Here is a 111917-nt window from a genome sequence, read left to right on the forward strand (position 1 = left end):
TGCTGATCGACCCGGTGAGCCACGGCCGCGACCCGCTGGAGGCGCTGCGGCCGGTGGCCGAGGTGCTGGGCACCGACGAATGGATCCTGCACTCGGCCGATCAGGACCTGCCCTGCTTGGCGGAGGTGGGCATGCGGCCACCCGCGCTGTATGACACCGAGCTCGCGGGCCGCCTGGCCGGGTTCGAACGCGTGAACCTGGCCACCATGGTCGAGCGGCTGCTGGGTTTCGGGCTGGCCAAGGGCCACGGCGCGGCGGACTGGTCCAAGCGGCCCCTGCCCGCCGAATGGCTCAACTACGCCGCGCTGGACGTGGAACTGCTCATCGAGCTGCGCGCGGCGATCGCGGAGGTCCTCGCCAGGCAGGGCAAAACCGATTGGGCCGCACAGGAATTCGACTACCTGCGGGACACGGGCTGGAAAGATCCGGGTGCCGCGGTGCGACGGGACCGGTGGCGACGAACGTCGGGGATCCATCGGGTGCGCGACAAGCGCGGCCTGGCCGCGGTGCGCGAATTGTGGTTGACGCGCGACCAGATCGCGCAGCGCCGCGACATCGCGCCGCGGCGCATCCTTCCGGACTCGGCCATCATCGACGCCGCGCTGGCCAACCCGACGACCGTCGAGGAACTGGTCGCCCTGCCCGTGTTCGGGGGGCGCAATCAACGCCGCAGCGCCGCGACGTGGCTGGCGGCGCTGGAGGCCGCGCGCCAGAACAAGAATCCGCCCGTGGACGCCGAACCGCCGAACGGGCCGCCGCCCCCCGCGCGGTGGAGCCGGCGCAAACCGGAGGCCGCCGCGCGGCTCGAGGCCGCGCGGGCGGCGCTGTCTGAGGTCTCCGAGCGGGTGCACGTCCCCACCGAGAACCTGGTCTCGCCGGACCTGGTGCGACGGCTGTGCTGGGACTGGGAGGCCGCGCCGGATCCCTTCGAGGCCGTCGAGGCGTTTCTGCGGGCCGGGCAGGCCCGGCCCTGGCAGCGGGAGCTGGTGGATCCCGTGCTGGCCCGGGCGCTGCAGGCGGAAGGCACCGAGGAGGCCGATTAGTCGAGGTGCTCCCGAATCTCGGCTTCCGCCTCGCTGCTGCCCAGGGCGGCGACCCACCCGGTGATGCGGCGTGCCACATCCTGATCCGTCAGGGCCAGGTCCGCCAGCAGCTCGCCCCGGGAGGCGTGCTCGTAGAACCGCTGCGGCAGGCCAACGTCGCGGCACGGAACGTCGATCTCGGCGCGGCGCAGGGCGGCCGACACCGCCGAACCCACGCCGCCGTTGACCCCGTTGTCCTCGCAGGTGACGACCAGTTTGTGCCGCGCCGCCAGGTCGAGCAGGTTGTCCGAGACGGGCAGCACCCAGCGCGGGTCGATGACCGTGACGCCGATCCCCTGATCCTGCAGGCGCTTGGCCACCGCCAGCGCCATCCGGGCGAACGCGCCGACCCCCACCAGCAGCACGTCGTGGTTGCATCCGCCGGCCGGGACCGCGAGCACGTCGACGCCCGAGATGCCCGAACCCCGGCGCTCGATCGCCGGGATGTCCTCGCCCACATCACCTTTGGGGAAGCGCAGCGCCGTCGGCCCGTCGTCGACGTCGAGCGCCTCGCCGAGTTCCTCGCGCAACCGGGTGGCGTCGCGGGGGGCGGCCGCCCGCATGCCGGGCACGATGCCCAGCATCGACAGGTCCCACATGCCGTTGTGGCTGGCGCCGTCGGATCCGGTGATCCCGGCCCGGTCCAGCACCATGGTGACGGGCAGCCGGTGCAGCGCCACGTCCATCATGATCTGGTCGAAGGCGCGGTTGAGGAACGTCGAATAGATGGCCACCACCGGGTGCATCCCGCCCATGGCCAGGCCGGCCGCCGACGTCATGGCGTGTTGCTCGGCGATGCCGACGTCGAACAGGCGATCGGGAAACTGCTGCCCGAACGGCGTCAGCCCGGTGGGGCCGGGCATGGCCGCGGTGATGGCGACGATGTCGCGGCGCTTGCGGGCGTAGCCGATGAGCGCATCGGAGAAGGTCGCCGTCCAGCCCGGGCCGGGGACGCTGGTCGCCTGGCCGGTCAGGGGATCGATCACCCCGCAGGAATGCATCTGCTCGGCTTCGTCGTCCTCGGCGGGCGCGTAGCCCATCCCCTTGCGGGTCACCACGTGCACGATCACCGGGCGCCCGAAGCCGCGGGCGTGGCGCAGCGCGGCCTCCACCGCGCGTTCGTCGTGGCCGTCGACGGGGCCCACGTACTTCAGCCCCAGGTCGGTGAACAGCAGCTGCGGTGACAACGAGTCCTTGATGCCGGCCTTGACGCTGTGCATCACCCGGTAGGCGAGCCGGCCGACCAGCGGCAGCGCCCGCAGCGCGTCGCGGCCCCGTTCCAGGGCCTGCTCGTAGACCGGTTGCAGCCGCAGCGTGGCGAGATGGTCGGCCACGCCGCCGATCGTCGGGGCGTAGCTGCGCCCGTTGTCGTTGACGACGATGATCACCGGGCGGCCCGACGCGGCGATGTTGTTCAGCGCCTCCCAGCACATGCCGCCGGTCAGCGCCCCGTCGCCGACCACCGCGACCACGTGCCGGTTGCGGTGCCCGCTCAGCTCGAACGCCTTGGCCAGTCCGTCGGCGTAGGACAGCGCGGCGCTGGCGTGGCTGGACTCCACCCAGTCGTGTTCGCTCTCGGCGCGCGATGGATACCCGGACAGCCCACCCTTTTTGCGGAGGGTTTCGAACTCGTGGGAACGTCCCGTCAGCATCTTGTGGACGTAGGCCTGATGGCCGGTGTCGAAGATGATCGGATCGTGCGGCGAGTCGAACACGCGGTGCAGCGCGAGCGTCAGTTCGACCACGCCGAGATTCGGCCCGAGATGTCCCCCGGTGGCAGCGACCTTGTGAATCAGGAACTCGCGAATCTCGGCGGCCAATTCGCGGAGCTGATGCGCAGAAAGGTGCTGCAGATCAGCGGGCCCGCGGATCTGTTCCAGCATCCCGTCAGTCTACGCAGCCACACGCGCGGGTTTGGTAGCGTCAATGCGCGGTGAGCCGGGAAGCCTGGTCGGCACGTGTCCGTCCGACCCCGGAGTACGCCATGAGTCTCGACCTCGCCGCCCCCCACGCCCGGACGTATCGTCGCAGTGTGCGCGCCGAGCAGATCGCCGAGGACTTCCCCGTCGTCAGCATTGACGCGGACGCCCTGGACGCCGCCCGCATGCTGGCCGAGCACCGGCTGCCCGGGCTGTTGGTCACCGACGGCGCGGGGCGTCCCTACGCGGTGCTGCCCGCCTCCCAGGTCGTCCGCTTCATCGTGCCCCGCTACGTGCAGGACGACCCGTCGCTGGCCGGCGTGCTCAACGAATCGACCGCCGACCGTTGCGCGGAAAAACTGAGCGGCAAGAAGGTGCGCGACGTGTTGCCCGACCACCTGGTCGACGTGCCCCCGGCCAACGCCGACGACACGATCATCGAGGTGGCCGCGCTCATGGCCCGGCTGCGCAGCCCGCTCGTCGCGGTGGTCAAAGACGGCGGGCTGGTCGGGGTGATCACGGCGTCGCGGGTGCTCGCCGCCGCGCTGAAACCCTGATGCCACAGGCACATCGATGAGCGTCATCGCGATCCTGGTCTTCGCGGTCGCCTACGTCCTGATCGCCAGCGATCGCGTCAACAAGACGTTCGTGGCCCTGGCCGGCGCCGCGATCGTGGTCACCCTGCCGATCATTCATTCCGATGACATCTTCTACTCGCGCGGCACCGGAATCGATTGGGACGTCATCTTTTTGCTGCTGGGCATGATGATCATCGTCAGCGTGCTGCGGCAGACCGGCGTGTTCGAGTACGTGGCGATCTGGTCGGCCAAACGCGCCCGCGGATCCCCGTTGCGCGTCATGATCCTGCTGGCCCTGGTGACCGCGATCGCCTCGGCCCTGCTCGACAACGTCACCACCGTGTTGCTCGTCGCCCCGGTCACGCTGCTGGTGTGCGAACGTCTGGCGCTCAACGCGGCGCCGTTCCTGATGGCCGAGGTGTTCGCATCGAACATCGGCGGCGCGGCGACCCTGGTGGGCGACCCGCCCAACATCATCATCGCCAGCAAGGCCGGCCTGACGTTCAACGACTTCCTCATCCACCTGGCGCCGATCGTCATCATCGTGATGGCCGTCCTGATCGCGTTGCTGCCACGCCTTTTTCGCGGGGCGTTCAGCGTCGACCCCGAGCGGGTCGCCGATGTGATGTCGCTGGAAGAAAAGGAGGCGATTCGCGATCCCCGCCTGCTCGTCACGTGCGGCGCGGTCCTGCTGGCGGTATTCACCGCGTTCATCGCCCACTCGCCGCTGCACATGGAGCCCTCGGTGGTGGCGCTGTTGGGCGCCGGCATCCTGGTCGTGGCGTCGCGGCTCAAGCCCGCCGAGTACCTGTCCAGCGTGGAGTGGGACACGTTGCTGTTCTTCGCCGGCCTGTTCATCATGGTCGGCGCGCTGGTGAAGACGGGTGTGGTCAAACAGCTTGCCCGCGTGGCGATCTCCGCGACCGGCGGGAACACCTTGACCGCGACGATGATCATCCTGGTCGCCTCGGTCGTCATCAGCGGGGTCGTCGACAACGTTCCGTATGCCGCGACGATGGCGCCGGTGGTGGCCGACCTCGTCCCCGCCCTGGGCGATCACGCCAACCCCGGCGTCTTGTGGTGGTCGCTCGCGCTGGGCACGGACTTCGGCGGCAACCTGACCGCCATCGGCGCCAGCGCCAACATCGTCCTGCTCGGGATCGCCAGCCGCGCCGACAATCCCATCTCCTTTTGGGAATTCACCCGCAAGGGCGCGGTCGTCACCGCCGTCTCCGTCGCGCTGTCCGCGTTGTACCTGTGGCTGCGGTATTTCGTGATGGCCTAAACGGGCTCAGTATTTGGCGCGGAAGCGGCGGAACAACGGCCAGGCAATCGCCAGGTTGTACACCACCCCGCCGACAAGATACGGCCACCACGTGCCGGAGTCGCTGGCGACCCAGAACGCCTTGGCGGCCCAATAGGGCGGCAGCACGCCGAAGGCGAGGTTCCAGCCGGAGTCGATGAACCACGGCAGGCAGGGCAGTCCGGCGATGAGCATGCCCAGCGCGCGGACCATGGCCAGGCCCTGAATCTTGTTGTTCGCCAGGGCAACTATCAGCAGCAGGGTCACGACCGCCGACAGCCCCGCCAGCAGTCCGATCGGGATCAACGCGCCGACGAGGCCGGGCCGCAGGATACCGCTGAGCGACATGGTCGCGCACACGTAGGCGGTGGTCACGACCATGACCGTGGTTGCGCGGTAGGCGAACAGGGCTGACAGCGGCACCGGTGTCACCCGCAGCGCGGTCAGCGTGCCGGCGTCGACCTCGTCCAGAACCAAGAACGCGGCGATCGCGCCGGTGATGATGATGCTGGTCAGCAGGAGGAACGCGGTGAGAACCAGCGGGTAGTAGGGCACCAGATCGAACGCGTAGCGATCGGCCAGCATCTCGGTGATGGGCGGGGTGAGGAGTGCGACGCCGGTGGTCCACAGGACGGGGGCGACCACGATCATCCACAGCAGTGGATCACGATAGGTGCCGCGAATGTCGTTGCGGCCGAACGCCACCAACGCCCGCGCGCTGACGTGTCCCGACATCGCCATCAGAGCGCACCCGACCTTTCGATGACGTAGCGGCCGAACATCGCCTTGGCCGCCCGGCCAAGCGCCGCCAGGCACGCGGCCGGATACAGCACCGCGTACACCACCTGCCACGGCGCCAGGCTCACCTGATCGAAGGCGGCCCCCAGCAGCAACAGCGGTCCCTGCGTGGGGACGAGGTAGAGCACGGGATTCGGCCACAGTCCGGAGTAGTACACGACCGGCGGCACCAGCATGACCGTCAGTGGGATGGTCGCCGCCAGGAACCAATCGGTCACCGAGGAGAACGGCAGCGAGGTAACGAAGCCCACCAGCAGCATCAGCAGGGTCCCGAGCGCCACGCCGAGCACCAGCGGGGCGAGATGATAGCCGAGCCCATGCACGATGGTCGCGACAGTCACCGCCACGAACAGCGAAATACCGAGCAGCACAGCCAGTTTGGCGACGAGGTATTCGGAGAACCGTAGCGGCGTGGAAATCACCGCACCGATCGTGCGCTCCTGCTTCTCGAAGAACACGGTGCCCCCGATGAAGAAGAACCCGATGATCGCGATGTCGCCCACGAGCACATACGGTTCCGCGACCGGGCGCAGGCCCGCCGGCATGGGCAGCAGCACGGCCAGCCAGATCAGACCGGAGAAAACGGCGGCGTGCAGAAACTTCTGCCGCACTTGCAGCGTCAGCTCGAGTCGCAGCGCGCTCGCCAACCTGGTCATTTCAGCCGCCTTCCGGTCGTCTCGACGAAGACATCGTCGAGGCTGGCCTCCCTGCTGTGGATGGTCTCGACGTGGTGGTCGCGCAGCATCGCATGAAACGCCGGATCGTCGGCCAGGCCGTCCATTCCGAACTCGGCGGTCTGCAGACGCCCGTTGTCGTCCCGGTATTCCACCCGTACCAGCCGCTGGCTGCGGGCGATTTTCAGCTCGGCGGGCGTGTCCATAGCGACGACCGCCCCGTCGACGACAAAGGCCACGCGGTCGCACAGCTCGTCGGCGGTCGCCATGTCATGGGTGGTGAGAAACACCGTGCGGCCGCGTGCCTTCAGGTCCAGGATCATGTCCTTGACGTTGCGGGCGTTGACCGGGTCAAGGCCGGAGGTGGGCTCGTCGAGGAAGAGCAGTTCGGGATCGTTGATCAGCGATCTGGCGAAGGTGAGCCGCATCTGCATTCCCTTGGAGTACATGCCGACTCGGGTGTGGGCGTCGTCCGCCAGGCCCACCGCGTCCAGCAGGTGCATCGGATCCAGCGTCGCGCCCGCGTACAACGATCCGAAGAATTGCAGGTTCTCCAACCCGGTCAGCTTCTGGTAGTGGTTGGGCAGTTCGAACGAGACACCGATGCGCTCGTAGTAATCAGCACCCCAGGCCAGCGGGTCCCTGCCCCAGATCGCGGCCTGGCCGCCGTGGCCGCGAAGCAGGCCGATGAGAAGTTTCTGCGTCGTCGACTTCCCTGCCCCGCTGGGACCCAGGAAACCGAAGATCTCACCACGACCGACGGTGAAGTCCATGCCCCGCACGGCGGGTTCTCGCGCCTTCGGGTAGGCGAACGTGAGTCCACGGACGCGGATCACGTCGGCCACAGCGTCCGTCGATGTGGTTGTCGCCCCCAGGTTTTGCATGGACGCGCTCGCTCCCTCCCGGGTCAGCGCGGTGCCGGCTGCCGGCACCGCGTGCATACGGATACCTAGTTCCGACCAGACTTCCCGGAGCGCCGAAGCACACTATACTGAAGTTTCAGAAATTACTGAAGGACGAACGCGCGAAAGGGGTGCGAGTGACCGAACGCGCACAGGACCGCGATGCGGCCGAACGACTCGCCCTCGTACTCGTCAATCACGGCCTGCAACGCATGACCGCCCGCGTGCTGGCCACTTTGCTGTTCACCGAGCAGGCCAGCATGACGATGAGCGAGTTGGCCGAGCGGCTACAGGCCAGCTCGGGTGCGATCTCCGGCGCGCTGAAAATGCTCACCTCCGTAGGGCTGGTCGAGCGGGCGCCCGCCCCCGGCAGCAGACGGGATCACTATCGGCTGCGTGACGACGCGTGGGCGACCCTTTTCACCAACCAGAACGTCGTGATTGCGGCGATGCAGACCGCGGCCGAGGCCGGGATTGCGGCGACCGGGCCGGATAGTGTTGCCGGGCAACGGCTCACGCGGATGCGTGACTTCTACGCCTTCCTGCTCGATGAGATCCCGGCAGTGCTGGATCGCTGGCAGCAGCGTTGCTAGCGGGTCAGCAGCGCGACGCATTCGACGTGGTGGGTCAACGGGAACGCGTCGAACACCTTGATCTTCTCGACGGCGTAGCCGTGGCCGAGATAGATCCCGATATCGCGCGCGAAAGACGCTGCCTCACAACCGATGTGCACGACACGCGGGACACCGGCCGCGGCGAGCAGATCGATGATCTCGCGCCCGGCCCCCGCCCGCGGCGGGTCAAGCACCGCCACATCTGCTGTTGAGGCGCTTTCCCGCTGCGCCGCCAGCGCGCGCCGCACCGAGTCGGTGACGATCTGCACCTGGCTCAGATCGGCCAGCGCGGTGCGGGCGGCCCGCGTCGACGCGCGCGAGGTGTCCACGCTGAGCACCCGCCCCGAGGCCCCCACGGCCTCGCCGAGCGCGGCGGCGAAAACGCCTGCGCCACCGTAGAGATCCCACGCACTCATGCCGGCGCCGGCGGCCGCCCAGTCGGCGACCAGGCCGCTGTAGGTCGCCGCGGCGTCGCGGTGCGCCTGCCAAAACGCGGTCACCGGCACCTGCCAGGTGCGCCCCGCCACCCGCTGCACCGCCTCGTAGCGGCCCTCCATCACCTTGGTCGCCGTGCGTCTGCCCTGCCGCAGGGTGCGCACCACATGGCGCGCGCCGTCGTCGTCGACGGCCACGTGCAGCTGGGCGGCCGGCGGCCACTCGGTCTCGGCGATCCCGTCGAGCATGCCGTCCGGCAGCTGCGCGCAACGCAGGTCGGTCACCAAATCGTCGCTGTGGTAACGGTGAAAGCCCGGTCGACGGTCGGCGCCCACGTCGAGGCGGACGCGGGTGCGCCAGCCCGTGGGTCGCGACGACAGCGGTTCGGCCTCGCCGCTCCAGCGATGCCCACCGAGGCGCTCCAGCTGATTGGCCACCACCTCGGCCTTGAGCGTGCGCGCCACCTCGGGGGCGGCGAACGCCAGGTCGCAGCAGCCGGCGCCGCCGACCCCGGCGATCGGGCACAGCGACGCCGTGCGGCCGTCCGCCGGCTCGAGGACCTCGACAACCTCGGCGTGCCAATAGGATCCGCGGTCCGCGGTCACCCGCACCCGCACCCGCTCACCGGGCAGCGCGTACCGGACGAACACCACCCGGCCCTCGTGGTGCGCCACGCAGCTGCCCCCGTTGGCCGGGGCGCCGGTGGTCAACGTCAGCTCCCCCACCGGGGGCGCCACCCCGCGCGGTGGGCGGGTCGATTCGCGGGTCAATCGAAAATACCCCGGCGAGCGTCGCCCGGCGCCACGTGCGGCTGCAACGTCTTGCGCCGTTCGGACGAACTCAGTTGCCACGGAACCGAAGTCACCATGACGCCGGGCATGAACAGCAGCCGGCCCTTGAGCCGCAGCGCGCTCTGGTTGTGCAGCACCTGCTCCCACCAGTGCCCCACCACATACTCCGGGATGAACACCGTGACCACGGTGCGCGGCGACTCCTCCCGGGCCCGCTTGACGTATTCCAATACGGGGCGGGTGATTTCGCGATACGGCGAGGCGATGACCTTGAGCGGAACGCTGATATCGCTCGCCTCCCACTTGCGCACCAGCTCACGGGTTTCCGCGTCGTCGACGCTGACCGTCACCGCCTCGAGAACGTCGGGACGGGTGGCCCTCGCGTAGGCCAGCGCGCGCCGCGTCGGCAGGTGCAGCTTCGACACCAGCACCACGGCGTGATTGCGGCTGGGCAACACCGCGTCTTCCTCGTCCTCGGCCTGCTGCGCCAATTCGCGGTTCACGGTGTTGTAGTGCCGGTGGATCATCTTCATCATGCCGAACAGCAGGCTCATCGCGAACAGCGCGATCCACGCCCCGGCGACGAACTTGGTGACCAGCACCACCAGCAAAACCGCACCGGTGGAAAGCAATCCGACCGTGTTGACCACCCGCGAGCGCATCATCTTGCGCCGTACCCCGGGATCGGTCTCGGTGCGCAGCAACCGGGTCCAGTGCCGCACCATGCCGATCTGGCTCAGGGTGAACGAAATGAACACGCCCACGATGTAGAGCTGAATCAACGCGGTGACCTCGCCGCGGAACGCCACGATCGCCAGCACGGCCACCCCGGACAGGAACAGGATTCCGTTGGAGAACGCCAACCGGTCTCCGCGGGTGTGCAATTGGCGCGGAAGGTAGCTGTGCTGGGCCAGGATCGAACCGAGCACCGGGAATCCGTTGAACGCGGTGTTGGCCGCGAGCACCAGGATGAGGGCGGTCACCGTGGCGATGAGCAGGAACCCGACGTGAAAGCCGCCGAACACCGCCTGCGCCAGTTGGGTGACCAGGGTCTTCTGGTAGTACCCCTTCGGGGTTCCGCTCAGCTGGGTCGCGGGATCCTCGACGAGCTGAACGCCGATCTTCTGCGCCAGCACGATGATGCCCATCAGTAGCGTCACCGCGATTGCGCCCAACATCAGCAGGGTCGTGGCCGCGTTGCGCGACTTGGGTTTCTGAAACGCCGGCACCCCGTTGCTGATCGCCTCGACACCCGTGAGCGCCGCACACCCCGAGGAGAACGACCGCGCCACCAAGAACGCCAACGCGAAACCGACGACCTGGCCGTGTTCGGCGTGCATCTGGAAACCGGCGGACTCCGCCCGCAAGGGATCACCCAGCACGAAGATCCGGAACAGGCCCCAGCCGATCATGACGAGGACCCCGATGATGAACGCATACGTCGGGATGGCGAACGCCACCCCGGATTCGCGTACCCCGCGCAGGTTCAGCGCCATCACCAGCAGAATGGAGGCCACACAGAAGAACACCTTGTGCTCGGCCACGATCGGGATGGCCGAGCCGATGTTCGCCATCGCCGACGCCGTCGAAACCGCCACGGTCAGAACGTAATCCACCATCAGGGCGCTCGCCACGACGAGGCCCGCCGTCTCACCCAGGTTGGTGGTGACCACCTCGTAGTCGCCGCCACCGGAGGGGTAGGCGTGGACGTTCTGCCGGTAGCTGGCCACCACCACCAACATGACCGCCGCCACGGCGAGTCCGATCCACGGCGTCAGCGCGTACGCCGAGACCCCCGCCACCGAGAGCATGAGGAAGACCTCCTCGGGCGCATATGCCACCGAGGACAACGCGTCGGAGGCGAACACCGGCAAGGCGATCCGCTTGGGCAACAGGGTGTGGCTGAGCCGGTCGCTGCGAAACGGCCGGCCGATAAGCAACCGACGAGTGGCGGTTGAAAGTTTGGACACGAGAGCCAAGAGTAAGCCCAGACGGGTTTGACGGTAGCGTTCGTGGACGAGAATGTTCGCCGACCGAAACGGCTTGCCCACGTGCGTTGCCGACGAAGGGCGCAGGACGCGGCCGAGAGGACCACAAGTGCGAGTAGTAGTGATGGGCTGCGGCCGTGTCGGCTCCTCGGTCGCCGACGGGCTGTCCCGCATCGGTCACGACGTGGCCGTCATCGACCGCGACAGCACGGCCTTCAACCGGCTCAGCCCCGAATACGCCGGCGAGCGGGTCCTGGGGCAGGGATTCGACCGAGATGTACTGCTGAGGGCCGGTATCGAAGAGGCGGACGCGTTCGCCGCGGTGTCCTCCGGTGACAACTCCAACATCATCTCCGCGCGCCTGGCGCGGGAGACGTTCGGCGTCAAGCGGGTCGTGGCCCGCATCTACGACGCCAAGCGCGCCGAGGTCTACGAGCGCCTGGGCATCCCGACCATCGCGACCGTGCCCTGGACCACCGACCGCCTGCTCAATGCCCTGCTGCGGGAGACCGAGACGGCCAAGTGGCGCGACCCGACCGGCACGGTCGCCGTCTCCGAGGTCGTCCTGCACGAGGACTGGATCGGCCACCGGGTCACCGATCTCGAGCAGGCCACCGGCGCGCGGGTCGCCTTCCTGATCCGATTCGGGGCCGGCGTCCTGCCCGAGCCGAAGTCGGTGATCCAGGCCGGCGACCAGGTCTATGTCGCGGCGATATCCGGGCGCGCCGCCGAGGCGGTCGCCATCGCCGCGCTACCACCGAGCGAAGACCTGTGATGAATTCGGGACCGGCTGTGAGGGGACGGCGCATATGAAGGTAGCGGTTGCCGGTGCCGGTGCGGTCGGTCGCTCGGTCACGCGGGAACTCATCGGCAACGGCCACGACGTGACGTTGATCGAGCGCAACCCCGACCACGTCGACGTCGACGCCATCCCGGCCGCGCACTGGCGCCTGGGCGACGCGTGCGAGCTGACCCTGCTGGAATCGGTGCACATGCAGGAGTTCGACGTGGTGGTGGCCGCCACCGGCGATGACAAGGCCAACGTCGTGCTAAGCCTCTTGGCCAAAACCGAATTCGCGGTGCCCCGGGTGGTGGCCCGGGTCAACGACCCGCGCAACGAGTGGCTGTTCACCGACGCCTGGGGCGTCGACGTCGCGGTGTCGACACCGCGCATGCTGGCGTCGCTCATCGAGGAGGCCGTCGCCGTCGGCGATCTGGTGCGGCTGATGGAGTTCCGCAAGGGGCAGGCCAACCTCGTCGAGATCACGCTGCCCGATGACACGCCGTGGGGCGGCAAGCCGGTGCGCAAACTGCAGCTGCCGCGCGACACCTCGCTGGTGACGATCCTGCGCGGCCCTCGGGTCATCGTGCCCGAGGAGGACGAGCCGCTCGAAGGCGGCGACGAGCTGCTGTTCGTCGCCGTCGCCGAGGCCGAAGAGGACCTGCAGAAGCTGCTGTTGGGCTAGTCGCCGACGCTACGGGGTGCCAGCTCGGCGCCCGCCGCGATGGCCCGCTGCGCCGACTTGATCGCCGCGTAGGTCGCCAGCGCGGCCAGCACGGTCAGTGGCCAGCCCATCCCGATCCGCGCCGCCGCCAGCCACCCGGTCCGATCGGCGTCGTAGAGCAGCCCCTGGACCACGAAGCGGGAGGTGAACACCAGCACCCAGCCCAGCGAGGCGATGTCGAACGCAAGGACGGCCTTTGGAACGCTGCGCCAGCCGTCCCCGCGGCCGGTGGCCCAGCTCCACGCGTAGCCCACCAGCGGCCGGCGGATCGCCACCGACGCCGCCACCACCACCGCCCACACCAGCGACATCCAGATGCCCAGCAGGAAATAGCCCTTGGACTCCCCCAGCACGTAGGCGATCAGCGCGCACAGCGCCACGCCGAAGAACCCGGACAACGCCGGCTGTGGGGAATCCCGCCGGATCAGCCGCCACAGCAAGACCAGCGCGGCCACCCCCAGCGCCGCCGCGATCGCCGGGACCAGTCCCGACACGCTCGAGACGATGACGAAGACGACCACCGGGAGCGACGAGTAGATGACGCCGCTGACGCCGCCCGCCTGCGCCAGCAGGCGCTCGGGGCTGATGCGACTAGTGGTTTGTTCCGATGAGCCCGGCTCCCGGGCGGGCGGGGTGGCCCCGCCCAATCCTTCCGGGACGGTCACCGTTGAATTTCGTAGTGCGGGTTGTAGATCGCCTTGGTTCCGTTCTCGAGCTTGCCGAGGCGGCCCCGCACGCGCAGGGTGCGGCCCGAGTCGATGCCCGGGATGCGGCGCTGGCCCAGCCACACGAGCGTGACGGTGTCGCTGCCGTCGAACAATTCCGCGCGAACCCCGCCGGCGCAGGCCCTGCCGTTGCATTCCACGCTGCGCAGCGTGCCGACCATCGTGACCTCCTGGCCACGCTCGCAATCGATAGCCCGTTGCGCGCCGGTGCTGGCGACTTCGTCGGACAGTTCCTCAGAGTCGCGTTGCTCCGGATCCTCCGTCAACCGACGGGTCAGCCGGCGCAGATACCCTTGGGCCCCCATGGCCACTCCTGACGATAAAAGCTTCGATGCTTCCTCTATGCCAACGGACACCGTAGACCTCTTGGTTCCCCAGCGCCAACCGACTCAAACGTGATGTTGGACCGCAGGTCAACGCCGTGCACTATCGAGGGGTGGTGGTCGATCTGAACGGTGTCACGACGGTGTTATTGCCCGGAACCGGCTCCGACGACGACTACGTTCAGCGGGCGTTTTCGGGCCCGCTGGCCCACGTCGGCGCGGTATTGGTGACCCCGCCGCCGCGTCCCGACCGGCTGATCGAGGGCTACCTGGCGGCGCTGGATGCCGCGGCGCGGGAAGGCCCGATCGCCGTCGGCGGCGTGTCGATCGGCGCGGCGGTCGCGGCGGCCTGGGCGCTGGCCCATCCGGACCGGGCGGTCGCGGTGCTGGCCGCGCTGCCGGCGTGGGCGGGGGCGCCCGGTGAGGCGCCGGCCGCCCTCGCGGCGCGGTACTCGGCCTCCCGGCTGCGAGCCGACGGACTGGCGGCGACGACGACCCAGATGCGGGCGTCCAGCCCCCCGTGGCTGGCCGACGAGCTGACCCGCTCGTGGGGCGCCCAGTGGCCGCACCTTCCGGACGCCATGGAGGAGGCGGCCGCCTACGTCGCGCCGAGCTGCGACGAGCTGGCCGGGCTGGCCGCGCCGCTGGCGGTGGCGGCCGCGGTCGACGACCCGATCCATCCGCTGCAGGCCGGCCTCGACTGGGTCGCCGCGGCGCCGCGCGCGGCGCTGCGCACGGTGACGCTGGATCAGATCGGCGCGGATCCCGCCGCCCTGGGCGCGGCCTGCCTGGCGGCGCTGGCCGAGCTGGGCTAGCCGGGGTCTCAGCCGCCGGTGGTGGTGCGCAGCTGTTGCATCGCCGACCCGTCGGCGCTGCGGCGCGCGGCCGGCTGGTCGGCGGGGGCCTGCTGGTCCTCGGATTGCTGCGCATCCGCTTGTTGGGCGGCCTGTTGCGCCGCGGCGGCTTCGCGCAGCTGTTGGGCCATCGGCTCGGGCAGCTGCACGGCCAGCGGTGTGCGCACCGGCAGGGGCGTGTCGCCGCGCCGAACCACGGTGTCGGCCAACGCCGCTCGCGCCTCCTGCTCGAGCGCCTCCATCGTCTCGTGGGCGCCGTTGATGACGCAGCGGATCATCCAGCGGTAGCCGTCGACGCCGATGAAGCGCACCACGCCGGTGGCGGTGCCGACCACCTCGCGCCCCCACGGCCCGTCCTTGATGCTGACCTGGGCGGAGTCGTTGCGCAGCGACTCGGCGAGCTCGCCGGCCACCTCACGCCACAGCCCACCCGTCTTGGGCGCCGCGTAGGCGGCGATGGTGAAACGACCGTTGGGCGTGACGACCCAGACCGCGCTCGGGACACCGGTTTCGGTCAACTCGACCTGCAGCTGGCCGGCCTCGGGCATGGGGATCAGCACCGAGCCCAGGTCGAGCCGGGCCAGCTCGGCGACGGCGGGATCGTCGAAGTCCTCGATGTCGAACGGGCCCTCGAGTTCCTCGGCGGCGGGCTCGTCGGCGCCCGGCGTCACGGCCTCGTCCGCCCGGGCGTCCGCGGCCGAAGCGCTGTCGTCCTTGCGTGAGCGCTTACCGAATGCAGCCATCAGCGCCGCTCCTTTTCATCGCTTCGCCCTGCTCGCCGGCGCATCACAGACTCGCGTGTCCGCCGGAGGAACCGTGACCACCGTCGCCACGGGACGTTTCGGCCAACCCGGCCTCGTCGAACGACGACACCTCGACCAGCTCCACCAACTCGACCCGCTGCACCAGCAGCTGGGCGATGCGGTCGCCGCGATGCACCACGATCGGCTCGGTCGGATCGAGGTTGATCAGCGCGACCTTGATCTCGCCGCGGTAGCCCGCGTCGATGGTACCGGGACTGTTGACGATCGAAAGCCCAACGCGCGCAGCCAATCCCGACCGAGGATGGACCAGCCCGACCATGCCGAACGGGATGGCGACCGCCACACCCGTGCGCACCAGGGCGCGCCGCCCGGGCTCGAGCTTGACGTCCTCGGCGCTGTAGAGATCGATCCCGGCGTCGCCTTCGTGGGCGCGGGCGGGCAGCGGAAGCTCGGGGTCAAGGCGGACGATGGCCAGACTGGTCGACACGGGGCCACAGATTACCCTTGACTGCGTGTCCGATACCCGCGTCGCGCCGCACAACGTGCGGTATCGCGAACGATTGTGGGTTCCGTGGTGGTGGTGGCCACCGGCCCTCGCGCTCGCCGGCATCCTCGCGTTCGAGTTCAACATGGGCGTCACCCGCCACTCCTCGTGGTGGCCGTACGCGGCACTCTTCACGGTGGCGGGCGCGGCGCTGTTGTGGCTGGGGCGCGTCGAGATCCGGGTCACCGCCAACCCGTCCGTGCCGGGGGAAGTGGAACTGTGGGCGGGCCCCGCGCACCTGCCGGTCACCGCGATCGCCCGGTCCGCACAGGTAGCGCCCTCGGCCAAATCCGCGGCGTTGGGCCGCCAGCTCGACCCGGCGGCCTACGTGCTGCACAGGGCGTGGGTGGCGCCGATGATCCTGATCGTCCTCGACGACCCGGACGACCCGACGCCGTACTGGCTGGTGAGTTGCCGTCACCCGGAACGGGTGCTGTCGGCCCTGACAACGTAGCGGCAGCTATCAGGCCGCGCAGTCGGTACAGATCATCACGCCGTTCTTCTCGCTGGCCAGCCGACTGCGGTGTTGCACCAGAAAGCAACTCGAGCAGGTGAACTCGTCAGCCTGCTTCGGAACGACACGGACCGAGAGTTCTTCACCGGACAGGTCGGCGCCGGGCAGTTCGAAATTCTCAGCGGATTCAGATTCGTCGACATCGACGACGGCCGAGGCCGCCTCGTTCCGTCGCGCTTTGAGCTCCTCCAGCGAGTCCTCCGAAACGTCGTCCGTCTCGGTGCGCCGTGGAGCGTCATAATCGGTAGGCATATCTATTCCCCTGCCCTATTGCCTCTGCTTGCCTCTGCATGCCCTCGTAAATCTCAAGCATCGCTTTGTACCAGCGTCGAACGCATCCACCAAATGATTCGTGCCCGTATCACGGCCCATTAAGGTGTGATTTACCTCACACACCCATTTTCACCCTTGCGCTCGCTTCTGAACAGTGGGTTTGGGGTGCGACTAGAGTGCAGCTGTGGTCACGCAAATCACCGAGGGTACAGCTTTTGACAAGCATGGTCGGCCCTTCCGTCGACGCAACCCCAAGCCCGCGATCGTCGTGGTGATTTTGCTCGCAGTGGCCACCGCGGTCGTCTGGACCGTGGCGCTGACCCGGCCCGCCAAGGTGCACGAGGCGGTGGTGTGCAATCCCCCGCCGCAGGCGACCGGTTCGGCGTCGGCCCAGCTCGGTGAGCAGGTGTCGCGCAGCGCCATGATGGACGTCGCGCCCGCCAAGCTCGCCGACACCAAGGTCCGCGTCCTCAACGCCAGCGGCCGGGGCGGGCAGGCCGGCGACGTCGCCGGGGCGATGAAAGACCTCGGCTTCGCGCAGCCGACCGCCGCCAACGACCCGCTCTACGCCGGCACCCGGCTCGCCTGCCAAGGCCAAATCCGTTTCGGCACCGCCGGACAGGCCACCGCCGCGGCGGTGTGGCTGGTGGCACCGTGCACCGAACTGTTCAACGACAGCCGCGCCGACGACTCCGTCGACCTGGCCTTGGGAACCGACTTCAGCGCGTTGGCCCACAACGACGACATCGACGCCGTGCTCGCCACCCTGCGGCCCGGCGCCACCGAGCCGTCAGATCCCACGCTGCTGGCCAAGATTCACGCCAGCAGCTGCTGAGGCGCTCAATCCAGGATCGGATCCAGGCCGTTGAACCGCTCCAGGACCGCCAGCAGCTCGTCGGCGATCCCGGGGGCGGCGGCCAGCACCAATCCCGCCCCGGTGGCGTCGTGCGCCGGCAGCACCACCCGGGCCCCCGCCTCGGCGGCGATCAGCGCGCCCGCGGCGCGGTCCCACACCTTCAGGCCGTGCTCGTAGTAGGCGTCCAGCCGGCCCGAGGCCACCATGCACAGATCCAGCGCCGCCGAGCCGATGCGGCGAACGTCGCGGACCACCGGCAGCATGCGCGCCAACAACGCCGCCTGCGCCGCGCGGCGCTGCCGCGAATAGCCGAAACCGGTGCCCAGCAACGCCATTGACACGTCCTCGACCGCCGCGCACTGCAACGGCTGGGTCCCTTGGCCGTCGCTGACGTGCGCGCCGAGGCCGCTGGCCGCCGAGTACACCCGGTCGGCGACGACGTCGGCGACCGCCCCGGCCACCGACTCGCCGTTGACCTGCGCCGCGACCGACACCGCGTACGCGGGAACGCCGTAAACGAAATTCACTGTGCCGTCGATGGGATCGAGCACCCAGGTCACCGATCCGGGTGGGGTGCCCGCCGGGTCGGTCGGCCCGCCGCCCTCCTCGCCGAGAATGGGGTCCCCAGGCCGCAATTCGGCCAGCCGGTCCCGCAACAGGCGCTCGGTCTCGGTGTCGACCACCGTCACCGGATCGGTCGGGGTGCTCTTGGTCCGCACCGCGCCGCTGTCCGGGCCTGTCGCGCCGGCCGGCTCGGCGCCGAACACCTCGGCGCGCCGGCGCCGCACGAACGCGGCGGCCTCCGTGGCCACGGTTTCGGCCACTGAACGCAGCCGCACGAGCTCGTCATCGGATTGGATCACCGGTCTATCGCATCACAGTCGGCGCGGGCGCGCAGACACCGCGGGCTGCCGGCGTCGCGGCGTTAAGGTGAGCGGACAGCCCCGTCACGCCGAGGAGATTCGATGACCAGCACCGACTCGACCACGGACACGCCCGGCGCCGCACCGACCGACGGCACACATGAACGCCGCGGCTTCGGCATCGACGTCGGTGGCAGCGGCATCAAGGGCGGCATCGTCGACATGGACACGGGGTTGTTGATCGGCGAGCGGGTCAAACTGCTGACCCCGCAACCCGCGACGCCGTCGGCGGTCGCCAAGACCATCGCCGCGGTCGTCAACGAATTCGGGTGGACCGGGCCCCTCGGCGTGACCTACCCCGGGGTGGTCACGCACGGCGTGGTGCAGACCGCCGCCAACGTGGACAAGTCCTGGATCGGGGTCAACGCCCGCGACATCATCAGCGCCGAGCTGGACGGTCAGGACGTGACGGTCCTCAACGATGCCGACGCGGCCGGGCTGGCCGAGGAGCACTACGGGGCGGGTAGGAATCAGACGGGCCTGGTGATTCTCTTGACCTTCGGCACCGGCATCGGCTCGGCGGTCATCCACAACGGCACGCTGATCCCCAACACCGAATTCGGGCACCTGGAGGTCGGCGGCAAAGAAGCCGAGAAACAAGCCGCCTCCTCGGTGAAGGAAAAGAAGGGCTGGTCCTACGAAAAATGGACCAAACACGTCACCGAGGTGCTGGTCAGCATCGAGAACGCGATGTGGCCGGACCTGTTCATCGCCGGGGGCGGGATCAGCCGCAAGGCCGACAAGTGGCTGCCGCTGCTCGAAAACCGCACCCCGGTGGTGGCCGCGGCCCTGCTCAACACCGCGGGGATCGTCGGCGCGGCGATGGCCGCCACCTCGGACGTGACCCACTGAATTTCGCCCGGCACAGCTGTAGTACCGCGCACTGTCGTTACAATGGTGCTCGGCGAACGCCCAACCGATAGCGTGCGACTACGCACGCTGATACCAACGCCGACATCGACATAGCAGACACTTTCGGTTAACCATGCCCAATACCCACCGAAGGTGAGCCCAAACGAAGGGGTGTAAGTGGCAGCGACCAAGGCAAGCCCGGCAACCGATGGGCCGGTGAAACGCACCGCCACGAAGTCTGCGTCGTCCCCCGCCAAGCGTCCGGCGGCCAAGGCCGCCAACGGCTCCGCGCCCGCCAAACGGGCCGCCAAGACGACCGCGCGGTCCACCAAGTCCGACGCCGCCGAGCCCGCCAAGAAGACCCGGGCCAAGGGCGCCGAGGCCAAGGGCCGCGGCACCAAAACGGCCAAGGGCGGCCCCGCGGATCCCGACGCCCTCGATTCCGACGGCGCCGTCGAGGATCTCGACAACGAACCAGACCTCGAGGGTGAGCCCGGCGAGGACCTCGACATCGACAGCGACCTGTCCCTCGACGACCTCGAGGACGACGTGGCGTCCGAAGACGCCGAGGTCGAATCGGGCGATTCCGAGGAGGGTGACGACGAGGAGGCGCCCGCCCCCGCGGCGGCCGCCGAGCCCGCCGCCGACGAGGACGACGAGATCGCCGAGCCCACCGAAAAGGACAAGGCCTCCGGCGATTTCGTCTGGGACGAGGACGAATCCGAGGCGCTGCGCCAGGCCCGCAAGGACGCCGAGCTCACCGCCTCCGCCGACTCCGTCCGCGCGTACCTCAAGCAGATCGGTAAGGTCGCGCTGCTCAACGCCGAGGAAGAGGTCGAGCTGGCCAAGCGGATCGAGGCCGGCCTGTACGCCACGCAGCTGATGACCGAGATGACCGAGCGCGGCGACAAACTGCCGGCCGCCCAGCGCCGCGACATGCAGTGGATCTGCCGCGACGGCGACCGCGCCAAAAACCATCTGCTGGAGGCCAACCTGCGGCTGGTGGTGTCGCTGGCCAAGCGCTACACGGGCCGCGGCATGGCGTTCCTCGACCTCATCCAGGAAGGCAACCTGGGTCTGATCCGCGCGGTCGAGAAATTCGACTACACCAAGGGCTACAAGTTCTCCACGTACGCCACCTGGTGGATCCGTCAGGCCATCACCCGGGCCATGGCCGACCAGGCCCGCACCATCCGCATCCCCGTGCACATGGTCGAGGTGATCAACAAGCTGGGCCGCATCCAGCGCGAGCTGCTGCAGGACCTGGGCCGCGAGCCCACGCCCGAAGAGCTGGCCAAGGAAATGGACATCACGCCCGAAAAGGTGCTGGAGATCCAGCAATACGCGCGCGAGCCGATCTCGCTGGACCAGACCATCGGCGACGAGGGCGACAGCCAGCTGGGCGATTTCATTGAGGACAGCGAGGCCGTGGTGGCCGTCGACGCGGTGTCGTTCACGCTGCTGCAGGACCAGTTGCAGTCGGTGCTCGAGACGCTCTCGGAGCGCGAGGCCGGCGTGGTGCGGCTGCGCTTCGGCCTCACCGACGGCCAGCCCCGCACCCTGGACGAGATCGGGCAGGTGTACGGGGTGACCCGCGAGCGCATCCGCCAGATCGAGTCCAAGACCATGTCGAAGCTGCGCCACCCCAGCCGCTCGCAGGTGCTGCGCGACTACCTCGACTAGCCCGGTCCGCCGTCCGCGAGAACGGTTGGCGCACAAGCTGTTCGCGGCTCGCCGAACCCGGTCCGAGCCAAACAACCCCTGCCGCGGGGAAATTCGGCTGCGCTGGCGGCGCCGCCGTCGTACCGTGACCACATGTCAGCACACCGCACAGTGGTCTCGTCCGGTTCGGAATTCGAATCGGTGGTCGGTTACTCGCGCGCGGTGCGGGTCGGTCCGCACGTGGCCGTGGCCGGAACGACGGGCACCGGGCCCGCCGGTGACATCGCCGCCCAGACGCGAGAGGCCCTGCGCCGCATCGACAATGCGCTGCGACAAGCCGGCGCGTCACTCACCGACGTGGTACGCACACGCCTCTACGTCACCGACATCTCGCGCTGGCGCGAGGTGGGTGCCGTGCACGAGGAGGTGTTCGGCGCGATCCGCCCCGTGGCCACCATGGTCGAGGTCTCGGCGCTCATCGCGCCCGAGTTGCTGGTGGAGATCGAGGCCGACGCCTACGTCGACTCGCCGGTGACCGGAGGGAAGGTGCCGTCGGCCCCCGGCGGGTAAGGGGTGACGCGGGTCACCGCGGCGACCGGCAGGGCGCCGTACAGGTGCGGGAACAACATCGACGCCGGATCGGTTGGCACTCCCGGCTCCCAGCGCACCGGTGCGTCGAGGCGAGCCGGGTCGATGCGCAACAGCACCAGGTCGCGCCGGCCCCGGTAGAGCCGGTTGGCGGGCAGGTGGACCTGGTCGGGCGTCGACAGGTGGATGAAGTCGGCGCCGCCGGTGGGGCGGATGGCGCCGTCACGGCGGGCCTGCGCCCACTGCTCGGCGCCGCACAGGTGCACCAGCACGTCGGCAACGAAGGTCACGACGGTCACCCTAGAGAACCGTCCACACCAAACCTGACCAGGCCGTGAGAAACGACACACCCGATAACGATCGGGGAACAAGGCGAAAACGCCATACGTCTGAGAAAGTGAATGTACGAGAACGGAGAAGCCATGAATGCAACTCTGACGAGTCCAGAACTGACACGGGCCGACCGCTGCGACCGCTGCGGTGCCGCGGCCCGTGTGCGCGCCAAGCTGCCTTCCGGCCTCGAGCTTCTCTTCTGCCAGCACCACGCCAACGAGCACGAGGCCAAGCTGACCGAGCTGGACGCCGTGCTGGAGGTCAGCGGAAGCTAGCCAACCGAACTCGCCCGTCCCCAATGTGGGCAGCGCGCGCGATCTTCGGTAATGCTGGACTGGTATGAGCGATCAGGTCGCAAAACCGTCGCGCCACCACATCTGGCGAATCACCCGCAGGGCTCTGTCCAAGAGCTGGGACGACTCAATCTTTTCCGAGTCGGCTCAGGCTGGTTTCTGGTCGGCGCTGTCCCTGCCGCCGCTGCTGCTAGGGATGCTGGGCACGATGGCCTACGTGGCGCCGCTGTTCGGGCCGGACATGCTGCCCAACATCCTGCGGCAGCTGCTTTCGACGGCCCACAGCGTGTTCTCCCCCAGCGTGGTGAACGAGATCATCGAGCCGACGGTCCGCGACATCGCCAGCAACGCCCGCGGAGAGGTGGTGTCGCTGGGATTCATCATCTCGCTGTGGGCGGGGTCGTCGGCGATCTCGGCGTTCGTCGATTCCGTCGTCGAGGCGCATGACCAGACGCCGCTGCGCCATCCGGTGCGGCAGCGCTTCTTCGCGCTGTTCCTCTACGTCGTGATGCTGGTGGTCGTGGTGGCGACCGCGCCGCTGGTCGTGGTGGGCCCGCGCAAGGTGGAAGAACACATCCCGCTCGGCCTGTCCAACGTGCTGCGCTACGGCTACTACCCGGCGCTGATCATCGGCCTGACGCTCGGGGTGATGATCCTGTACCGGGTCGCACTGCCCGAACCGCTGCCCTCCCACCGGCTGATCCTCGGCGCGATGCTGGCGACCACGGTGTTCGTCACCGCCACGCTGGGCCTGCGGTTCTACCTGAGGTGGATCACCAGCACCGGCTACACCTACGGCGCGCTCTCCACCCCGATCGCATTCCTGCTGTTCGCGTTCTTCGGCGGGTTCGCGATCATGCTCGGGGCCGAGCTCAACGCCGCGGTCCAGGAGGAGTTTCCCGCGCCCACCACGCACGCCCACCGGGTACGCACCTGGTTGTTCTCCCGCTCGCCCGCCCTGAAGAAGACGGTGGAGACGCTGGCCAGCCCGATCGCGAATCCCGCCACGCAACAACGCGATACCGCGCCGGCGAAGCCGCCCGGGTGATCAGCCCTTCTTGAGCCGGTCGTAGATCTGCTTGCACTCCGGACAGACGGGCGAGCCCGGCTTGGCCGCCTTGGTGACGGGGAACACCTCGCCGCACAACGCGACGACGTGGTTGCCCAGCACCGCGCTCTCGGCGATCTTGTCCTTCTTGACGTAGTGAAAATACTTGGGTGTGTCGCTGCCGGTCCCGTCGTCGACGCGTTCGTCGGTCTCGGTGCGCTCGATCGTCTGGGTCTGCATACCTGACATTCTTGCACTGCCCGGTGCGCTGCCGGGCCGCCCGAAACCGGCCACGCCGGAATCGTCGCGGTGTGGGACAGTGGAGAAATGAAGCACGGCTCCGACGCGGGGTTCGACGGCAGCTTCGATGACTTCGCCGGCCACAAGGGCCGCCCGGTGCTCATCACCGCCGCCGAGCCCTCCTACGAGGAGCAGCATCGCGCGCGGGTCCGTAAATACCTGACCCTGATGGCATTCCGGATTCCGGCGCTCATCCTCGCCGCGCTCGCCTACGGCGCGTGGCACAACGGCTTGATCTCGCTGGCGATCGTAGCGGTGTCCATCCCCCTGCCCTGGATGGCCGTGCTGATCGCCAACGACCGCCCGCCGCGCCGCCCCGACGAGCCCCGCCGGTTCGACAACGCGCGCCGGCGCACCCCCCTGTTCCCCCGCGCCGAACGCCCGGCGCTCGAGGCTCCGCGACACCCCCAGCCGGGGTGGCCTCCCGACCCGCGGGGCGGAATCGACGACGGCTAGCGCTCGTTCCTTCTTCGGTGCCGTCGCGGCGCACTTCTCAGGACATTCTCAGGTCTTCGGCACATTTGTGCACGTCAAGACGTGTGAGATGGGGAACCGCTGGGAACTCTGAACCCTAATCGGTCGTTGAACTCGATGACAGTACAAGCCGAACGGGAGGTCGCTATGGCGAACGCCAGCACGAGCAGATTTGACGGCGATCTGGATGCTCAAAGCCCCGCGGCGGATCTAGTGCGCGTATATCTGAACGGAATCGGCAAGACGGCGTTGCTCAATGCGGCGGGGGAAGTTGAACTCGCGAAGCGGATCGAAGCCGGGCTCTACGCCGAGCACCTGCTCGAAACGCGTAAGCGCCTCGGGGAGAACCGTAAACGCGATCTAGAGGCCGTGGTGCGCGATGGTAAGGCCGCGCGCCGTCACCTGCTGGAGGCGAACCTGCGCCTGGTGGTGTCGCTGGCCAAGCGGTACACGGGTCGTGGCATGCCGCTGCTGGACCTGATCCAGGAGGGCAACCTCGGGCTGATCCGCGCGATGGAAAAGTTCGACTACACAAAGGGATTCAAGTTCTCGACCTACGCCACGTGGTGGATTCGCCAGGCCATCACCCGCGGCATGGCCGACCAGAGCCGCACCATCCGGCTGCCCGTCCACCTGGTCGAGCAGGTCAACAAGCTGGCGCGGATCAAGCGTGAGATGCACCAGAACCTCGGCCGCGAGGCCACCGACGAGGAACTGGCCGCCGAATCCGGCATCCCGGTCGACAAGATCAACGACCTGCTCGAGCACAGCCGCGACCCGGTGAGCCTGGACATGCCGGTCGGCTCCGAGGAGGAAGCCCCGCTGGGCGACTTCATCGAGGACGCCGAGGCGATGTCGGCCGAGAACGCGGTGATCGCCGAGTTGCTGCACACCGACATCCGCAGCGTGCTGGCCACGCTCGACGAGCGCGAGCACCAGGTGATCCGGTTACGGTTCGGCCTCGACGACGGCCAGCCCCGCACGCTGGACCAGATCGGCAAGCTGTTCGGGCTGTCCCGCGAGCGGGTTCGCCAAATCGAGCGGGACGTAATGTCCAAACTCCGCAACGGGGAGCGCGCCGACAGGCTACGGTCGTACGCGAGCTGACAACTCACTCAAGCTAGGTAGCAGACAGTATGCCCGCCGCGTCAGCGGCGGGCATACTGCTTGCCTGGGAGGCGTTACACCCATTCATGCAGCTGGCCAAGTAGACTCAGCGTCGATGGAAGGTGCTGAATGAACGACCTGGTTGACACCACCGAGATGTACCTGCGGACCATCTACGACCTCGAAGAAGAGGGCGTAACGCCGCTACGTGCCCGAATCGCCGAACGCCTCGATCAGAGCGGGCCGACTGTCAGCCAAACCGTGTCCAGGATGGAGCGCGACGGGCTGCTCCACGTGGCCGGTGACCGCCACCTCGAGCTCACCGACAAGGGCCGGGCGCTGGCCGTGGCCGTCATGCGCAAGCACCGCCTCGCCGAGCGACTGCTGGTCGACGTCATCGGGGTGCCCTGGGAGGAAGTGCACGCCGAGGCGTGCCGCTGGGAGCACGTGATGAGCGAGGAGGTCGAGCGGCGGTTGGTCAAGGTGCTCAACCACCCGACCACCTCGCCGTTCGGCAACCCGATCCCCGGGCTTCTGGACCTGGGCGTGGGGCCCGAGTCCGGCGCCGAGGAGGCCATCCTCGTCCGGCTGACCGAGTTGCCGCCCGGCTCCCCGGTGGCGGTGGTGGTCCGGCAGCTGACCGAACACGTCCAGGGCGACACCGACCTGATCACCCGCCTCAAGGACGCCGGCGTGGTCCCCAACGCGCGCGTGACCGTCGAGACCGGCCCCGCCGGCGTGACCATCGTCATCCCCGGCCACGAAAACGTCACCCTGCCCCACGAGATGGCCCACGCGGTCAAGGTCGAAAAGGTCTGACCCACCACCCCTGGCCCCCCGGCTAGCCCGCCCTGCGGCCGAACGGCCGACGCGGCGGGAGCCGCACCCCGAACTGCTTGGCCAGCCGGTACCCGGTGAGCGCGAGATCCCGGATGTCCTCGGGCCGCAGGCCCGACTGCAACGCGGTGTCCAGCATGCCCGCCATCCGGTGCTCGGGCTCACAGCGCAGCGCCTCCTGCAGCGACACCCCGGCCAGCGGGCCGTCGCCGCGCGCGTATGCGCTGAACGCGAGCAGGACCAGCGCCTCGACCCGCCACGGCGGCGGCAGGGTGCGCGCCAGCACCGCCCACAGCGACTCGACGTCGTCGGCGCCCTCGCCGACGGCGAGCGCGTACAGGATGTCGCGGACTTGCGGGTCGCTCAGCGCGCAGCCCAGCGCCGCCAGTTCGGCGTCGGAGAGCGATTCGCCCGAGGCGACGCGGGCCGCGGCCGCCATCGCGCCCTCCACGTCGCCGCGGATGCAGCGGACAGGATGCGCGCGATGCGCGGCGCGGCGCCGGGCGGCCTGCCGGCCGACCGCGTCGGCCAATGCGGCGCTGCGCGCCGGGTCGTCGGGCGCGATGACCGCCTGCAGGTCGGCGCGGCGCGGGTAGAGCCGCCTGCCTTCCAGCACCGCCGCGGCGGCCAGCGGCGAGGCCGAGGGGTCCTCGACGAGGCCGCTCGACCCGCAGCCCTCGACACAATGCCAGCGCCCGCCGAGGGCGACCCGGTCGACCACGTGGGTGGCCCAGAGCTCAATGTCGTGCTGCGACAAGGACTCTGCGAGCGCCTCACACAACTGCCGGTACTCGTCGTTGCAGCTGGGACAGTGCGCGCCGTCGGCGTCGACGATCACCGCGATGACGGCCTCGGGCCGGGCCGCCGCGGCGACCTCGGCCAGATGACCGACCCGTGCGAGCAACTCCTCGGAGAGGTCGACGCGCATCACCGACCCGAGGTGCCGATCCTCCAAAGACACTAATACCAATGAATTTTCGGGAATGAAGCCGAGAACGGCGGGCAGCGCGGCGATGAGCGCGCCGGGGCGGGAAAGCTCGAAGTCGGGTTGTGGATGCGTGGTCATGAGCACCAACGCTGACGGCCGCCACCGTCGGCCGGTGCTCGCGCGCGCCGGCGCGGCAACCCAGCTGTGGATGAACCCGGCACTGTGAGTTGTGCTGCTCTAGTGTTTAGCCCATGGGCTCGGCGCAAGAGTACGACATGGTGGTCATCGGTTCGGGGCCCGGCGGGCAGAAGGCCGCCATCGCCTCGGCCAAGCTGGGCAAGTCGGTCGCCATCGTCGAACGCGGCCAGATGATCGGCGGCGTCTGCGTCCAGACCGGCACCATCCCGTCAAAGACGTTGCGCGAGGCGGTCCTTTACCTCACCGGGATGAGCCAGCGCGAACTCTACGGCGCGAGCTATCGGGTCAAGGAGAAGATCACCCCGGCCGATCTGCTGGCCCGCACCCAGCACGTGATCGGCAAGGAAGTCGACGTGGTGCGCAACCAGCTGATGCGCAACCGCATCGACCTGCTGATCGGCCACGGGCGGTTCGTCGACCCGCACACCATCGAGGTCGAGGACCCGTCGCGGCGCGAAAAGGTAACCATCAGTGGCAAATACATCGTCATCGCCACCGGAACCCGGCCGGCGCGGCCGTCCGGCGTCGAGTTCGACGAGGAGCGCGTGCTCGACTCCGACGGCATCCTCGACCTGAAGACGCTGCCGGCCTCGATGGTGGTCGTCGGCGCCGGGGTCATCGGCATCGAGTACGCGTCGATGTTCGCCGCGCTGGGCACCAAGGTCACCGTGGTGGAAAAGCGCGGTGACATGCTGGACTTCTGCGACCCCGAGGTGGTCGAGGCCCTGAAGTTCCACCTGCGCGACCTGGCGGTGACGTTCCGGTTCGGCGAGGAGGTGACCGCGGTCGACGTCGGCTCGGCGGGCACCGTCACCACCTTGGCCAGCGGCAAGCAGATCCCGGCCGAGACGGTGATGTACTCGGCCGGTCGGCAGGGCCAGACCGACCATCTCGACCTGCACAACGCCGAGCTGGAGGCCGACAACCGCGGCCGGATCTTCGTTGACGACTATTTCCAGACGAAGGTGCCGCACATCTACGCCGTCGGGGACGTGATCGGTTTCCCCGCGCTGGCCGCGACCTCGATGGAGCAGGGACGGCTGGCCGCCTACCACGCGTTCGGGGAAGCGTGCGAGGGCATCACCGAGCTGCAGCCGATCGGCATCTATTCGATCCCCGAGGTCTCCTACGTCGGGGCCACCGAGGTGGAGCTGACCAAGGACGCGGTCCCCTACGAGGTCGGGGTGGCCCGGTACCGGGAGCTGGCCCGCGGCCAGATCGCCGGGGACTCCTACGGGATGCTCAAGCTGCTGGTGTCCACCGAGGACCTCAAGCTGCTCGGCGTGCACATCTTCGGCACCAGCGCCACCGAGATGGTGCACATCGGGCAGGCGGTGATGGGGTGCGGGGGCACGGTGGACTACCTGGTGGACGCCGTGTTCAACTACCCCACGTTTTCCGAGGCCTACAAGGTGGCCGCGCTCGACGTGATGAACAAGGTGCGCGCGCTCAACCAGTTCCGGCGCTAGGCCAGATGGTGGCGACCCGCTGCGCCCGGCATGGCCGCGCTGGCGATCGCCACGGCCGCGCTTGCGGCCGCCACAACTAACAGGCGTCCTGCAGGTCGCCGGGGACGGGGTCGCCCGGCCCGCCGGCTTCGGCGCGGGCCAGCAGCTCCGCGGTCTGGGCGTCGAACGGCGCCGAATACGAGATGTCCGGCGCGCACCCGCCGCGCTCGAGACCGCCGATCAGCCCGGTGAGCGAGGTGCCGCTGACCCACGGAGCGCCGCTGGTGCCGTCCACCAGACCTTCGCACGCGAGCGCGGGGAACCCGCTGTCGCTGACCGAGGTGCTGCCCTGGCACCCGATGGGCTCGCCGCCCACGCCGACCGGATAACCCAGCACGGTGACGCGACTGCCCGGCGGGGGCGTCACGCCCAGCGTCAGCGCCAGACCCGCGCGGGACTCGACACCGGCGCCGGTGTCGTTGCTGACCCGCGCGATCGCGTAGTCGGCGTGCGGATCCTTGCTGGCGACCCAGCGCGGATCGAGGTAGACCGCGTCGGCCTTCCACACATCGGTGGGAGCGGGCGCCGCGTCGCCGGCGAAACCCGGAACGAAGGTGATCAGCGACGCCCCGGCCAGACAATGCGCCGCGGTCATGATCAGGTCTCCGCCCTTGGAATGCACCACCGAACCGGTGCAAACGTGGAGCGGCCCACCGTCGATGAAGATCGCTCCGATGCGCCGGTCCGGCTCCACCGGACCCGCGACCGCCTTCTGCTCGGGCTGGCTGAGCCGCTGCACGGGGCCGCCGGTCCGCGGCGCCGACACCGGGGCGCCCGACACCTGCTCGACGGGCCGATGACACGACGTCAGCGACGTCGCCACCCCCACCACCGAGCAGAGCACCAGGATCGGTATGCGCATCGCCTTCATCATGCCCGACGCCGCGGCGGCGAGCCGACTTCCGCGCGACGCCGTGCGCCACCGGGTTTGCTGACGCCGCGGAGGGGACCCCCGATAGGGTCTCACCGGATTACGCCTGAGAATTATCGCGTTCCACGGTGGGAACGCCGGCACCGAGTTCGCTGTTCTATCCGGGTCCCGCCTGATTCAGGGGACACTTGGTAGGGCACCCTGAAGGGACCCCCGAGAGGAGGCGATCGAAGATGGATCACCATCGAGACCCAGGTGACCAGTACCAGCAGGGCCAGCCCGGCATGTACGAGCTGGAGCTGCCCGCGCCGCAGTTGTCGACGTCCGACGGCCGCGGCCCCGTACTGGTGCACGCCCTGGAGGGCTTTTCCGACGCCGGTCACGCCATCCGGCTGGCGGCCTCGCATCTCAAGGCCGTGCTGGACACCGAGCTGGTCGCGTCGTTCGCGATCGACGAATTGCTGGACTACCGCTCGCGGCGGCCGCTGATGACCTTCAAGACCGATCACTTCACCAACTATGACGACCCGGAGTTGAGCCTCTACGCGTTGCGCGACACCGTCGGCACCCCGTTCCTGTTGCTGGCCGGCATGGAGCCCGACCTCAAGTGGGAGCGCTTCATCACCGCGGTCCGCTTGCTGGCCGAGCGCCTCAACGTGCGCCAGACCATCGGCCTGGGCACCGTCCCGATGGCCGTTCCGCATACGCGGCCGACCACGATGACCGCGCACTCCAACAACCCGGAGCTGATCGCCAATTTCCAGCCGTGGATCGCCGAGATTCAGGTCCCGGGCAGCGCGTCCAACCTGCTGGAATACCGGCTGGCCCAGCACGGCCATGAGGTGGTCGGCTTCACCGTGCACGTCCCCCACTACCTCACGCAGACCGATTACCCGGCCGCCGCGCAGGCGTTGCTCGAGCAGGTCGCCAAGACCGCGTCCCTGGAGCTGCCGCTGACCGCGTTGACCGAAGCCGCGGAGGTGATCCGGGCCAAGATCGACGAGCAGGTCGAGGCGAGCGCAGAGGTCGCTCAGGTGGTGGCCGCGCTGGAGCGCCAGTACGATGCCTTCATCGACGCTCAGGAGAACAGATCGTTACTGTCGCGCGACGAGGATCTGCCGAGCGGCGACGAGCTGGGCGCGGAGTTCGAGCGATTTCTCGCCCAGCAGGCGGAGAAGAAGTTCGACGACGACGATCAGGCCTGACCCTCTGCCGAACACCCAGCCACACCGCCCTTAGCCCGGCCCGACAGCAAGGTTGGCCCTATGACCGAGCGGAAGCGCAAGAACAGGCTCCGCCCGGTGCGCGAAGTGACCGCACCCACACTCGAGTTCCGCACCATCCACGGTTACCGGCGCGCCTACCGCATCGCGGGCTCCGGGCCGGCGATCCTGCTGATCCACGGCATCGGCGACAACTCCACCACGTGGAATGCCGTGCAGGCCAAGCTCGCCCAGCGCTTCACGGTCATCGCCCCGGACCTGCTGGGTCACGGCCGATCCGACAAGCCGCGCGCCGACTACTCGATCGCCGCATACGCCAACGGGATGCGGGACCTGCTCAGCGTGCTCGATATCGAACGCGCCACCATCGTCGGTCATTCGCTGGGCGGCGGTGTGGCCATGCAATTCGCCTACCAGTTCCCGCATTTGGTGGAGCGGCTGATCCTGGTGGGCGCCGGCGGCGTGACCAAGGACGTCAACTTCGTCTTGCGGTGGGCTTCGCTGCCGATGGGCAGCGAAGCCATCGCCCTGCTGCGATTGCCCCTGGTGCTGCCGGCGGTTCAGGTCGTGGGCCGGGTCCTGGGCGCCGCGCTGGGCAGCACCGGCCTGGGCCGTGACCTGCCCAACGTGCTGCGGATCCTCGACGACCTGCCGGAACCGACGGCGTCGGCGGCATTCAGCCGAACCCTGCGGGCGGTGGTGGACTGGCGCGGGCAGATCGTCACCATGCTCGACCGATGTTATTTGACCGAAGCCATCCCGGTGCAGATCGTCTGGGGCACCAAGGATGTGGTGGTCCCGGTCCGGCACGCGTGGATGGCCCATGCCGCGATGCCCGGTTCGCGGCTCGAGATCTTCGAGGGCTCCGGCCACTTCCCCTTTCACGACGACCCCGCCCGCTTCATCGAGGTCGTCGAGCGCTTCATGGATTCGACCGCGCCCGCCGAATACGACCAGGCCGCGCTGCGCGGGTTGCTGCGCACCGGTGGTGGCGAGCGGGCCGTGAGCGGCCCGGCGCCCACGCGCGTCGCCGTGCTGAACGCCATGGGGTCCGACGAACGCAGCGCCACCTGATTCCACCTTGATCGAGGTGGCCCGGTTCGGGGCCGTACAGTCGGGCCATGGGTATCGACGTCACGGTGTTGCGGGTGTTCACCGACGCGGACGGCAATTTCGGCAATCCGCTCGGCGTGGTGGATGCCGCTGAGGTCGGGGTCGCGGACCGGCAACGGGTGGCGACCCAATTGGGCTACAGCGAAACGGTTTTCGTCGACCGTCCGGCCGCGGGCTCCGCGACCGCGCACGCCACCATTTACACGCCCCGGACCGAGCTGCCGTTCGCCGGGCACCCGACGGTCGGCGCCTCGTGGTGGCTGCGAGAGAACGGTCGGCCGATCAACACGTTGCGGATACCGGCGGGAATCGTGCAGGTGGGCTACGACGAACACCACACCCGCATCAGCGCCCGCGCGGAATGGGCGCCCGAGTTCGCGTTGCACGAATTCGCTTCGGCCGACGATGTTCTCGCCGCCGACCCGACGGACTTCCCCGACGACACGGCGCACTACCTGTGGGCCTGGACCGACCGGGCCGCCGGGGCGCTGCGGGTGCGCATGTTCGCCTCAAACCTCGGTGTGGCCGAAGACGAGGCGACCGGTTCGGCCGCGATGCGCATCACCGACTACCTGAGCCAAAACCTGCGGATCACCCAGGGCAGCGGCTCGGTCATCGAAACCACCTGGAGCGCCGAGGGCTGGGTCGCGGTGGCCGGGCGGGTGGTCAACGACGGTGTGCGACAGCTGGACTGACCGCGGCCGCCGGCGGGCGCGCGCTCAGCGCTGCCGGTGCAACACCGCGGCCAGGTGGTCCTGCAGCGGCTGGCCGACCGCACCCATCTGCACCGTGTAGGACAGCTCATCGCCGTCGATGCGGAAGCAACGCCCCAGTCCCGTCACCTCTTTGGCGGTAGGCGTGAGGCCGACCGTCGTGGTGGACATCTGCATGTCGATGAGGTCGCCGGTGACCGAATAGGTGCCGACCTCGATCTCGGTGATGCCGCTCGGGTGGGCCAGCACCAGCTCGACGTGGCCCGGCTGCGGCACGCGAAGGTATCCCGTCTCGGCGTGTAGCGGCTTGCCGTCGGCCACCGCCCTGGTTTTCTGGGCGTAGGCCAAAAACGGTTTGCCCACATGGGCGAACGTTACTTCTTCGAGGTAGTCGAACGGCGGGATCGTCGGGTACTTGCCCGCGCCCTGGCCGACCCACGTGCCGAGGAGCGGGGCCAGGGCCGCCAGGTCGGGATGCAACTCAGGGGGCATGCACCGAGCCTAGCGGGCCGCCCGGCGGGATCCGTCAGCCCGGCGTGGCCACTCCGCGGTGCTCGCGCAGCGCCTGGATCTCGCGCTCGAAGTCGTCGGCGGACTCGAAGGAGCGGTACACGGACGCGAACCGCAGGTACGCCACCTCGTCGAGATCGCGCAGCGGCCCGAGGATGGCCAGGCCGACCTCGTGGCTGGGAACCTCCGGGGAGGCCACGGCGCGCACGGTGTCTTCGACCTGCTGGGCCAGCAGATTCAGCGCGTCGTCGTCCACCTGTCGGCCCTGGCAGGCCCGACGGACTCCGCTGATGACCTTTTCCCGGCTGAAGGGCTCGGTGACGCCGCTGCGCTTGACCACCGCCAGGACCGCGGTTTCCACGGTGGTGAAACGCTTTCCGCATTCGGGGCACGATCGGCGACGCCGGATGGCCTGCCCCTCGTCGGTTTCGCGCGAGTCGATCACCCGGGAATCCGGATGACGGCAGAAGGGACAGTGCATGACCGCTCCTTCACCGTGCCGACAACCGGGTACCGCAGAACTTTGAGCGTACCCGTGCGCTGACCTGCACGGCTAACGGAGCCGCCGTCCCCGGGGCGGCACCACGCGGGCCGCACACCCCACGGGCCGGAGCCGTTGGGACGCAACGACCGTCAGCCGATCGGGGCGATCAGTGTTTGTCCGGCAACCAGCGTCGGCGAGTTCAGGTCGTTGAGCTCACGGATGCGATCGGCCACCGCGGCGGCCGGCGCGTCGGGGGCCACGCGGTGAGCGACATCCTGCAGCGACTCCCCCGCGTCGACCCGCACGACGGCGAGCCGGTTCGGGACGGGGGCGGCCGAATTCGTCGAGTCGCCGTTGAGCGCCTGCCCCACGTTCGCGACGAGGCCCAGCCACAAGGTGATCGCCCCGGCGGCGAGCGCCAGACCGACTGTCGTCGCCCAGGTGACGGCGCGCCTGCGGTGCGGAGCGACAGACATCGCGACCCCGGTGCCGTAGTAGCGTGTCGGGGCGCCCGCGGGCCGCGACGGCGCGGGGCGCCGCGAGCGGGCCAGGCCGTCCCTGCCGTACCGAACGCCCTGAACCGGTCCGTTGACCGGGCGCCGAAGACTGCTGGTGCGCGGCGCAAGCGTGTGGATGACTGTCATCTGCGTTCCTCCGGTCAACTAGCTCTCGCTCGTGTGTTCGACTCTAATCGCTTGTGTGTTCGGAACCCGAACATTTGAGCGAAGCGTGTCGCACGAGCAAAACGCTAGATCACACCACCGACAACTCCGTCGACCTCTACCACTGTCACGAGCCACAAATACCCGGTCTCGGCAAGAGTTACACATTTGTGATTCGGCCGATGGCGGCGATTTTCCGGCCCGGGAGGCCCGGCGACACGCCAGTCGAACACATGTTTGATTCTTGTCGGCGGTGCGGCTACATTCAGTGCCATGGGCGACAGCAACGACACTTCCCCGAACACCGGCCCGGCCGCGGCGGACGGCCGGCTGCACTCCGTGGACTCCGCGCTGACCGAGCGGCAGCGCACCATTTTGAATGTCATTCGCGCCTCGGTGACCAGCCGCGGCTATCCCCCGAGCATCCGGGAGATCGGCGACGCCGTCGGGCTGACGTCGACGTCCTCGGTGGCGCACCAGCTGCGCACGCTGGAACGCAAGGGGTATTTGCGCCGCGACCCCAACCGCCCCCGGGCCGTCGGTGTCCGCGGCGCCGATGACGACGTGGCCGCGCCCGCCACCGAGGTGGCCGGGTCGGATGCGTTGCCGGAGCCCACGTTCGTCCCCGTTCTCGGGCGGATCGCGGCCGGTGGACCCATCCTGGCCGAAGAAGCCGTCGAAGACGTGTTCCCGCTGCCGCGCGAGCTGGTCGGCGAGGGCACGCTGTTCCTGCTCAAAGTGGTGGGCGACTCGATGGTGGAGGCCGCGATCTGCGACGGCGACTGGGTGGTCGTGCGCCAGCAGAACGTCGCCGACAACGGCGACATCGTCGCGGCGATGCTGGACGGCGAGGCCACCGTCAAGACGTTCAAACGCGCCGGCGGTCAGGTGTGGCTGATGCCGCACAACCCGGCGTTCGACCCCATCCCGGGCAACGACGCGACCGTGCTGGGCAAGGTCGTCACGGTGATCCGCAAGGTCTAGCGGCCGGCGGCCCCGCTAGTCGGCCCGGGTGAAGCCGTTGGCCAGCGCGACCTCCTCGCTGGACAACCAGATCTCGGGCAGCGTGTCCTGGTACAGGTCGCTGCCGGGCGTGTAATACAGGCCGTACCGGGCGCTCGCCTTGATCGGGTAGCCGTCGGGCGCCTGGTACGGGTCGTCGAGTGGCAGGTGGATGGTCGGGCGCCCGTCCGGGCCCGCCAGCCCATTCTCCGAGCCGTCCTCGGCGTCGTCCGCGGCGGCGTGCCGACCGCCGGATCGCTGCGCGGCGACGAAGGCCCCGGTCGCCCCTGCGCCGGCCACCACGGCCTCTGCGGCCCCGGACACGTCGGGCTCCGCGGCGACATCGTCCTCGGGTTCGACTTCCGCCTCAGGGACCGCGACGTCGGGATACTCATCCTCGGGCGCCGCCGTTTCCAGGGCACCGGTGACGGCGTCGGCATCCGGCGGCGTGTGCGCAACGGCGACGTCGGGATACTCGTCGTCGGCGTACTCGTCCTCCGGATAGCCGGCGTCGGCGTAATCGGCGTCGACGTAGGCGGCATCGTCGGCGGTCTCGGCCTCGGCGACCTCGGGAACGGCGTCGGTGTAGTCGGTGTAATCGGCCTCGGCATCGGGATAGTCGGCCTCCGCCAGCATCTCCTCCGAGACGACGGGGATGGAGTCGGTGTCGATCGCGTCGGGGTCTTCCTGCTCGACGCCGTAGTCGCTCTCCGAGGGCGCCTGACGCTGCCAGCTGACCCGCGCGGTGGCCGCGGCATCGGTCGGCCGCTCGGGTTCGCGCGGCCCGCCCGGCGCGAAATGCTCGGTCGCGAGGTCGGGGTCCTCCGGGCCCCAGGGCGCGTCATAACCGTGGTCGGGCGCATACCCGGCGGCGCCGTCCGCGCCGGAGCGGCGCCGGCGCCATCCGAACAGCGCCCACGCCACCACCACCAGCAGCACCAGGACCGGAATGGCGGCCAGCCACCACCACGAATGCCAGCCGAACTTGTTGGCGTGTGACGGCATGGCCGAACTGCTCGGCTGGTTCTGGCCCGAGACCTGAAGGCCGCTCAACAACGGCGCCAGGTTGGCCGGGTCGGTACTGAACGTGTTCTTCGCCCGGTTCCACGAGATCTTGCCGCCGGTGAACTGCTGCGAGATCACGTCGCCGTCCACGGCCTGGTCGCCAACGGGCGCCCCCAGTTTGCCGGCCGGACCGCGCAGTTTGTCCCAGGCGGCCTTCATCGCCCCGCGCACGACGAACGCGCCGTGCTCGGCGGTCCGGAAGATCACCGGTTTGTCGGCGGCCGAGAAGGTGCAGATCCGGCTGGACGGGCCGATGCCACCCTCGGTTTCGTTGGTGACCGGGAATCCGAGGCCGCTGCCGACGGGCCCGCCGAGCGACTCGTACTTGGCCAGGATGTCGGTCTCAAGCGCGTTCGCGCCGGTCGCCGGGGTGAAGAACACCTTGCCGCCGGCGAAGTTCTGGACGATGCCGTCACCGCCGATGGGGGTCTGCCCGCCCTGCTTGGCACCCAGCGGCCCGTTGGGTCCCCCGGCCGCCCGCCAGGCCATGTTGATGGCAGCCGTGGGATCGATCGCCACCTGCAGGCCCTTCAACTGGTCGGCCAGCCCCGGCGGTTCGGTGGTGAACTGCTTGGTCTGCCGGTTCCACGAAACCTGGCCGCCGCTGAACTTCTGCGAGGACACCTCGCCGTTGTAGGTCTCGTCGCCGACCGGAACACCGAGCACCCCGCCCGAGCTGCCCAGCTTGTCCCAGGCGGAGTTGATGGCGCCGCGCACCACGTACGGGCCGTGCTCGGGTGTCCAGAAGATGACCGGCTTGTCGGTGGCCGAGAAGGTGATCACCCGGCTGTCGGGGCCGGCCAGGCCCGGCACTTCGCTGATGGCCGGGAAACCCAGATCGCTGCCGGCCGGCCCGCCCAGCATCTCGTATTTCTCCAGGATGGGCCCGTAGGCGAATTTGGCCCCGGTGGCCGGGGTGAAGAACATTTTGCCGCCGTCGAAGTCCAGGGCGAACCCGTCCCCGGCGGGGTACACGTCACCCTTGCGGGGGCCGAGCGGGGAGGTGTCGCCGCCGGCCTTCTCCCACGCGGCCATCATCGCCGCTTCGGCGTCGCCTATCGGGCTCGCGGTGGCGACGGGCGCCAGCAATACGGCGGCTAGTGCTGTGGTCGTCAGGCTGACCAGCGCGCTTCCGATCAGCTTGCGCATGTGACCTCTATGCACCTTCACCAAGCCTTCCAGCCTCCGGATACGGCTCTATCTGCGGCTATGCCCTTACCTGCATAACCGGCGAAACGGGCCGTTCTTCCGCGGGGAATGGACCCGCTCACGATCCGCCTTATCGCCGGGCTCGCATAACTTTGCTCCAGCCAACAAGAAATGCGAAGTCAAATCACGAATTTTACAAAAAGGGATACCACACCGATGTCGAAATGATGCCGGGCCACGGCCGAATCGCGACCATCCATGCGTCGGCGCATATCGCGCCCAAAGCCGGCCGGGATTTCATCAATCGAGCGCGGCCACCGCGGCCCGCGGGGCGTTCGCCGACTGGACGACGATCCGTTAAACGAAAAGCTATACGCCGAGGCTGCGGCCGATGATTTCCTTCATGATTTCGGTCGTGCCGCCGTAGATGGTTTGCACCCGGGCGTCCAGATAGGCACGGGCGACCGGGTATTCGCGCATGTATCCGTAGCCGCCGTGCAGCTGCAGGCAGCGGTCGATCAAGTGCACCTGCTTTTCGGTGCAGTACCACTTGGCCATTGCGGCCTGCTCGGCGGTCAGCTTGTGGTCCAGGTGCAGGCGAACGAATTCGTCGACCATCATGCGCACCACGGTCGCCTCGGTCGCCAGCTCGGCGAGCACGAAGCGGCTGTTCTGGAAGCTGCCGATCGGCTTGCCAAAAGCCTTGCGCTCCTTGGTGTATTGCAGCGTCTGCTCCAGCACCTGCTCCATCGCCGCGGCGGCCATGATGGCGATCGAGATCCGCTCCTGGGGCAGGTTCTGCATGAGGTAGATGAACCCCATGCCCTCTTGGCCCAGCAGGTTCTCGGCCGGCACCTTCACGTCGGTGAACGACAGCTCGGCCGTATCCTGCGCGTCGAGCCCGATCTTGTCCAGGTGCCGTCCGCGCTCGAAGCCTTCCATCCCACGCTCGACGGCGAGCAGGGAGAAGCCCTGGGCGCCCTTGTCCGGATCGGTCTGCGCGACGACGATGACCAGGTCGGAGTTGATCCCGTTGGTGATGAACGTCTTTGAACCGTTGAGCACGTAGTGGTCGCCCTGCTTGACCGCGCGGGTCTTGATGCCCTGCAGGTCGCTGCCGGTGCCCGGCTCGGTCATCGCGATCGCCGTAATCAGTTCTCCGGTGCAGAATTTCGGCAACCAGCGCTGCTTTTGCTCCTCGGTCGCCAGCGCCAACAGGTACGGCGCCACGATGTCGTTGTGCAGGCCGAAACCGATGCCGCTGTAGCGACCGGCGGTGGTCTCCTCGGTGATGATCGTGTTGTACCGGAAATCCGGGTTGCCCCCGCCGCCGTACTCCTCGGGCACCGCCATGCCCAGGAAGCCCTGCTTGCCGGCCTCGAGCCACACGCCGCGGTCGACGATCTTCGCCTTCTCCCACTCGTCGTGGTACGGCGCGACGTGGCGCTCGAGGAAGGCCCGGTAGGACTCGCGGAACAGGTCGTGCTCTGACTCGAAAAGAGTGCGCTGGTATTTGATGGCGCTGCTCATGGAATAGACCTCCGGCGACGGTGATTTCTGCAGCCAAACATATACCAACCGGACGGTTGGTCGGCAGCTGGCGGGTCGGCGCCGGCGGTGCGCTGGGGAATCGGCCGCTACGCCGACGGCTCAGCGGGCGGCGAACTCGCGCAGCCGGCCGGCCAAGGCGACCGGGACCCGGGCCTTGATCCGGGTGCCCTCGGCGTCGTGCTCCTCGTGCTGGACGCGCCCGTCGGCGTGCAGGCGGGCCACCAGATCCCCGCGGTGATACGGGATCACCACGTCCACGGCCGTGTCGGCGGGCACGGCCAGCTCGGCGATGCGGCGGCGCAGGGCGTCGATGCCCTCGCCGGTGCGCGCGGAGACGAACACCGCGCCGGGCAGCGCGTGGCGGAGCTTGGCCAACGCCAAATCGCTTGCGGCGTCGACCTTGTTCACCACCAGCAGCTCGGGCGGGGGCGCGCCGTCATGGTCGGCGATGACGTCGGTGACCACCTGCCGGACTGCATTGATCTGCGCCAGCGGGTTGACGTCGGAGCCGTCGACGACGTGCACCAGCAGGTCGGCGTCGACGACCTCCTCCAGGGTGGAGCGGAAGGCCTCGACAAGCTGGGTGGGCAGGTGCCGGACGAACCCGACGGTGTCGGTGAGCACGAACGAACGTCCTTCGTCGAACTCGGCGCGCCGCGTGGTGGGCTCCAGGGTGGCGAACAACGCGTCCTGCACCAGCACGCCGGCGCCCGTCAGCGCGTTGAGCAGGCTGGACTTGCCGGCGTTGGTGTAGCCGACGATGGCGATCGACGGCACGTCGCTGTGCAACCGGCGGCTGCGCTGGGTGTCGCGGACCTGCTTCATGTCCTTGATCTCGCGGCGCAGCTTCGCCATCCGCTCGCGGATGCGCCGCCGGTCGGTCTCGATCTTGGTCTCACCGGGACCGCGCAGGCCCACACCTCCCCCGCTGCCGCCGGCGCGGCCACCGGCCTGCCGCGACATCGACTCACCCCAACCGCGCAGCCGCGGCAGCATGTATTCCATCTGGGCCAGCGACACCTGCGCCTTGCCCTCCCGGCTCGTGGCGTGCTGGGCGAAGATGTCCAGGATCAGCGCGGTGCGGTCGATGACCTTGACCTTCACCGCCTTCTCCAGCGCGGTCAGCTGAGCCGGGGACAGCTCACCGTCGCAGATGACGGTGTCGGCGCCGGTCGCCAGCACCACCTCGCGCAGTTCGGCGGCCTTACCCGAGCCGATGTAGGTCGACGGGTCGGGCTTGTCGCGGCGCTGGATGAGCCCTTCGAGCACCTGGGAGCCGGCCGTTTCGGCGAGGGCGGCCAGCTCGGCCATGCTGGCCTGGCTGTCGGCGGCGGTGCCGTCGGTCCACACGCCCACCAGGACGACCCGCTCCAGCCGAAGCTGGCGGTATTCGACCTCGGTGACGTCGGCAAGCTCGGTGGACAGGCCGGCGACGCGGCGCAGCGCCGACCGATCCTCGAGGGCGAGTTCGCCCGTGCTGGGCTCCGTGACCGCGTGATCGCGAAATTCGGGATGTGTCATAGGCAATAAGAGATGATGCACGCAAAGTCGGTGGCGTGCATCTGATTTAACGCTACTGTTCGCGCCACCATTCCTCGCTTATTTCTCCGTGGGCCACCAGTACCGACGGCCCCCGCAGGTAGCTGGTGGCGTCGGTGATGGTGACGACGACTTCGCCGCCCGGCACCCGGACGGTCAGCGTTCCGGTGTCCGCCCCGGTGCCGGCCAGCGCGGCGACCGCGGCCGCGACCGTTCCGGTGCCGCACGAGCGTGTTTCGCCGACTCCCCGCTCGTGGACGCGCATGTGCACCGCCCCGGCGTCCGGTGCGGTGAGGATCTCGACGTTCACCCCGTCCGGGAATTGGGCAGGGTCGAAACTGACCGGCGCGGCCACGTCCAGCGCGGCCAGCGCGTCGACGGTCAGGTCGGGGTCGACGCAGGCCAAGTGGGGATTGCCCACATCGATCGCCACGCCGGAAAACCGCCGCCCGCCCAGGACGGCGTCGCCCGGGCCGAGCGTGTTGGCCTTGCCCATGTCGACGCTGATGTCGGCGGTGGTCCCGTCGACGCGATGCACGGTGACCGGCCGGGGGCCGGCCAGCGACCCGACGACGAAATCGTCGCGGTCCTCCAGTCCGCTGGCGCGCAGGTAGTGGGCGAAGACCCGCACGCCGTTGCCGCACATTTGGGCGATGGACCCGTCGGCGTTGCGGTAGTCCATGTACCAGTCGTCGGCGGCCACGCCGTCGGGCAACCGGTCCAGCACGCCGGCCGCGGCGGCGGCGCCTGCCGTGGTGACCCTCAGCACCCCGTCGGCGCCCAGCCCGCGTCGCCGGTCGCAGAGGGCGGCCACCCGGGGCCCGGTCAGGCTCAGCTCGGCCGCCGGGTCGGGCAGCACCACGAAGTCGTTCTGGGTGCCGTGGCCCTTTGCGAATTTCACCAGTTCAGGATACGTGCCGCCACGCCCGCAGCGCGCCGTCGACGAGCCCGGCGCGATCGTCGGCGTTGAGCCACTGCACCCGGTGGTCGCGCCGGAACCACGAACGCTGCCGTCGCACGTAGCGGCGGGTGCCCACGAACGTCTGCTCCCGGGCCTCGCGGAGTCGGTCCGGGCCGCCACCGGCGTCGAGCGCCGCGATCACCTGCGCGTAGCCCAGTGCTCGCGAGGCGGTGACCCCGTCGCGCAGGCCGTGCCCGAGCAGCGCGGTGACCTCCCCGACCAGGCCCTGGTCGAACATCGCGTCGGTCCGCTTGGCCAGCCGGTCATCGAGAATCGTTGTGTCACAGTCCAATCCGATGATGGCGGTGTCCCATCGCGGGGCGCCGATCCGGGGCGCGGAGGCGGCGAACGGCCGGCCGGTCAGTTCCACCACTTCCAGGGCCCGCACCGTGCGGCGCGCGTCGGTGGGCAGGATCGATGCGGCCGCGGCGGGGTCGCGACGGGCCAGCTCCGCGTGCAGCTCCCCCACCCCGACCTCGGCCAGCCGCCGCTCCCAGCGTGCGCGCACGGCGGGATCGGTGGCGGGAAACGACCAGTCGTCGAGGAGTGACTGGATGTAGAGCATGGAGCCGCCCACGATGATGGGCACCGCGCCGGCGGCCGCGATCGCCTCGATGTCCGCGGCGGCGGCTTGCTGATAGCGGGCGACGGTCGCGGTCTCGGTGACGTCGAGGACGTCGAGCTGGTGATGCGGAATGCCGCGGCGCGCGTCGGCGGGCAGCTTGGCGGTGCCGATGTCCATGCCCCGATACAGCTGCATCGCGTCGGCGTTCACGATCTGTGCGCCCAGCCGCTCCGCGATGTCGAGGGCCAGCTGCGACTTGCCCGTTCCGGTGGGACCGATGATGGCCAGTGGTCGCACGGCCACCGTCACAGCTGCCAGGCGCCGGCGAAGTAGCCCACCCCGTAGGGCGCCCCCCGGTACAGCTCCTTGGCGGATCGGGGCCCCGGCTCGGCCAGGCCGGCGAGCACCTGAAAGGCGACCCGCCCCAGGATCTGGGGCGGCAGGCGGGTCAGCGCCGCCACGTCGCCGTCGGCGAGCGCGTCGTTGAGGGCCTCTTGCGCGGGGGCGTTGTCCGGGTGGTGTCCGCCGGGGGCCGCCGGGGTCAAGGTGTTGGCGCCGTCGGCGACGACCAGCACGCCGATCGGCTCGGGCCGCCGGTCGATCTCGGTTCGCAGTTCGCGGCCGCGGCGAAGCGCCGCGGTGGCGCCGTGGTCGCCGCGGTAGACGCGGACCCGCGCGCTGGCCTGCGGCTGCGCCCGGCCGCGCACCCAGCCGCCCAGCAGCGCGCACACCGGGAGTGCCAGCGGCTCGGGCTCGTCGCCGTCCTGCGGTGACAACCGGACACGCACGTCAACACCGAAACCCGCGAACGTGCCCGCGGCGTCGGGACCGAATTCCTCGTCGGCGGGGCCGGTCCCGATGATCACCCAGCGTTCGGGCAGCAACGCGGCCGCCGCAAGCGTCGCCGCGACCAGATCGGCCACCTCGGCGGCGGCCGCCCCGGCAAGCTCGGGAACAAGCACCGGCGCCGACGGGACGATGGCAATGGCGCTCAGCACGCCACCAAACTAACGTGATCGGGCCGCCACCAGCGAACCAGTCAGCAGCGCGGGCCGTCGGCGACCACCAGGCACTCGCCGTAGGGACCGAAGCTCTCTTCGGCGGATGCGTCCCGGGCCCGCTTTCTGCGCGGTGCGCCCCCGCCGGATTCGGTCCGGTCGACGGCGGCGGCCTCGCCGCGCGCCAGCGCGATGGTCGCGACGATCACCACCGACACCGCGGCGACGAGCACGAACGACTCGGCCCCGCTGGCGTTGACCGTCTCGCCCAGCACCAGCACCCCGAGCAGCCCCGCGACCACCGGCTTGGCGACCGTCATCGTCGGCAGCGACGCGGTCAGCGTGCCGGCGCGGAATGCCGATTGCTGGAAGATCATCCCGGCCAGCGCCACCAGCAGCCAGGGCACGAACTCCGGCGACGTCAGCACGCGCGCGACACCGTGCTCGGACATCTCGACGATGCCCTTGGTCAACACCGCGAACAGCGCCAACGAGGAACCCGCCACCACCGCGAGCAGCACCGCCGCGAACGGGCTGCCGGACCAGATTCGCGCGGCCACCACACAGCCCACCAGCAGCGGCGCCATGACCAGGGCCACGATGATCCAGGTCTGCAGCGGCGCGCGCTGGTGGCCGGACTCCGGGTCGCCGACGATGATGACCACCGCCAGCCCGGCCGCCAGGACCACCGCCCACATCCACTCCCGCGGCTTGACCCGATGATGGGCGAGCCGCGCGTAGATCGGGAGCGCGAACAGCAGCGCGGTCACCTGCAGGGCCGTCACCATGACCACCGAGCCCCACGCCAGGGCGGCGGCCTGCAGGCTGTAATTGGTGACCGCGGCCATGCCGCCGAGCCACCATCGCGCGTCGCGCAGCGACATGCGGAACAGTTCGAGGTGCCCGACCTGCTTGTCGGTGATCTCGTGCGCGGAGCGCTGACGGATCACGTCGCCGATCGCCGATGCCAGCGCCGCGCACAAGGCAATCAACGCTGCGACATCAACTTTCGACATATCCCCGACCCCCAGAGCTCACGACCGTCCGACCCAGCTTTCCCCGGGGCGCAAGCAAATACACGCACATTTCGCGTTCAGTTCAGCTACAAATCTATGACGTTTCACACGTCCGGCCGCGCCGCGGGCGATCCCTCGATTATTACTTCAGCAATCTATGTGACCGCTTGGATAACTCTAAGAGAACATCACAGGTAGCGCGAGCCGACGCGGCCGCCCCGGTTCCCCGCCCCCGAATGCCCCCGAATACCAAGGTGGCGGCGTGTGGTCACGCAAGCTGCTTGAATACTGTTAGGCGCCTGCTGGGAAAACCCGGGTGGGACGTCCGCAGATGCAAGAGACGGTGCCGCTACGCGCGGCAGGCGCGCGGTACGCCAACCGCGCGGAAGGTTGCGAAAGGGTAGTGACGAGCGCATGACGGCTGACCAGCCTCGCGACGAATCGGCCCGGCCGGTGCCGCGCCCGGGGCCGCGTCCCGGTCCGCGACCCGCGGGCTCGGGGTCGCGGCCGGCCGCTCACCCGGTCGTGGTGCCGCCCCCACCCAGCGATCCGCACCAGTTCGGGCGCGTGGACGACGACGGCACGGTGTGGCTGATCAGCGCCGCCGGCGAGCGGGTCGTAGGCTCCTGGCAGGCCGGTGACCGCGAAGCGGCGTTCGCCCACTTCGGCCGGCGATTCGACGACCTCGCCACCGAGGTCACGCTGATGGAGGAGCGGCTGGCCTCGGGCACCGGGGACGCTCGCAAGATCAAGGCGCACGCGTCCGAGCTGGCCGAGACGCTGCCGACGGCCGCCGTGCTGGGCGATATCGACGCCCTGGCCACCCGGCTGGCCAGCATCGCCGAACACGCCGAGGCGACCGTCGCCGCGGACCGCTCCCGGCGCGAGGAACATCGGGCCGCCCAGACCGCCCGCAAGGAGGCGCTGGCCGCCGAGGCCGAGGAGCTGGCCGCCACCTCGACGCAGTGGAAGGCCGCCGGCGACCGGCTGCGCGCGATCCTCGACGAGTGGAAGACCATCACCGGACTGGACCGCAAGGTGGACGACGCGTTGTGGAAGCGCTATTCCGCGGCCCGCGAGGCCTTCAACCGGCGGCGGGGAGCCCATTTCGCCGAGTTGGACCGGGAACGCTCGGGAATCCGCCAGGCCAAGGAGCGGCTGTGCGAGCGGGCCGAGGAGCTCTCCGATTCGACCGACTGGACGGCCACCAGCGCCGAGTTCCGCAAGTTGCTCACCGAATGGAAGGCGGCCGGGCGGGCGACCCGGGAGGTCGACGACGCGCTGTGGCGGCGCTTCAAGGCCGCCCAGGACGTGTTCTTCACCGCCCGCAACGCGGCGACCGCGGAAAAGGACGCGGAGTTCCGCGCCAACGCGGCGGCTAAAGAGGCGCTGCTGGCCGAGGCCGAAAAGCTGGACACCAGCAATCACGACGCCGCTCGGGCGGCGCTGCGCTCGATCGTCGAGAAGTGGGATGCGATCGGCAAGGTCCCGCGGGAGCGCACCGCCGAGCTGGAGCGCCGGCTGCGCGCGGTCGAGAAGAAGGTGCGCGACGCCGGCGAGGCGGATTGGTCGGATCCCCAGGCGCAGGCCCGGGCCGAGCAATTCCAGGCGCGCGCCGAGCAATATGAACAGCAGGCCCAGAAGGCCGCGGCGGCGGGCCGGGCCAAAGAGGCCGAGGAGGCCAAAGCCAACGCCGAACAGTGGCGGCAGTGGGCGCAGGCGGCCGTGGAGGCCCTGAGCCGCAAGTCCTAGCGGCCGCCGCCCGATCCGGTACCGCTTGCGGGATCGTCGCGCGGGCGGTCCAGGTCGTCCAGCAGCGAGGTCGACTGCTGCTGGGAGGCGGCGCGGCGGCGCTGCTCCTCGGCGGCGAGCTGCACGATGGTCCGCTGCCACACCACGCGCGCCCAGTGGTAGATGAGCAGCAGCACGGTGATCCAGGCGACGATCAGGCCCCACCCCGGCCCCGGGTGCCCCGCGGCCACGGTCTGACGCGACCAGATCGCCAGCATGCCCGCCGCGCCCGCGATCGCCGAGCCGGCGAGCGCAACCCAGGCCAGCGCCCAGCGCCGGGTCACCAGCGCCAGCATCGAAAAGCCCACCCCGAAGACCAGCGCCAGCCAGGCGAACACCCGCGACGGCAGCGCGACCGCGGCCGCGCCGGCGCCGTGGCTCCCGAACAGCACGTCCCAGCCGCGCACATCGCCGGTGTGCGGCAGGATGAACGACCCGAGCAGCACGAAGACCAGGATCGACACGAAGAAACCCCGCGGGCCGGGATCGATCCCGCGCGCCACCCGGCGTTCGGCGGCCTCGATCTCGGTGCGCAGGGCGCCAAGCTGTGTGTCGTCTTTTTTCATCTCTTTTTTCACAGTGCACATCCCAGGGGTTGGGCCGGGCCGGCGGGCGGACCGACGGCGGGCATGCCCAGGCCGATGCCGCGCGGGCGCCGCCCGGCGGCGTGCGCGTCACCCGCCCGGGTGCGGCGGTGGGTCAGGATGCCCGCGTCGGCGATGAGGTGGTGGGGTGCGGCCCCGGTGATCACCGTGGTGATGACGTCGCCGGGCCGCGGCCGCGCGTCGGCGGACCCTCGGGCCGCGTCGCCGACGGCGAAGTGAACCAGCCGGCCGTCGCGCGCCCGCCCGCTCATCCGGGCGGTGGCGGTGTCCTTGCGCCCCTCGCCGGTGGCGACGAGCAGTTCGACGGTCTGCCCGACCAGGGCCTGGTTGCCCTGCAGCGAGATCTCCTCCTGCAGCGCGACCAGCCGCTCATAGCGTTCCTGCACAACGGCTTTCGGTAGCTGACCGTCGAGGTCGGCGGCGGGGGTGCCGGGCCGCTTGGAGTACTGGAAGGTGAAGGCGGCCGAGAACCCGGCCCGGCGCACGACGTCCAGCGTGGCGGCGAAATCCTCCTCGGTCTCACCCGGGAACCCGACGATCAGATCGGTGGTGATGGCGGCGTGCGGCATCGCCGCCCGGACGCGGTCGATGATGCCGAGGTAGCGCTCGGCGCGATACGAGCGCCGCATCGCGCGCAGCACCCGGTCGGACCCGGATTGCAGCGGCATGTGCAGGGCGGGGCACACGTTCGGCGTCTGCGCCATGGCCTCGATGACGTCGTCGGTGAATTCGGCCGGGTGCGGCGAGGTGAACCGCACCCGCTCCAGCCCATCGATGTCGCCGCAGGCGCGCAGCAGGCGGGCGAAGGCCCCGCGGTCGCGCGGCAGCGCGGGATCGGCGAAGGACACCCCGTAGGCGTTGACGTTCTGGCCCAGCAGCGTGACCTCGAGCACGCCGTCGTCCACCAGCGAGGCGACCTCGGCCAGGATGTCGTCGGGGCTGCGGTCGACCTCCTTGCCCCGCAGCGACGGCACGATGCAGAACGTGCAGCTGTTGTTGCACCCGACCGAGATGGAAACCCAAGCGGCGTAAGCGGATTCGCGGGCGCTGGGCAGCGACGACGGGAATTCCTGCAGCGCCTCGGCGATCTCGACCTGGGCGACCTTGTTGTGCCGGGCTCGCTCGAGCAGCGTGGGCAGCGACCCGATGTTGTGGGTGCCGAAGACGACATCAACCCACGGCGCCTTGCGCAGCAACGCGTCCCGGTCCTTTTGCGCCAGGCAGCCCCCGACCGCGATCTGCATCTCGGGATCGTCGCGCTTGCGCGGGGCCAGGTGGCTGAGGTTGCCGTAGAGCTTGTTGTCGGCGTTCTCGCGGACCGCGCAGGTGTTGAACACCACCACGTCGGCGTCGGCGTCCTCGGCCGCCCGCTGGTATCCGGCCGCCTCCAGCAGGCCCGCCAGCCGCTCGGAATCGTGGACGTTCATCTGGCAGCCATAGGTGCGGACCTGGTAGGTGCGCGCCGGTGCGGCGCCCCGCGCCACCGCCTCTCGCACCGTCGAAGTCACGGGGCCATGGTACGGCGGGCGGTCGGCGCGGGTGAAACCGCACGTCACCGCCTAGACGCGGCGGCGCTCCCGCTCGGCGGCCAGCTCGGCGAACACCACCTCGCACGCCAGGTTCTGGCTGTAGCCGCGGCGCGCCAGCATCCCCACCAGCCGCCGCGTCACCCGCGCGTCATCGTCGCTGAGCGTCTCGCGGCGCAGCTTGGACCGGACCAGCTGTTCGGCCCGGTCCCGCTCGGCGCCGGCGTCGATGCCGGCCAGCACGGCGGTGATCACCTCGTTGTCGACGCCCTTGGTGTGCAACTCGGCGGCCAAGGCGCGCTTGCTCTTTCCGGCGTGCGCGCGACGGGACCGCACCCACTGCTGGGCGAAGTCGGTGTCATCGATCAGGCCGACGGAGGCCAACCGGTCGAGCACCCGCTCGCTGACGTCGTCGGGATAGCCCCGCTTGGCCAGCCGGCCGCGCAGCTCGGCCCGGGTGCGCGCTCTCGCGGTGAGCAGGCGCAGGCACAGCGCCCGCGCCTGCTCCTCGCGGGAGGGATCAGAAATCGACGGGGGCGGGCAGGACGCTGTCATCGGACAAGTCATCGGTCACGACCGCGCCAATGCCGAGCTTTTCCTTGATCTTCTTCTCGATCTCGTTGGCCACTTCGTCGTTCTCCATCAAGAAGGTGCGGGCGTTCTCCTTGCCCTGGCCGAGCTGCTCGCCCTCATAGGTGAACCAGGAACCGGACTTGCGGATGAAGCCCTGATCCACCCCCATGTCGATCAGCGAGCCTTCCCGGCTGATGCCCCGGCCATAGAGGATGTCGAACTCGGCCTGCTTGAACGGCGGCGACACCTTGTTCTTGACGATCTTGACCCGGGTGCGGTTACCCACCGCGTTGGTGCCGTCCTTGAGGGTCTCGATCCGGCGAACGTCCATGCGCACCGAGGCGTAGAACTTCAGCGCCTTTCCACCCGTGGTGGTCTCGGGGCTGCCGAACATCACGCCGATCTTCTCGCGCAGCTGGTTGATGAAGATCGCCGTGGTGCCCGAATTGTTCAGCGCGCCAGTCATTTTCCGCAGCGCCTGGCTCATCAGCCGGGCCTGCAGGCCGACGTGGCTGTCCCCCATCTCGCCTTCGAGCTCCGCGCGCGGCACCAGCGCCGCCACCGAGTCGATGACCAGGATGTCCAGGGCGCCGGAGCGGATCAGCATGTCAGCGATCTCGAGGGCCTGCTCCCCCGTGTCGGGCTGGCTGACCAGCAGGGAATCGGTGTCCACGCCGAGCTTCTTGGCGTACTCCGGGTCCAGGGCGTGCTCGGCGTCGATGAAGGCCGCGACGCCGCCGGCGGCCTGGGCGTTGGCCACGGCGTGCAGGGCGACGGTGGTCTTACCCGAGGATTCCGGGCCGTAGATCTCCACGACCCGGCCGCGGGGCAGGCCGCCGATGCCCAGGGCCACGTCCAGTGCGATGGATCCGGTCGGGATGACCGAGATCGGCTGGCGCATCTCGTCGCCGAGACGCATTACCGAGCCTTTGCCGTAGCTCTTTTCGATCTGGGCCATCGCCAGTTCGAGAGCCTTCTCGCGATCGGGGGCTTGCGCCATGGTGTCTCTCCTATAGTCGGTGTTCGTCTGACCGGTATCGGTCGGTTGGCGGTGACACTAGAGAAGCCCACCGACAAGTTGACTGGCCGAACGCCCCCCACACTAGCCGAACAGGTGTTCGATTCAAGTCTGACACGCCGTTCACCGCCATCGCGTGTGGCAACATCGGCCACCGAAAGGCGTCGACGGGGCTTCGCGGCGGATTTCCTCAAAAGGCGGGCGCGACGCGATGGACATCTCCACCGAGCTGGCCGAAACGGCTTCCTATGGAGGCTTTTTCGACCTGACCGTCGGCGGCGACGCGGCGGGATGGCATCCGGTCACCCAGTCCTACGCCGACGGCTGCGCCGACCTGATCGACGCCACCGCCCGGCGCTACCGCACGACCGACCTGCGGATCTGCGCCTCGCTGGTTCACCTCGGCCACGCCACCCGGCTGTGGTCACCGGTGCTCGCGTGCGCAATCGGCCACGGCGTTCTCCCCCGGCTCGACGACCTGCAACGCGCCGACGACGGCGCGCAGCTACGACTGCCCCGACCCGTTGGGATGCCCGCCGATTCACCGGACGCGCTGTATCGCGCCGTGGTGAGCGAGCACATGCGCCCGCTCGCCGCCGGCCTGCGGGTCAAGCTGGCGCCGGCGCTGCTCGCGGGCAACATCGCCTCCGCGCTGGTGGGCGCCGCGCGGGCGCTGCTGACGGCGCGGCCCGACCTGCGCCGCGCGATCGCCGAGACCACCCGGTCCCTGCTGGACACCGGCGTGCTGGCCGGATCCGGCGTGATCACCGGCCCGCGGCTGGGCTTCCGGCGCCGCAGCTGCTGCCTGTTCTATCGCCTGCCCGACGGCTCGTTGTGCGGCGACTGCGTGCTGCTCCGGCCGCCGCGGTAGGGCCGGGCGCCGTTTGGTGCCGCCGCGCCGGGGTATGTGGCCCTCCATGGCCCCGACCTCGGCACCGTCCCTGCGCGCCCTCGCGCTGGTCTGCTCGTTGAAGAAGAGCCCCGCGCCGTCCAGCAGCGACCTGCTCGCCGACCAGTTGCTCGATCAGCTGCGCGGCGCGGACGTCGAGGGCGAGAAGGTGCGGTGCGTGGACCTGGCGCTGCTGCCGGGTGTCGAGGCCGACATGGGCCCGGGCGACGAGTGGCCGGCGGTGCTGACCAGGATCAAGGCGGCCGACATCGTCATCGTGTCGACGCCCACCTGGGTCGGGCACATGTCCAGCGTCGCGCAGCGCGTCCTGGAGCGCCTGGATGCCGAGCTGTCCGACACCGACGACGCGGGACGCCCGGCAATGGTGGGCAAGGTGGCCCTGGCCGCGGTCGTCGGCAACGAGGACGGCGCGCACAAGATCGTGGCCGACCTCTTTCAGGCGCTCAACGACATCGGGTTCTCGATCGCCGCGCAGGGCTGCACCTACTGGAACGGTGAGGCGATGCAGGGCACGGACTACACCGACCTCGACGACGTCCCGGACGCGGTCGCGTCCGCCACCGCCAACGCGGCCCGCAATGCCGTGCACCTGGCCACGGTGCTGCGGCAAAACCCTTATCCGGCATACGAATAACGCGCGCGAGTCACCACTGCTCGTGGGGCACGTCGAAGTCGACGCACAACGCCCGCCAGACGTCGCGGGGCTCGATGCCCTCCTCGATGGCCTGGGCGGCCGTCCGGCCGTCGAAACCGGTCAGCACGTGATCGACCAAAACCGATGACCCGTAGGTGGAACCGAAGCGCAGCACCACCCGCTCGTGAAACTCCGTTAGCCGCACGCCAGTGAACATACCCAGCGGGCATGGATCGGACACCCGGGCGCGACGCCGGTCACCGCCAGCTGGCCGGCAGGTCGATGATGTGATTCGGGCAGTCCTCCTGGACCGCGAGGGACATGGTGTCGCGGGCGTGTTGCGCCGACATCGTGGCGCGCAACCGCATGAAGGCGTATTCGGCCGGCGCGAGTCCCTGCTCGGCGGCGGCGGGATCGTCCAACAACTGACAGGCCTGCTGCTCCTCGGGGCTGTCGGCGCGCGCGACGCCCGCCCCGAACACCGGCCCCGCCAGCAGGGCGCCGGCCGTGACCGCCGTGATCATCCTCATTGCGTGCCTCCCGCCGAAGCATAAGGCGGTGCGGCGCGGATCATCCGGCCACCGCCAGCGCGTCGTGGCACACCGCTACCGGGTCGGCGACGTCGGCGATGCTAGCGGCGGCCCGCCGCGCCGCGGCCCGGTAGCCCGGCGCTGCCAGCACGTCGTTGACCGCGGCCACCAGCGCGTCGGCGCTCAGCGGACGAACCAGCCGCGCGCTGCCCTGACGGACGATCCGGTTGGCGATCTCCCACTGGTCGCCGCCGCCGGGCACCGCGACCAGCGGCACCCCCGCCAGCAGCGTCTTGGCCACCATGCCGTGCCCGCCGCCGCAGATCACCACGTCGGCGTCCGTCAGCAACTCGGCCTGGCTGCCCAGCCCGGCCACCGCCCACGGCGGCACCGTCAGCTCCGCCCCGCCCAGCCGCGAGACCACCACCCGCGCCCCCGGCGGCAGGGTGTCCCCCGGTATCAGGCAGGCCAGCGCCACCTCGGCCAGGCCTTCGGTGCCGGTCGACGCGGTCGACGGCGCGACCACGACCACGGGCCCGGACCCCGCGGGGATGTCCAGCGCCCGGTCGGTCGGCTCGAAGTGCAGCGGGCCCACCAGCACCGCCTCCGGCGGCCAGTCGGGGCGGGGCACCTCGCACGCGGGCAGCGTGGCGATCAGCCGTCGCAGCGGTCCGGGGTCGGCGGCCGGCAGGCCGATCTCGGTGCGCACCGCCGCGCGCTGCCGCAGGCCCGCCCGCCAGGAGCGCGCGGTGAGCGCGCGCATCGCGGCGTCGCGCAGCCGGCCGCGGATGCCCGTTCCCGGCGCCAGCCCGCTGCCGATCGGGGGCAGGCCCTTCGACGGCAGGTACAGCGGATGCGGATTGAGCTCGATCCACGGGATCCCCAACAGCTCGGCGGCCATTCCGCCGCCCGCGGTGATGACGTCGGAGACCACCAGGTCGGGCGCCAGGTCGCGCAGCGCGGGCACGTTGAGCACGGCCATCCGCGCGGCGCGCCGGTGGATCCTGGCCCCGGCATCGACGTCGTCGTCGGTGGCCACCAGCCCGTCCAGCGCGACGGCGTCGATGCCGGCGCCGCGGGCGGTGTCGATCCATTCGGCGCCGGTGAACAGCGTGGGCTCGTCGCCCGCCTCGGCGAAGCGCCGGCACAGCGCGATCGCCGGGAACGAATGCCCGGGATCGGGCCCGGCGACCACGGCGACACGCATCGGGTTCACCCTGCCACAGCGCCCGGCCGCCACGCTCGCCTACGCTGGCAAGATGACCGAGCTGACTGGGACAACCGTGGCGAACACCCGCACGGTCGAGGGATTCCTGAACGCGCTGCAGGACGCCGATTACGAGGCCGCCGACGCCGCTTTGGCCGACGACCTCGTCTACGAAAACGTCGGCCTGCCCACCATCCATGGCCGCGCCAGGGCCATGAAGCTGTTTCGCCAGATGGAGGGCCGCGCGGCCTTCGAGGTGAAGATCCACCGCATCGCGGCCGACGGCGGCGCGGTGCTCACCGAACGCACCGACGCGCTGATCTTCGGCCCCCTGCGGCTGCAGTTCTGGGTGTGCGGTGTGTTCGAGGTGCACGACGGGCGAATCACGCTGTGGCGGGACTACTTTGACTTCTTCGACATGCTCAAGGCCACCGCGCGCGGCCTGGCGGCGCTGGTGGTGCCGTCGCTGAAAGCGGCGTTCTGAGCGGGGGCACGATGATAAACCGGGACGCCGCCCGCACGCGGCCGAATTTCTGGCAGTTCGTCCGCTATTGCTGCGGTGGCCGGCTACCGGACTCGATGCGCGACTGGGTGCGCAACGACCTGGCCGGCAAGGGCGCGAGCGCGCGGATGATGCGCCGCGTGGCGGTGCCGGCGGTGGTGGTGCTGGCGCCGTTCTGGCTGATCCCGACGACGCTCGACGTGCATCTGAGCATGACGCTGCCGATTCTCATTCCGTTTGTGTACTTTTCGCACGCGCTGAACAAGGTGTGGCGGCGCCACATGCTGGCCGTGCACGATCTGGATCCCGAGTTGGTCGACGAGTTGGCCCGCAAGCGCGACGCCCGCATGCACCAGTCGTACATCGAGCGCTACGGCCCGCGCCCGGAAGACTAGCCGGCGCCGCGCAGTCCGCCGAGTTCATCGAACGCCTGCGCCCAACCGAGCAGGCGGTCGGTCGCCCCGGCCAGCTCCGCGCGGTAGCGCTGCGACTCGGTGAGCCCGTCACCGTTGGCCGAGGACACCAATTGCGCTGCGGCGGTGACCATTTCGTTGTATTGGCGAACACCGGCGCTCAGTTGCGCGGTGAACGCGTTAATGGTGGGCACCAGATACGACCGCGACTGTTCGCTGGCCTGCGCCGCCCGCTCCATCGACACCACCTGTGCGGCCGTGGACGCCATGGCCGCCGAGGTCTTGGTGGCGGCCGCGGTCAGGTCGCGGATCTCGGCCGTCGGCAACATCGCGCCCCGCTCCAGCACGGCCACCAGCGAGAAGAATCCCCGCTCGGAGGCGCCCAGCGCGTACATGGCGGGGCGCGCCGCCGAACCCGGCGGCGGCAGCCGGCGCGCGGTCGTGGTCCGCGGTACCGGCAGCGGCTCGGACCGCAGCCAGCGGTAGCGCAGCAGCAGCAAGGTGGCCGGAATGGCCATGACGACCGCGACCCCGCCGGTGATCTCCAGCAGCAACGCGAACCATCCCCAGGCCGCGAGCAAGATCGTCACCACCGCCCACAACGCGCACCCGGCGGCGAAGATCAGGCCCCACCGCAGCGCGCGGCGGCGACGGCGCAGCTGGCGTGCGCGCGGATCCGCGGCCGCGCTGATCTTGCGGGCCACCAGGTCGGAAACGTCGGCGGCGGTGGCCAATCCGCGGTGCAGCAGCGCGCGCCACAGGCGGGGCCGCGGCGCGTTCACCGCCATGAGACCGGACTACTGGCCAAGTGGCTTCTCGCTGACCGCACCGCCGGCGCTCTCCGCCGGCGCCGGAGTGGCGGGCGTGGTCCCCGCCGCGGGCGTCCCCCCGGTCGGCAGCGCCTCGCCGCGCATGGAGGCACGGATCTGCTCGAGGCGGGAATGGCCGGCCATCTGCACGCCGGCCTGCTCGACCTCGAGCATCCGGCCCTGCACCGAACCCTGCGCCAGCTCGGCGGCCCCGATCGCGTTGGCGTAGCGGCGCTCGATCTTGTCGCGCACCTCGTCGAGGCTGGGGACGTTGCCCGGGGCGGCCAGGTCGCTCATCGACTGCAGCGAGGCGCTGACCTGTTCCTGCATTTTGGCCTGCTCGAGCTGGCTGAGCAGCTTGGTGCGCTCGGCGATCTTCTGCTGCAGCACCATGGCGTTCTGTTCGACCGCCTTCTTGGCCTGTCCGGCCGCGCTCAGCGCCTGATCGTGCAGCGTTTTGAGGTCTTCGACGCTTTGCTCGGCGGTGACCAGCTGGGCGGCGAACGCCTCCGCGGCGTTGTTGTATTCGGTGGCCTTGGCGGCGTCCCCGGCGGCGGTGGCCTGGTCGGCCAGCGTCAGGGCCTGACGCACGTTGACCTGAAGTTTTTCCACGTCCGCCAGCTGACGGTTGAGCCGCATCTCGAGTTGCCGCTGGTTGCCGATGACCTGCGCGGCCTGCTGGGTCAGCGCCTGGTGCGTGCGTTGCGCCTCCTCGATGGCCTGCTGGATCTGCACCTTGGGGTCTGCGTGCTCGTCGATCTTCGCGTTGAACAGCGCCGTGAGGTACTTCCACGCCTTGACGAACGGATTGGCCATGAGTTAGCTCCACCTTCGCTTCCTGAGGGGCCGGATGGTTCCGGATCGACCCTGACGGGCCGCGCGCCTGACGCTCAATTTAGTGGGTCGGCGCCGATCGCCCCACCCTTTGCGCGGCATCGGCCGACCGGCACTCAGGCCAGCGCGAGCGTCGCCACCGGCGGAATGACGACCTTGGTGCTGACGTCGATGCTGCTGCCCGCGGCCGCGTCGGCGGGCGCCCGCTCGTGGGCCCGTTCCTGGCCGGCCATCCGCTCACCGGCGTCGGTGAGAACCGACGACAACGGGACGTCCAGCGCGTCGCAGATCGCATTGAGCAGCTCGCTGGACGGCTCCTTGCGGCCGCGCTCGACCTCGGACAGATACCCGAGGCTCACTCGCGCCGAATCGGACACCTCACGCAGCGTGCGGCCCTGTGTCGTGCGGGCCTCGCGCAGCACGTCGCCGATCACCTCGCGCACCAATGGCGGCATCCCGCCCTCCTTCGTCCAGTCGGCCCTGCGCGGCACGTCGCCAGTTTGGCTCCGGCAGGTGCTCATTAGGTGAACGCCGTCAGCGGCGGTCTGGTTCCCGCTCGGCGGCGAAAGAATCAGCCGTTCGTGCGGCGCAGTTCCCGAACGGTCGAGACCACGTAGTCGATCCCGGTGATCACCGTCAGCACGATCGCCGCGCCCATCACCACCGCGGCGGCCACCCGGAACGGTCCCCCCAGCGGCAGGACGAACAATCCGATGGCCAACACCTGAACGACGGTCTTGAGCTTGCCGCCCCAGCTGGCCGGGATGACGCCGCGGCGGATCACGGCCAGCCGCAGCACGGTGACCCCGAATTCGCGAACCAGGATCACCACGGTGACCCACCACGGCAGCTCCCCGAGCATCGACAGGCCGATCAGCGCCGATCCCACCAGGGTCTTGTCCGCGATCGGGTCGACGAACGCGCCGAATTCGGTTGCCATGCCGTAGTTGCGGGCCAGCAGGCCGTCCAGGCGATCGGTGATGCACGCCACCGCGAAGATCAGGAACGCCACCACCCGGAAGCCGGGCTCCTGGCCGTCACCGGCGAACAGGGCGAGCAGAAAGACCGGGACCAGCACCAGCCGCAGCAGCGTCAGCGTGTTGGCGAGGTTGGCGATGTTCGCGCGGCCTACCACCGGACCGGTCTGCGGCTGCCCCGACACGGCAACAGAATAACCGTTGACCAGCGTCGCCGTTCCCGATGCCGATACTGTTAGCCGTGAGCACAAGTCCACAGGGCTACCGGCCGCTGGTGCGGCGAGCGCGAACATCCGACGTTCCCGCCATCAAGCAACTGGTCGACACCTACGCGGGCAAGATCCTGCTCGAAAAGAACCTCGTGACGCTCTACGAGGCCGTTCAGGAGTTCTGGGTGGCCGAGCACGAGGGCCGCGTCGTCGGTTGCGGCGCGCTGCACGTGCTGTGGGCCGACCTCGGCGAGGTGCGGACCGTCGCGGTGAACCCGGCGATGACCGGCCACGGCATCGGCCACGCGATCGTCGACCGGCTGCTCGAGGTCGCCCGCGAGTTGGCGCTCAAGCGGCTGTTCGTGCTGACGTTCGAGACGGAGTTCTTCGCGCGGCACGGGTTCACCGAGATCGAGGGCACGCCCGTCACCGCCGAGGTGTTCGAGGAGATGTGCCGCTCCTACGACATCGGTGTGGCCGAGTTCCTGGACCTGAGCTACGTCAAGCCGAACATCCTCGGCAACTCCCGGATGCTGTTGGTGCTCTAACCGGCCGGAATTCCACGCTCGCGCTAGTCGGGGTCGGGGTCGCCGCCGTCGGCGTCGGCGCCGCCCCGGATCAACGCCAGCGTCCCGGCCAGCTCGTCGGGCTTGATCAGCACCTCGCGCGCCTTGGACCCCTCCGACGGCCCGACGATGCCGCGGGTCTCCATCAGGTCCATCAGCCGGCCGGCCTTGGCGAAGCCGACGCGCAGCTTGCGCTGCAGCATCGAGGTGGAGCCGAACTGGCTGGACACCACCAGCTCGACGGCCTGCAGGAACACGTCCATGTCGTCGCCGATGTCCGGGTCGACGTCGGTGCGTTCCCCGGTGGGCTTGGCGGCGGTGACGCCCTCGGTGTACTCGGGTTCGGCCTGGTCCTTGCAGGCGGTGACGACGGCCTGGATCTCCTCGTCGGTGATGAAGGCGCCCTGCAACCGGATCGGCTTGCCCGCGCCCATCGGCAGGAACAGGCCGTCGCCCATGCCGATCAGCTTCTCCGCTCCGGCCTGGTCCAGGATCACCCGGGAATCGGTGAGCGACGACGTGGCGAACGCCAGCCGTGACGGCACGTTGGTCTTGATCAGCCCGGTGACCACGTCCACCGACGGGCGCTGGGTGGCCAGCACCAGGTGAATGCCTGCGGCCCGGGCCTTTTGGGTGATCCGCACGATGGCGTCCTCGACGTCGCGGGGCGCGGTCATCATCAGGTCGGCCAGCTCGTCGACGATCGCGACCACGTACGGGTAGGGCCGGTATTCGCGCTGGCTGCCCAGCGGCGCGGTGATGGCGCCGGAGCGGACCTTCTCGTTGAAGTCGTCGATGTGGCGCACCCGCGACGCCTGCATGTCCTGGTAGCGCTGCTCCATCTCCTCGACCAGCCATGCCAGCGCCGCCGCCGCCTTCTTGGGCTGGGTGATGATCGGGGTGATCAGGTGCGGAATGCCCTCGTACGGCGTGAGTTCCACCATCTTCGGGTCGATCAGGATCATCCTGACCTCTTCCGGGGTGGCCCGGGCCAGCAGCGAGATCAGCATCGAGTTGACGAAGCTGGACTTACCGGACCCGGTGGAGCCGGCGACCAGCAGGTGCGGCATCTTGGCCAGGTTCGCCGAGATGAAGTCGCCCTCGATGTCCTTGCCCAGCCCGATCACCAGCGGGTGATGGTCGCGCCGCGTCGACGGCGCGGTGAGCACGTCGGCCAGCCGCACCATTTCGCGGTCGGTGTTGGGCACCTCGATGCCGACGGCGGACTTGCCGGGGATGGGCGCCAGCATGCGCACGCTTTCGGTGGCCACCGCATACGCGATGTTCTTCTGCAGGGCGGTGATCTTCTCGACCTTCACGCCCGGGCCCAGCTCGACCTCGTAGCGGGTGACGGTCGGTCCGCGGGTGCAGCCGGTGACCGCCGCGTCGACCTTGAACTGGGTCAGCACCTCGGTGATGGCGTCGGCCATGACGGTGTTGGCGGCACTGCGCTTCTTGGGCGGGTCCCCGGCCACCAGCAGGCTCAGCGACGGCAGCACGTAGGGGCCCTCGACGACCCGGTCCAGCTCGATGGTGTCCTGCTTGTCCGCCGACCGTCCGCGCTTGCGGCCCCGCGCCGCGCCGGGCTCTGAGCCGGGTTGCAAGGCGGGTTCGGGAACGGTGGGGATGTCGTCCTGCAGCGCGGCTTGGGCGTCGTCGTCCGGTGACCACGGCGCCGGCTCGCTCGACGCGTCGTCGGGTTCGGCGTCGTCGAACTCGTCGGCGTAGTCGTAGGGCTCGTCGTAGTCCTCGTCGACGAACCGCGTGTGGAACAGGTTGCGCATCACCACGGGCACCTCGCGGATCGTGGTGCCCGTCAACAGCAACAGCCCGAACATGAAGCCGATGAACAGCAGCGGCGCCGCGATCCACGGGGTGAGCCCGTCCGCGAGCGGCCCGCCGATGGCGAAACCGATGAATCCCGCCGCGCGCCGGCGCCCCTCCGGGTCGCCCGGCGAGCCCGACCACAGGTGACGCAGGCCGAGCACCGACAGGGTGATCAGGCTGGCGCCCAGGATCAGCCGGGGCCGCACGTCGGGGTCGGGCTCGGTCCGCATCAGGGTCACCCCCACCGCGGCGGTGACGACGGGCAGCGCCAGCACGCCGGCGCCGATGAAGGTCCGCACCAGGGTGTCGATCCACGCGCCGACCGGCCCGGCGGCGTGGAACCACGAGCTCGCGGCGACCACCACGGAAAAGCCCAGCAACAGCAGCGCGATGCCGTCGCGGCGGTGGCCGGGGTCGATGTCGCGGGCCCGCCCGATCGACCGGGCCGCGCCGCCGGTCCCCCGCGCGGCCATCAACCAGGTGGCGCGCAGGGCGCGGCCACAGGTCAGCCCGATTCCGACCAGTGGTGAGCGGTTCCGGCGCCGGGCGGGCTTGCTGGGCTTCCTGCGGGGCGCCGCTGGTCGCGCGCCGCGGGACCCGCCCGCGCGCGAAGGGGCCTTTGACCTGCTCGTTCGGCTTGCGGAGCGGGCGGCGGTCTTACTGGGCATGACGGCAAGGGTAGTCGCAACGGCATCATCTACACCACCCGCCACACTGGTAACGGCCCGGCTTGTGAGGCATGGGCGCGGATCGGCTCCCCGGGCGCGTGAGTAGGGTGACATTTCGGTGAGCGAAGTCGTGCTCGTCACCCGTCCCGGAGCGCCCAGGAGGCCATCAATGCCCGTTGTCGTCGTCGCCACCATGACCGTCAAACCGGAATCGGTCGACACCGTTCGCGACATCCTCACCCGCGCGGTCGAAGAGGTGCACGACGAGCCGGGCTGTCAGCTGTACTCGCTGCATCACTCGGGCGAGACCTTCGTCTTCATCGAGCAGTGGGCCGACGAGGAGGCGCTCAAGGCGCACAGCACCGCCCCGGCGATCGGCAAGATGTTCAGCGCGGCCGGCGAACACCTCGACGGCGCCCCGGACATCAAGATGTTGCAGACGATCTCGGCGGGCGACCCGGCCAAAGGACAGTTGCGCCCCTGATGGCCCCGTCGTCGGAAGGCCCGCTCAAAGGCAAGGTCGCGTTCATCACCGGCGCGGCGCGCGGCCAGGGGCGCGCACACGCCGTGCGACTGGCTGCCGACGGCGCCGACATCATCGCCGTCGATCTGTGCGACCAGATCGCCAGCGTCCCCTACTCGCTGGCCACGCCGGAGGACCTGGCGGCCACCGTGAAGCTCGTGGAGGACACCGGCGCGCGCATCGTGGCCTCCCGTGGCGACGTCCGCGACCGCGAATCCCTGTCCGCGGCACTGCAAGCGGGGCTCGACGTGTTCGGCCGCCTCGACATCGTGGTGGCCAACGCGGGGATCGCCCCCATGCAATCCGGTGACGACGGCTGGCACGACGTCATCGACGTCAACCTCACCGGCGTGTACCACACGATCAAGGCCGCGATACCCACCATGGTCAAGCAGGGCACCGGCGGATCGATCGTGCTGATCAGCTCGAGCGCCGGGCTGGCCGGCGTCGGCAGCCCGGACGCCGGTTCGGTGGGCTACGCCGCCGCCAAGCACGGGGTCGTCGGGTTGATGCGGGTTTACGCGAATCTGCTTGCCGGGCAGATGATCCGGGTCAACTCCATTCATCCGTCCGGTGTCGAGACACCGATGATCAACAACGAGTTCACCCGCGAGTGGCTGGCCAAGATGGCCGCCGCGACCGACACACCCGGCGCGATGGGCAACGCCATGCCGGTGGAGGTGCTGGACGTCGAGGACGTCGCCAACGCGGTGGCCTGGCTGGTGTCGGATCAGGCCCGCTACATCACGGGGGTCACGTTGCCGGTCGACGCGGGCTTTTTGAACAAGTAGCGGCCATGGCTCGAAATCCGGTAGCGCAGACGGCGTTCGGCCCCATGGTGTTGGCCGCCGTCGAGCAGAACGAGCCGCCCGGGCGCCGCCTGGTGGACGACGATTTCGCCGAGCTGTTCTTGCCCACGCCGCTGCGGTGGCTGGTCGGCGCGACGCGGTTCGCGCCGGTTCGTCGCCTGATGATCCGCGGCTCGGAGTTCACCGGCCCCGGGTTGTGGGCGAATCTGGCCTGCCGCAAGCGATTTATCGCCGACAAGCTCGCCGAGTCGCTCGACGACATCGATGCCGTCGTCATCCTGGGGGCAGGGCTGGACACCCGCGCCTATCTGCTGACGCGTCGGGTCCGCATCCCGGTGTTCGAGGTCGACCTGCCGGTCAACATCGCCCGCAAGTTCAAGACGGTCCGCCGGGTGCTGGGTGAGCCGCCGCTGTCGGTTCGGCTGGTGGCGCTGAACCTCGAGCACGACGACCTGCTCACCGCCCTCGCCGAGCACGGTTATCGCACCGACTACCGGGTCTTCTTCATCTGCGAGGGCGTCACCCAATACCTGACCGAGGCCACCGTTCGCCGCACGCTGGAGGGGCTGCGCGCGGCCGCACCCGGCAGCCGTTTGGTGTTCACCTACGTCCGTAGGGATTTCATCGACGGCACGAATCGGTATGGCACCCGCACGCTGTACCGCAACGTCCGCCAGCGCCGGCAGCTGTGGCATTTCGGCCTGCAACCCGACGACGCCGCCGCGTTCGTCGGCGAGTACGGGTGGCGGCTGGTGGAGCAGGCCGGCCCCGACGAGCTCGCCGAGCGCTACGTCGCTCCGACGGGTCGCAAACTCAAGGCGTCGCAACTGGAGTGGTCGGCCTACGCGGAGAAGATCTAACTGGTCAGACCTCGATGACGGTCGGCACGATCATCGGCTGGCGGCGGTAGGTTTCGCCCACCCACTTGCCGACGGTGCGCCGCACACCCTGGGCGATGCGGCTCGGGTCGGTGATGTTCTCGGCCGCCAGCGCTTCCAGCTCCACCTCGACCCTGCGCACGGCGGGCTCAAGCGCCTTGGGGTCCTCGGAGAAGCCGCGCGAATGCAGCTGCGGTGGGACCACCGGACGTCCGGTGCCGCGGGCGACCACGACGGTCACCGCCACGAAACCCGATGAGAGGATGAGCCTTTCGCCCAGCGTGATGTCGCCGACGTCGCCGTTGATCAGGCCGTCGACGAACATCTTGCCGACGGGCACCGCCCCGGCGATCGCGGCCTTGCCGGCGACCAGGTCGACGCTGACCCCGTTCTCGGCGAGCAGGATCGACTCCTCCGGCACGCCGGTGCGGGCCGCCAGCTTGGAGTTGGCGCGCAGCATCCGCCACGTCCCGTGCACGGGCATGACGTGGCGTGGCCGGATCCCGTTGTACAGGAACAACAGTTCGCCGGCGTAGGCGTGGCCCGAAACGTGAACGCGCGCTTGGGCGTTGGTGACGACGCGGGCCCCGATCTTGGCGAGTTCGTCGATGACGCCGTAGACGGCCTCCTCGTTGCCCGGGATCAGCGACGACGCCAGCACCACGAGGTCACCCGCGGTCAGCGTGATGCTGCGGTGCTCGCCGCGCGACATGCGCGACAGCGCCGACATCGGCTCGCCCTGGGTGCCGGTGGTGATCAGCACGACCCGCTCGGGCGGCATCATCTCGGCGGCGCCGATGTCGATCACGTCGGAATCGGCCACCCGCAGGAAGCCGAGCTCTCGGGCGATGCCCATGTTGCGCACCATGGAGCGGCCGACGAACGACACCCGGCGGCCCAATGCCACTGCGGCGTCGATGATTTGCTGGACCCGGTCCACGTTGGAGGCGAAGCACGCGACGATGACGCGGCCCTCGGCGCCGCGGATCAGGCGGTGCAGCGTCGGACCGACCTCGCTTTCCGACGGCCCGACGCCGGGGTGCTCGGCGTTGGTCGAATCGCACAGGAACAGGTCCACCCCGGCGTCACCGAGGCGGGACATGCCGGGCAGGTCGGTCGGCCGGCCGTCCAGCGGAAGCTGGTCGAGCTTGATGTCGCCGGTGTGCAGAACCGTTCCCGCGCCGGTGTGCACGGCGATCGCCAGCGCGTCGGGGATGGAGTGGTTGACGGCGAAGTATTGGCATTCGAACACGCCGTGGGTGCTCTTCTGGCCCTCGGCCACCTCGACGAACACCGGCTTGAGGCGGTGCTCACGGCACTTCGCGGCGACCAGCGCGAGGGTGAATCTCGAACCGACGACCGGGATGTCGGGGCGCAGCTTGAGCAGGAACGGAATGCCGCCGATGTGGTCCTCGTGGGCGTGGGTGAGCACCAGCGCCTCGATGTCGTCGAGCCGGTCCTCGATATGGCGCAGATCCGGGAGGATCAGGTCGACCCCGGGCTCGTCGTGGGTGGGGAACATCACCCCGCAGTCGATGATCAACAGCCGGCCCAGGTGTTCGAAAACCGTCATGTTGCGGCCGATTTCGCTGATGCCGCCCAGCGCGGTGACCCGCAACCCTCCAGTGGCCAATGGGCCTGGCGGGGCGAGGTCTACATCCACTTCTCGGACGCTCCTTGGGTCACCTGAGCACCGACGCCGCGCGCATATCGGCGGCCAAGGCGTCGATTTGCTCTGGCGTAGCGGGCATTTGGGGCAGCCGGGGATCGCCGACGTCGATGCCCTGCAGGCGCAGGCCGGCCTTGGACAAGGTCACGCCGCCCAGGCGCGCCATCGCGTCGCACAGCGGGGCGACGGTGGAGTTGATCTTGCGGGCGGTGGCGATATCCCCGGAGTTGAAGGCGGACAACATTTCCCGAAGTTGATTGGCCGCCACGTGGGAGATCACGCTGATGAAGCCGGTGGCGCCCATGGCCAGCCACGGCAGGTTCAGCGCGTCGTCGCCGGAGTAGTAGGCCAGGCCGGTCTCGGTGATGATCTGGCCGCCGCTGTGCAGGTCGGCCTTGGCGTCCTTGATCCCGACGATGTTCGGGTGCGCCGAGAGTGCGCGGATGGTCTCGGGCTGGATCGGGATCACCGACCGGGGCGGGATGTCGTAGAGCACCACCGGCAATTCGGTCGCGTCGGCGACGGTGGTGAAATGCGCGATCAGCCCGCTCTGGGGCGGTTTCGAGTAGTACGGCGTGACCACCAGCAGCCCGTGCGCGCCTTCGGCCGCGCAGGCCTTGGCCAGCCGGACGCTGTGCGCGGTGTCGTAGGTGCCCGCGCCGGCGATGACGCGGGCGCGGTCGCCCACCGCCTCCAGCACGACGCGCAGCAGCTCCCGCTTCTCGTCGTCGGTGGTGGTCGGCGATTCGCCGGTGGTGCCGGAGACCACCAGCCCGTCACACCCCGCGTCGATCAGGTGGTTGGCCAGGTGGGCGGCGGTGGCGGTGTCAAGGGAGCCGTCCGGGCGAAACGGTGTGACCATCGCGGTCAGCACGGTTCCCAACCGCGCTGGGGCGTCGAATCCGGCCGTGCTCACGGTGTTCAGGTTACCTGGCGCCGGCAAGCAATTTCGCACCCGCACGAGCGCGCGTTGCCGCGACGCACGCCGGCTCAGCCGCCGCAGGAGTCACACCCGGGCGGGTGGCCGATAAGCGCCCGCCTAGCAGCGACGACGGCGTCTTTGAAGCGTCCCCGATGGTCGGTCAGGCTTCGGTCGCCAACGGGCTGGTCGCGACCTCGGTCCCGTCGGCCAGGGCGGAGATCTCGAAGTCGGCGAACACCGCCGGCGCCGCGCCCGCCAGTTGACGCAGGCATTCGATGGCAAGCCGCCGGATCTCCACGTCGGCGTGCTCGCTGGCGCGCATGGCGATGAAGTGGCGCCACGCCCGGTAGTTGCCGGTGACGACGATGCGGGTTTCGGTGGCGTTGGGCAGCACCGCGCGGGCGGCCTGGCGCGCCTGCTTGCGCCGCAAGACGGCGTTGGGCTGGTCGGCGAACTTCTCCTCCAGCTTGGCCAGCAACTCGGTGTAGGTGGCGCGGCTGGCGTCGGCGGCCGCGGCCAGGATCTGCCGCAGTTCGGGGTCGTCTTCCATGCCGGGCGGCACGACAACGTGCGAGTCCGTCTCGGGGACGTAGCGCTGCGACAGCTGCGAGTAGGAGAAGTGCCGGTGCCGGATCAGCTCGTGGGTGCACGAGCGCGACAGGCCGGTGATGTAGAACGACACGCTCGCGTGCTCGAGCACCGAAAAGTGTCCGACGTCGATGATGTGCTTGATGTAGCCGGCGTTGGTCGCGGTCTTGGGGTTGGGTTTCGACCAGCTCTGGTAGCAGGCCCGGCCGGCGAACTCGACCAGCGCGGGGCCGCCGTCGGCGTCGGTGCTCCACGGGACGTCCGGGGGCGCCAAGAACTCGGTCTTGGCGATCAGTTGCACGCGCAGCGGCGCGATCTCGGCCACGGCGCCCACCTTAAGGCGTGCCGGGCGGATCGGTGTCGCAGGCCGGACATCAGCTGATCGCCCGCAGGTCGGCGGCCAGGTCTCCCCGCCCGGAGACGCTGAACCCGCCCAGGCCCAGCCAGGACGCCATGGACCGAAGCTCGCCGGCCAGCGCGGCGGCCACGCGGGCTTTGGGGGTGTCGGGCTCGGCGAATGCGCCGACGACACGCAGCGAGTCGGCGGGCCGGTCGGCCTTGAGGTCGACCCGCGCCACCAACCGCCCGTCCATCAGCAGCGGCCACACGTAATAGCCGTACTGCCGTTTGGCTGCCGGCGTGTAAATCTCTATGCGGTAATGGAATTCGAAGAGCCGCTCGACCCGGGGCCGAAAGAAGATCAGCGGGTCGAACGGGCAGAGCAGCGCGGTGCCGCGGTCGGCGCGCGGCACCGTCCGGCCCGCACGCAGGTAGGCGGGGGCGGACCAGCCGTCGACGTCGACCCGCTCGATGTCACCGGCGGCCAGTAACTGGGCGATCGCGGGCTTGACCTGCGCGGCGGACAGCCGGAAATAGTCGCGGATGTCGGCCTCGGTGCCCATCCCCAGCGCGGTGGCCGCCCGCAGCGTCAGTTCGCGGAGCGCCTCGTCGTCGTCGACCTCGCGGGCCAGCACCGCGGCCGGCAGCACCCGTTCCACCAGGTCGTAATGGCGGGCGAAGCCCACCCGGGTGGCCGTGGTGAGCACCCCGGCCGAAAACAGCGCCTCGGCCACCCATTTGGTGTCGCTGCGGCTGCCCCACCAGCTCCCGCGTGGCCCGCGCGGCCCGGCGGCCAGATGCGCCTCGATCTGGCCGGCCGTGCTGGGCCCGAGCTCGGCGACGGCGGCGACCACCTTCTCAGCCAGCCGCGGATTGGCCTTGACGATGTGGGTCCCCCACCGGCCGTGGCGGTACTGGCGCATCCGCCAGCGCAGCAGCGGCCAGTCCTCGACGGCCATCAGCGCGGCCTCGTGCGCCCAGTACTCGGCCAGCAGCCGCGACGAACGCGGGCCCCAGGCCGCGCGGTCGAGCACGTCACGGTCGTAGGGGCCGAGCCGGCTGAACACCGGGGCGTAATGGGCGCGCACCGCCACCGAGACCGAATCCAGTTGCAGCACTTGGATTCTGGAGATCAGCCGTTTCAGGTGCGCCCGGGTGATCTCGCCGCCGGGCCGGGGCTCGGTAAATCCTTGGGCCGCAACGGCTATCCGCCGGGCTTGAGCGGCGGATAGCCTGCGGGTCGACACGGCGCCGAGAATACCCCGCCGTCGGGGCCCGTCGGCGCGGGCTGGCGGGAGCTCAGCTCGCGCGGACCTTGCCGTCCACCGGAGCCAGGGCGCCGTCCTCGGACGGGTTCTTCTGTTCTTGGTAGGCCGCCTCGAGTGCGGCCGGAACGCGGTCGAGGTCGCGGTAGACGCCCATCAGCTGCTCGAGGATCTCGATCCGCTGCGCGGTCGCCTCATCGACCGCGCGCCGTGCCTTGTCACGGTAGTGATCGGCCCCCTGCTTGGCGTCACCGAGGAGCCGCTCGCACTCCCGCTCGGCGTTTCGCCGCGCCTCGTCGATCGCCGCCTGGGTTTCGGCGCGCATCTCGGCCAGTTCGGCGTCGAGCTTTTCCTTGGTCTGTTCGTACTCGGCTTCCAGCGCCTTTTGCTGGGCGGCCATGTCGGCGAGCACTTCGTCGCGCTTGCGTTCGGCGGCTTCGGCCTCGGCCTCGGCCGCCGCGATCAGCGCGTCCGCCTCGGCGCGCGCCTCGGCCTGCATCTCGGCGACCTCGTCGACCGCGCGCTGCAGCATTTTCGCCATCCGCTTCTGCATCGCGTGCGACGAGGGTGACGTGTCGGTGAGGGCGGCGACCTCCTTGCGCAGCGCGGCGGTTTGCTCGCCGGATTCCTGCAGCCGGGCCCGCAGGCTTTCGACATCGTCAAGCAGCAGCTGCTGCTTGGTGGTCAACATTTCGATGTGGGCATCGACGGCGGACGCGTCGTAGCCCATGAACTTTCGCGAGAACGTCTTCACGGGTTCGGTTATCACTGCCAATTCCCCCTTCTCACCAAACTCCTGGTAGACCCTGCGACCGACCCCGAGTCCGAGTATGTCAGGTCGGGGCCGGGCGCGAGCGGCTGCGCAGGCTCAGCGACGGTAGCTGTGGAAGCGGTACCGCAGCCCGGAGCGGCTGGCCTGCCACTCCCCCGTCTCGCCCACCCAGGTGTCGTCCAGGGCGGGCGCCAGCGCGTCGTCGTCGTCGCGGCGCAGGTCGAGCTCGATCTCGGTGACCTCGCACCGGGTGGCGTACGGCAACGCGGCCAGATACACCTGCCCGCCGCCGATCACCCAGACCGCGGGCTCCCCCTCGGCCCGGGCGAAGGCCGCGTCCAGCGAGCCGACCACCTGCGCCCCGTCGGCGGCGAAGCCGTCCTCGCGGGACAGCACGACGTTGCGCCGGCCGGGCAGCGGCCGCACCTTGGCCGGCAACGAGTCCCAGGTCCGCCGGCCCATCACCACGGTGTGCCCGATCGTCACCTCTTTGAACCGGGCGAGATCTTCCGGCACGTTCCAGGGGATGCCGCCACCGCGCCCGATGACGCCGGAGGTCGACTGGGCCCACACCAGGCCCACAGCCGTGGTTGAGCGCCGCTCCTCCTCATCGCTTCGCTCTGCATCGTCGCCGGCGCGGGCGGTAGAGCGCGTCATACCGCGACGGGGGCTTTGATGGCCGGGTGCGGATCGTAGTTGCGCACGACGACGTCGTCGTAGGTGTAGTCGAAGATCGAATCACGTTCGCCCAGAACGAGTTCCGGGTAGGGCCGCGGCTCGCGGCTCAGTTGCAGCCGCACCTGCTCGACATGGTTGTCGTAGATGTGGCAGTCCCCGCCCGTCCACACGAACTCGCCGACCGACAGGCCGGACTGGGCGGCCATCATGTGCGTCAGCAGCGCGTAGCTGGCGATGTTGAACGGCACGCCGAGGAACAGGTCGGCGCTGCGCTGGTAGAGCTGGCAGCTCAGCCGGCCGTCGGCCACGTAGAACTGGAAGAAGGCGTGGCACGGCGGCAGCGCCATCTGGGGGATCTCGCCGACGTTCCAGGCGGACACGATGATGCGCCGCGAGTTGGGATCGGTGCGCAGCAAATCCAGGGCGGCGCTGATCTGGTCGATGTGCTCGCCCGACGGCGTCGGCCAGGACCGCCACTGTACGCCGTAGATCGGCCCGAGATCGCCTGTGTCACTTGCCCATTCGTCCCAGATGGTGACCCCGTGCTCGCGCAGCCAGCCGACGTTGGAATCGCCGCGCAGGAACCACAGCAACTCATACACCACCGACTTGAGGTGCACCTTTTTGGTGGTGAGCAGCGGAAAGCCGGCCGACAGGTCGTAGCGCAGCTGCCGGCCGAACAGGCTTCGGGTCCCGGTGCCGGTGCGATCGGATTTGGCCGTTCCCTCGTCGAGCACCAGTCGAAGCAGGTCCTCGTAGGGCGTCGGGATTGGCACGCGGTCAGCTTAGCGGCGATCGCAAGCGCGGCGAAGCCGGGCGCGGCGGGTCGACGCCGATGTTTGGACGTCTAGGCAACCGGAGTAGAACGGGTGCCATGCCGAATATCACCGACGTCGTCACCACCCCCGATGGCACCTGCCCGGTGCACCTGTTCACGCCCGACGGTCCGGAATCCCAAGTCCCGTGGCCCGGTGTGGTCATGTATCCCGACGCCGGCGGCGTGCGGGGCACGTTCGAGGAGATGGCCGCCAAGCTGGCCGGATTCGGCTATGCCGTGCTGCTCCCGGACGTCTACTACCGCACCGCCGACTGGGCGCCGTTCGACATGGCGACCGTCTTCAACGACCAGTCAGAACGGGGGCGCCTGTTTTCGATGATCGGCAGCGTCACCCCGGACCGGATGGCCGCCGACGCCACCGCGTTCTTCGACTACCTGGCGGCGCGCCCCGAGGTGTCCGGCGAGCGCTTCGGCGTGTGCGGCTATTGCATGGGCGGGCGGACGTCGCTGATCGTCGCCGGCCGGGTGCCCGACCGGGTGGCCGCGGCGGCGTCGTTCCACGGAGGCGGCCTGGTGACCGACACCGACGACAGCCCGCACCTGCTGGCCGACCGGATGAGCGCGACGGTGTACGTGGGCGGCGCCCAGAACGACGCGTCGTTCACCGCCGATCACGCCGAACAGCTCGACAAGGCGCTGACGGCGGCCGGCGTCGAGCACACCATCGAGTGGTATTCGGCGGGCCACGGGTTCGCCGTCCCGGACAACGCGCCGTATGACCCCGCGGCCGCCGAGCGGCACTGGGACGCGATGACGGAGGTGTTCGCCGCGGCGTTCCCGCGCTGACGGTTGCGCGGGGCCGTCAGGTCGGCGGCAGGTTCACCAACTCGGCCAGCCGGGCGCGGTGCCGGTAGCCGGTGCCGAACGCCAGCTGGTCGCTCTTGGCCCGCTTGAGGTAGAGGTGCGCGGGATACTCCCAGGTCATCCCGATGCCGCCGTGCAGCTGGATGCATTCCTCGGCGGCGTGCACGGCGATATCGCTGCAGTAGGCCTGGGCGATGGCGGCCGCCGCGGCCGCGTCGTCGTCGGCCCGGGCGCAGGTGTCGGCCGCGTAGCGGGCCGCGGCCGCGGCGGCGCCGACGTCGAACCACAGGTCGGCCAGCCGGTGCTTGATCGCCTGGTAGGAGCCGATCGTGCGGCCGAACTGCCGGCGCTGCCGGGCGTAGTCCAGCGTGGTGTCGAAACACCATTGGGCGACTCCGAGTTGCTCGGACGCGAGCAGGGCCGCCCCGGTGCGGACGGCATCGGCCACCGGCCCGTCGCCCGCGCCGACCTTCGAGGAGGGCGCGCCCGAAAACGTCACGGCGGCAAGGGGTCTGGTCATGTCCAGCGCGAGCAGCGGCGACACCTGCACGCCCGCCGCGGCGCGGTCGACGGTGTGCAGCTCGAGCCCGTCCGGACCGGTGACGGGCACCACCAGCACGTCGGCCTCGCCGGCGCCGGCCACGGCGGTGACCGATCCGCTGAGTCCGCCGGGTCCGCCGCTGACCCCGGTGACCGGGTCGTCCGGCGCGGTGGTCAGCGGCACCACCAACGCCGCCGTCAGCTCGCCCTGGGCCAGCGCCGAGACGGTCCGGGTGTCCCCGGCGCGCAGCAGTGCCACCGTGGCGAGGACCGCGCTGGACAAGAACGGCACCGGCGCAACGGCCCGGCCGATCTCCTCCATGACCACCGCAGCCTCGCGGGCGCTTGCGCCGGCCCCGCCGAGCGACTCGGGAACGAGCAGGCCGGCCACGCCCAATTCGGTGGCCAGCGTCCGCCACACGCCCGAGAAGTCTTGGGGTTGGGCGTCATACACGCCGGCCACCGATTCGGGCGGGCAACGCTCGGCGAAGAGCTGACGGACGCCGGCCCGCAGCGCCTCTTCGGTGTCCGAATAGAGCAGGTCCCCGGTCAGCACGGCAAGGGGGCTCATCGGGGCAGGTCCTTCCACGCGGCGTCCTTGTCGACGCGGTGTTCACCCGGCAGGCCGAGGATCCGCTCGGAGATGGTGTTGCGCAGGATTTCCGACGTGCCGCCCTCGATCGAGTTGCCGCCAGCTTGGCGAACGCCACCTTCATGCCGGCCCCCTCGGGCCCCGGCTGACCGGTGGCGGCCTGCTGCCGCAGCCGTTCACCGGCGAGCCGGAAGACCTCCGCCTCCACCCACAACCGCATCAGCTGATCGTGCATGGCGGGGTCGCGCAGGGCCGGCTCGGCGCGCCAGGCGTCGGCGACCTTGCCGATGTGGCCGCCCTCGCGCGGCGCGCCGGCGCGGGAACCGATGGCGACCCGTTCGTTGTTCAGCGTGGTGGTCGCGACCCGCCAGCCCCCACCCTCCGGGCCCAGCCGGTTCGCGTCGGGCACCCGGACGTCGGTGAGGAAGACCTCATTGAACTCGGCCTCGCCGGTGATCTGGCGCAGCGGCCGGATCTCGACGCCGGGCTGCGTCATGTCGCAGAGAAAGTAGGTCAGGCCGGCGTGTTTGGGCACGGCCGGATCGGTGCGGGCGACCAGGATGGCCATGTGCGCGTGCTGCGCCTGCGACGTCCACACCTTCTGCCCGTTGACAATCCACTCGTCGCCGTCGCGGACCGCGCGGGTCGACACCCCGGCGAGGTCGGATCCGGCACCCGGCTCGCTGAACAGCTGGCAGTAGATCTGCTCACCGGTGAACAACGGGCGCAAGAACTTTCGCTTCTGTTCGTCGGTGCCGAACGCCGCGATGGTCGGCGCGGCCATGCCCATGCCGATGTAGTTCTTGGGGGTGCCGCCCACCGGCGCCCCGGCGGCGGCCAGCCGGGCGTCGACGCGCTCCTGAGCGGTGCGCGGCAGATCCAGCCCGCCGAAGCCCCGCGGCAGGTGCACCCAGGCCAGTCCCGCATCGTATTGCGCGCCAAGGAATTCCCGCGCGTCGCCGTCCTTCGGATCGTGCTCGTCGAGCAGTGCCTGCACCCGCGCGTCCAGCTCGGCCGCGTCGAAGGCGTTCATTGACCGCCGCCGGGGGCGGACCGGAATCCCTGCGCGGCGCCCAGCAGCAGACCGCCGTCGATGACCATGGTTTCGCCGGTGATCCAGCTCGCGGCGTCGGAAACCAGGAAGGCGACCGCCGCGGCCACGTCGATCGGTTCGCCGATGCGCCCGAGCGCGATCGACGACGCCAGCGGATCCTCGTGGTCCTTCCACAGCGCCTCGGCCAGCCGGGTGCGCACCACCCCGGGGCAGATCGCGTTGACCCGCACGCGCGGCGAAAGTTCCAGCGCCAGTTGCTTGGTGACGTGGATCAGCGCCGCCTTGGTGGCGTTGTACATGCCCATCGCCGGCGACTGGTGCATGCCTCCGATGGAGGCCGTGTTGACGATCGATCCGCCGTGCTCACCCATCCACGACTTGACGGCGAGCGAGGTCCACAGCAGCGGAGCCCACAGGTTGACGTCGAAGATCTTGGTGAAACGGGCATGATCCTGGTCGATCAGCGCGCCGTACGCGGGGTTGGTCCCGGCGTTGTTGACCAGGATGTCGAGGGTGCCGAAGCGCTCGAGGGTCATGTCCACGCAGCGCCGGGCGGCCTCCTCGTCGACCGCATGCGCCCCGACGCCGACGGCCCGCTCACCGACCTGCGCGGCGGCCTCGTCGGCCGCCTCCTGCTTGCGCGCGGTCAGCACCACGTTGGCGCCCGCGGCCGCCAGCTGTTGAGCGATCGACAGGCCAATTCCGCGTGACGCGCCGGTGATGATTGCGGTACGGCCGGTCAGATCTTGTGAGGTCATGTCGTTGGCCTTCCGTCGTTTGCCACCGAATTTTATTCGCGATGTTTTGGACATGTGTTGAGGTGGTATGCCACGCGCATGCTATCGAAATTGACACTCATGAAACCGCTGGTTGTCGCCGGGGCTGTGGCTGCGGCTATCGCCGCCGCGCCCGCGGCCGTTGCTGACGTTTCCGTAGCGGGACCAGCGCCGACCCACATCACCTTCAAGCAGGACCCGGGCGGCGGCGGCTGCGACGCCAACGGGAACTGCGGCTCGGGAGGCCAGTTCGAGGGTCCCGGCGGTGGTCCGGGCGGCCAGGGCTGCGTGCCCGGCGTTGGCTGTGGCTCCGGTGGCCAGTTCGCCGGCCCCGGCGGCGTGCCCGGCGGCACCGGCTGCCTGCCCGGCGTCGGCTGCGGCTCCGGCCACGGATAATCGCTCGACCCGGTCAGCCTCCCGAGAGCCTGGTGATCCAGGCCCGGGAGGCTGACGGGTCTATCACGTCGTCCAACTCGAATGTGGTGGCCGCCCGCAACGCCTTGCCGTGCTCGTAGGCGGCGGCCACGAGGCGATCGAAGAGGCTCTGCCGTTCGGCGGGATCGTCGACCGCGGCCAGCTCCTTGCTGTAGCCAAGGCGCACAGCGCCTTCCAATCCCATGCCGCCGATCTCGCCGGTCGGCCAGGCGATGGTGAACTGGGGCGCGCGGAAGGAGCCGCCGGCCATCGCCATCGCGCCGAGCCCGTATGCCTTGCGCAAGATGATCATGCCCAGCGGCACCGTCAGCCGCGCGCCGAGTACGAACATGCGGCCGAAGCGGCGCACCGCCGCCTGGGTCTCCGCGTCAGGACCCACCATGAAGCCGGGGGTATCGCACAGCGAAATCACCGGCAGCCCAAACGATTCGCACAGGGCCAGGAAGTCGCCCGCCTTGTCGGCCGCCTCGGCATCGATCGCGCCGCCCAGGTGGTGGGTGCTGTTGGCGATCAGCCCGTATGGCACCCCTTCGACGCGCACCAGCGCGGTGACGATGCCCACGCCGTAGTCTCCCCGCAGCTCGAGCACGGATCCGACGTCGACGATCGCCTCGATCGCCCGGTGCACGTCGTAGGCGCGTAACCTGTTCTGCGGCACCACATGCCGGGCCAGCCGGGGGTCGGGCGCTTGCCACTCTCCCAGGCTGCCCTGAAAGTAGGACAGGTACTGCTTGGCCAGCGCCACGGCGTGCGCCTCGTCCCGGGCGACCAGGGCGACCACGCCGTTGCGGCGCTGCACACCGATCGGCCCGATCGCCTCCGGCGGGTACACGCCCAGCCCGCCGCCCTCGATCATCGCCGGCCCGCCCATCCCGATGTTGGCGTCCGGCGTGGCGATGATCACGTCGCAGACCCCGGCCAGCGCGGCGTTGCCGGCGAAGCAGCGGCCGGACACGATCGACACCAGCGGCACCTCACCGCGCAGCCCGGCCAGCATCCGGAAGGTCGGCACGTCGAGTCCGGCGGCGCCGCCGACATCGGTGTCGCCCGGTCGGCCCCCGCCGCCCTCGGCGAACAGCACCACGGGCAGCCGCTTACGCGCGGCCAGATCGAAGGCGCGATCGGTTTTGGCGTGGTTGCGCATGCCCTGCGTGCCGGCCAGCACGGTGTAGTCGTAGGACACCACAACGGCCTGCGCCGCGGCCCGCCCGAACCGTTGCGCGCCGATGGTCGCCAGGCCGGCCACCAGGCCGTCGGCCGGGGTGTTGGCGATCAGGTCCTCTTCCGAGCGGCGGCTGCGCTGCGCCGCGATGGCCAACGCGCCGTATTCGACGAAGCTGCCGGGATCGACCAGGTCGGCGATGTTCTCCCGCGCGGTGCGGCGGCCCTGCTGGTGCCGCTTGGCCACGGCGGCCGCACGGCCCTCGTCCAGGGTGAGGGCGTGGCGTCGCGTCACCTCGTCCAGGTCGGCGCGCGGCCGGTCGAGATCGGTTGCGGCCCCTGTGGTTTCGCCGCCAGCGCCGGCCTCGGTGCGGGTGAAGATCAGCAGCGGGTCGCCGGTGCCGACGACCTGCCCGGGCGTCACCAGGGTCCGGACGGTCCGCAGCGCGTCCGGCGCGACGAGCACGTGCTGCATCTTCATCGCCTCCAGGACCACCAGTTGGCTTCCGGCGGCGTGCTGCGCCCCCTCGGGCGCCACCTCGACCACGGTGCCGGCCAGCTGCGCGCGCAGGGCCTCCTCGCCGGGATAGAGCTCGACCGATGCCGGCGGCGGCTCTTGCTGGTGCGACTGTGCGGCGCGGGCCAGCTCGGGAAGTTTCTCGTCGACGAAACCGGTGCTCACCCAACCGGATTCGACGCGCTCCGCGCGCAGCAGCTCGCGGAGGAATCCGATGTTGGTGTGAATGCCTTCGATGCCGAACTCGGACAGGGCGGTGTCGGCTTTGCGCAGCGCCGCCGGCCACGACGCCCCCCGCACATGGACGATGACCTTGGCCAGCAGCGAGTCGTACTGGGGGCTCACGGCCAGCCCGGGCCGGCCATAGGTGTCGACGCGCACGCCCGGCCCGCTGGGCGGGGTGAACGCCGTGAGCGTGCCCGCCGACGGCAGCACCGAAAAGTCGGGCCCGAAAGTCTCCGCGTTGACCCTGAGCTGAATCGCGATGCCGCGCTGGGCGGCCGGCTCGCCGATGACTTCGAGCCCGTCGGACGCGATGCCGGCCGGCAACCCCAGCCCGTAGAAGGACGCGCCGCCGGCGATCGCCAGCTGGACGGCCACCAGGTCGAGTCCGGTGGTTTCCTCGGTGACGGTGTGCTCCACCTGGATTCGCGGGTTGACTTCGAGGAAGACGAAATCCTCGCCGGTGACCAGGAATTCGACCGTGGCCAGCCCCCGCAGGCCCACGCGCGCGCACAGCCGCACCGCCGCCTGATGCAGCGCCCGGCGCAGCTCATCCGAAAGCCCTTGGGCGGGGGCTATTTCGACCAGCTTCTGGTAGCGGCGCTGGATGCTGCAGTCGCGATCCCCGACCGCCAGCGCGTGCGTCTGGTGGCCGGCCGGCGCGGCGACGACCTGCACCTCGATGTGGCGGGCGTCGTCGAGCAGCGCCTCGGCGTACAGCGCCGGTTCGCCGAAACCCAGCTGCGCCTCGGCCGCACAGCGCTGGTAGGCGTCGTCGATCTGATTGGCGCGGTGCACCTTGCGCATTCCCCGTCCGCCGCCGCCGGCGAGGGCCTTGAGCATGATGCCGCCCTGCTGCGCCGCGAAGAACGCCTTGACGTCCCCGACGCTGCTCGCCCCGTCGGTCGCGGGCAGCACCGGCACCCCGGCGGCCAGCGCGGCGCCGCGGGCCGCGGTCTTGTGGCCGAGCAACCCGAGCACCCCGGGGTCGGGGCCGACGAACGTGAGGCCGCCGGCCGCGCACGCGTCGGCGAATTCGGCGTTCTCGCTGAGGAATCCGTATCCGGGGTGGATGAGGTCCGCGCCGGAGCTCTTCGCCACCGCCAACACGGCGGACTGGTCCAGGTAGGCCCGCGGGCCGCTGCCGGGCAACCCGATCGCCTCGTCGGCCGCGTGCACGTGCGGGCTCTGCGCGTCGTCGCCGGCGTAGACGGCGATCGTCCGCATGCCCAGTTCGGTTGCGGTGCGGATGATTCGCAGTGCGATCTCGCCGCGGTTGGCGACCAACAGGCTCGCGCTCATCGCAGCGGCTCCCCCCACCGCACCTGTTCGCGGAGCCTGGCCTTGAGCAGCTTGCCGCCGGCGTTGCGCGGCAGCGCGGTATCGACCACCGTGACGTATTGCGGCACTTTGAAATCGGCGAGCCGGCCGCGGCAGTGCTCCAGCACGGCCGGCACGTCGATGTCGTCGTCACCGCCGAACAGCACGGCCCCCACCTTCTCCCCCATGACGTCGTCGGCGACCCCGAGCACGCAGGCGTCCGCGACGTGGGGCGCCCCCAGCAGCACGGCCTCGACCTCGACGCTGGAGACGTTCTCGCCCCCGCGGTTGATGATGTCCTTGAGCCGGTCGATGAGGTGCACCCTGCCCGCGTCGTCGACGCGCACCACGTCGCCGGTGTGCAGCCAGCCGTCGGCAAAGGTCGTCGCCGTGGCTTCGGGCCGGTTCCAGTAGCCGGCGGTGACGTTGGCGCCGCGGGTCACCAGCTCACCCACGCCGGGCTCGTCCCCCAACGGGATCAGCCCGAGGTCCACCGACGGGACCGCGTACCCGACCGAGTCGGCGTGTTCGACGGCCTCGCCGTCGGGCAGCACCGTCATCAGCGATGCCGTCTCGGTCATGCCGTAGCCGTTGAACACGGTGGCGTGGCCGAACGCGTTCTTCACCGTCCGCACCAGCGACGGGGCGATGGGGGCCCCGCCGTATCCCACCCACCGGATCCCCGAGACGTCTGTCCCGGCAAACCCCTTGTGCCGCAACAACAGTGAGTAGATCGCCGGCACCGTCACCAGCACCGACACGCGCTCGGCGCCCAGCGCGGCGATCAACGCGTCGAGGTTCAGGGTGGGCATGATCACCGACGCTCCCCCGAGCCGTGCGGCGGCCAAAAGTTGTGAATTGCAACCCGTCACGTGGAACAGGGGAACCGAGATCAGCGTCCGCATTCCCTCGCCCAGGTCTCGCGGTTGTTGCAGACACCGGATCGCGTTCTCGGTGTTGGTCAGGAACGCCTCGTGGGTGGTGGGCACCCCTTTGGGGTGGCCGGTGGTGCCCGACGTGTAGAACAGGGCGGCCACGTCGGTGCGGCCGAGTTGCTCGCTGACGTACGGCGGCCCTTCGGGCAGCGGGGAATCCGGCGCCAGATCGAGCCCCGCACCCGAGTCGGACAGGACGAAGTCGACCTCCGGTTGAGCGGAGCGCATATTGACCGCCACCGCAATGCCGCCGGCCATCACGACGCCCCAGAACGCGAGCACCCAGTCGATCCCCGCGGGGTAACGCACCGCGACCCGGTCGCCCCGCTTGATGCCTTCCGCGCGCAGCCCACCAGCCACCCGCGCGGCGCGGTCCCAGAGTTGTCGGTACGTCAGCCGGCCGCCGCCCAGCTCGACCAGCGCCTCGCTGCCCGGACGGTTGTCGACGTGTTCGGCGAGCATGTCCAGCAGGGTGGCGGGCAGCTCGTCGTAGCGCGGGACGCCGTCGCGGCCGCGGGACACGCCGACCGTCGGGAACGGGTTGTGGTCGCGCGCGATTTCGATCACTGGAGGCATACCCGGTCCTTACTATCCGGTGTCCTATCGTGATAGCGGTGACGAACGATTCCGCCATCATGCCCGAGGCGTTTTTCACTGTAGACGGCGACTCCTACGTTCCTGGCGCGATGACGCAAGGGCCGTGGGGCGCGGCCATGGGCGGCCAGATCGTCGGCGGCCTGTTGGGTTGGGGCATAGAGCAATCCGGCGTCGATCCGGACCTGCAGCCCGCCCGGTTCACGGTCGACCTGTTGCGCCCGGCGCTGATGTCGCCGGTGCAGATCCGGACATCGGTCCTGCGGGAGGGTCGGCGCATCAAGCTGGTCGACGGCGAGCTGGTACAAAACGGCACGGTCGTCGCGCGGGCCAGCGCGCTGTTCCTCCGTCGCGGCGATCATCCGGACGGCCGGGTGTGGTCCTTCCCGGTCGAGATGCCGCCGCTGCCGACATCCTCCGACGGCTTCCCGGAGGCCATGCCGTTCCTCATCTGGGGGTATGGGGCCACCCGCGACGGCAGCCCGGGCATCGCCGCCGGCGAGTGGGAGCAGTCCGACTCGCAGAAGTTCGCGTGGGCCAGGATCTTTCGGCCGATGGTGCAGGGCCACCCGCTGACCCCGTTCACCCGGCTGGCGTTCGTCGGTGACATCACGAGTTCGCTCACCCATTGGGGCACCGGCGGATTGCGCTACATCAACGCCGACTACACCGTCACCGCTAGCCGGTTGCCCGACGGCGAATTCCTGGGGTTGGCCGCCCAGAGTCACTACGGCACGGCCGGGGTTGCCACCGGGGCGGCCACCCTGTTCGACCGGCACGGCCCGCTCGGCACCAGCTCGGCGCTGGCCCTGGCCCAACCGGCCGACGCGTTCAAGCCGACCTACGCGTAATCCATCAACTGGGCGGCGACCGTCGCCCCGAGTTCCCAGCACGCCTGCAGCTGCTCCTTGCCGGGCTTGCCCGAAACCACCACCGTCTCAGCGGCTTTGGACCAACCCAGCCCGGTCGTGATCGTGTCGACCGCGCGCTCGGCGCCCTCGGTGCCCTCGTTGCCGTGCAGGTACAGCCCGAACGGTCGCCCGCGGGTGGAGTCGAGCAGCTGGTAGTAGGAGCAGTCGAACGCGTGCTTGAGGGCGCCCGAGATGTAGCCGAGATTGGCCGGGGTGCCCAGCAGGTAGCCGTCGGCGGCCAGCATCTCGGCCGGCGACACCGTCAGCGCCGGGCGGCGCAGCACCTCCACGCCCTCGATCTCGGGGTCGGTCGCGCCGGAGACGACCGCCTCGAACATCTCGTGGGTGTGCGGCGACGGCGTGTGGTGCACGATCAGCAGCGTCTTACTCATGGTCGCCCTGCAGGTTCACGGCCGTCTTCATGGCTTCGCGGGCGCGGCGTCGATCCCCGGCGTAGTCGTAGGCGCGGGCCAGCCGGTACCAGCGCCGCCAGTCGTCGGGGTGGTCTTCCACCTCGGTGCGCACCGTGGCGAACAGCGCGTCGGCCGCGTCGCGCTGGATGCGGCCCGACGGCCGGCGCGGCAGGTCGCTGGTGTCCAGTTCCATTCCGTCGGCGGCGATCAGGCGCGCGAGCCGCTGATGCGCGAACCCCGCGCGCAGGGTCGCGACCATCGCCCACAGGCCGATGACGGGCATGACCAACACCGCCAGCCCGAGGCCGACGGCGGCGCCCCGGCCGGAGGCGATCATGGCGACGGCCACCCGTCCCAGCAGCGCGAAGTACACCAACAGCGCGACGCACATGAAGGCGACGAGCAGTTGGGTGCGCAGCGCTTTGGTCATTGCAGGTTGAGCAGGGGCTCCAGGCCCACCGTCAGTCCGGGATATTCGGTGATGCGCCGCACCGCCAGCAGCACGCCCGGCACGAACGAGGTCCGGTCGAGGCTGTCGTGGCGGATGCTCAGCGTCTCCCCCTCCGTGCCGAACAGGATCTCCTGGTGCGCGACCAGCCCGGCCAGGCGCACCGAGTGCACCGGGATCCCGTCCACGTCGGCGCCCCGCGCGCCCGGCAGGCTGGTGCTCGTGGCGTCGGGGTTGGGCGGCAAGCCTTTTCGTGACTCGGCGATCAGTTTGGCGGTGCGCGTGGCGGTGCCCGACGGGGCGTCGGCCTTGTGCGGGTGATGCAGCTCGATCACCTCGGCCGAGTCGAAGAAGGGCGCCGCCTGCCTGGCGAAGTGCATCGACAGCACCGCCCCGATGGCGAAGTTCGGCGCGATCAGCACCGACGTTTGCGGGTTCTCGGCGAGCCAGGCCCGCACCTGCTCAAGACGCTCGGCGGTGAAGCCGGTGGTGCCGACGACGGCGTGAATCCCGTTGCCGATGAGGAACTCCAGGTTGCCCATCACCACGTCGGGGTGGGTGAAGTCGATGACGGCCTCGGTGCCGCCGTCGGTCAGCAGGCTCAGCGGGTCACCGGCGTCCACCTCGGCGGACAGCATCAGATCCTCGGCGGCCTGCACGGCGGCCACCATCGTCGATCCGACTTTTCCCTTGGCTCCCAGCACTCCCACTCGCATGGCCTTCACCCTAGACCGGGCCACGTTGTCCACAGTTCGGCGTCTATCCACAGATGCCGCATGGTGCGTTTCGCCGGGCCGGTGGCCGCCGATAAAATTCGAACATGCATTCGATCGAAGTGCCGCCTGAGGTGTCCGCCGCCCTGGACGCGCTCGACGCCGCCACCGCGGCGATCCGCGGGCTGAACTTCGACCGGTTGGACCCCGCCGTGCGGCTGCGCGCGCTCGAGCGGATGGAGGCCTCGCGCCGACGGCAGATCGCGGTGAGCCACGACGTGATCGCCGGCCTGGCGAGGGAGGATCCCGCCGCCCTCGGCGGCCCGGTGCACAAGGTGATCGCCGACTGGCTGCGGATCAGCTGCGGCGAGGCGAGCCGGCGGCTTCACGACGCAACCCGGCTGTCGCCGCGGCTGACCCTCACCGGCCAGGAGTTGCCGCCCGAGCTACCGGCCACCGCCGTGGCGTGGCGCGACGGCCTGCTCGACGGCCAGCACCTGCGGGTGATTCAGTCGTTTGTCCGCGACCTTCCGGCGTCCACGCCCGTGGCCAAGGTGGAAACCGCCGAGCGATTCCTGGCGAATGAGGCCGCGAAGGTACGGCCCGATCAGCTGCAGAAGCTCGCGCACCGCTACGCGCTGTCGATCAATCCCGACGGGAAATTCTCCGACGCCGACCGCGCGCGTCAGCGCGGCTTCACCTGGTGTGGTCAGAGCCCCGACGGGATGAGCGTCGGAAAACTGGTCGCATCCCCGGAGCTGCGCGCCAATCTCGATGCGTGGATGTCCCACTTCGCGGCGCCCGGAATGTGCAATCCTGATGATGAAACACCTTGCGTTGCAGGCGAACCCGATGATGAGCGTGTGCGGCGAGACCTGCGCAGCCATGCCCAGCGCCAGCACGACGCGCTCAACGCCCTGGTGCGTGGTCAGCTGGGCGATCCGAAACTCGGCCAGCACAACGGCTTGCCGGTGGCCGTGATCGTGGCGACCACGCTTCGGGAGCTGACGTCGGGCACCGGGCGGGCCGTGACCGGTGGCGGGACGCTCCTGCCGATGCGCGACGTGATCCGGATGGGCCGCCACGCGTACCACTATCTCACCGTGTTCGACGAACACTCAAGCCGCCCACTGTATCTCGGGCGGTCGCGGCGCATCGCCTCACCGGACCAGCGCGTCGTCCTGTACGCGCAGGACCGCGGCTGCACCCACCCCGGCTGCGACGCGCCCGGCTATTGGTGCGAGGCGCATCACCTCAAAGAGTGGGCCGCCGGGGGCGCGACCGACGCCGATAACCTCACCTTCGCGTGCGGGCCGCACCACCGGCTGGTCGAAAAGGGCTGGCGGACACGGAAGAATGCCCGCGGGGACACCGAGTGGATCCCGCCGCCGCGGCTGGACCGCGGGGTCCGCACCAACGACTATCACCACCCCGAGCGCGGCATTGGCGACCGCGCCGGGCCGTGACCCGGCCTATTTCTTGAACCGCCCGGCGAAGCCGCGCAGCGGGAGGTCGGCGCTGGTGATGAGCCCCGGCGGCGCCGCGATCACCGACTTGATCGCGGCGAGGGCGGGCATGCCGGTGACGGTCATGCCGATCGAGGCGAAGTTGTCCGGGTTGGACAGGTCGACGCCGGGCTTGGGGAAGATCATGTGCTTGTTGTAAATGCACGGATCACCCTTGATCTGGGTGATGTAGCAGCCCTTGATGTTCCAGCTGGGGTCGGTGTGCGGGGTCATCTGCCATTCGAGGTGCGTCTCGACCCGCGGCACGCCGTCGACCATGCCCTGGTAGCGGATGTAGTTGCCGCCCAGCGAGCCCTTGGGCAGCGTGTACCAGCCCAGGTCGACGTCCTTGGTGCAGGCGCCCAGCTCGTAGCTGAACGTGACCTCGTCGAGTGTCAGGTCGAAGCAGTCGGCCATCATGTACACGCTGTCGGCGAAGACGCGGGTGTACTTCTCGAGCTTCGACGGGATGTCGGGATCGTCGACGGGCTGGCCGTAGCCCACCTCGATCCAGGTGTCCTTGGAGTGGTGGCACGACACGTCGACGGACTCGATGGTGGTGATGTTCTCGATGTCGGCGACGTCGGCCGAACACACCACGCCCAGAATCTGATTGAGCCCCGGGTTCATTCCGGTGCCGTAGAACGTGGCACCGCCCTTCTCACAGGCCTCGGCCAGCAGCTTGCTCACCGGTTTGCCCGACGGGTGCGGGTGATTGGTGTCGCGATGCCAGCCGGTGATCCAGTCCGCGGTGGTGACGATATCGATGCCCGCCTCGAGCACGTGTAAGTAGAGGTCCTCGTCGGGGAACACGCCGTGGAAGGTCAGCACGTCCGGCTTGGCGGCGATGATCTCCTCGATGGTGCCGGTGAACTTCACCCCGTTGGTCCCCAGGCCGGCGAACTCCCCGGTGTCCGTGCCGACCTTCTCCGGCGAATAGGCATGCACGCCAATGAGTTCGAGATCGGGCTGGGTCGCGATCCGCCTGATCATCTCCGAGCCGACGTTGCCGCTTCCGACCTGAAAGACGCGGATCGGTGCTGTGCTCATTGCGCTATGCCTTCCTGCGATACGAACGCCTCGGGATAGAACTGCTTGGCCCACTGGCGAATTGCCGTGAATCCCTCGTACTCGTCGGGGGCCAGTGCGGGTGGATCCGAATACCGTTGGTGCTGCCAGATTTCGATGTCCTGGGTGAACTGGCGGATCACTTCCTGGCCGAATTCGGCCGCCTTGCGTTCGGCGCGTTCCGAATCGCCGCCCGGCGCACGGCCGATGTAGACCATGAACCGGACGTCGGAGGTGCGCTCGTCCACCGGGGTGATCGCGGAGATGGTGCGGTTGTCGATCATCCCCCAGCTCTTGGTCACCGCGATTCCCAGGCCGCCGTTGATGGCCTGCACGCCGCTGTTGACGTCCTCGATCTTCTGGCCGTCGTCGCCCTCGAAGGTGATGGTGAAATCGACGTACGACACCGGCTCGGCGAAGTCGTGGCGGGTGAACACCGGCACGATCGGGGTCTTGTGCACGAACTTGAAGTGCGCGAAGTCCACCCCGTTTTCCAGCACGTACTGCGGGTGCATCTCCAGGGTTTCGCGGTACAGCCGCTGCTGCGGGTAGTAATCGTCGGCGCTGCTGCCGTCGTCGAAGGCGGCGAACACATCCGGCGGCTCGAAGTACGGTTCGCGGCGCTCGACGTCGTGCCAGATGTAGACCGACGCGTTGCGTTCGACCACCGGATAGGTGCGCATGCGCCGGCCGCGGTTGGGGCGGTCCTGGTACGGGATGCAGACGTTGCGCCCGTCGGCGCTCCACTGCCAGCCGTGGAACGGGCACTGCAGCACCTCGCCGACAACGGTGCCGCCGTACCCCAGGTGCGCCCCGAGGTGCTCGCAGTAGGCGTTCATCACGGTGAGCTGACCCGATTCCGCGCGCCAGGCGACCATCTCGGAGTCGAAGTACTTCATCTTGTGCACGTCGCCGACGCCGATCTCGTCGGACCAGGCGACCTGGAACCAACCGGTCGGCTTCATCGACAACGGCGGCTTAGCCATCGAACCCTGCCATGTGAGCTGCCCTCCCTCGGGTACGAATATAAGCCGCGGCCCGAGAAAATCAAAGTACCCTCTATGAAAACATCGGCGCCCTCCCCGCCAAGTGGATAGGATCGCCCAATGACCCGTCAGACCAGCGGAGCCGGGATCGCGGGCCGGCGCCCGAACCGGCGGGGCCACGCGACTCGCGAAAGCATGCTCGAGGCCGCGCTGCGCTCGCTGGCCTCCGGCGAACCGGGCTCGGTGTCGGCCAACCGCATCGCCAAGGACATCGGCGCCACCTGGGGCGCGGTGCAGTACCAGTTCGGCGACACCGACGGGTTCTGGGCCGCGGTGCTGCACCGCACCGCCGAGCGCCGCGCCGCGACGTTCTCGACGCTGTCGGCCCCGATATCGCCGGACGCCCCGCTGCGCGAACGCGTCGGCGCCATCATCGACACCCTCTACACCGGCCTGGCATCGGCCGATTCGCGCGCGATCGAGAACCTGCGCGCGGCGTTGCCCCGCGATCCCGACGAGCTCGAACGCCTCTATCCGCGCACGGCCGCCGAGCTGTTCTCCTGGGGCAAGAGCTGGCTGGAGACCTGCCAGCAGGCCTTCGCCGGTCTGGCCGTCGACCCCGACCGGGTCCGCGAGGTGGCCGCCCTGATCCCCGGCGCGATGCGTGGCCTGGTGTCGGAGCGCCAGCTGGGCTCCTACGCCGACCTCGATATGGCGCGCCGGGGCCTGACCAACGCGCTGGCCGCCTACCTGGAGCCGTCCCGGCCGTAACCGGCTCAGGCGTCGATGACGACGCGCCCGCCGCCGGCCCGCGAGACGCACACCAGCATGCCGTCGTCCCCGGGCGAGGCACGCCCGCGGTGATCCACCTGCCCGGCAAGCACTTTGACCCGGCACGTGCCGCAGAACCCCTGCCGGCAGGAGTAGGGCGTCGTCGGGTCGCGGTCCAGCATGACGTCCAGCGCCGTGCGGTTGGCCGGCACCGCGAGCACCCGCCGGGAGCGCGCGAGCTCGAGTTCGAACGGAACCCCGTCGACAACGGGCGCCGGGCTGAACCGCTCGTAATGCAGTGGCGCCCCGGCATATTGGTCGCGGGCGATTCGCACGGCCTCGAGCATGGCGCTCGGCCCGCACACGTAGACGGCGGTCGCCGGGCCGGCGCCGGCCAGCAGTTCCGCCACGCTCGGGAAGCGGCCGTGCTCGTCGTCGGCCCACACCGTCACCCGGCCCGGGGCCACCGACATCACCTCGTCGAGCAACGGCATGTACTCGCGGCTGCGTCCGGTATAGATTGCGCGCCAATCGATCCCGCGCTGCGCGGCGGCGCGGATCATCGGCAGGATGGGGGTCACGCCGATGCCGCCGATGACGAACAACACGTCGCGCTCGGCGGTGCCGAGATAGAACGCGTTGCGCGGGCCTTCGAATTCGCACGTGTCGCCCACGCCGAAAGCCTCGTGCATCTCGATGGATCCGCCGCCGCCGTCGGCGATGCGGCGCACCGCGATGCGGTAGTCGGTGCGCCGCCCGGGCGGACCGCACAGCGAGTACTGCCGGCGCCGGCCGGAGGGCAACAGGACGTCGATGTGCCCGCCGGGCGTCCAGGAGGGAAGCAGCCCACCGTCGGGGTCGGCCAACGTCAGCGCGACGACATCGGGCGCGACGAGCTCGCGTTGGGTCACGACCGCGGTCAGCGTGCGCTGCACCGGCTTCACCCGCGAAGGCTCCCACCGCGACACCGAGGCGAACCCCTCGAACACCGCCCGCACACCCCACAGCAACGACCCGAAGCGGTCGTGGGCGCGCCGGCCGTACAGGTCGGCGGGCCTGCTGGCCCAAATGCTTTCCGGCACCGCTCCCCCTACGTCTGCCGAATGTCCAACCGCGCGAACAGCCGAACCGCCCCCGGGCTGATGCGTCGCATCGCGTAGCCGATCCTGGATTCGGCGGCGATCGGCAGCACCGCCGGTCCGGTCTTGATGGCCTTCACGATCGCCTTGGCGGTCGCCTCGGGGGTGAAGTTGCGCCGCCGGTAGGCGGCGTCGGCCTTGCCCCGCGCCCGCTCCTGCTGCTCGGCGCTCATCCCGGCGTAGATGGTGCTCTTGGCGATGTTGGTGTTGACGAACCCCGGGCACACCGCGGTGACGCTGATGCCCTCGTCGGCGAAGTCGGCGCGCAGCGATTCGCTGAGCGCCAGCACCGCCGCCTTGGTGGTGCTGTAGGCGACCATCGACTTCGACGGCAGGAAGGCCGCGGCCGAGGCCACGTTGATGATCGTTCCGCCCTCGCCGCGCTCGACCATCTGCGCACCGAACGCGCGGCTGCCGGAGATGACGCCGCCGACGTTGACCCCCATGATGTTTTCCCAATTCGCCGAGCTGGTCTCCAGGAAGCGGCCCGCCATCCCGATGCCGGCGTTGTTCACCAGGATGTCGACCACCCCGTGCTCGTTCCGCACCTGTGTGGCAAGGTCATTCATCGCGGCCTCGTCGCTGACGTCGACCTGGTAGACCGCGGCCTCGGCGCACGCGGCGCGGACCGCGTCGGCGGTCTCGTCGGCGGCGGCCCGATCGCGGTCGGCCAGCACGATCTTGCGGGCGCCGCGCCGGGCCAGCTCCACCGCGGTGGCCCTGCCGATCCCGGCACCCGCGCCGGTGACCAGGGCGAGCTTGCCGCGCACCTCGTCCCGTTCGCCGCGCGACTCGGCCGCGGGCGGCGCACCGGCGACGGTCCGGTCGACCCACTCGGCGGTCAGCCGGGCGACGACGTCGGGGCGCGAGGTCACCACCCAGTGCCCGCCCTCGATCGCGATCACCCTGGCGCCCTGAGGAATTGCGCCGGTGAAGCGCTGCAGCGCGGGGGTGACGAAGACGTCCCGCCGCGGAACCAACGTCTGGACCGCGACGGAGGTCTCGGGGAGTTGCGGGCCCGGCGCCAGCATGGGCGCGGGCATGTTCTGCCGGTACAGGTTGAGCCCGTTGACATAGTCGGTGACCGACCGCCTGGTGTCGTGGCGCTGGCTGCGGGTGCTCGAGCGGCCGATGCGCTCAAGGGCCTCAATGACTTTCACGCCGACGTGCGAGCGAAACGACAGCTCGGGTACCCCGGGGCACAGGAAGAAGCCGATGTAGCCCGACGAGATCAGCTGCCTGGCGACCTGGGCCACGGCCCGTGGCGTGCGCGCGGAGCGCAGAAACGCCCCCGCGTACTGCAGGTGCGGGCCCGAGATCGACGTGAACGAGGCCACCTTGGGCATCACCGAGTCGTCGGTGACCGCCGCCCAGGCCTGAATCGAGCCCCAGTCGTGGCCCAGCAGGTGGACCCGCTCGACGCCCAGGCTGTCGATGACCGCCTCGATGTCGGAGACGAGCTGCGCGAACAAGTACCCGGAACGCTTTGCGGGAGACGATGATTCACCGGCCCCGCGCACGTCGTAGGCGACGAAGTTGTAGGGTCGGCCGGCCAGCTCGCCGGCGACGCCGTCCCACACGTGGCGGTTGTCCGGAAAGCCGTGGATCCCCAGGATGGTCGGGCGCGCCGGGTCGATGTCGGTGTAGCGGTGCACGGCCAGCGTGACGCCGTCGCTGGCGGTGATGCTCGACGTGGTGCCCATCGGTCAGTGCGAGGCCCGCGCGGCCGGTGAGACGGCCAGGTAGTCCACGGCCAGTCCCAGCCCGCCGAGCTGCGAGGGGTGGAAGCCCGGGCGGTAGTAGTTCCCGATCGCACGCACGAATCGCAGTGGCCCGGGCACCAATCCGCGGCGCGCCGCGGCGAAGTAGTCCCGCCAGCGCGGCTTGGTGCCCGGCGGAAGGTGGGGATCCAGCGAGTACAGGAACCGCACGCCGCGAATCCACAACAGCAGCATCGCGGGCGACACCACCAGCTGGGCGCGGACCTGCCGCCAGTAGCCGGCCCGCAGATGCTTCATGGTGTCGAAGGCCACCGCCTTGTGTTCGACTTCCTCGGCGCCGTGCCAGCGCAGCATGTCCAGCATCACCGGATCGGTGCCGATCGCGTCGTGGGCCGGCGAATTCAGGATCCACTCGCCCAGGATGGCGGTGTAGTGCTCGATGGCGGAGACCACGGACACCTGCTCGAGCAGCCAGCTGTGCTGGCGGCGCTCGCTCCAGTGGGGCCGCGGTCCGAGCAGCATGTCGAACAGCCACTTGATCTGGCCGGTATACGGGGTCAGGTCGATGCCCCGCGCGGCGAAGTGGGCGAGCACGCCGGCGTGCGCCTGGGAGTGCACCGCCTCCTGCCCGATGAATCCCTGGACGTCGAGCCGCAGCTGATCGTCTTTGATCAGCGGCAGGGTTTTCTTGAACACGTCGACGAAGAACTCCTCGCCCGCGGGCAGCAGCAGGTGCAGCACGTTGAGGACGTGGGTGGAGAACGGCTCGCCGGGCACGTAATGGAACGGCAGTGCCGCCCAATCGAAGTGCACGTCGCGCGCCTCGAGTACCAGCCGTTCGTGGTCGAGCGACGCGTCGTGCGGACCCGCCGCCTGGTCATCAACGGTCAGCATTATTGCCCCCTACCTCGGAGTTTCCGACGCCGCGCGCTGCCAGTATAGTTGCGCAACCAAGTATGCGGAACCGGCGGTACCGGGTTTTGTCCGGCCGGTGTCTAGGGCGCGACCGGGCGCAGGTCGTAGGATCCCGGATCGGTGTTGGCCAGCATGGCGCGGTGCGCGGCCGGGGTGAACGGCCACACCTCGGGCACGCCGTCCTTGTTGAGATACCAGCTGTCACAGCCGGTGGTCCACACGGTGTTCGGCATCGCGGCCCGCAGCCGGGCGTTGAAGCTGTCGGTCGCCGAGCGTGTCGGCTCGACGGTGTCGAATTCCCCTCGGCGCCAACGCTGGATCCACCCCAGGATGTGATCGGCCTGCGATTCGGCGACGGTCGTGAGCGCCAGGTTGCCGACCGGGCTGTGCGGCCCCAGCATCATGAAGAAGTTGGGGAAACCCGGCATCGCGACGGTCTGATAGGCCCGCGGCCCGTCGCGCCACACGTCGTCGGCGGCGATGCCGTCGCGGCCGATCAGCCGCATCGGCCTGAAGAACGCGTGGGTGTCGAAGCCGGTGGCGAGCACGATGATGTCGACGTCGTGCAGGACGCCGTCGTCGGTCACGATGCCGCGCCGCTCCACGTGGTCGATGCCGGCGGTGACCAGGTCGACGTCGTCGCGCTGCATCGCGCGGTAGAAGCCGCCCGACATCACCAGCCGTTTGCACATCGGCGTGTAGTCGGGGGTCAGCGCCCGGCGCAGTTCGGGGTCACGGACCTCGCGGAGGCTGGCGCGGCACAGCGCCCCCATGATCTTTCGGCGCACGCCGGGCTTGGTCAGCCCCACCGCGAAGAGGTCGAACACCAAGCTGTAGCCCCGGTACGCCATCCGGTCCAGCCACGGAAACCGGTCGCGGGTGATGCCGGCCAACCGGGTGTAGCGGGGGTTGGGCAGCTTGAGCACCCACTGCGCCGTGCGCTGGAACAGCACGACCCTGCCCGCCGCGCCGGCCAGGCCGCAGACGAGTTGCACGCCCGTGGACCCGTTACCGACGATCGCGATCCGCCGGCCGGCCAGCTCGACGGAATGGTCCCAGCGCGCCGAGTGAAAGACGTGGCCGCCGAAGTCGTCCAGGCCGGCGATCGACGGCATCCGGGGATGGTGCAACACGCCGGTGGCCGTGATCAAAAAGTCCGCCGCGCACTGTTCTCCGGCGGCGGTGCGCAGGGACCAGCGCCCGTTCTCGAAACGGGCGTCGGTGATTTCGGTGCCGAACCGGATGCGGTCCCGCAGGCCGAACCGGTCCGCGATTTTCCGGAAGTAGTCCTGGATTTCACCGCCCGGCGAGAACATGTGCGACCAGTGCGGGTTGGTGGCGAACGTGTACTGGTAGACCCGGGACGGTATGTCGCAGGTCAGGCCCGGGTAGGTGTTGTCGCGCCAGGTGCCGCCCACCTCGTCAGCCTTCTCGAAGATCGTCACATCGGTAATGCCGCTGCGCAGCAACGCAATTGCGACGCACAGCCCGGACATGCCCGCTCCGACGACCGCTACGGCGGGATCGCGTCGCGTCATCGGAACTCCCGCGGCTCTTCGGCTACTCGGTTTCGGCGCGCTGCTTGAGGCGCTGCAGGGTGAGCCGGATGTGCTCGGTGTTGGCGGCCACCCGATCGCTGACGCCGGTGGCCTTGCCGGCGACCTTGCGGAACCACCCGGGCCGGCGGTCCCAGGTGCTCTCGGTGACCTCGCATCCGCCGTCCGCCGCGACGATGTCGTACTGCCAGCGGGCGACGGGAAGAATGGTGTAGCGCACGTCGAAGGCGAAGCGGCGGCCCGGTTCGGCGTCGGTGACGGTGCATCTGGTGCTCCAGCGCCGGCCGCGGTTCTCGTTGTGGCCCGCGAAAACCGCGCCCGGGGTGACCGCGTCACCCTTGCGCCACTGCATCGCCACCGCCTCCTCGGCCAGCGAAGCCAGGGTGGGCAGGTGGGTGATGAGCCGGTACACCACGTCGGGGCGGGCGTCGATCTGCACGGTGGCCGAAACGCACGGGGCGGTCATCCGCCGATCATAGCCAGCGGGCGATGCGATGCACATCGATTGCGGGCCCTGTGAAGTTTCTTCACAATCGACAGTGACTGCGCGAACGAGGGGCGATCATGCGAGTCGGCGTACCGACCGAGACCAAGACGAACGAGTTTCGCGTGGCCATCACCCCCGCCGGTGTCGCCGAGTTGGTCCGCCGCGGACACGACGTGCTCGTCCAGACCGGCGCCGGCGAGGGATCGTCGATCGCCGACTCCGAGTTCAAGGCGGCGGGCGCGCAACTCGCCGATACGGCCGAACAGGTTTGGGGCGACGCCGACCTGTTGCTCAAGGTCAAAGAACCCGTGCCGGCCGAGTATGAGCTGTTGCGGCGCAACCAGATTCTGTTCACCTACCTGCATCTGGCCGCCTCGCGCGCGTGCACAGAGGCCTTGCTGGCGTCCGGAACGACGTCGATCGCGTATGAGACGGTCCAAACCGCCGACGGCACACTGCCGTTGCTGGCGCCGATGAGCGAGGTGGCCGGCCGGCTGTCCGCTCAGGTGGGGGCGTATCACCTGATGCGCACCCACGGCGGGCGCGGCGTGCTGATGGGCGGCGTGCCCGGCGTCAAGCCGGCCGACGTCGTCGTGATCGGGGCGGGCACCGCGGGCTACAACGCGGCCCGCGTCGCGAACGGCATGGGGGCGATGGTGTCGGTGCTCGACGTCAACATCAACAAGCTGCGGTTGCTCGACGCCGAGTTCGGCGGGCAGGTCCGCACCCGGTACTCGTCGGCCTACGACTTGGAGGGCACCGTCAAGCGCGCCGACCTGGTCATCGGCGCCGTGCTGCGCCCCGGCGCCAAGGCCCCCAGCCTGGTCTCGAATTCCCTTGTCGCGCAGATGAAGCCGGGCGCGGTGCTGGTCGACATCTCGATCGACCAGGGTGGCTGCTTCGAGGACTCGCGGCCGACCACGCACGACGACCCGACCTTCGCCGTGCACGACACGCTGTTCTACTGCGTGGCCAACATGCCCAGCGCGGTGCCCAAGACGTCGACGGTGGCGCTGACGAACGCGACCATGCCGTATGTGCTCGCGCTCGCCGAGCGCGGCTGGCGGGCGGCGTGCCGGTCGGATCATGCTCTGGCCAAAGGCCTTTCGACGCACGACGGCGCGCTGCTGTCCGGGCAGGTGGCCGCCGATCTCGGGCTGCCGTGCACCGACGCCGCCGGCGTGCTGGGCTAATCGGCCAATCGGCTAATCGGCTAATCGGCTAATCGGTGGCCACGAGTCCCGCGATGATGTCGGCCGCGGGGCCGGCGCTGGCGTGCTTGAAGGCCGCCCCGGCCCACAGCGGTATCCCGTTCGGGTCCTCGAGGGCGGCGGCGGCCTCCCGGATGGGCGATGTCATCTGGTTGACCTCGGGGTAGCCCAGCGGCGCCACGTGGTCGAGCATGCGGGTGAAGTCGTTTTCCAGCCCGCGCGCGTAGCGGCCCGAGAAGGCCCGTGTCACAACGGTGGTCGCGAACAGCGGGTTCTTCAGGGCGGTGCGGTGGGCGGGGTTGGTGCCGGCCTCGTCGGCGAGCAGAAGCGCGGTGCCGACCTGTGCGGCCACCGCTCCCCGGCGCAGGGCGGCGCCGATCTCGTCGGCGGTGCCCAGCCCGCCGGCGGCGATGATCGGGATGTCATGGGTGTTGCGGATGCGGTCGATGAGCTGGTGCAGCGACTCGTTGGCGGGTTCCATGTCGGGCGCGAACGTGCCGCGGTGCCCGCCCGCGGCGGGGCCCTGGACCACCAGGCTGTCGGCGCCGGCGGCGACGGCCACCCCGGCCTCGTACGCCGACGTCACCGTGACCATCACCAGCAGGCCCAGCGCGCCGAGGCGCCGGATCACGTCGGGCGGCGGGACGCCGAACGTGAACGACACCAGCTCGGGCCGGACGTCGGCGACCACCTCGAGCTTCTGCTCCCACCCGTCGTCGTCGCCGTAATGCGGGTGACCGACCTCCACCTGGTAGTGATCGGCGATCTCTTCGAGTTCGGCCGCGTAGTAGTCCAGGGCCACCCAGTCGGCCACACTGGGCTGGGGCACAAACAGATTCACGCCCAGCGGGCCGGTGGTGGCCTTGCGCGCGGCGGCGATGTCGTCGGCGAACCGCTCGGCGGTGAGATACCCGCCGGGGACGAAACCGAGCCCACCGGCGTTGGACACCGCCGCGGCCAACGCGGGAGTCCCGGGGCCGCCGGCCATCGGGGCACCCACGATGGGCACCGCGATGTCCCAAAAGCCCAGTACCATTCGGCTAGTCCGCCGACGGCGAGCGCCGAGGGGGCGCGGGTGAGGAGGCGGACATTCGAGCTAGCCTACCATCGCCCGAAGTTGTTGGGGCAGTGACCGTTTGGCGGCATAGGGGCCAAGAACCGCGGCGCCGTAGCGCTGCCCGAGCAGCCGGCGGGCGACGGCGTTGACCTCATCGACGGTCACCTGGTCGATCTGCCGCAGGGTGTGCTCGATGCTGCGGTGCTTGCCGTAGTTGAGCTCGCTGCGGCCCAGGCGGCTCATCCTCGAGCCCGAGTCCTCCAGGCCGAGCACCAGGCCGCCGCGCAGCGAGCCCTTGGCGATCCGGCACTCCGCCTCGGTGATGCCGTCGCGCGCCACGGCGTCGAGGACCGCACCGGTCACCTCCATGACCTCGGCGAAACGTTCGGGCTGGCAGGCCGCGTACACGGACAGCGCGCCGCTGTCGGCGAAGATGTCGACCGTCGAGTACACCGAGTAGGCCAGCCCGCGCAGCTCCCGGACCTCTTGGAACAGCCGAGAACTCAGGCCCCCGCCCAGGGCGGTGTTGAGCACCGACAGCGCCCACCGGTGCTGCCAGCCGCGGCCGGGCGTGCGCACCCCCAGCGACACGTGGGTCTGCTCGGCGTCCCGGTGGCCCAGCGCCAGCCCGGGGCGGCCGTTGACCCGCCCGGCGCCCTTGCGCGGCGCGATGGGTGCGCGCCCGCGGACCAGGTGCGGGCCGAAGTGCTCGCGCACCAGCGCGACCACCTCGTCGTGGTCGACGTTGCCGGCCACCGCCACCACCATGCGTTCGGGCGTGTAGCGCCGGACGTGAAACGAGTGCAGCTGGCTACGCGTCATCGACGTCACCGACCGCGCGGTGCCGATGACGGGGCGGCCCACCGGGTGGTCACCGAACAGCGCGCCCAAGAACATGTCGCCGAGCGCGTCCTCGGGGTCGTCGTCGCGCATCGCGATCTCCTCGAGCACCACGTCGCGTTCCAGTTCGACGTCCGCGGCGGCGCAGCGGCCGTTGAGCACCACGTCGGCGACCAGGTCGACGGCCAGCGCCAGGTCGCTGTCGAGCACGTGCGCGTAGTAGCAGGTGTGCTCCTTGGCGGTGAACGCGTTCAGCTCTCCCCCGACGGCATCCATCGCCTGGGCGATGTCCACCGCGGTGCGGCTGGGGGTCGACTTGAACAGCAGGTGCTCGAGGAAGTGGGCCGCGCCGGCGACGGTGGCACCCTCGTCGCGCGAGCCGACCCCGACCCACACCCCGACCGAGGCGGAACGCACCGCGGGCAGGTATTCGGTGACCACCCGCAAGCCGCCCGGCAGCGTCGTGCGCCGCAGTGCGGCGTGCGGGTCCGCCGCGGCCGTGTGGTTACCCCGCCGCAGCGCGGGGTCAGCTGCTCGCTTTCCCGAATCAGCTCGCGGCATCGGCAGGGGCGGCCGCCGGGGCATCGGCGGGCGCCGAGTTGTCGTCCTCCACCAGCACCAGCGAGATCTTGCCGCGCTTGTCGATGTCGGCGATTTCGACGCGCAGCTTGTCGCCGACGTTCACCACGTCCTCGACCTTCGCGATGCGCTTGCCCTTGCCGAGCTTGGAGATGTGCACCAGGCCGTCGCGACCGGGCAGCAGCGAGACGAACGCGCCGAAATCCGTTGTCTTGACCACGGTTCCGAGGAAACGTTCGCCGACCGTCGGCAGCTGCGGGTTGGCGATGGCGTTGATCCGGTCGATCGCGGCCTGCGCCGAGGGCCCGTCGGTGGCGCCGACGAACACGGTGCCGTCGTCCTCGATGGAGATCTGCGCGCCGGTCTCCTCGGTGATGCCGTTGATGACCTTGCCCTTGGGGCCGATGACCTCACCGATCTTGTCCACCGGAACCTTGATGGTGGTGACCCGCGGGGCATAGGGGCTCATCTCGTCGGGCGCGTCGATGGCCTCGGCCATGACCTCGAGGATCGTCAGGCGCGCGTCTTTGGCCTGGCCCAGGGCGCCCGCCAGGACCTGCGACGGGATGCCGTCGAGCTTGGTGTCCAGCTGCAGCGCGGTGACGAAGTCCTTGGTGCCGGCGCACTTGAAGTCCATGTCGCCGAACGCGTCCTCGGCGCCCAGGATGTCGGTCAGCGTGACGAACCGCCGCTCGGTGCGGCCGTCGATCTCGACGTCGTCGGAGACCAGGCCCATCGCGATGCCGGCCACCGGCGCCTTCAGCGGCACACCGGCGTTCAGCAGCGACAGGGTGGACGCACAGACCGACCCCATCGACGTCGAGCCGTTGGAGCCCAGCGCCTCGGAGACCTGGCGGATGGCGTACGGGAAATCCTCGACGCCGGGCAGCACCGGGATCAGGGCCCGCTCGGCGAGCGCGCCGTGCCCGATCTCGCGCCGCTTGGGCGAACCCACCCGGCCGGTCTCGCCGGTGGAGAACGGCGGGAAGTTGTAGTGGTGCATGTAGCGCTTGGAGGTCTCGGGCCCCAGCGAGTCGATCTGCTGGGCCATCTTGACCATGTCGAGCGTGGTCACGCCCAGGATCTGGGTCTCACCGCGCTGGAACAGCGCGCTGCCGTGCGCGCGGGGCACCACGGCGACCTCGGCCGAGAGCGCGCGGATGTCGGTGATGCCGCGGCCGTCGATGCGGAAGTGATCGGTGAGGATGCGCTGGCGCACCAGCTTCTTGGTCAGCGAGCGGAACGCGGCGCTGACCTCTTTCTCGCGGCCCTCGTAGGTCCCAGAGTCCCCAGTGAGCCGCGCGAGCACCTCGGCTTTCAGCTCGTCGGTGCGCGCGTCGCGCTCGGCCTTGCCGCCGATGGTCAGCGCCTTGGCCAGCTCGTCGGTGGCCACCGAGGCGACCGAGTAGTAGACGTCTTCGGCGTAGTCCGGGAACGTCGGGAACTCGCCGACCGGCTTGGCGGCCGCCCCGGCCAGCTCCTCCTGCGCGGTGCACAGGGTGGCGATGAACGGCTTGGCGGCCTCGAGCCCTTCGGCCACAATGGTTTCCGTCGGCGCCTGGGCGCCGCCCTCGACGAGCTCGATGACGTTCTCGGTGGCCTCGGCCTCGACCATCATGATCGCTATGTCTTTTTCGGCGGCGCCGCCGCCGACTATGCGGCCGGCCACCACCATGTCGAACACCGCCCGCTCGAGCTGCTCGACGGTCGGGAACGCCACCCACTGGCCGTCGATGAGCGCGACCCGCACGCCCCCGATCGGACCCGAGAACGGCAGCCCGCTCAGCTGGGTGGAGGCCGACGCGGCGTTGATCGCCAGCACGTCGTACAGGTCGTTGGGGTCCAGGCTCATGACCGTGACCACGACCTGGATCTCGTTGCGCAGCCCGCTGACGAACGACGGGCGCAGCGGGCGGTCGATGAGCCGGCAGGTCAGGATCGCGTCGGTGGAGGGACGGCCCTCGCGACGGAAGAACGAGCCGGGGATGCGACCGGCGGCGTACATCCGCTCCTCGACGTCGACGGTCAGCGGGAAGAAGTCGAAGTGCTCCTTGGGGCTCTTGCTGGCGGTGGTCGCCGACAACAGCATGTTTTCGTCATCCAGGTACGCGACCACGGCGCCGGCGGCCTGCTGGGCCAGCCGACCGGTCTCGAAACGGATGGTGCGGGTGCCGAAGCTCCCGTTGTCGATGGTGGCGGTCGCCTCGAACACGCCCTCTTCAATTTCAGCGACAGACATGGACGTCCGTACGGCCTCTCTTATTCGGCTGTTTCGCGTCGTCACGCGCAACCTGGAGAGGGTCCGCAGCACCCGTCGGGGCCTGCGAGTCACCCTGGGAGCTATCCCGAAGAGCCAGTCTGAATGCGGCTACGGCCATCGATCGAAGCGGCCGAGAAGCCCCAGATCCGGAGAGCCCGGCAGCCACTACCGAAGACCGCCCGATGCAGACTGGGCTGCTCCCTCGAAGGTGCGTAGTGACACGCTGGAACGGCGCACGCGGATCTGCGTGACCGCACCGTTTTGCTCGGGCCGAACCGGCCCAGAACGTCCTTACTCTACACGGGCGGGCCCGCCCCGCCAGCATCGCGCGGGATCGGGCGGGCGTCATAGCCCCCGCGACGGCGGCGTCAGCGGCGCAGGCCGAGGCGCTCGACCAGCGAGCGGTAGCGCTCCACGTCGATCTGGGCGACGTATTTGAGCAGCCGGCGACGGCGCCCGACCAGCAGCAACAGGCCGCGCCGCGAGTGGTGGTCGTGCTTGTGCACCTTGAGGTGCTCGGTCAGGTCGGCGATCCGCTTGGTCAGCAGCGCGACCTGCGCCTCCGGGGAACCGGTGTCGGTGTCATGCAGGCCGTAGGTGCCCAGGATTTCTTTTTTCTGCTCGGCTGTCAGCGCCACGAACTATCTCCATCAATCGGTGCCGCGAAAATTTCGGTCGTGGCCGCCGCGGACTGCAGCACACTCCGTATCGGGGGGCGAGTCTATCAGCGGCCGCGATGTTCGCCGAAATCGCAGGCCAGCGCCGCACACTTGACAACATACAACCATTTGGTTGTATGTTTGCCGGGTGGATGTGGACGAAGAGGACCGGGTGGACGCCCTGTTCCACGCGCTCGCCGACCGAACCCGGCGCGACATCATGCGACGGACGCTGGCCGGGGAACACTCGGTTTCCACGCTCGCCCGCAAGTACGACATGAGCTTCGCCGCGGTGCAGAAGCACGTCGTCGTGCTCGAGAAGGCCGGCCTGGTCACCAAACGACGCAGCGGTCGCGAGCAGCTGGCCAGCGGTGACGTGACGGCCGTGCGGTCGGTGGCCTCGATGCTCGCCGAGTTGGAACTCCTCTGGCGCGACCGGATCGCACGCATCGACGAACTCATCTCATCCGACTCAACCAAGGAGGACTGAACCATGCCCGTAACCGGCGTCGAGCACGATCCCGACAACCTGACGCTGACCATCACCGCGGACTTCGCCGCGCCGGTGCACCGGATCTGGCAGGTCTACGCCGACCCGCGTCAACTGGAGAAGGTGTGGGGGCCGCCGTCCCATCCGGCGACCGTCGTCGACCACAGCCTGACGCCCGGAGGTCGCACGACGTATTTCATGACCGGTCCGGACGGCGAGAAATACGCCGGATATTGGGAGATCACGGCCGTCGACGAGCCGACGAGCTTCTCGTTCCTCGACGGCTTCGCCGACCTGGACTTCAACCCGAACCCCGGACTGCCGGTCTCGAGGAACGTCTACACCTTCACCGAGCACGACGGCGGCACTCGCGCGACCTACGTGAGCGCCTTCGAGTCCGCCGAGGCGCTGCAACAGGTGCTGGACATGGGGGTGGTCGAGGGCTCGTCGTCGGCCATCAACCAGATCGACGACCTGGTCGCTTCCTGAAAACCGCGGTGGATCAGTCCTGCGTCGACAGGATGGTGCGGGCCCGTTCGGTGTCCTCGCCCATCGCGACGATGAGTTCCTCCACGGAGCCGAACTTGTGCTGCCCACGGATGCGGCCGACGAAATCCAGCGCCACGTGCTGCCCGTACAGGTCGGCGTCGGTGTCCAGGACGAACGCCTCGACGGTGCGGGTGCGCCCGGAGAAGGTCGGGTTGGTGCCGACGGACACCGCGGCCTGGTAACGCTCACCCGGGATGACGGTGCCGGTCACCGGGCCGTGGCCGAGGACGGTGAACCACGCGGCGTACACGCCGTCGGCCGGGATGGCCGAATACATCGGCGGCGCCACGTTCGCGGTCGGGAAGCCCAGTTCGGCACCGCGCCCGTGACCCCGCACCACCACGCCCTCGACCCGGTGCGGGCGACCCAGGGCCTCGGTGGCCGCCACCACGTCGCCGGCGTCCACGCAGGACCGGATGTAGGTGGACGAGAACGTGACGGTCTCGTTGCTGTGGTGCTCGGAGAGCAGCGACATCGACTCCACGGCGAACCCGAATCGATCGCCGGCGCGCCGCAGGGTCTCGACGTTGCCGGTCGCCTTCTTGCCGAAGGTGAAGTTCTCCCCCACGACGACCTCGACCACGTGCAGGTTCTCCACCAGCAGCTCGTGCACGTAGCGGTCCGGCGTGAGTTTCATGAAGTCGGTGGTGAACGGCATCACCAAGAAGACGTCGATGCCCAGCTCCTCGACCAGCTCGGCGCGCCGCGTCAGCGTCGTCAACTGGGCCGGATGGCTGCCGGGATAGACCACTTCCATCGGGTGCGGGTCGAACGTCATCAACACCGTCGGCACGCTGCGCGCCCGCCCCGCTTTCACCGCATGCGCGATCAGCTCCGCGTGCCCGCGATGCACACCATCGAACACACCGATGGTGAGCACACACCTGCCCCAGTCCGTGGGAATCTCGTCTTGGCCGCGCCACCGCTGCACGACCGCAAGCCTACGGCGCCGAGTGCCCGGCCGGGAGATCCAGAGGGCCCGACACCCGCCAGGGTGGCGGGGAACACGCCGGATTTGGATGGGGTTGCCTAAACTTTGTCGTTGTGAGTGCTGACGAAGAGCGTGGCGGTCTCACCGCGGTCGGCCAGGACTACCTCAAGGCGATCTGGAATGCCCAGGAGTGGTCCCCCGACAAGGTCAGCACGAAGATGCTGGCCGAGAAGATCGGGGTGTCGGCCAGCACGGCCTCGGAGTCGATCCGCAAACTCGCCGAGCAGGGCCTCGTCGACCACGAGAAGTACGGCGCGGTGACGCTGACCGAGGCCGGACGGCGCGCGGCGCTCGAGATGGTGCGCCGGCACCGGCTGCTGGAGACCTTCCTGGTCAACGAGCTGGGCTACGCGTGGGACGAGGTGCACGACGAGGCCGAGGTGCTCGAGCACGCGGTGTCGGATCGTCTGGTTTCCCGCATCGACGCCAAGCTGGGATTCCCGCAGCGCGATCCGCACGGCGACCCCATCCCCGCCACCGACGGGCAGGTGCCCACCCCGCCGGCGCGCCAGCTGTGGGCGTGCGGCGACGGCGACGCCGGGACGGTGGCCCGCATCTCCGACGCCGACCCCGAGATGCTGCGCTACTTCACCGACGTGGGCATCAACCTCGACTCCCGGCTGCGGGTGCTGACCCGCCGCGAGTTCGCGGGCATGATCTCGGTGGCGATCGAATCCGGCGACGGCGACGAGACGACCGTCGACCTGGGCAGCCCGGCCGCGCGGGCGATCTGGGTGACCGCGTAGCTCAGTCGGCCAGCAATCCCTTGGCGATGTGGGTGATCTGCACCTCGTTGCTGCCGGCGTAGATCATCAGCGACTTGGCGTCGCGGGCCAGCTGCTCCACGCGGTACTCGGCCATATATCCGTTGCCGCCGAACAGTTGCACGGCCTCCATGGCCACCTCGGTCGCCGCCTCCGACGAGTACAGCTTGATCGCCGACGCCTCGGCCAGCGTCAGCGGCTTACCGGCCTGTTGGCGCTCGATGGTGTGAAAGACCATGTTCTGCACGTTCATTCGCGCGATCTCCATCTTGGCCAGCTTGAGCTGGATCAGCTGGAACTGCCCGATGTTCTTGCCCCACAGCGTGCGGCTCTTCGCGTAGTCGACGCACAGCCGGTGGCATTCGTCGATGATGCCCAGGGCCATCATGGCGATCCCGATCCGCTCGGCGGCGAAGTTGGCGCGGGCGCTGTCGCGGCCGTCGCCGTCGGTGTGCTGTTCGCTCTCGCCGAGCAGCCGGTCCGGGCTCAGCCGCACGTTGTCGAAGAACAGCTCGCCGGTCGGCGAGGACATCATGCCCATCTTCTTGAACGGCTTGCCCTGCGTCAGGCCCGGCATGCCGGCGTCGAGCACGAACACCAGCACCGGGCGGTTGCGCTTGTCCACCTTCGTCGGGTCGGCGTCGCCCTCGTCGAGTTTGGCGTACACGACCAGGACGTCGGCGCAGGGCCCGTTGGTGATGAACGTCTTCTGCCCGTTGAGGATGTAATCGGCACCGTCGCGTTTGACGTAGGTCTTCATGCCGCCGAACGCATCCGAGCCCGAGTCCGGCTCGGTGATGGCCCATGCCGCAATCTTTTCCAGCGTCATCAGCTCGGGCAGCCAGCGTTCCTTCTGCGCCAGCGTGCCGCGGCTCATGATGGTCGCCGCACCCAGGCCGAGGCTCACCGACGCGGTGCTCAGCAACCCGATGCTGACCCGGGCGATCTCGGAGACCAGCACCGCGATCATCGATCCCTGGGCTCCGCCGCCGAAACCGCTTGCCTCGCCGTCGCTTTGACGCTCTCCCGAGCGCTCCCGGTCCAGCATCTTCTTGACCGATTCGGCGGCCATGGCGTCGAGGCCGAACTGGCTGAACAGCTTGCGCGCGATCGGATAGGGCGACATCGCGCCGGTTTCCAATTCGTCGAGATGCGGGCGGATCTCCTTGTCGACGAACTGCCGAACGGCGTCGCGGACCATCAGGTCGGTGTCGGACCACTCGATCATGGCGCCCTTAGCGTTCGGCGCGCTGGTAGGCGGTGACGACGGCGGCGCCGCCCAGTCCGATGTTGTGTTGCAGTGCGGCGCTGACGCCCTCGACCTGACGCGCCTCGGCCGTCCCGCGCAGCTGCCACGTCAGTTCCGCGCACTGCGCCAGCCCGGTCGCGCCCAGCGGGTGCCCCTTGGAGATCAGGCCACCGGAGGGGTTGACCACCCAGCGGCCGCCGTAGGTGGTGTCGTTGTTGTCGATCAGCTTGGGCGCCTCACCCGGCCCGCACAGGCCCAGCGCCTCGTAGAGCAGCAGCTCGTTGGCCGAGAAGCAGTCGTGCAGTTCGATCACCTGGAAGTCCTGCGGACCCAGCCCGGACTGGTCGTAGACCTGTTGTGCGGCTTGCACATTCATGTCGTAGCCGATGAGGTTCTTGGCGCTCCCGTCGAACGTCGACGCGAAGTCGGTGGTCATGGCCTGACCGACGATCTCCACCGCCTGGCCCGCCAGCCCGTGGCTGTCGACGAAGCTCTCCGAGGCCAGGATGGCCGCGCCCGAACCGTCGGAGGTCGGCGAGCACTGCAGCTTGGTCAGCGGGTCGGAGATCATCCGCGCCGCCAGGATGTCCTCGAGCGTGTAGGACTCCTGGAACTGGGCGAACGGGTTGTTCACCGAGTGCTTGTGATTCTTGTAGCCGATCTTGGCGAAATGCTCTGCGGTGGAACCGTATTGCTTCATGTGCTCGCGGCCGGCGGCGCCGAACATCCACGGCGCGACGGGCATCGCGAACTCGTCGATCGCGGCCATCGCCTTGACGTGCTTGCCCATCGGCGATTCGCGGTCCTGAGCTCCTCCGCCCAGCGAACCGGGCTGCATCTTCTCGAAACCCAGCGCGATCGCGCAGTCGACGATGCCGCCGCGGATCGCCTGCGCGGCCAGGAAGAGCGCGGTGGACCCGGTGGAGCAGTTGTTGTTGACGTTGACCACCGGGATCCCCGTCATGCCGAGCTCGTAGAGCGCGCGCTGCCCGGACGTCGAATCCCCGGCGACGTAGCCGACGTAGCCCTGCTGCACCTCGTGGTAGGCGATGCCGGCGTCGGCCAGCGCGTTGGTCCCCGACTCGCGCACCATGTCCGGGTAGTCCCAGCCCTCGCGGCGACCCGGCTTCTCGAATTTCGTCATGCCGACGCCGATGACGTAAACCTTGTTGGACTGCTTGGTAGACATCGTTGTCCTTTCCCTCGCCCCGTAGGCATTCCAGTGTGCAACGGACCCCAACCAACCGTTCGGCCGGGGCGGCTAAAGCGTCGCCGGGCGGACCACCACCACCGACTTGGTCCGCGCCCCCTCGTCCCGCAACAGCGCCATCACCCGGCCGTCGGGGTCACATGCGGCGTAGACGCCGTCGATCCCGGCCGCCGGCAGGGACCGGCCGTTGGCGGCGGCGTCGGCCTCCCCGGCGGACAACTCCCGGCGCGGGAAGATCAGCAGGCAGGCCTCGTCGAGGCTGTAGCTCAGCCGCGGCCGCTCGGCGAGCTCGTCGAGCGAATACGCCTGGTCCAGCCCGAAGCGGCCGGCCCGGGTGCGGCGCAACGCCGTCAGGTGCCCGCCCACCCCCAGCGCGGCACCCAGATCGCGGGCCAGCGCACGGATGTAGGTCCCCGACGAGCACTCGACCTCGACGTCGACGTCGAGCACGTCCAGGCCGTGCGGTCCCGGGCGGACGTCGCGCACGTCGAACCGGTCGATGCGCACCGGGCGGGCCTCGAGCTCGACGGCGTGGCCCTCGCGGGCCAGGCGGTAGGCGCGCTTGCCGCCCACCTTGATGGCGCTGACCGTCGAGGGCACCTGCGCGATGTCACCCCGCAGCCCCTCGACGGCGGTCCCGATCGCCTCGGCGGTCAGGTGCCCCGCCGGGACACTGTGCACCAGCTCGCCCTCGGCGTCGTCGGTCGACGTGCTCTGGCCCAGGCGGATGGTGGCCGCGTACGACTTCGACGAAGCCGACAGCAGGCCGAGGATCTTGGTGGCGCGCTCGACGCCGATCACCAGCACCCCGGTGGCCATCGGGTCCAGGGTCCCCGCATGCCCCACCCGCCGGGTGGAGAAGATCCGGCGGCAGCGGCCCACCACGTCGTGGCTGGTCATCCCCGGCGGCTTGTCGACGACGACGATGCCCGGACCGCTCACAGGACGATGGCGGTCAGCACCAGCCCGCGCTCGACCGACCAGCGGCCCGCCAGCTCCGTCAGCGGCGGACCGGACAGCGCCGCCGGATCGATCAGGATCCGCGAGACGAACCGGCCCGTCGCCGCGCCGGGGCCGTCGGACTCGAACGTGATGTGGGCGTCCTCGAAACCCAGCCACCGCTTGGTCAGCGGAAACCACGCCTTGTACGTCGCCTCCTTGGCGCAGAACAGGATTCGGTCCCAATGCAGATCCCCCGACAGGTGGGCGGGGATCTCGGTGCGTTCGGCCGGCAGGCTGATCGCGTTGAGCACGCCGTCGGGCAACACGTCGTGCGGTTCGGCGTCAATGCCCACCGAGCGCAGCGCGCCGGTGCGGCCCACCACCGCGCCGCGGTACCCCGTGCAGTGGGTGAGGCTGCCGACCACGCCGTCGGGCCAGGAGGGTTCTCCCTTCTCGCCCTTGAGGATCGGCACCGGCGGCAGGCCGAGCTCGCCCAGCGCGATGCGGGCGCAGTGCCGGACGGTGATGAACTCGTTGCGCCGCTTGGCCACCGATCTCGCGATCAACGGCTCCTCTTCGGGCAGCGGGGCGAGATCGGGCGGATCGGAATACACCTCCGAGTAGGCCAGGCCGTCGGTGGCCGGCAACACGGAGGACACCAGCGTGTGCTCCCCCGTCATCGTGATTGCCGCTGCCGCAACCGTTCCCGGAACTGCGTGGCCTGCTGTCGCATCTCGGGGGTGATCTCGAAGTGGCCGCCGAAGTCGTTGAGGTCACCGGGCGCGTACTGGGGATCCGGCAGCACCTGGCGCAGCCAGCTGGGCGGCTTGCGGCGCCGCCACTCCCGCGGATAGCCCACCGACACCTCCTCGAAGCGCACGTCGTCATACCAGGTGGTGCGCGGGATGTGCAGGTGACCGTAGACCGAGCAGACAGCGTTGTAGCGGGTGTGCCAGTCGGCGGTCTTGGTGGTTCCGCACCACAGCGAGAACTCCGGGTAGAACAGCGCGTCGCAGGGATCGCGGACCAACGGGAAGTGGTTCACCAGAACGGTCGGCGTCATCCAGTCCAGCTCTTCGAGGCGGGCACGGGTGATCTCCAGACGCTCGCGGCACCACGCCTCGCGGGTGGGGTACGGCTCCGGGGAGAGCAGGAACTCGTCGGTGGCCACCACGTTGCGGTCCCGCGCGATGGTCAGCCCCTCGGCTTTGCTCGTGGCCCCGTCGGGCAAGAAGCTGTAGTCGTAGAGCAGGAACATCGGCACGATCGTGGCCGGACCGCCGCGCTCGGTCCAGACCGGGAACGGATGCTCCGGGGTGATCACACCCATCTCGTCGCACATGTTGACCAGGTAGTCGTAGCGCGCCTTGCCGAAGACCTGCACGGGGTCGCGGGTGGTGGTCCACAGTTCGTGGTTGCCGGGCACCCAGATCACCTTGGCGAACCGCCGTCGTAGCAGGTCAAGGGCCCAGCGAATCTCGTCGGTGCGCTCGGCGACGTCGCCGGCGACGATCAGCCAGTCGTCCGGCGACGACGGATGCAGCGATTCGGTGACCGGCTTGTTGCCGAGGTGACCGGTGTGCAGGTCGGACACCGCCCACAGCGTCGGTTGCCCACCGTTGGTCGAGTCCTGCCCCGATCTATGCCCAGCCACGAATAACCACCCTAACGACCCGGGCCGGGCGATCTGTTTTCGCGCCCGGTCGGCGGGTGAACTAGAACAAGTTCACCTTTGCCTGTGACCTCGAGCGCGCGACTTGTACACTCCCCCGAAAGGACCGCTGCGGCGTCAGGGGGTGTCGTGTTCGCCAATGTTCGTCTGATGGGGGCGCTCGGTGCGCTGCTCACAGCGGCCATCGGGGGCACGGTGGGCGTGTTGTCCGGCTCCCCTTCCCTACCGGGCGGCGGCGACCGCCCCGTCGAGCTGCGGTCGACCGCCCAGCCGATGGAAACCACGATGAAGAGCCCGATCGTGGCGACCACCGATCCGCGCCCGTTCGACGCGTGCGAGGACATCCCGTTCGACGTCGTCCAGCGCCTCGGGCTGGGATTCACGCCGCCCGAGCACGAGGACGGGCTGCGCTGCCACTTCGACGCCGGCAACTATCAGGTGGCCGTCGAGCCGATCATCTGGCGCACCTACGAGGCCTCGCTGCCCGCCGACGCCGTCGAGGCGACGATCGCGGGCCACCGCGCCGCGCAGTACTGGGTGCTCAAGCCGACCTATCACAACAGCTACTGGTTCTACTCCTGCATGGTCGTGTTCAAGACCAGCTACGGGGTGCTGCAGCAGGCGCTGTACTACTCGACCGTCTACTCCGAGCCCGAGGTCGATTGCATGCAGACCAACCTGCAGCGCGCCAACGACCTCGCTCCGTATTACAAGTTCTAGGGTGAGCATCACCTCGATCCGCCCCGCGCAGCCGACACTGCACACCCTGAATCACTTGGGCGGCAAGGCCCTTGGCCGGTTGCTGGGTCTGCCGCCGGCGACCACCGACTACACCGTGGAGCGCGTGCGCGTGCCGATGCGCGACGGGGTCGCCTTGGTGGCCGACCATTACACGCCCGCCACCCCCGTCGGCACCCTGCTGATCCGCAGCCCCTACGGACGCGGATTCCCGTTCACCCTGATATTCGGTGCACTGTACGCGGCGCGCGGCTACCACGTGGTGCTGCAGAGCGTGCGCGGAACGTTCGGGTCCGGCGGAGTTTTCGAGCCGATGGCCGACGAGATCGCCGACGGCGCGGACACCGTCGCATGGCTGCGTGAGCAGCCGTGGTTCACCGGCCGCTTCGCCACCATCGGCATGTCGTACCTGGGATTCACGCAGTGGGCCCTGTTGCAGGATCCCCCGCCGGAACTGGCGACCGCGGTGATCGCGGTGGGACCGCACGACTTCAACGAATCGACTTGGGGCACAGGGTCGTTCGCGGTCAACGACTTCCTGGGCTGGAGCGACATGGTGGCGCACCAGGAGGACCCGGTGCGGGCCCGCGCCGCGCTGCGCCAGTTGCAGACCCGCCGCAAGGTGCCGCGGGCCGCGGCCGCGACGCCACTGGGCGACGCCGCCCGGGCCCTGCTCGGCACGGGCGCACCCTGGTTCGAATCGTGGGCCGAACACAGCGATCCCGGCGATCCCTTCTGGAATGCGTTGCGCTGCAACGAGGCGCTGGACCGGGTTCAGGTGCCCGTGCTGCTCATCGGCGGCTGGCAGGACCTCTTCATCGGGCAGACGCTGCGGCAGTACGCGCATCTGCACGGCCGGGGAGTCGATGTCGCGCTCACCGTCGGCCCGTGGACGCACACCCAGCTGCTCACCACCGGGCTCGCCACCTGCGCCCGGGAGACGCTGGATTGGCTGGGCACCCACCTTGGCGGGGCCCCCGCCCGCCGGCCCGCCCCGGTCCGGGTCTATGTCACCGGCGTGGGTCGGGGCCAAGGGTGGCGCAGCCTGCCCGCGTGGCCGCCCGTCACCACCGAGCGTGCGCTGTACCTGCGGCCCGGTGGCTACCTGGGTGAGACCGCCCCGACGCTGAAAGGTCTGTCCCCGGCCACATTTCGCTACGACCCGGCCGATCCGACACCGACCATCGGCGGCCCGATGCTGTCCGCCAACGGCGGTTACCGCGACGACGGCCGGCTCGCGTCGCGCGCCGACGTGCTGGCGTTCACCAGCGCCACCCTCACCCAGGACCTGTACGCCTACGGAACCCCGGTCGTCGAGCTCGCGCACGGCGCCGACAATCCGCACGTCGACCTGTTCGTGCGGGTGAGCGAGGTCGATCCGAAGGGCCGGTCGCGCAACGTGAGCGAGGCCTACCGCCGGTTGGCCACCGCGGCGAAGACGAAGTCGGAGAAGGTCGTTCGCCTCGAGCTCGACGGCATCGCCCACCGGTTCCGCGCCGGGTCACGCATCCGGGTGCTGATCGCCGGCAGTTGGTCCCCGCGCTACGCGCACAACCTCGGCGGCGACGAACCGGTGCTGACCGCGCGGCGCGCCACGCCGGTCACCCACAGCGTGCGCTACGGACGCTCCCGGCTGGTGTTGCCCGTCGGCCCAGCGGAGTTGTCAGCCGACGGCGTCGCGGACGCGGGCGGCGACGGCGTCTAGCGCGGGATCGTCGTGCACCGGCGCCGTTAACGGTGCGTGCACCGGCAGCTCCACCCAGCTCTTGCAGCCGGCGTATTCGGGCGTCCGGGCGATGCGCGCCGGTTCGGCCAACGGGCTCACCGACACCACCAGCACGGCCAGCTTGTGCTTGGGGCGAAAATCGAGCCGGTCGGCGCGCACCGACTCGGGCGTCCAGATGTGCAGGTCCTCGATGGCCGCCAGGCCGTCGGGCCGCTCCACGGCCACCGCCGCAACGACTTTCGCGGCCGCGCGGATCACCAGCTCGTCGTCGGTGCTGTCGGCGGCGGCGGGCTCGAGCAGGTCTCGATGTTCGGTGCGCACCCGCTCGGCGTGGCTGTGCGCGACCGTCGGGAACAACAGGAATTCGCGGGCGGCAAGGTCGAACCGCTTCTCCCCGATGCCCCCCTTGCGCAGCAGGACCCGTTGGCGGCCGTCGAGCAGGGCGTGGACCGCGGCGCTCCACTCTTTGAGCGCGGGCATCGTGGCGGTCACCGTCACGTCGCACCCGCCAGCCGGGCCACCACCTCGGGCCGGCGCAACGGCGGCACCGTCTTGGGCGGCTGACGCCGCGGGGCCAGCCGCCCGAGCAGCCGGGTCGTCGTCTCGGTGACCTCGGCGACCGCCTGCTCGAACGCCTCGGCGTTGACGGCCGACGGGTGCGTGATGCCGCTGACCTTGCGCACGTACTGGCGGGCCGCCGCGGCGATTTCCTCCGCGGTGGCCGCCGGCTGAAGACCCCGCAGTTCGGTGATGTTCCGGCACATGGTCCCCACGATAAGCGCTACGCCCGGTGCCCTCTACCCGCGCGAGCAGACACAAAAGCACCTCCTGAGCGGCGTGTCGTGGGGTCTTTGCGTCTGCTCGCGGAGCCATCTCTACGGTTGCATTCATGACCGACGAGATCCTGCTGATCGACACCGAGGAACGGGTCCGCACCCTGACCCTGAACCGACCCCAATCGCGCAACGCGCTGTCCTCGGCGTTGCGGGACCGCTTCTTCGGCGCGCTGGCCGACGCCGAAACCGACGACGACGTCGACGTCGTCATCGTCACCGGCGCCGACCCGGTGTTCTGCGCGGGACTCGATCTCAAGGAGCTCGGTGGCTCGTCGGCGCTGCCGGACATCTCGCCGCGGTGGCCGGCGATGACCAAGCCGGTGATCGGCGCCATCAACGGCGCCGCGGTGACCGGCGGGCTGGAGCTGGCGCTGTACTGCGACATCCTGATCGCCTCGGAGAACGCCCGCTTCGCCGACACGCACGCCCGGGTGGGCCTGCTGCCCACCTGGGGGCTGAGCGTGCGGTTACCGCAGAAGGTGGGCATCGGCCTGGCCCGGCGGATGAGCATGACCGGCGACTACCTGTCCGCCGCCGACGCGCTGCGCGCCGGCCTGGTGACCGAGGTGGTGCCCCACGAGCGGCTGCTGGGTGCCGCGCGCCAGGTCGCCGCGTCGATCGTGGGGAACAACCAGGACGCGGTGCGGGCGCTGCTGGCGTCGTATCACCGCATCGACGACGCGCAGACCGGCGCGGGACTCTGGCAGGAGGCGATGGCGGCCCGGCAATTCCGGACCAGCGGCGACGACATCGCCGCCAACCGCGAGGCCGTGCTGCAACGCGGCCGGGCCCAGGTCCGCTGACCGGGCGGTCCGGTCGGGCCGATTTCCGGCCACCCAATACGATCAGGTGATGCGCGCGGTTGTGGGAATCAGCAGGGCGCTCGCCTGCCTGGCGCTGGCGGCATCGGCGATCGCGGCCGGTGCGCCCCTCGCGGCCGCCCAGCCACCGCCGAAGTTCCCCAACCTCGACGGCTACACCGCCGTCCCCGCCGAGGGCTACCTCAGCACCGGCGCCTCGCCGCGGATCGCCTTTTCGGCCCCGTACGCGCTGGTCTGTGACTTTTACGGCGGGCCGGCGCCCGCGCCGCAACCCTCACAGGACATCAAGTGCAAGGGCGACATGTCGGGCATGGACGACGTCCCCATCCCCGGGGGCCGCCCGCGGCCGGGCGATTGCGTCGTGGGTTCCGTCGACTTCAAGGGCCCCGGCTACCAGTTGAGCCGCATGTCCTACAGCGGATGCGACGGCAACCCGCCCGCGCTGCCCACGGGCGCCAAGCTGTTGGCCGCGGGCCAGAAGTTGACCTACCTCAACGTCACCTGCGCGGTGGGAGCCGACAACCTGGTCGCCTGCCTGGACACCACCAGCGGCGACCACGGATTCGTCGTGCAGCGCTCGGGCAGCTGGGCGTTCTAGCGGCCCGTGGTGGCCGCCCAGCGGCCCGAGATCGCCCGGGCGCCAACGAAGACCAGCCGCAGCAGCACGAACGTGGTCAGCCCCGTCCAGATGCCGGCCAGACCCCAGCCGAACACCAGCGACAGCCAGATCAACGGCAAGAAGCCGACCAGCGCGCTGATCACGGTGGCGGTGCGCATGAACGCGGCGTCCCCCGCACCCAGCAGCACGCCATCCAGGGCGAAAACAATTCCGGCAAAGGGTAATTGGGCCACCAGGAACCACCACGGCACCCCGATCGCGGCCAGCACCGAACGGTCGTCGGTGAACAGGCGGGGCAGCGCGGAAAACCCGACCGCGCAGACGGCCGCCAGCAGGGCGGCGGCCGCCGCCGAGAACAGCGTCACCCGCCGCGCCACCGATTTCGCGTGCGCGGCGTCACCGGCGCCCAGCGCGGCGCCCACGAGGGCCTGCGCCGCTATCGCCAACGAATCCAGCACCAGCGCAAGGAATTCCCACAGCTGCAGCACGACCTGATGCGCGGCCAGCGCCGAGGCGCCGAATCGGGCGGCGACCGCGCCCGCCGAGACGAAGCAGGCCTGAAAAGCCAGCGTCCGCACCACCAGGTCCCGGCCCATCACGAGTTGGGCCCGCAGCACGGCGCGGTCCAGCCGCAGCGGTGCCCGCTCGGCCAGCAGCGCGCGCCCGAACAGCACCGCGGCCAGCCACTGGCCCGCCAGGTTGGCCACCGCCGATCCGGCCAGCCCCAACCGCGGCAACCCCAGCCAGCCGTAGACCAACAGCGGGCACAGCAGCGCCGAAAGACCAAAGCCGGCAACCACATAACGCAGCGGGCGGACGGTGTCCTGCACGCCGCGCATCCACCCGTTCCCCGCCAGCGACACCAAAATGGCCGGGGCGCCGAAGATCGCGATGCGCAGCCACGGCAGCGCCGCCGCGGCGATCGCCTCCCCGCCCACTTTGCCGCCGGCGATCACCGACACCAGCGGCACCGCCGCGGCCTGCACCGCGATCACGACGAGCGCGCCCAGCCCCAGCGCCAACCACGTCGCCTGCACGCCCTCGGTCACCGCCGACGAGCGGTTGCCGGCGCCGAAGTGGCGGGCCGAGCGTGCCGTCGTGCCGTAGGACAGGAAGGTGAGGTCGGAACCCACCAGGCTGAGCAGTAGCCCGCCGATGGCCAGCCCGGCCAGGCTCAGGGCGCCGAGCCGGCCGACGACCGCGGTATCGAAGAGCAGGTAGAGCGGTTCGGCCGCCAGCACGCCCAGCGCGGGCAGCGCCAGGCCGGCGATCCGACGGCCCCCGGCGTCGGGTCGATCCGGCTCGGTCACCCGAGCGCGGTGCGCAGCGCCGCGACGGCGTCCTCGATCGGGCCGGTGGTCGAGTAGCCGGCCGCCAGCCGGTGCCCGCCGCCGCCGAATGCGGACGCGACCGTCGCCAGGTCCACTTCGGCCTTGGCCCGCATCGATACCGACCACTGCCCCGGCGCGACCTCCTTGAAGACCGCGGCCACCTCGGCCTGCTGCGTGGTCCGCACGATGTCGACGATGCTTTCGACTTCCTCCGGGCGGGAGCCGCTCCAATCCTGGTGGCCGACAACGGCATACACCAGCCCTCGGCCGCCGGCCGCGCCCGGCACCAACTGGGCCGACGCCAGCACGCGCGACAGCAGCGGCAGCCATCCGAACGGATGGGTGTCCATCAGGGTCCGGCTGATGGCGGCGTTGTCCACGCCGGCGTCGACCAGCCGGGCGGCCAGACGAAGGGCGCGCGCGCTGGCCCAGCGGAACGATCCGGTATCGGTCGTCAGGCCGGCGTAGATGCAGTGCGCGACGTCGGGATCGATGGGCTTGCCCCACGCGTCGAGGATGTCGGCGATCATCATCGTGGTCGAATCCGCCGACACGTCAACGAAATTGGCGGTGCCGAACATGTCATTGGAGGCGTGGTGGTCGATCACCAGCACCTCGGCGCCCGACACGGCCAGCTCGCTCAACGCGCCCAGCCGCTTGACGCTCGGAACGTCAACGGTGACAACCAGATCGACGTCGCGGCGCATCGCGTCCGGGCTGACCAGCAGGTGGCGGCCCGGCAGCGATGCCAGCGATTCCGGCAGGCCGGCGGGCTCGGCGAAACTGACCTCGGCCCGCTTGCCGCACTTGTCGAGCACCAAACCCAGCGCCAGACCGGCGCCGATGGTGTCGGCGTCTGGATGCACGTGGGCGATCACCGCGACGGTGGCGGCGTCCGACAGTAGGTCGACGGCGGCCGGCGCGTCGACGCGTGCACCCACACCGGCCAGTTCAGTATTCGCGTTGGTCGTCGTCACCGATGCTCCCGTCGAGGC

The 111917-nt window shown here is 69.7% G+C and carries 118 protein-coding genes and 1 pseudogene (2 of these 119 cut by a window edge); 44 read left to right on the top strand and 75 right to left on the bottom strand.

From position 1 onward, the window contains the following. Positions 1-1043, top strand: partial view of an HRDC domain-containing protein gene (locus tag K883_RS00320; protein ID WP_020823104.1) — the 3' portion only. It extends 250 nt beyond the left edge of the window; 1043 of the gene's 1293 nt are visible here — the last part of the coding sequence; the start codon falls outside the window, past its left edge; the stop codon is at positions 1041-1043. On the opposite strand, the gene dxs is transcribed toward K883_RS00320, so the two are convergent. Further along, the gene (dxs, locus tag K883_RS00325; RefSeq protein ID WP_020823105.1) at positions 1040-2965 is read right to left on the bottom strand and encodes a 1-deoxy-D-xylulose-5-phosphate synthase; all 1926 of its coding nucleotides are present in this window, start codon (positions 2963-2965) and stop codon (positions 1040-1042) included. The genes K883_RS00320 and dxs overlap by 4 nt on opposite strands. Positions 2966-3114: 149 nt before the next feature. Here dxs and K883_RS00330 point away from each other — a divergent pair, with 149 nt between their 5' ends. Then, positions 3115-3558: a CBS domain-containing protein gene (locus K883_RS00330; RefSeq protein WP_020823106.1), complete on the top strand. Its 444-nt coding sequence runs from the start codon at positions 3115-3117 to the stop codon at positions 3556-3558. Between the two features lie 16 nt (positions 3559-3574). Then, complete coding sequence (locus K883_RS00335) at positions 3575-4864, top strand: ArsB/NhaD family transporter (protein WP_020823107.1); 1290 nt, start codon at positions 3575-3577, stop codon at positions 4862-4864. Between the two features lie 6 nt (positions 4865-4870). Here the strand turns inward: K883_RS00335 and K883_RS00340 are convergent, their stop codons facing one another. The 3 genes from K883_RS00340 to K883_RS00350 are packed head-to-tail and all read right to left on the bottom strand — an operon-like array spanning position 4871 to position 7238. Continuing rightward, positions 4871-5623 carry a hypothetical protein gene (locus K883_RS00340; RefSeq protein ID WP_020823108.1) on the bottom strand — a complete coding sequence of 251 codons (753 nt, stop codon included), beginning with the start codon at positions 5621-5623 and terminating at the stop codon, positions 4871-4873. Beyond that, positions 5623-6336, bottom strand: coding sequence for a fluoroquinolone export ABC transporter permease subunit (locus K883_RS00345; RefSeq protein WP_020823109.1), 714 nt, complete (start codon positions 6334-6336; stop codon positions 5623-5625). Before K883_RS00345 ends, K883_RS00340 begins: the two co-directional genes overlap by 1 nt. Continuing rightward, complete coding sequence (locus K883_RS00350) at positions 6333-7238, bottom strand: ABC transporter ATP-binding protein (protein WP_036455222.1); 906 nt, start codon at positions 7236-7238, stop codon at positions 6333-6335. The genes K883_RS00345 and K883_RS00350 overlap by 4 nt, the downstream gene beginning before the upstream one ends. A gap of 155 nt (positions 7239-7393) precedes the next feature. Here K883_RS00350 and K883_RS00355 point away from each other — a divergent pair, with 155 nt between their 5' ends. Continuing rightward, on the top strand, positions 7394-7849 hold the full coding sequence (locus K883_RS00355; protein ID WP_020823111.1) for a GbsR/MarR family transcriptional regulator: 456 nt from the start codon (positions 7394-7396) through the stop codon (positions 7847-7849). Here the strand turns inward: K883_RS00355 and K883_RS00360 are convergent. Continuing rightward, on the bottom strand, positions 7846-9042 hold the full coding sequence (locus tag K883_RS00360) for a class I SAM-dependent RNA methyltransferase (protein WP_036453320.1): 1197 nt from the start codon (positions 9040-9042) through the stop codon (positions 7846-7848). The genes K883_RS00355 and K883_RS00360 overlap by 4 nt on opposite strands. 29 nt (positions 9043-9071) lie before the next feature. Next, on the bottom strand, positions 9072-11066 hold the full coding sequence (locus K883_RS00365; RefSeq protein WP_036455223.1) for an APC family permease: 1995 nt from the start codon (positions 11064-11066) through the stop codon (positions 9072-9074). Between the two features lie 127 nt (positions 11067-11193). On the opposite strand from K883_RS00365, the gene K883_RS00370 reads away from it, so the two are divergent. Together K883_RS00370 and K883_RS00375 are read left to right on the top strand one after the other, a co-directional pair. Then, entirely contained in the window at positions 11194-11859 is a 666-nt protein-coding gene (locus K883_RS00370) for a potassium channel family protein (RefSeq protein ID WP_008258523.1), read from the top strand. Between the two features lie 34 nt (positions 11860-11893). Then, entirely contained in the window at positions 11894-12550 is a 657-nt protein-coding gene (locus K883_RS00375) for a potassium channel family protein (RefSeq protein ID WP_008258524.1), read from the top strand. On the opposite strand, the gene K883_RS00380 is transcribed toward K883_RS00375, so the two are convergent. Together K883_RS00380 and K883_RS00385 are read right to left on the bottom strand one after the other, a co-directional pair. Further along, positions 12547-13236, bottom strand: coding sequence for a DUF3159 domain-containing protein (locus K883_RS00380; RefSeq protein ID WP_043955794.1), 690 nt, complete (start codon positions 13234-13236; stop codon positions 12547-12549). The genes K883_RS00375 and K883_RS00380 overlap by 4 nt on opposite strands. 14 nt (positions 13237-13250) lie before the next feature. Then, positions 13251-13619, bottom strand: a complete 369-nt coding sequence (locus K883_RS00385; protein ID WP_003875251.1) for an OB-fold nucleic acid binding domain-containing protein — start codon at positions 13617-13619, stop codon at positions 13251-13253. Positions 13620-13750: 131 nt separating this feature from the next. Here K883_RS00385 and K883_RS00390 point away from each other — a divergent pair, with 131 nt between their 5' ends. Further along, positions 13751-14452 carry a hypothetical protein gene (locus K883_RS00390; RefSeq protein WP_036455224.1) on the top strand — a complete coding sequence of 234 codons (702 nt, stop codon included), beginning with the start codon at positions 13751-13753 and terminating at the stop codon, positions 14450-14452. Between the two features lie 8 nt (positions 14453-14460). On the opposite strand, the gene K883_RS00395 is transcribed toward K883_RS00390, so the two are convergent. Both K883_RS00395 and dut read right to left on the bottom strand, forming a co-directional pair. Continuing rightward, positions 14461-15234: a DUF3710 domain-containing protein gene (locus K883_RS00395; protein WP_008258541.1), complete on the bottom strand. Its 774-nt coding sequence runs from the start codon at positions 15232-15234 to the stop codon at positions 14461-14463. A 43-nt stretch (positions 15235-15277) separates the two neighbouring features. Then, positions 15278-15742 (bottom strand): dUTP diphosphatase, encoded by a 465-nt coding sequence (gene dut / locus K883_RS00400; protein ID WP_014385376.1) that lies wholly within the window; start codon positions 15740-15742, stop codon positions 15278-15280. 25 nt (positions 15743-15767) lie between these two features. Here dut and K883_RS00405 point away from each other — a divergent pair, with 25 nt between their 5' ends. Further along, positions 15768-16253: a DUF3093 domain-containing protein gene (locus K883_RS00405; protein ID WP_036453322.1), complete on the top strand. Its 486-nt coding sequence runs from the start codon at positions 15768-15770 to the stop codon at positions 16251-16253. 9 nt (positions 16254-16262) lie between these two features. On the opposite strand, the gene K883_RS00410 is transcribed toward K883_RS00405, so the two are convergent. After that, positions 16263-16565, bottom strand: a complete 303-nt coding sequence (locus K883_RS00410) for a DUF4193 domain-containing protein (RefSeq protein ID WP_008258544.1) — start codon at positions 16563-16565, stop codon at positions 16263-16265. A 205-nt stretch (positions 16566-16770) separates the two neighbouring features. Between K883_RS00410 and cei the strand changes: the two genes are divergently transcribed. After that, positions 16771-17421: an envelope integrity protein Cei gene (gene cei, locus K883_RS00415; RefSeq protein WP_008258545.1), complete on the top strand. Its 651-nt coding sequence runs from the start codon at positions 16771-16773 to the stop codon at positions 17419-17421. Positions 17422-17426: 5 nt separating this feature from the next. Here cei and K883_RS00420 read toward each other — a convergent pair whose 3' ends face one another. After that, a complete protein-coding gene (locus K883_RS00420) occupies positions 17427-18305 on the bottom strand; it encodes an inositol monophosphatase family protein (RefSeq protein WP_020823118.1) in 879 nt (292 codons plus the stop codon). A 102-nt stretch (positions 18306-18407) separates the two neighbouring features. On the opposite strand from K883_RS00420, the gene ppgK reads away from it, so the two are divergent. The 3 genes from ppgK to K883_RS00435 all read left to right on the top strand — a co-directional run bounded on the left by ppgK (position 18408) and on the right by K883_RS00435 (position 21449). Next, positions 18408-19217, top strand: coding sequence for a polyphosphate--glucose phosphotransferase (gene ppgK / locus K883_RS00425; RefSeq protein WP_036453323.1), 810 nt, complete (start codon positions 18408-18410; stop codon positions 19215-19217). Between the two features lie 177 nt (positions 19218-19394). Continuing rightward, entirely contained in the window at positions 19395-20900 is a 1506-nt protein-coding gene (locus K883_RS00430) for an RNA polymerase sigma factor (RefSeq protein ID WP_008258548.1), read from the top strand. A 132-nt stretch (positions 20901-21032) separates the two neighbouring features. Further along, positions 21033-21449, top strand: a complete 417-nt coding sequence (locus K883_RS00435) for a RidA family protein (protein ID WP_036453325.1) — start codon at positions 21033-21035, stop codon at positions 21447-21449. Here K883_RS00435 and K883_RS00440 read toward each other — a convergent pair. Then, entirely contained in the window at positions 21395-21766 is a 372-nt protein-coding gene (locus K883_RS00440) for a DUF952 domain-containing protein (protein ID WP_036453327.1), read from the bottom strand. The genes K883_RS00435 and K883_RS00440 overlap by 55 nt on opposite strands. Positions 21767-21889: 123 nt before the next feature. Between K883_RS00440 and K883_RS00445 the strand changes: the two genes are divergently transcribed. Further along, complete coding sequence (locus K883_RS00445; protein WP_008258551.1) at positions 21890-22075, top strand: DUF7455 domain-containing protein; 186 nt, start codon at positions 21890-21892, stop codon at positions 22073-22075. A gap of 64 nt (positions 22076-22139) precedes the next feature. Continuing rightward, a complete protein-coding gene (locus K883_RS00450) occupies positions 22140-23141 on the top strand; it encodes a YihY/virulence factor BrkB family protein (RefSeq protein ID WP_008258552.1) in 1002 nt (333 codons plus the stop codon). Here K883_RS00450 and K883_RS00455 read toward each other — a convergent pair whose 3' ends face one another. Continuing rightward, positions 23142-23381, bottom strand: coding sequence for a DUF3039 domain-containing protein (locus K883_RS00455; RefSeq protein ID WP_008258553.1), 240 nt, complete (start codon positions 23379-23381; stop codon positions 23142-23144). A 69-nt stretch (positions 23382-23450) separates the two neighbouring features. Between K883_RS00455 and K883_RS00460 the strand changes: the two genes are divergently transcribed. The 3 genes from K883_RS00460 (at position 23451) to K883_RS00470 (ending at position 25841) form a co-directional block, all read left to right on the top strand. Next, a complete protein-coding gene (locus tag K883_RS00460) occupies positions 23451-23897 on the top strand; it encodes a DUF3099 domain-containing protein (protein ID WP_008258554.1) in 447 nt (148 codons plus the stop codon). A gap of 135 nt (positions 23898-24032) precedes the next feature. Next, complete coding sequence (gene sigB / locus K883_RS00465) at positions 24033-25022, top strand: sigma-70 family RNA polymerase sigma factor SigB (protein WP_050782802.1); 990 nt, start codon at positions 24033-24035, stop codon at positions 25020-25022. Positions 25023-25151: 129 nt separating this feature from the next. Continuing rightward, a complete protein-coding gene (locus K883_RS00470) occupies positions 25152-25841 on the top strand; it encodes a metal-dependent transcriptional regulator (protein WP_008258556.1) in 690 nt (229 codons plus the stop codon). Positions 25842-25863: 22 nt separating this feature from the next. Here K883_RS00470 and K883_RS00475 read toward each other — a convergent pair whose 3' ends face one another. After that, positions 25864-26925: a DUF4192 domain-containing protein gene (locus K883_RS00475; RefSeq protein WP_036453329.1), complete on the bottom strand. Its 1062-nt coding sequence runs from the start codon at positions 26923-26925 to the stop codon at positions 25864-25866. A gap of 113 nt (positions 26926-27038) precedes the next feature. Between K883_RS00475 and sthA the strand changes: the two genes are divergently transcribed. Next, positions 27039-28454: a Si-specific NAD(P)(+) transhydrogenase gene (gene sthA / locus K883_RS00480; RefSeq protein ID WP_020823122.1), complete on the top strand. Its 1416-nt coding sequence runs from the start codon at positions 27039-27041 to the stop codon at positions 28452-28454. Between the two features lie 76 nt (positions 28455-28530). Here the strand turns inward: sthA and K883_RS00485 are convergent, their stop codons facing one another. Continuing rightward, a complete protein-coding gene (locus K883_RS00485; RefSeq protein ID WP_020823123.1) occupies positions 28531-29367 on the bottom strand; it encodes a trypsin-like serine peptidase in 837 nt (278 codons plus the stop codon). Between the two features lie 230 nt (positions 29368-29597). On the opposite strand from K883_RS00485, the gene K883_RS00490 reads away from it, so the two are divergent. From K883_RS00490 to K883_RS00500, 3 genes are read left to right on the top strand one after another with little or no spacing between them, the layout of a single operon-like run. After that, positions 29598-30569 (top strand): proteasome assembly chaperone family protein, encoded by a 972-nt coding sequence (locus K883_RS00490; protein WP_020823124.1) that lies wholly within the window; start codon positions 29598-29600, stop codon positions 30567-30569. Positions 30570-30629: 60 nt separating this feature from the next. Then, a complete protein-coding gene (locus tag K883_RS00495) occupies positions 30630-31661 on the top strand; it encodes an alpha/beta fold hydrolase (protein WP_008258562.1) in 1032 nt (343 codons plus the stop codon). Positions 31662-31708: 47 nt separating this feature from the next. Then, positions 31709-32395: a PhzF family phenazine biosynthesis protein gene (locus K883_RS00500; RefSeq protein ID WP_020823125.1), complete on the top strand. Its 687-nt coding sequence runs from the start codon at positions 31709-31711 to the stop codon at positions 32393-32395. Between the two features lie 24 nt (positions 32396-32419). Here the strand turns inward: K883_RS00500 and K883_RS00505 are convergent, their stop codons facing one another. From K883_RS00505 to K883_RS00515, 3 genes are all read right to left on the bottom strand, one after another. Next, positions 32420-32905, bottom strand: coding sequence for a peroxynitrite isomerase (locus K883_RS00505; RefSeq protein WP_036453331.1), 486 nt, complete (start codon positions 32903-32905; stop codon positions 32420-32422). Positions 32906-32939: 34 nt separating this feature from the next. Next, positions 32940-33404, bottom strand: coding sequence for a transcriptional regulator NrdR (gene nrdR, locus K883_RS00510; protein WP_008258565.1), 465 nt, complete (start codon positions 33402-33404; stop codon positions 32940-32942). 152 nt (positions 33405-33556) lie between these two features. Continuing rightward, positions 33557-34051 (bottom strand): LysM peptidoglycan-binding domain-containing protein, encoded by a 495-nt coding sequence (locus K883_RS00515; protein ID WP_008258566.1) that lies wholly within the window; start codon positions 34049-34051, stop codon positions 33557-33559. A gap of 291 nt (positions 34052-34342) precedes the next feature. Between K883_RS00515 and lexA the strand changes: the two genes are divergently transcribed. Then, positions 34343-35053, top strand: coding sequence for a transcriptional repressor LexA (gene lexA, locus K883_RS00520; RefSeq protein ID WP_020823127.1), 711 nt, complete (start codon positions 34343-34345; stop codon positions 35051-35053). A 15-nt stretch (positions 35054-35068) separates the two neighbouring features. Here lexA and K883_RS00525 read toward each other — a convergent pair whose 3' ends face one another. The 7 genes from K883_RS00525 to K883_RS00555 form a co-directional block, all read right to left on the bottom strand. Further along, on the bottom strand, positions 35069-37285 hold the full coding sequence (locus tag K883_RS00525) for an LGFP repeat-containing protein (protein ID WP_020823128.1): 2217 nt from the start codon (positions 37283-37285) through the stop codon (positions 35069-35071). Positions 37286-37654: 369 nt separating this feature from the next. Then, the gene (locus K883_RS00530; RefSeq protein WP_036453333.1) at positions 37655-38815 is read right to left on the bottom strand and encodes an acyl-CoA dehydrogenase family protein; all 1161 of its coding nucleotides are present in this window, start codon (positions 38813-38815) and stop codon (positions 37655-37657) included. 120 nt (positions 38816-38935) lie between these two features. Continuing rightward, positions 38936-40357 carry a GTPase HflX gene (gene hflX / locus K883_RS00535; protein WP_014380603.1) on the bottom strand — a complete coding sequence of 474 codons (1422 nt, stop codon included), beginning with the start codon at positions 40355-40357 and terminating at the stop codon, positions 38936-38938. 52 nt (positions 40358-40409) lie between these two features. Beyond that, a complete protein-coding gene (dapF, locus tag K883_RS00540; RefSeq protein ID WP_014942560.1) occupies positions 40410-41276 on the bottom strand; it encodes a diaminopimelate epimerase in 867 nt (288 codons plus the stop codon). A gap of 4 nt (positions 41277-41280) precedes the next feature. Next, positions 41281-42198: a tRNA (adenosine(37)-N6)-dimethylallyltransferase MiaA gene (gene miaA / locus K883_RS00545; RefSeq protein ID WP_036455225.1), complete on the bottom strand. Its 918-nt coding sequence runs from the start codon at positions 42196-42198 to the stop codon at positions 41281-41283. An 8-nt stretch (positions 42199-42206) separates the two neighbouring features. After that, entirely contained in the window at positions 42207-42899 is a 693-nt protein-coding gene (locus K883_RS00550; RefSeq protein ID WP_036453335.1) for a class III extradiol ring-cleavage dioxygenase family protein, read from the bottom strand. 41 nt (positions 42900-42940) lie between these two features. Further along, the gene (locus K883_RS00555) at positions 42941-43915 is read right to left on the bottom strand and encodes a DMT family transporter (protein WP_020823134.1); all 975 of its coding nucleotides are present in this window, start codon (positions 43913-43915) and stop codon (positions 42941-42943) included. A gap of 414 nt (positions 43916-44329) precedes the next feature. On the opposite strand from K883_RS00555, the gene K883_RS00560 reads away from it, so the two are divergent. Continuing rightward, the gene (locus tag K883_RS00560) at positions 44330-45667 is read left to right on the top strand and encodes a DUF349 domain-containing protein (protein WP_051701133.1); all 1338 of its coding nucleotides are present in this window, start codon (positions 44330-44332) and stop codon (positions 45665-45667) included. Here K883_RS00560 and K883_RS00565 read toward each other — a convergent pair. From K883_RS00565 to recA, 4 genes are read right to left on the bottom strand one after another with little or no spacing between them, the layout of a single operon-like run. Continuing rightward, positions 45664-46272 (bottom strand): Rv2732c family membrane protein, encoded by a 609-nt coding sequence (locus K883_RS00565; protein ID WP_036455227.1) that lies wholly within the window; start codon positions 46270-46272, stop codon positions 45664-45666. The genes K883_RS00560 and K883_RS00565 overlap by 4 nt on opposite strands. Positions 46273-46280: 8 nt before the next feature. Continuing rightward, positions 46281-47819 carry a tRNA (N6-isopentenyl adenosine(37)-C2)-methylthiotransferase MiaB gene (gene miaB, locus K883_RS00570; RefSeq protein WP_086427203.1) on the bottom strand — a complete coding sequence of 513 codons (1539 nt, stop codon included), beginning with the start codon at positions 47817-47819 and terminating at the stop codon, positions 46281-46283. Between the two features lie 51 nt (positions 47820-47870). Continuing rightward, on the bottom strand, positions 47871-48392 hold the full coding sequence (gene recX / locus K883_RS00575) for a recombination regulator RecX (RefSeq protein ID WP_036453338.1): 522 nt from the start codon (positions 48390-48392) through the stop codon (positions 47871-47873). Beyond that, entirely contained in the window at positions 48358-49410 is a 1053-nt protein-coding gene (recA, locus tag K883_RS00580) for a recombinase RecA (protein ID WP_008258595.1), read from the bottom strand. Before recA ends, recX begins: the two co-directional genes overlap by 35 nt. A 229-nt stretch (positions 49411-49639) precedes the next feature. On the opposite strand from recA, the gene K883_RS00585 reads away from it, so the two are divergent. Next, the gene (locus K883_RS00585) at positions 49640-50299 is read left to right on the top strand and encodes a (2Fe-2S)-binding protein (RefSeq protein ID WP_036453340.1); all 660 of its coding nucleotides are present in this window, start codon (positions 49640-49642) and stop codon (positions 50297-50299) included. Positions 50300-50333: 34 nt separating this feature from the next. After that, positions 50334-50972, top strand: coding sequence for a flavodoxin family protein (locus K883_RS00590; RefSeq protein WP_036453341.1), 639 nt, complete (start codon positions 50334-50336; stop codon positions 50970-50972). 10 nt (positions 50973-50982) lie between these two features. On the opposite strand, the gene K883_RS00595 is transcribed toward K883_RS00590, so the two are convergent. Genes K883_RS00595 through K883_RS00605 form a run of 3 tightly spaced genes read right to left on the bottom strand, consistent with a single transcriptional unit; the run spans position 50983 to position 52709 of the window. Then, positions 50983-51189, bottom strand: a complete 207-nt coding sequence (locus K883_RS00595) for a DUF3046 domain-containing protein (protein WP_008258602.1) — start codon at positions 51187-51189, stop codon at positions 50983-50985. Between the two features lie 40 nt (positions 51190-51229). Beyond that, positions 51230-51502 (bottom strand): hypothetical protein, encoded by a 273-nt coding sequence (locus tag K883_RS00600; RefSeq protein ID WP_179945036.1) that lies wholly within the window; start codon positions 51500-51502, stop codon positions 51230-51232. A gap of 40 nt (positions 51503-51542) precedes the next feature. Further along, positions 51543-52709, bottom strand: coding sequence for a glycosyltransferase (locus K883_RS00605; protein ID WP_036455228.1), 1167 nt, complete (start codon positions 52707-52709; stop codon positions 51543-51545). Between the two features lie 52 nt (positions 52710-52761). On the opposite strand from K883_RS00605, the gene K883_RS00610 reads away from it, so the two are divergent. After that, positions 52762-53193 (top strand): limonene-1,2-epoxide hydrolase family protein, encoded by a 432-nt coding sequence (locus K883_RS00610; RefSeq protein WP_020823143.1) that lies wholly within the window; start codon positions 52762-52764, stop codon positions 53191-53193. Positions 53194-53204: 11 nt separating this feature from the next. Continuing rightward, entirely contained in the window at positions 53205-53606 is a 402-nt protein-coding gene (locus K883_RS00615; RefSeq protein WP_008258606.1) for a DUF5313 domain-containing protein, read from the top strand. On the opposite strand, the gene K883_RS00620 is transcribed toward K883_RS00615, so the two are convergent. From K883_RS00620 to pgsA, 4 genes are all read right to left on the bottom strand, one after another. Then, positions 53603-54412, bottom strand: coding sequence for a phage shock envelope stress response protein PspM (locus K883_RS00620; protein ID WP_008258607.1), 810 nt, complete (start codon positions 54410-54412; stop codon positions 53603-53605). The genes K883_RS00615 and K883_RS00620 overlap by 4 nt on opposite strands. 9 nt (positions 54413-54421) lie before the next feature. Next, a complete protein-coding gene (gene pspA, locus K883_RS00625; RefSeq protein WP_036453346.1) occupies positions 54422-55249 on the bottom strand; it encodes a phage shock protein PspA in 828 nt (275 codons plus the stop codon). 134 nt (positions 55250-55383) lie between these two features. Beyond that, on the bottom strand, positions 55384-55722 hold the full coding sequence (clgR, locus tag K883_RS00630) for a transcriptional regulator ClgR (RefSeq protein WP_008258609.1): 339 nt from the start codon (positions 55720-55722) through the stop codon (positions 55384-55386). Between the two features lie 116 nt (positions 55723-55838). Further along, positions 55839-56429 carry a CDP-diacylglycerol--glycerol-3-phosphate 3-phosphatidyltransferase gene (gene pgsA / locus K883_RS00635; protein WP_008258610.1) on the bottom strand — a complete coding sequence of 197 codons (591 nt, stop codon included), beginning with the start codon at positions 56427-56429 and terminating at the stop codon, positions 55839-55841. 38 nt (positions 56430-56467) lie between these two features. Between pgsA and K883_RS00640 the strand changes: the two genes are divergently transcribed. After that, entirely contained in the window at positions 56468-57001 is a 534-nt protein-coding gene (locus K883_RS00640; protein WP_014385393.1) for an amino-acid N-acetyltransferase, read from the top strand. A 23-nt stretch (positions 57002-57024) separates the two neighbouring features. On the opposite strand, the gene K883_RS00645 is transcribed toward K883_RS00640, so the two are convergent. Next, positions 57025-59514, bottom strand: coding sequence for a DNA translocase FtsK (locus K883_RS00645; RefSeq protein WP_218917174.1), 2490 nt, complete (start codon positions 59512-59514; stop codon positions 57025-57027). A 169-nt stretch (positions 59515-59683) separates the two neighbouring features. Here K883_RS00645 and K883_RS00650 point away from each other — a divergent pair, with 169 nt between their 5' ends. Genes K883_RS00650 through K883_RS00660 form a run of 3 tightly spaced genes read left to right on the top strand, consistent with a single transcriptional unit; the run spans position 59684 to position 61706 of the window. Then, positions 59684-59998, top strand: a complete 315-nt coding sequence (locus K883_RS00650; RefSeq protein WP_008258613.1) for a putative quinol monooxygenase — start codon at positions 59684-59686, stop codon at positions 59996-59998. Continuing rightward, positions 59998-60828 (top strand): mycofactocin-coupled SDR family oxidoreductase, encoded by an 831-nt coding sequence (locus K883_RS00655; protein WP_008258614.1) that lies wholly within the window; start codon positions 59998-60000, stop codon positions 60826-60828. The genes K883_RS00650 and K883_RS00655 overlap by 1 nt, the downstream gene beginning before the upstream one ends. Positions 60829-60833: 5 nt before the next feature. Further along, positions 60834-61706, top strand: coding sequence for an SAM-dependent methyltransferase (locus tag K883_RS00660; protein WP_020823149.1), 873 nt, complete (start codon positions 60834-60836; stop codon positions 61704-61706). A gap of 4 nt (positions 61707-61710) precedes the next feature. Here the strand turns inward: K883_RS00660 and K883_RS00665 are convergent, their stop codons facing one another. The 7 genes from K883_RS00665 to K883_RS00695 all read right to left on the bottom strand — a co-directional run bounded on the left by K883_RS00665 (position 61711) and on the right by K883_RS00695 (position 68733). Further along, positions 61711-63387, bottom strand: coding sequence for a ribonuclease J (locus K883_RS00665; RefSeq protein ID WP_036453350.1), 1677 nt, complete (start codon positions 63385-63387; stop codon positions 61711-61713). Between the two features lie 19 nt (positions 63388-63406). Then, complete coding sequence (gene dapA / locus K883_RS00670; protein WP_014385397.1) at positions 63407-64309, bottom strand: 4-hydroxy-tetrahydrodipicolinate synthase; 903 nt, start codon at positions 64307-64309, stop codon at positions 63407-63409. A gap of 166 nt (positions 64310-64475) precedes the next feature. Continuing rightward, positions 64476-65228, bottom strand: a complete 753-nt coding sequence (gene thyX / locus K883_RS00675) for an FAD-dependent thymidylate synthase (protein ID WP_036455230.1) — start codon at positions 65226-65228, stop codon at positions 64476-64478. A 49-nt stretch (positions 65229-65277) separates the two neighbouring features. Next, a complete protein-coding gene (locus tag K883_RS00680) occupies positions 65278-66489 on the bottom strand; it encodes a winged helix-turn-helix domain-containing protein (RefSeq protein WP_014942576.1) in 1212 nt (403 codons plus the stop codon). A gap of 52 nt (positions 66490-66541) precedes the next feature. Beyond that, positions 66542-67276 carry a cell division protein DivIVA gene (locus K883_RS00685; RefSeq protein ID WP_051701134.1) on the bottom strand — a complete coding sequence of 245 codons (735 nt, stop codon included), beginning with the start codon at positions 67274-67276 and terminating at the stop codon, positions 66542-66544. A gap of 99 nt (positions 67277-67375) precedes the next feature. Next, positions 67376-67861 carry a dihydrofolate reductase gene (locus tag K883_RS00690; protein ID WP_008258621.1) on the bottom strand — a complete coding sequence of 162 codons (486 nt, stop codon included), beginning with the start codon at positions 67859-67861 and terminating at the stop codon, positions 67376-67378. Between the two features lie 71 nt (positions 67862-67932). Further along, positions 67933-68733, bottom strand: a complete 801-nt coding sequence (locus K883_RS00695; protein ID WP_036453354.1) for a thymidylate synthase — start codon at positions 68731-68733, stop codon at positions 67933-67935. Between the two features lie 98 nt (positions 68734-68831). Between K883_RS00695 and K883_RS00700 the strand changes: the two genes are divergently transcribed. Continuing rightward, positions 68832-69581, top strand: coding sequence for a dienelactone hydrolase family protein (locus K883_RS00700; protein ID WP_009955233.1), 750 nt, complete (start codon positions 68832-68834; stop codon positions 69579-69581). A gap of 16 nt (positions 69582-69597) precedes the next feature. Here K883_RS00700 and K883_RS00705 read toward each other — a convergent pair whose 3' ends face one another. From K883_RS00705 to K883_RS00715, 3 genes and pseudogenes are all read right to left on the bottom strand, one after another. Continuing rightward, a complete protein-coding gene (locus K883_RS00705; RefSeq protein WP_036455231.1) occupies positions 69598-70695 on the bottom strand; it encodes an acyl-CoA dehydrogenase family protein in 1098 nt (365 codons plus the stop codon). 11 nt (positions 70696-70706) lie between these two features. Then, positions 70707-71764: pseudogene (locus K883_RS00710) on the bottom strand (acyl-CoA dehydrogenase family protein). Next, complete coding sequence (locus K883_RS00715) at positions 71761-72543, bottom strand: SDR family oxidoreductase (protein WP_008258626.1); 783 nt, start codon at positions 72541-72543, stop codon at positions 71761-71763. The pseudogene K883_RS00710 and the gene K883_RS00715 overlap by 4 nt, the downstream one beginning before the upstream one ends. Positions 72544-72642: 99 nt before the next feature. On the opposite strand from K883_RS00715, the gene K883_RS00720 reads away from it, so the two are divergent. Further along, positions 72643-72957 carry a hypothetical protein gene (locus K883_RS00720; protein WP_008258627.1) on the top strand — a complete coding sequence of 105 codons (315 nt, stop codon included), beginning with the start codon at positions 72643-72645 and terminating at the stop codon, positions 72955-72957. Positions 72958-72970: 13 nt separating this feature from the next. Here K883_RS00720 and K883_RS00725 read toward each other — a convergent pair whose 3' ends face one another. Then, complete coding sequence (locus K883_RS00725; RefSeq protein ID WP_020823158.1) at positions 72971-76198, bottom strand: acetyl-CoA carboxylase family protein; 3228 nt, start codon at positions 76196-76198, stop codon at positions 72971-72973. After that, positions 76195-77727: a class I adenylate-forming enzyme family protein gene (locus K883_RS00730; protein ID WP_179945037.1), complete on the bottom strand. Its 1533-nt coding sequence runs from the start codon at positions 77725-77727 to the stop codon at positions 76195-76197. The genes K883_RS00725 and K883_RS00730 overlap by 4 nt, the downstream gene beginning before the upstream one ends. Before the next feature lie 59 nt (positions 77728-77786). Here K883_RS00730 and K883_RS00735 point away from each other — a divergent pair, with 59 nt between their 5' ends. Continuing rightward, positions 77787-78596: a thioesterase family protein gene (locus K883_RS00735; protein ID WP_036455232.1), complete on the top strand. Its 810-nt coding sequence runs from the start codon at positions 77787-77789 to the stop codon at positions 78594-78596. Here the strand turns inward: K883_RS00735 and K883_RS00740 are convergent. From K883_RS00740 to dapB, 3 genes are read right to left on the bottom strand one after another with little or no spacing between them, the layout of a single operon-like run. Then, positions 78587-79048 (bottom strand): flavodoxin family protein, encoded by a 462-nt coding sequence (locus K883_RS00740; RefSeq protein WP_008258632.1) that lies wholly within the window; start codon positions 79046-79048, stop codon positions 78587-78589. The genes K883_RS00735 and K883_RS00740 overlap by 10 nt on opposite strands. Further along, complete coding sequence (locus K883_RS00745) at positions 79041-79499, bottom strand: tetratricopeptide repeat protein (RefSeq protein ID WP_020823160.1); 459 nt, start codon at positions 79497-79499, stop codon at positions 79041-79043. Before K883_RS00745 ends, K883_RS00740 begins: the two co-directional genes overlap by 8 nt. Beyond that, entirely contained in the window at positions 79496-80233 is a 738-nt protein-coding gene (dapB, locus tag K883_RS00750; RefSeq protein WP_036455233.1) for a 4-hydroxy-tetrahydrodipicolinate reductase, read from the bottom strand. Before dapB ends, K883_RS00745 begins: the two co-directional genes overlap by 4 nt. Positions 80234-80337: 104 nt before the next feature. On the opposite strand from dapB, the gene K883_RS00755 reads away from it, so the two are divergent. Then, the gene (locus K883_RS00755; protein ID WP_020823162.1) at positions 80338-81696 is read left to right on the top strand and encodes an HNH endonuclease signature motif containing protein; all 1359 of its coding nucleotides are present in this window, start codon (positions 80338-80340) and stop codon (positions 81694-81696) included. A 6-nt stretch (positions 81697-81702) separates the two neighbouring features. Here K883_RS00755 and K883_RS00760 read toward each other — a convergent pair whose 3' ends face one another. Beyond that, positions 81703-82785: an NAD(P)H-dependent amine dehydrogenase family protein gene (locus K883_RS00760; RefSeq protein WP_020823163.1), complete on the bottom strand. Its 1083-nt coding sequence runs from the start codon at positions 82783-82785 to the stop codon at positions 81703-81705. Further along, a complete protein-coding gene (locus K883_RS00765; protein WP_036453357.1) occupies positions 82782-83789 on the bottom strand; it encodes a Rieske 2Fe-2S domain-containing protein in 1008 nt (335 codons plus the stop codon). Before K883_RS00765 ends, K883_RS00760 begins: the two co-directional genes overlap by 4 nt. Before the next feature lie 195 nt (positions 83790-83984). On the opposite strand from K883_RS00765, the gene K883_RS00770 reads away from it, so the two are divergent. Next, the gene (locus K883_RS00770) at positions 83985-84560 is read left to right on the top strand and encodes a TetR/AcrR family transcriptional regulator (RefSeq protein WP_009952948.1); all 576 of its coding nucleotides are present in this window, start codon (positions 83985-83987) and stop codon (positions 84558-84560) included. A gap of 5 nt (positions 84561-84565) precedes the next feature. On the opposite strand, the gene K883_RS00775 is transcribed toward K883_RS00770, so the two are convergent. The 5 genes from K883_RS00775 to K883_RS00795 form a co-directional block, all read right to left on the bottom strand. Next, positions 84566-85642: a PDR/VanB family oxidoreductase gene (locus tag K883_RS00775; RefSeq protein ID WP_020823165.1), complete on the bottom strand. Its 1077-nt coding sequence runs from the start codon at positions 85640-85642 to the stop codon at positions 84566-84568. Positions 85643-85650: 8 nt separating this feature from the next. Then, positions 85651-87402 (bottom strand): SDR family oxidoreductase, encoded by a 1752-nt coding sequence (locus K883_RS00780; RefSeq protein ID WP_020823166.1) that lies wholly within the window; start codon positions 87400-87402, stop codon positions 85651-85653. Between the two features lie 3 nt (positions 87403-87405). Beyond that, on the bottom strand, positions 87406-88314 hold the full coding sequence (locus tag K883_RS00785; RefSeq protein WP_020823167.1) for a metal-dependent hydrolase: 909 nt from the start codon (positions 88312-88314) through the stop codon (positions 87406-87408). Between the two features lie 101 nt (positions 88315-88415). After that, complete coding sequence (locus K883_RS00790; RefSeq protein ID WP_020823168.1) at positions 88416-89873, bottom strand: flavin-containing monooxygenase; 1458 nt, start codon at positions 89871-89873, stop codon at positions 88416-88418. Positions 89874-89895: 22 nt separating this feature from the next. After that, positions 89896-90357 carry an SRPBCC family protein gene (locus K883_RS00795; RefSeq protein ID WP_020823169.1) on the bottom strand — a complete coding sequence of 154 codons (462 nt, stop codon included), beginning with the start codon at positions 90355-90357 and terminating at the stop codon, positions 89896-89898. Positions 90358-90455: 98 nt separating this feature from the next. Here K883_RS00795 and ald point away from each other — a divergent pair, with 98 nt between their 5' ends. Continuing rightward, positions 90456-91571, top strand: a complete 1116-nt coding sequence (gene ald / locus K883_RS00800; RefSeq protein ID WP_020823170.1) for an alanine dehydrogenase — start codon at positions 90456-90458, stop codon at positions 91569-91571. A 28-nt stretch (positions 91572-91599) separates the two neighbouring features. Here ald and K883_RS00805 read toward each other — a convergent pair whose 3' ends face one another. The 4 genes from K883_RS00805 to rpsO form a co-directional block, all read right to left on the bottom strand. Beyond that, the gene (locus tag K883_RS00805) at positions 91600-92625 is read right to left on the bottom strand and encodes a nitronate monooxygenase (protein ID WP_036453359.1); all 1026 of its coding nucleotides are present in this window, start codon (positions 92623-92625) and stop codon (positions 91600-91602) included. A 60-nt stretch (positions 92626-92685) separates the two neighbouring features. Then, positions 92686-94047 carry a M16 family metallopeptidase gene (locus tag K883_RS00810; RefSeq protein WP_036455234.1) on the bottom strand — a complete coding sequence of 454 codons (1362 nt, stop codon included), beginning with the start codon at positions 94045-94047 and terminating at the stop codon, positions 92686-92688. Then, positions 94034-96304 carry a polyribonucleotide nucleotidyltransferase gene (locus K883_RS00815; RefSeq protein WP_179945038.1) on the bottom strand — a complete coding sequence of 757 codons (2271 nt, stop codon included), beginning with the start codon at positions 96302-96304 and terminating at the stop codon, positions 94034-94036. Before K883_RS00815 ends, K883_RS00810 begins: the two co-directional genes overlap by 14 nt. Before the next feature lie 389 nt (positions 96305-96693). Continuing rightward, entirely contained in the window at positions 96694-96963 is a 270-nt protein-coding gene (rpsO, locus tag K883_RS00820) for a 30S ribosomal protein S15 (protein ID WP_003878661.1), read from the bottom strand. Between the two features lie 169 nt (positions 96964-97132). Here rpsO and K883_RS00825 point away from each other — a divergent pair, with 169 nt between their 5' ends. Together K883_RS00825 and K883_RS00830 are read left to right on the top strand one after the other, a co-directional pair. Further along, positions 97133-97474 (top strand): ArsR/SmtB family transcription factor, encoded by a 342-nt coding sequence (locus tag K883_RS00825; RefSeq protein ID WP_036453363.1) that lies wholly within the window; start codon positions 97133-97135, stop codon positions 97472-97474. 3 nt (positions 97475-97477) lie between these two features. Then, positions 97478-97963, top strand: coding sequence for an SRPBCC family protein (locus tag K883_RS00830; protein ID WP_014385417.1), 486 nt, complete (start codon positions 97478-97480; stop codon positions 97961-97963). A 13-nt stretch (positions 97964-97976) separates the two neighbouring features. Here K883_RS00830 and K883_RS00835 read toward each other — a convergent pair whose 3' ends face one another. Then, positions 97977-98954, bottom strand: a complete 978-nt coding sequence (locus K883_RS00835; RefSeq protein WP_036453365.1) for a bifunctional riboflavin kinase/FAD synthetase — start codon at positions 98952-98954, stop codon at positions 97977-97979. A 113-nt stretch (positions 98955-99067) separates the two neighbouring features. Here K883_RS00835 and mntR point away from each other — a divergent pair, with 113 nt between their 5' ends. Then, positions 99068-99760, top strand: coding sequence for a manganese-binding transcriptional regulator MntR (gene mntR / locus K883_RS00840; protein ID WP_009955351.1), 693 nt, complete (start codon positions 99068-99070; stop codon positions 99758-99760). 1 nt (position 99761) lies between these two features. Here the strand turns inward: mntR and K883_RS00845 are convergent, their stop codons facing one another. The 5 genes from K883_RS00845 to K883_RS00865 all read right to left on the bottom strand — a co-directional run bounded on the left by K883_RS00845 (position 99762) and on the right by K883_RS00865 (position 104833). Further along, on the bottom strand, positions 99762-101006 hold the full coding sequence (locus K883_RS00845; RefSeq protein ID WP_014385419.1) for an acyl-CoA dehydrogenase family protein: 1245 nt from the start codon (positions 101004-101006) through the stop codon (positions 99762-99764). Between the two features lie 7 nt (positions 101007-101013). After that, positions 101014-102216: a lipid-transfer protein gene (locus K883_RS00850; RefSeq protein WP_036453367.1), complete on the bottom strand. Its 1203-nt coding sequence runs from the start codon at positions 102214-102216 to the stop codon at positions 101014-101016. A gap of 72 nt (positions 102217-102288) precedes the next feature. Continuing rightward, positions 102289-103179, bottom strand: coding sequence for a tRNA pseudouridine(55) synthase TruB (truB, locus tag K883_RS00855; protein WP_036453369.1), 891 nt, complete (start codon positions 103177-103179; stop codon positions 102289-102291). Further along, the gene (locus K883_RS00860) at positions 103176-103859 is read right to left on the bottom strand and encodes a 4'-phosphopantetheinyl transferase PptT (RefSeq protein ID WP_036453372.1); all 684 of its coding nucleotides are present in this window, start codon (positions 103857-103859) and stop codon (positions 103176-103178) included. Before K883_RS00860 ends, truB begins: the two co-directional genes overlap by 4 nt. Then, a complete protein-coding gene (locus K883_RS00865) occupies positions 103856-104833 on the bottom strand; it encodes a metallophosphoesterase family protein (protein WP_036453373.1) in 978 nt (325 codons plus the stop codon). The genes K883_RS00860 and K883_RS00865 overlap by 4 nt, the downstream gene beginning before the upstream one ends. Positions 104834-104980: 147 nt before the next feature. Between K883_RS00865 and K883_RS00870 the strand changes: the two genes are divergently transcribed. Then, positions 104981-105571 carry a hypothetical protein gene (locus K883_RS00870; protein ID WP_036453376.1) on the top strand — a complete coding sequence of 197 codons (591 nt, stop codon included), beginning with the start codon at positions 104981-104983 and terminating at the stop codon, positions 105569-105571. 1 nt (position 105572) lies between these two features. Next, positions 105573-107294: a CocE/NonD family hydrolase gene (locus K883_RS00875; protein WP_036453378.1), complete on the top strand. Its 1722-nt coding sequence runs from the start codon at positions 105573-105575 to the stop codon at positions 107292-107294. On the opposite strand, the gene K883_RS00880 is transcribed toward K883_RS00875, so the two are convergent. Beyond that, positions 107253-107795: a DUF1802 family protein gene (locus tag K883_RS00880; RefSeq protein WP_165606215.1), complete on the bottom strand. Its 543-nt coding sequence runs from the start codon at positions 107793-107795 to the stop codon at positions 107253-107255. The two genes, K883_RS00875 and K883_RS00880, sit on opposite strands and share 42 nt — an antisense overlap. Positions 107796-107809: 14 nt before the next feature. Continuing rightward, positions 107810-108079, bottom strand: a complete 270-nt coding sequence (locus K883_RS00885) for a DUF2277 domain-containing protein (RefSeq protein WP_008258698.1) — start codon at positions 108077-108079, stop codon at positions 107810-107812. Between the two features lie 125 nt (positions 108080-108204). Here K883_RS00885 and K883_RS00890 point away from each other — a divergent pair, with 125 nt between their 5' ends. Then, positions 108205-108954, top strand: coding sequence for an enoyl-CoA hydratase (locus K883_RS00890; protein WP_014942587.1), 750 nt, complete (start codon positions 108205-108207; stop codon positions 108952-108954). A 49-nt stretch (positions 108955-109003) separates the two neighbouring features. Further along, on the top strand, positions 109004-109570 hold the full coding sequence (locus K883_RS00895) for a hypothetical protein (protein ID WP_036453382.1): 567 nt from the start codon (positions 109004-109006) through the stop codon (positions 109568-109570). Here K883_RS00895 and K883_RS00900 read toward each other — a convergent pair. The 3 genes in view from K883_RS00900 to rbfA are tightly spaced (each overlapping or abutting the next) and all read right to left on the bottom strand, a layout consistent with a single transcriptional unit that may run on beyond the window. Further along, complete coding sequence (locus K883_RS00900) at positions 109567-110901, bottom strand: MATE family efflux transporter (protein ID WP_020823177.1); 1335 nt, start codon at positions 110899-110901, stop codon at positions 109567-109569. The two genes, K883_RS00895 and K883_RS00900, sit on opposite strands and share 4 nt — an antisense overlap. Further along, positions 110898-111899 (bottom strand): DHH family phosphoesterase, encoded by a 1002-nt coding sequence (locus K883_RS00905; protein WP_179300155.1) that lies wholly within the window; start codon positions 111897-111899, stop codon positions 110898-110900. Before K883_RS00905 ends, K883_RS00900 begins: the two co-directional genes overlap by 4 nt. Further along, positions 111874-111917: the 3' end of a 30S ribosome-binding factor RbfA gene (rbfA, locus tag K883_RS00910; protein WP_008258717.1), read on the bottom strand. Its footprint extends 445 nt past the window's final position; 44 of the gene's 489 nt are visible here — the last part of the coding sequence; its start codon lies off the right edge, out of view; it ends in the stop codon at positions 111874-111876. The genes K883_RS00905 and rbfA overlap by 26 nt, the downstream gene beginning before the upstream one ends.

The organism is Mycobacterium sp. TKK-01-0059, assembly GCF_000709305.1.
GTDB classification, from domain to species: domain Bacteria; phylum Actinomycetota; class Actinomycetes; order Mycobacteriales; family Mycobacteriaceae; genus Mycobacterium; species Mycobacterium intracellulare.

Bases quoted from the DNA above. Each gene is read 5' to 3' on its own strand.
- dxs (WP_020823105.1), bottom strand. From the start codon at position 2,965: ATGCTGGAACAGATCCGCGGGCCCGCTGATCTGCAGCACCTTTCTGCG.
- K883_RS00335 (WP_020823107.1), top strand. From the start codon at position 3,575: ATGAGCGTCATCGCGATCCTGGTCTTCGCGGTCGCCTACGTCCTGATC.
- K883_RS00340 (WP_020823108.1), bottom strand. From the start codon at position 5,623: ATGGCGATGTCGGGACACGTCAGCGCGCGGGCGTTGGTGGCGTTCGGC.
- K883_RS00345 (WP_020823109.1), bottom strand. From the start codon at position 6,336: ATGACCAGGTTGGCGAGCGCGCTGCGACTCGAGCTGACGCTGCAAGTG.
- K883_RS00350 (WP_036455222.1), bottom strand. From the start codon at position 7,238: ATGCAAAACCTGGGGGCGACAACCACATCGACGGACGCTGTGGCCGAC.
- K883_RS00375 (WP_008258524.1), top strand. From the start codon at position 11,894: ATGAAGGTAGCGGTTGCCGGTGCCGGTGCGGTCGGTCGCTCGGTCACG.
- K883_RS00385 (WP_003875251.1), bottom strand. From the start codon at position 13,619: ATGGGGGCCCAAGGGTATCTGCGCCGGCTGACCCGTCGGTTGACGGAG.
- K883_RS00395 (WP_008258541.1), bottom strand. From the start codon at position 15,234: ATGGCTGCATTCGGTAAGCGCTCACGCAAGGACGACAGCGCTTCGGCC.
- K883_RS00410 (WP_008258544.1), bottom strand. From the start codon at position 16,565: ATGCCTACCGATTATGACGCTCCACGGCGCACCGAGACGGACGACGTT.
- ppgK (WP_036453323.1), top strand. From the start codon at position 18,408: ATGACCAGCACCGACTCGACCACGGACACGCCCGGCGCCGCACCGACC.
- K883_RS00435 (WP_036453325.1), top strand. From the start codon at position 21,033: ATGTCAGCACACCGCACAGTGGTCTCGTCCGGTTCGGAATTCGAATCG.
- K883_RS00445 (WP_008258551.1), top strand. From the start codon at position 21,890: ATGAATGCAACTCTGACGAGTCCAGAACTGACACGGGCCGACCGCTGC.
- K883_RS00450 (WP_008258552.1), top strand. From the start codon at position 22,140: ATGAGCGATCAGGTCGCAAAACCGTCGCGCCACCACATCTGGCGAATC.
- K883_RS00455 (WP_008258553.1), bottom strand. From the start codon at position 23,381: ATGCAGACCCAGACGATCGAGCGCACCGAGACCGACGAACGCGTCGAC.
- sigB (WP_050782802.1), top strand. From the start codon at position 24,033: ATGACAGTACAAGCCGAACGGGAGGTCGCTATGGCGAACGCCAGCACG.
- K883_RS00470 (WP_008258556.1), top strand. From the start codon at position 25,152: ATGAACGACCTGGTTGACACCACCGAGATGTACCTGCGGACCATCTAC.
- K883_RS00475 (WP_036453329.1), bottom strand. From the start codon at position 26,925: ATGACCACGCATCCACAACCCGACTTCGAGCTTTCCCGCCCCGGCGCG.
- sthA (WP_020823122.1), top strand. From the start codon at position 27,039: ATGGGCTCGGCGCAAGAGTACGACATGGTGGTCATCGGTTCGGGGCCC.
- K883_RS00485 (WP_020823123.1), bottom strand. From the start codon at position 29,367: ATGATGAAGGCGATGCGCATACCGATCCTGGTGCTCTGCTCGGTGGTG.
- K883_RS00490 (WP_020823124.1), top strand. From the start codon at position 29,598: ATGGATCACCATCGAGACCCAGGTGACCAGTACCAGCAGGGCCAGCCC.
- K883_RS00495 (WP_008258562.1), top strand. From the start codon at position 30,630: ATGACCGAGCGGAAGCGCAAGAACAGGCTCCGCCCGGTGCGCGAAGTG.
- K883_RS00500 (WP_020823125.1), top strand. From the start codon at position 31,709: ATGGGTATCGACGTCACGGTGTTGCGGGTGTTCACCGACGCGGACGGC.
- K883_RS00505 (WP_036453331.1), bottom strand. From the start codon at position 32,905: ATGCCCCCTGAGTTGCATCCCGACCTGGCGGCCCTGGCCCCGCTCCTC.
- nrdR (WP_008258565.1), bottom strand. From the start codon at position 33,404: ATGCACTGTCCCTTCTGCCGTCATCCGGATTCCCGGGTGATCGACTCG.
- K883_RS00515 (WP_008258566.1), bottom strand. From the start codon at position 34,051: ATGACAGTCATCCACACGCTTGCGCCGCGCACCAGCAGTCTTCGGCGC.
- lexA (WP_020823127.1), top strand. From the start codon at position 34,343: ATGGGCGACAGCAACGACACTTCCCCGAACACCGGCCCGGCCGCGGCG.
- K883_RS00525 (WP_020823128.1), bottom strand. From the start codon at position 37,285: ATGCGCAAGCTGATCGGAAGCGCGCTGGTCAGCCTGACGACCACAGCA.
- K883_RS00530 (WP_036453333.1), bottom strand. From the start codon at position 38,815: ATGAGCAGCGCCATCAAATACCAGCGCACTCTTTTCGAGTCAGAGCAC.
- hflX (WP_014380603.1), bottom strand. From the start codon at position 40,357: ATGACACATCCCGAATTTCGCGATCACGCGGTCACGGAGCCCAGCACG.
- K883_RS00555 (WP_020823134.1), bottom strand. From the start codon at position 43,915: ATGTCGAAAGTTGATGTCGCAGCGTTGATTGCCTTGTGCGCGGCGCTG.
- K883_RS00560 (WP_051701133.1), top strand. From the start codon at position 44,330: ATGACGGCTGACCAGCCTCGCGACGAATCGGCCCGGCCGGTGCCGCGC.
- K883_RS00565 (WP_036455227.1), bottom strand. From the start codon at position 46,272: ATGAAAAAAGACGACACACAGCTTGGCGCCCTGCGCACCGAGATCGAG.
- recX (WP_036453338.1), bottom strand. From the start codon at position 48,392: ATGACAGCGTCCTGCCCGCCCCCGTCGATTTCTGATCCCTCCCGCGAG.
- recA (WP_008258595.1), bottom strand. From the start codon at position 49,410: ATGGCGCAAGCCCCCGATCGCGAGAAGGCTCTCGAACTGGCGATGGCC.
- K883_RS00585 (WP_036453340.1), top strand. From the start codon at position 49,640: ATGGACATCTCCACCGAGCTGGCCGAAACGGCTTCCTATGGAGGCTTT.
- K883_RS00590 (WP_036453341.1), top strand. From the start codon at position 50,334: ATGTGGCCCTCCATGGCCCCGACCTCGGCACCGTCCCTGCGCGCCCTC.
- K883_RS00595 (WP_008258602.1), bottom strand. From the start codon at position 51,189: ATGTTCACTGGCGTGCGGCTAACGGAGTTTCACGAGCGGGTGGTGCTG.
- K883_RS00600 (WP_179945036.1), bottom strand. From the start codon at position 51,502: ATGAGGATGATCACGGCGGTCACGGCCGGCGCCCTGCTGGCGGGGCCG.
- K883_RS00605 (WP_036455228.1), bottom strand. From the start codon at position 52,709: ATGCGTGTCGCCGTGGTCGCCGGGCCCGATCCCGGGCATTCGTTCCCG.
- K883_RS00610 (WP_020823143.1), top strand. From the start codon at position 52,762: ATGACCGAGCTGACTGGGACAACCGTGGCGAACACCCGCACGGTCGAG.
- K883_RS00615 (WP_008258606.1), top strand. From the start codon at position 53,205: ATGATAAACCGGGACGCCGCCCGCACGCGGCCGAATTTCTGGCAGTTC.
- K883_RS00620 (WP_008258607.1), bottom strand. From the start codon at position 54,412: ATGGCGGTGAACGCGCCGCGGCCCCGCCTGTGGCGCGCGCTGCTGCAC.
- pspA (WP_036453346.1), bottom strand. From the start codon at position 55,249: ATGGCCAATCCGTTCGTCAAGGCGTGGAAGTACCTCACGGCGCTGTTC.
- clgR (WP_008258609.1), bottom strand. From the start codon at position 55,722: ATGCCGCCATTGGTGCGCGAGGTGATCGGCGACGTGCTGCGCGAGGCC.
- K883_RS00640 (WP_014385393.1), top strand. From the start codon at position 56,468: ATGCCGATACTGTTAGCCGTGAGCACAAGTCCACAGGGCTACCGGCCG.
- K883_RS00645 (WP_218917174.1), bottom strand. From the start codon at position 59,514: ATGCCCAGTAAGACCGCCGCCCGCTCCGCAAGCCGAACGAGCAGGTCA.
- K883_RS00650 (WP_008258613.1), top strand. From the start codon at position 59,684: ATGCCCGTTGTCGTCGTCGCCACCATGACCGTCAAACCGGAATCGGTC.
- K883_RS00655 (WP_008258614.1), top strand. From the start codon at position 59,998: ATGGCCCCGTCGTCGGAAGGCCCGCTCAAAGGCAAGGTCGCGTTCATC.
- K883_RS00660 (WP_020823149.1), top strand. From the start codon at position 60,834: ATGGCTCGAAATCCGGTAGCGCAGACGGCGTTCGGCCCCATGGTGTTG.
- K883_RS00700 (WP_009955233.1), top strand. From the start codon at position 68,832: ATGCCGAATATCACCGACGTCGTCACCACCCCCGATGGCACCTGCCCG.
- K883_RS00715 (WP_008258626.1), bottom strand. From the start codon at position 72,543: ATGACCTCACAAGATCTGACCGGCCGTACCGCAATCATCACCGGCGCG.
- K883_RS00720 (WP_008258627.1), top strand. From the start codon at position 72,643: ATGAAACCGCTGGTTGTCGCCGGGGCTGTGGCTGCGGCTATCGCCGCC.
- K883_RS00725 (WP_020823158.1), bottom strand. From the start codon at position 76,198: ATGAGCGCGAGCCTGTTGGTCGCCAACCGCGGCGAGATCGCACTGCGA.
- K883_RS00730 (WP_179945037.1), bottom strand. From the start codon at position 77,727: ATGCCTCCAGTGATCGAAATCGCGCGCGACCACAACCCGTTCCCGACG.
- K883_RS00735 (WP_036455232.1), top strand. From the start codon at position 77,787: ATGCCCGAGGCGTTTTTCACTGTAGACGGCGACTCCTACGTTCCTGGC.
- K883_RS00740 (WP_008258632.1), bottom strand. From the start codon at position 79,048: ATGAGTAAGACGCTGCTGATCGTGCACCACACGCCGTCGCCGCACACC.
- K883_RS00745 (WP_020823160.1), bottom strand. From the start codon at position 79,499: ATGACCAAAGCGCTGCGCACCCAACTGCTCGTCGCCTTCATGTGCGTC.
- dapB (WP_036455233.1), bottom strand. From the start codon at position 80,233: ATGCGAGTGGGAGTGCTGGGAGCCAAGGGAAAAGTCGGATCGACGATG.
- K883_RS00755 (WP_020823162.1), top strand. From the start codon at position 80,338: ATGCATTCGATCGAAGTGCCGCCTGAGGTGTCCGCCGCCCTGGACGCG.
- K883_RS00760 (WP_020823163.1), bottom strand. From the start codon at position 82,785: ATGAGCACAGCACCGATCCGCGTCTTTCAGGTCGGAAGCGGCAACGTC.
- K883_RS00765 (WP_036453357.1), bottom strand. From the start codon at position 83,789: ATGGCTAAGCCGCCGTTGTCGATGAAGCCGACCGGTTGGTTCCAGGTC.
- K883_RS00770 (WP_009952948.1), top strand. From the start codon at position 83,985: ATGCTCGAGGCCGCGCTGCGCTCGCTGGCCTCCGGCGAACCGGGCTCG.
- K883_RS00780 (WP_020823166.1), bottom strand. From the start codon at position 87,402: ATGGGCACCACGTCGAGCATCACCGCCAGCGACGGCGTCACGCTGGCC.
- K883_RS00785 (WP_020823167.1), bottom strand. From the start codon at position 88,314: ATGCTGACCGTTGATGACCAGGCGGCGGGTCCGCACGACGCGTCGCTC.
- K883_RS00790 (WP_020823168.1), bottom strand. From the start codon at position 89,873: ATGACGCGACGCGATCCCGCCGTAGCGGTCGTCGGAGCGGGCATGTCC.
- K883_RS00795 (WP_020823169.1), bottom strand. From the start codon at position 90,357: ATGACCGCCCCGTGCGTTTCGGCCACCGTGCAGATCGACGCCCGCCCC.
- ald (WP_020823170.1), top strand. From the start codon at position 90,456: ATGCGAGTCGGCGTACCGACCGAGACCAAGACGAACGAGTTTCGCGTG.
- K883_RS00805 (WP_036453359.1), bottom strand. From the start codon at position 92,625: ATGGTACTGGGCTTTTGGGACATCGCGGTGCCCATCGTGGGTGCCCCG.
- K883_RS00810 (WP_036455234.1), bottom strand. From the start codon at position 94,047: ATGCCGCGAGCTGATTCGGGAAAGCGAGCAGCTGACCCCGCGCTGCGG.
- K883_RS00815 (WP_179945038.1), bottom strand. From the start codon at position 96,304: ATGTCTGTCGCTGAAATTGAAGAGGGCGTGTTCGAGGCGACCGCCACC.
- K883_RS00830 (WP_014385417.1), top strand. From the start codon at position 97,478: ATGCCCGTAACCGGCGTCGAGCACGATCCCGACAACCTGACGCTGACC.
- K883_RS00845 (WP_014385419.1), bottom strand. From the start codon at position 101,006: ATGATCGAGTGGTCCGACACCGACCTGATGGTCCGCGACGCCGTTCGG.
- K883_RS00850 (WP_036453367.1), bottom strand. From the start codon at position 102,216: ATGTCTACCAAGCAGTCCAACAAGGTTTACGTCATCGGCGTCGGCATG.
- K883_RS00860 (WP_036453372.1), bottom strand. From the start codon at position 103,859: ATGACGGGGGAGCACACGCTGGTGTCCTCCGTGTTGCCGGCCACCGAC.
- K883_RS00880 (WP_165606215.1), bottom strand. From the start codon at position 107,795: ATGCCCGCGCTCAAAGAGTGGAGCGCCGCGGTCCACGCCCTGCTCGAC.
- K883_RS00885 (WP_008258698.1), bottom strand. From the start codon at position 108,079: ATGTGCCGGAACATCACCGAACTGCGGGGTCTTCAGCCGGCGGCCACC.
- K883_RS00890 (WP_014942587.1), top strand. From the start codon at position 108,205: ATGACCGACGAGATCCTGCTGATCGACACCGAGGAACGGGTCCGCACC.
- K883_RS00895 (WP_036453382.1), top strand. From the start codon at position 109,004: ATGCGCGCGGTTGTGGGAATCAGCAGGGCGCTCGCCTGCCTGGCGCTG.